Here is a 110,374-nt window from a genome sequence, read left to right as displayed (position 1 = left end):
AGAAGCTGCACACGCTCGCCAAGAAGGGCATGGCCCTGAAGGCGATCGCCAAGGCGCTCACCCGCAGCGAGGAATCGGTGAAGCAGCGCGCCAAGGAAGACGGGCTGCCGATCGCCAAGCTGCACTGATCGCGCGGGCGGGAGACCCGCGCCGTCGCCTGCGTTGTGCCTGCGTCCCGAACAGGAGATGCAGAAGATGAAGGCGATGACAGTAGCCGCCCCGGGCGGCCTGGACCGGTTGCGGCTGGAGGAGCGGCCGGAGCCGGGCGATCCCGGCCCCGGCGAGATCCGCGTTGCGCTGCACGGAAGCTCGCTCAACTATCACGATTATGGCGTTGTGACCGGCGGCATGCCCACCGACGACGGGCGCGTGCCGATGGCCGACGGCGGCGGCACCGTGGAGGCGGTCGGCGAGGGCGTCCGCGAGTTCGCCGCCGGTGACTCGGTGGTGTCCTGCTTCTTCCCGGATTGGCTCGCCGGACCCGCCAGGATCGGTGACTTCAGCCGGACGCCCGGCGACGGCATCGACGGCTTCGCGCAGGAGCGGGTGGTGTTGCCCGCCACCGCCTTCACCCGCGCGCCCAAGGGCTATGACGCGGTGGAAGCGGCGACGATCACCACGGCCGGCCTCACCGCCTGGCGCGCGCTGGTAGTCGACGGAAACCTCAAGGCCGGCGACACGGTGCTGCTGCTAGGCACCGGCGGCGTCTCGATCTGGGCATTGCAGATCGCCAAGGCGATGGGCGCGCGGGTGGCGATCACCTCTTCGTCCGACGAGAAACTGGAACGTGCCCGCACCCTCGGCGCGGACTTCACGCTCAACTACCGGTCCGAAGCCGAGTGGGGTCGCCGGGTGCGCGACTGGAGCGGGGCGGGGGTCGACCATGTCGTGGAAGTCGGCGGACCGGGTACGCTCGCCCAGTCGATCGAGGCGGTGCGGGTCGGCGGGCACATCTCGCTGATCGGCGTGCTGACCGGACGCGGCGGCGAGGTGCCGACCGCGGCGCTGATGGCCAAGCAGGCACGGCTGCAAGGGCTGATCGTCGGCAGCCGCGCGGACCAGCAGGCGTTCGTCACCGCCCTGGAGGCGACCGGCATCCGCCCGGTCGTGGACCGGCGCTTCGCACTCGAAGACCTTGCCGATGCCTTCCGCTACGAGGAAAGCGGAAGCCACTTCGGCAAGATCGGCGTCGAGTGGTAGGAGGCCCCTGAGCTTCGTCTCCATACAAAAAGGGCCCGGACCGAAGTCCGGGCCCTTGCCGTAGGTGCTGCCAGGCAGGGGGAAGCCTGGCAGCGCTCGGGGGCTCAGCGGAAGGTTGAGCCGCCCTGAGGGGTGGTGCCGCCGGTCGTGCTCGACCCCGCGGCAGTACCCGTTCCCGACGTACCGCCGGTATTGGCGGTGGCGCCCACCGTGCTCAGCGTGCCGGTGGAGTTGGTCGTGCCGGTGGTGGTGCTGGAGCCGGTCGTGCCCGTGCTGCCGACACTACGCCCCGCGGCCGACCCGCCCTGCGCATCGTCGCCGAACATCGCCTGGCTGTGCTCCTCGTCGCGCCAGTGGCGCTTCGCCTCGTCGGCGGTCTTGCGGATCTTCACCTTGTCGTCGACCGTCTCGATCCAGCGCGACGGGATCGAGTGGTGGCGGCCGTGGGCGTCGGCATCATTCTTGGTCAGGAGGATCCGGTCGCCACGCACCTTGTCGACGGTGCCGACGTGCTGACCGTCGGAGCCGACCACTTCCATATGCTCCTGGACGCGGTTCAGCGAGGTGCGCTGGCCCTGCCGCTCGGTGCGCCAGCTGCTGAACTCGTTGTGGAACTTGCTCGCATTCTCCTGGCGATACTCGTCATAGTCGCGATCGAACTCGGCAAGCTGGTTGCTGCGCCAGTTGCTGTAGTGGGGATCGTGGCCATAGCGGTCGTCGCGACGCTCGCGCTGCTCGTCATAGCGCTGGTCCAGCTCGCGGCGGCGTTCCGCCTCTTCGTCGCCGAACCACGAGCGGACCTCGTCGCCGGCGCGTTCCAGGAAGCCGCGCTCGTCATGGTCATAGCCCTGCGGCCGTCCGCCGAAGCGCCGCTCGTCGCGGTCGTCCCGGTCGCGGAAGCGGTTCTGCGCGCCATAGCCGCGATGATGATCGCGTTCGCCATGGCTGCGCTCGCCAAAGCTCCGCTCGCCATATCCGCGTTCGCCGTGGCTGCGATCGACGAAGCCGCGCTCGCCATAGCCGGAGGATGCGCCATAGCCGCGAGGACGCTGGTCGCGGTCGCCCAGGTACCGGCCGCCGGAGTTGCGGTCGCCGCCGTAGCGGTTGTCGCGATCCCAGCTGCTGCCTTCGTCCTGGTTGTCGACGTCGGTGAAGCGGTGGCCGTCGCTCGCATAGCTGCCGCGATAGGGCTGGCTCGACCCGCGGTCGCGATAGCGTCCGCCGCCGTATCCGCCCGAACCTTCGCCGCCATAGTTGCGCGCGCCGTAGTCCCGGTTACCATAATCCCGGTTGCCGTAGTCGCGGCCGCCATAGTCACGCTCGCCATAGCCACGACCCTCGTCGCGCCGATAGCCGCCGCGGCCGCGATCCTCGTCATAGCCGGCCGCCGCATAGTCGCGGGCGCTGGAATAGGTATAGTCGCGGCCCGAGCCGAAATCTTGGCCATAGTCACCCGCGGTACCGCGCCCGCGGGGGTAGCGTTCATACGCCATGGATCGTCTCCTGAAACGTCATCCTGCGGTGCCGCGTCTCGTGGCGCAGCTTCCAGAAATTATAACAGGTTAACGATGAGCCGGTTCCGCGCGCTGGACGCACAGCGGGTGCCGTTCGACGCACGATGCGGGGCGGTTTCGGAAGAAGGCGACGGTTGCATCGCCCGAAAAGCCCGGCTAAGGGAGCGGCCCCGGCTTTGCCGGGGACGGGGCGGGGCTGTAGCTCAGATGGGAGAGCGCTGCAATCGCACTGCAGAGGTCAGGGGTTCGATTCCCCTCAGCTCCACCACCCCGTACTCCAGCATTTTAGCCACTCGCGCCATGCTGGCCTCCTCGACCTTCTGACGACTTGACGCTTTTGGGACCGCACCGGGACCGCAGATGCGTGGTTGTGCGCCTGCCGCGCCAGGCAGCTGACATGTTGCTGCGATCGAGATTGGTTGATCGTAAACCTTTCGATACTCGCTTCGATGTTCGGCGATGCGTTGGTTCGACATTCGTTGGAGCACTCGCTGCGCATCCGGTGGGGAACTCGATACGAGTTTCGATGATTTCGCCTGTTGCGTTTATTGCGAATATCGCATAGCTAGTTCGGCAACGGAGACCCCCATGACAATGCCCGCTTTTGCCGAGGAACTCGGCAGTCGGCTGCCTTCCGCGAACGAGAAGGCGGCTGCTAATCAGTTGCGCCAGATCTTGGCGGCACAGGCCTCGGGTGACGCCACGCTACGCGTTCTTGATGATGAGAAGAAACCCACTGAGGTTACCATAACGCCTGGGTTGTCCAGGCTGCTGATGGAACTGCTGCGCCATGTGGGTCGCGGAGACGCGGTGACGCTGGTTCCGGTGAGCCAGATGCTTACCACGCAACAAGCGGCTGACATCCTAAACGTCTCCAGACCGTTCCTGATCTCGCTTCTCGAGAAGGGCGGGATCAAATTCGACACAGTCGGCCGACATCGTCGGATCAAGGCTGTAGACCTGTTCGAATACAAACGCGCGCGGGACGACAAGCGGGCTAAGGCGCTCTCTTCGCTCGCGGAAATGGACGCGGAGTACCTTTAGGCCTTGTTCGCCAACAGGTATACCGCGTTCATAGACGCTTGTACGCTTGCCAGCACGCTCAAGCGCAACCTCCTGTTGACCCTTGCTGAAGCGGAGTTTTTCCGCGTCCGATGGTCAGAGAAGGTGATGGATGAAACCCAGGTCGCAATCGAAAGGATACTGACGGCAAAGTCTGTGGAGGATGCCGCTGACCGCGCCGCCCGAGCGCGGCAGTGCATGGAGGCAGCGTTCGAAGAAGCGTGCGTGACGGATTACGACGAGTTCATGCCGTCATGCGCAGGCTTCCCGGATCCTAACGATGCCCACGTCATTGCTGCGGCCATGAGGACGCAAGCGGCGACGATCGTGACGGAGAATCTGTCCGACTTCCCTGCAGCCTCCCTAGCTAAGCTCGGCATAGAGGCGCGGTCGGCAGATGCATTCATAGCCGACACGATTGCCCTTGATCCCGGTCGCGCTGTGGCCGCCATTCGGAAGATGCGCGAGCGCTTTAGAAAGCCCGAGAAAACGGCGGAAGCGCTGCTGCTAGACATGGAAGCCGACGGTTTGACAGAAGCAGTCGATATGTTGAGGCCACACGTCCTATCACTCTGAGGGGTCGAACGCGCCTCGGCGTGATGATTGGAGCCGAAGGTGCACGGTCGTGTAGCGCTTCATCTCCGACCAATAGTCCTCGACCGCTTCGATCAGCTCCGCAAGGTAGTCGGGACGCAGGTGCCGGTAGTTGCGCTTGTTCGTGCCCTCGCCGATGTGCCCGGCCGCCGCCTCAATCTGCGCCTCGGGAACGCCGCGCGCGTGCATCTCGGTGATGATGGTGTGACGTAGGGTGTTCGGTGTTCCGCGACCGCGAAGCTTCGGCCGCGGCTCTGTCTCGCCCAGCTTCCGGCGCGGCGGAAGCATGGCGGGCTTGCCGCGCGCGTCCAGCACCGGTCGGCTGATCCCCGCTTCCACCAGGCAGGCATCGAAAGCATTGCCCAGGTCGTAGCAGTCGCGCTCGAAGAACTCGGGCACGTCCGGGTCTGCCCACTTCGCCGGCGCCAGCCCCGCGCGGTACATGATGACCTTGCCGATGATCCCCTCGAGCCACGGCGCCAGCGTCGGCGCGATCGGCACGATCGAGCGACGCTTGGACGTCTGGTCGCGATCCGGATCCAGGAAGAAGATCAGCCCGCGGTCGATCTGGTGATCGTGAAGGTCCAGGATCGCTTCGCTGCGGCCGCAGGTGCTGAGCGCGATCAGCGAGTAGAGGAACACGTGATGCCGCTCCGGGCGGCTCCAAGCCGCCTCCAGCAGGGCTGCAACCTGCTCCATCGAATAGGTCAGGTCGCGCGGCTTCGCCTTCTCCTTCGCTTCGACGTCCTTCACGAATGGAGCGGCTTCGATCAACTCCTCGCGCCACGCCCAGTTCAGCGCCCCGCGCAGCGCTGCCAGGTCGCGGCTGATCGTGTGGCCGCCGACGTCCTCGCCCTTGCGGAAGCCGATGAAGCGATCGACGAAGGTCTTGTTCACGTCCGCGACCGTCACGCCGCCCGCGATGCGGCCGAGGCGCTGCTCACGATCAAAGAAGCGCAACAGGTGCTGCACGGAGATGGCGTAGCGCGCGCTGTCCGCCTTCGTCGCGACGTGGTCCCGCATCCAGCCGGTCAGCAGCTCGGGTACCATCGCCTGCGCCTTCGGTTGGGGCTCGGCCGGCTTACTCGCCTCGAGGTAGTGGCGCGCTAGCGCTTCCCGCGCTGCCTCGGGCGGCTCAGCGCTGCCGCCTCCTCCAACGCCTGTCTTGCGGCGGCGCCGTGTACGAGCTGCGGGATCGTACCAGCAGATACTCCAGTCGTCTCGCTCGGCTCGGTATTCGAGCCAGTAGGATCCGAGTTGGACACGCTCAGCGCTTTGGGCATTCTGTCGCGCCATATGGAGACGAGCTCCTTCCTGCGTTCGTTGGTGAGAATGGAATAGGCGGGGGACTCGACCAGAGCTCGCACGACGTCCGGTGCTAGGTGCGCCTTGGTCCCGTTCCGCGCCGCGCGCTCCAGTTGGTCGGTGAGTTCGTGGAAGGGCAGGGTCACTGGCCCCTCCCGTGCGGATCCCGGATGGAGACGACCTTACCGACGCAGCGCCGTTCTGCTTCTGCCAAGCGATCAGCCTCGTAGGCCGCGTGACGCGCCTTGTTGGCTGCGACTTCCCCAGCTGAAATCTTGCGCGGCGTGCGACCGACCTGAAGCGCCAAGCTGATGCCCAGCCATTGCAGCTCGAAGAACTTGGCTGGGCCTTCGCTCTCGTCCGAGAAATCCATCTCCCGTGTGTCGAGACGGAAGACGTTGCTGGTGCCCCAATCATACCACGGCTCTAGCCAGGGCACGTGACGGCGGACGGTGCGGAGCAGCTTGTCCATTCCGATCTGCACGCCAGTTTGATTGCGCTTGCTGTCCATCACGCCGCCCCTCCCGAGGTGTCGACTGCAAGGAACAGGGCGCGCCACTCGTCCCAAAGCCGCGCAACTTCCTCAGCGGCCCTCATGCGCGCCGTGCGCTCCGGTGGTGAGATCGCGCTCGGGCGGCGGGCGTCCGCGGCGTAGCGCCGGTGAAGCGCCAGGGCCGCTTCGTCGAAGGCTCGCCACGCGAGGTCGGTGGGCGAGTTCTCCACTGCTTGCCGGATCATGCTGCCGGTTCCTCCGGTGCGGCTGCCGGGCGCTTGCCGCGGACATCCAGCGCAAAAGACAGCAGTTTCTCGGTGTTGTCGAACCAGCCATGGCTTGCCCAGGACGAACACGAAACCACCTTGCCGTTGGGCATCTCCACAAAGTTGCCGATGTCTTCCGGCTCGCTGACGCCGTCATTGACGCCGGAGGCAGTGACAGGGCGGACGTCTCCGTCGATGCAGAGAGCCCAGCCGATCAACGATACAGCTTCAACAGACCACTCGCCTGCCTCGTCTCCACCTGTGAATACGTGCAGAAAGTTGGTCCCGGGCTCCGCAGGAATCAGGTGGACGGGCGTTTCCCCAAACCTCTCCCATGTCGTCAGGCCCGTGCTCGTGGTGCCGTCTCGCAGCCGCAGCTTGAGCATTTCCACGCCATGCTTGTTCGCCTCCCCCGACGCGCTGGCGATCTGGTGCATCGGGATGAAGCAGCTGTGATTATAGACGCCGGTCATGAGCGGAGCTCCGGATTGATGGTCTCGAAGGGGCTAGGCGACCGCTGAGCCGCGGCGATGAGGCGCTGGAGCTTCCTGGCCAGCTGGTCACACAGCGCCCGCGTCTTTGCGGGTGTCTTCGTCTCGACGCTGGTCGAGCTGAGGAGAGCGATCATCGACAGCATGGCGTCGATGACCTCACCGCTGCGCACGAAGGCGGTGCGGGGCTGGCCGGGCTCGTCGACAATCGACACCGTCATGATCGCCTGCATCAGCGCCTCGGTGAAGCGTGCCTTATAGGCGTGGTCGATCTCGCTCATGCTGCTTCGCCCCGAGCAGATGCCTGGGCAAAACCGAGTGCGCGTGCCTCAGCAAGAACCTTTGCGGCGAGGTCTTCTTCAGCCTCGTGGCCCTCCTCTGCGATCTGGGCGATCAGCAATAGCTTCGCCATCATGTCGTCTGCTGTGACGGCGGGAGTGTCGATCAGGCGACGCTCCACCTCCATCAAGTCTTGGCCGACCACCTCGGACTCCGCGTCGCTGAGACCTGGGGCGCCAAGCTGGTGGAGCACAGTGTTCCGTTCATCGAGAATGCTGCGAAGGCCGGCTCCCTCCGCTTCAGGGCGCAGCTGGACAGGCGGCTTGGGTCCCACCGTTGCGGCAGGCCGCGCCTGGGCAGACGATGCGGGCTGACCGTGCGACGGATCTGCACCCATCGTAGCGAGGTCGACACCGCCAAGCTTCGCGAGGTCGTCGATCGCGCCCCAGACCAAGCGGGTGTACCAGTCGCTGGAGGACAGCCCGGCCCGGAAGTCTGCATGCGTCGGATCGACGATGGCGCGATCTGACCACGCACATCCTACTGTCCCCTTGAACGCCAGGCGCAGCTTCGCCAGCACGCCCTCAATCGTCGTCGCACGCGCGGTGAAGATGCGGTCTTCGGCTGCGCGGATCGCGGCGTCTGCCTCGTCGCTCGACGCTTCATCGAGATCCAGGTCCGCAGCCAACCACTGCATTGTGCCACGCCTGCACACTGCAAACGCGGACAGAAGATCGGCATCGCGCTGGATGAAGGCACCCAACCGGCCGAACCGCCGCGCGTCGCTGGTGATGCACTTCATCATCACTCCGACCTCGGTCAGGGCCCAGTCCTCCTCATCCTCCATGAGCTTCATTTTCACGGCCAATTCGGTCGGTCCTGGGGCTGGGGCGAGGTAGAGTCGCTTGCGGCTGTCCAGGTAAGCATCGACGAACGACCCATGCTCCTCCTCGACGGCTTCAAGGGCGGCATCAGCGGCGGCGCGGTCCTCATCTGTCGCAGTATCGAACCGCCTGCTAGCTGCGTCGTAGGGACCTTCCTCGTACGCCCGTAGCTGCTGCCGATCCTCCAAAACGTGGCCGTAAAGACGCTGCCAGTGGGCCAGAGCGCCGCCCATGTAAGGCGCCGGGGCAACTGCGTCGTCCAGGACTGCAGCAGCGTGCCGCTTGATCGCTTCCGCGCACAGAAAGCCGGGAAGCGAGTGGTCGATCGCTCGAGCTTCGCACACGAGCCGCATCATCAAGATAAGGCCATTGGCGTTCGGGGGTGTCAGTACCGCCAGTTCTCGCGCTGCCTCAACGGCGTCATTGTAAATCCCTGCCAGCTCGGCACCCGCGCCATCCACATAGGAGAGGCGGGCGATGCCGTCGTTGCGGGCAGCGATCGCAGCTTCTGCCGTCGCCAATGCGGTGTCCCAGGCGGCGAGATCCAGCTGCTGCGGCTCTGCGGCTACCTCGTCGAGGGTTCGCTCCGGCAGGCTGCCGAACGCCTGATTGATCGCGACCAGAGCCGCAGCCGGTCCGCGCGCTGGTGCCTGCGCGGCCGGGAAGTCGATCTGATTGAATTGGACCGTCATGGTGATCCCCATTCTCGCCGGCCCGGCATGGGCGGCTGATGGAGTGCACTGTGCAACATGTGCACATACCGGTCAAGCGGGAATGTGCACTATATGCACTTTCAGTCTGGCCAGTCCTCGTCTGGATACCACTCTGGTTCAGGGTCCCCGTCCGAATTGCGGTTTTCGGGTTCTCCGGCCTTTTTGGGCGGGAGTGCGGGCGCCTCGCCGTCGAAGGCCGCACGGATCACGCCGCCGTAGTCGGTGAGTTCCTGGAAGATGCACTGCACCTCGTGGCCGGCCTTCATGAGGCCTCCGATGAAGGGCGCGCGTTCGGCGGTCAGGTAACCCAACTGGATGCCGCGACAGCTGAACACTGCGATGGCATTCTCGTCTTTCGGGTTCTTGGGTTCCGGAACGAGTTTGACCGGCTCGCCAGGCGCGCACATCGCCAGCTCAAAGCGGCGCGTGGGGCCGCGCGTGTTCGGGTGCGCGGCGCCGACGACTGCCAGACTAAAGGCGGGACGGGGCATCTAGCACCATTGGCCGGAGACACCCGCCATGTCCATTTCTCACAAAAGCAGCAGTGGGCCAGTTTTGAAATGAGGCTGCAAAACACCCGCCGGCCGTGCGATAAGCGACAACATGGATACGGATGAATATGCCTATGGTGGCTGGCTTGTTGCGGTTCACGGCCCGCGGCCCCCAGTTATCTACGCCGCCACTTTTGACGCGCCAGAGGACGCTGTTGAGGCAGTCTCCAGCCAGCGAGTTGGTCGTGCCGAGAGATACGAGGTCGTAGGCCGTTTCTTACGGGGCGCAGAGGTGGTGCGTGATCTGCCGCCAGGCATTGCGGTGCCGTTCGAATGAACAAGCCCCCCAAGCGCCCGCGGGATCCTAACCAGCTGGCGAAGCTAATCGTGGACATCGCTACGGGCCAAGCAAGCGAGCCCGAAAAGAGCCGGAACGAACAGCGAGCTTCCAAGGCTGGCACCGTTGGCGGTCCAGCGCGGTCGAAGGCGCTCACGCCAGCCCACCGGTCAGAAATAGCCAGCGTCGCGGCGCAAGCCCGTTGGAAGAAGAGCTAGGCCGCCATACCTTCACCGTCCGAAGCCTTGCGAATCTCCACGTCTAGATTGAAGTCCTTCTCTAGATATATCGGCTCTTGGTTCGGGTTTACTGCTGCCCAGTGATCCAAATCGAACGTATGTTGCACGAGTTCGCCGACGACCTGTTCGCGGCGACGATTGGAAGAGCGGACCATCTGGGGGCGGGTTGCGTCATCAATATCCACCCAGAAGAAGAACGTCTCCTGCCCTTGTTGGATCGGGAGCGAGTGGTACGCGCGGTAAGGGCGACCTGTCTGCCGGTCGGTGCGGACTACCTCGCGAGCAGCCTCGCTGATCTGTTTCACCAGTCGCTTCATGGGATCAACAGGCGCGGGAAGCTCGACACCATTTTGGACCGCGAACTTAGCAATTTCTACCGGGTCCATCTCCTGAACGCCCGTCTTGACCTTATATAATTCAATCATCTTTTGCAGTGTTTTGGTGCCTGCCATCACTTAGTCCTTTTCTTACTAAATAGGATAGACGTCGCCAAATCCATCAGCGTCAGCGTTAGGGATCACAAACTGCCGAATAGGGGCAAGATGCTTACGAAACTTGTGATATTCTCCGGTATGTCGTTGGAGTTGTCCGGCTACTAAGCCCGGATGCACGTTCATTACCTTGGCGAAGCCAATGAGGTCTCGCTCCGAAAAGAATGGTGCCTTACGTTTAATGAAGGCATCCATCATGGCTCCGGAAACACAGAAGTCCGCCGCCGCTGCGTCTGCGATGGCTTCTTGCTGCTCAACTGAAGCTTTGAGGCCGATGCGTGCTCCACGACCGATGTCAATGTCCAGGATCGCTTGTCCGTCCATGCCATCGCGGTTTCGCACATGCTCTAGCTCATGGCGCAGCACGAACAGGAAGTTGTCGATGCGGTCAAAACGAAGTGTCATGCCGATTACCGGCGATTTGTCGTCTAGCCAAAAGCATGCCCCGTCGATCTTGCCGCCAGGCAGTCCCTCGACAATGACGAAGCGGATACCGGCTTCTGCCAGTATCCTAGGCACACGCGCCATATTTTCGGGGTGCCCCCGTAAAGGGACAATTTTGGCGATGGCCGCCTCAACTGCGTCTGGGCTGTAGCGTCCAACCAGCATCCCAGCGGCAATGGCCTTCACACGGTACAGCCAAGCCAATTGGGCCGGGTTTTCCTCAACTACGCTAGTCAGCGTCTTCTTCGCGGCGTGGGGGAGGATCTCAGCGTCTTCAAGCCGGTTCACGGCGAAAAATCGACATAGCTCGCGCTCCACGTTTTCGGTGTCCTGCATCCCGTCGGCGTTGATCCAGCCGCGGTCGATCATCTTCGAGACAGGTAAATCACCATAAATGCGCGCGCGGTTTGCGCGGTTGGAGCTGGGCCGCTCCTCAATGCGGGCTTTGGCCAGATCGTATTGCTGCTGCAGTTCGAGAAAGCGCGAGGCCTCGACGCCGAAGACGTCCTCTAGAGCGATTGCGGTTTTTGCTGTGATTTTGTTTTGACCAGAGATCAGTTTGCTGATGCTGGCTTCCCCCTGTTCAAGGATGACGGCCAGCGCGCGCTTCGACCAACCCCTAGTTTCGAGTAGGTGTTCGATCAGCTGGCCTGGAGTCCGGTATTCCATCGCAATCCCTCGTGGTGAATGGAAGGATTACGACAACTTTCCCAAAAAAGCAAACTGACCCTTTTGCTTGACTACGTATTGAGGCGGCGTACTGAGAATGCATGAACAAGCTGTCCTTCGGAGATCGCGCCAAGATCCTCCACCTCCTCTGCGAGGGCATGAGCATCCGGGCGATCGCACGGCTGACGAGCGCCAGTAAGAACACGGTAGCTAAACTGCTGATCGACGCTGGCAAAGCGTGTGCCGCCTATCACGATATCAACGTTCGTGGCGTGAAGGTGTCGCGGGTCCAAGTCGATGAAGTTTGGAGCTTCGCGTACGCAAAGCAGAAGGGCGGCCCGACCGCGAAGGATGCGCCGGAAGGTGCTGGCGATGCGTGGACGTGGGCTGCGCTGGACACTGATAGCAAGGTGATCGTCTCGTATCTCGTTGGTCGGCGCGATGCGGAATACGCCATGTGGTTGATGGACGATCTAGCGGCACGCCTTGCTCACCGCGTGCAGCTGGCCAGCGACGGCCACCGCACCTATCTTGAAGCCGGAGAGGGCGCCGGTGCCTGCGACGTGGATTATGCGCAGTTGGTGCAGCTGTACGGTGCCACCACCGGCGCACCCGGTCGCTACAGCCCCGCCGAGTGCCCCTGCTCAAAGAAGGACTGTGACGAAGGCAAGCCGGATTTGGACCACGTCTCAACCAGCTACGTCGAGCGTCAAAACCCGACCAGGGGGATGCACACGGGCCGCTTTAGCTGCCGGACCAGCGCCTTCTCCAAAAAGGCGGAGAACTACGCTTACGCCGTCGCACTGCACACGATGTATTACAACTTCGTCCGCATTCATGAGACGCTCGGTGTGACCCCCGCGATAGCGGCCGGGGTGGCCCATCGGCTTTGGGAAATCGCGGACATCGCAAAGCTAATAGAGGATGCGGAAGCTGCTCCGAAGCCCTTCGACTCGGCTCAAAGCCGCTTTCCTACGAAGACCACGCGAGCCACGATATTCACGAAGTCGATCGGCTCCTCATCTGGAGCAACGGCAGGGTTGTCGGAGAAGATTTGGTAGCGGTCGCCCTTCACCCGCAGCCGTTTGATCGCGGCGATGTCGCCGATCGTGTAGGCCCAAAGAGCGTCCTGCTCCTTCACCTCCCGCTGGGAACGGTCCAGTAGCACAAGGTCGCCATCGTCTATGGTCGGCAGCATCGAGTCACCTCGGCCGCGTGTCCAAGTCAGCAGTTCCGCAGGCGATAGCGTGATCGTCTGGACCCACTCTTGCGGAAACTGAAGCACCTGCACCTCAACCGGGCTGTCAGCGAACGTCGCGCCTAAGCCGAAGGCTAGGTCGATGTGCTGGATACCGACCGTTTTGGTGTCATCGTCCGCGGGCACCTGCCGTACCGCAGGTGTTTTGGGAGCTGGTTGTTCCGCAGAGATCCCGAAGCGGAAGAGTACCTCATCCCGGGAAACGCCAAGTGCCTTAGCGACGGCATCGGCGCGTCGGGCGTTGAGGGCCACCTTCCCGTTTGCGATCTTGTTTGCGACTGAGCGCTCGACCCCCATTGGAAGGGCAAGATCGCCGTCCCGAAGGCCTAGTTCTGCCTTCTTCGTTTTGAGCCACTCCACGTCCATGTGCCTATCATGCACACGGCCGGCGCCGCTGTCGTGCGCATAGGGTGCACACTTCCGACTTGACGCATGTGCACTTAATGCACAAGGTGTCCTCATGAGCACAGCCCTTGACGCCTACCTGAACCGCGAGAGGATCAAAGACGCGGACTTCGCTCCCCTGATCGGCCGCGATCGGTCGATGGTTAGCAAACTCCGCCGCGGGCTCGTACGCCCGACGCTCGAACTCGCTGATCGCATCGAGCAGAAAACGAACGGCGAAGTGCCCATACGTTCTTGGCTGAGCGCGCCCGCAGACCAGCAGGTAACAGCGTGAGCATGACGATGGCGGAGGCATGCGCGGCGTCAAGCTGCTTGCCCCAAGGCGCTCGCCGGCTGTTGGCAGGCCGCCTCTCAGTCATTCACCGGCACCGTGCAGCGAACGACGTCGACGATGTCGTCGAGGATGTAGAGCGCCGGCCCTTGCAGCGTCATGCTGTTCAAATCCTGCAGGCGATCCAGAAAGTGGTGGGCGACATCGTTGCCCAGGTCCTCCCGCAGCATCGTGTCCACCAGCGCGGCAACCATGTTGCCGATCGCGAGCGCCGTGACTTGGTTCTGCCGTCGAGCTTTTCGATCCTTCACCATGCAGAGGGAGCTACGGCATGAATGCGCCGCATTTCCACGCACCTCGCCGCACGTTTTCCGCGTCTCGCGCGGTTGAGGTGCAGGGCTCCGTGCTCACCGACATCAAGAACGACGATGGCGCCACCTGGAAGGACATCGGCGAGGTGCTCGGCAAGTCCGAGGACCGGGGCGCGGTGTACGGCGCCGGCACTTCGCCCATGGATCTGCCGACGTTCCTCCGCGGGTGCAAAGAGTGGAAAGGCCGGTTTGCCGATCCCATCCTGGCGCTCGTGGGCGGGCGCTGGGCGGACGCGGGTGCCGTGTGCAGCAGTGACGAGGCGCCGGCCTCCCTGACGCTGTCGCAGCTGCTGCCGGCGATCATCGCCGCCGAGCTTGACGGCGAGACTACCGTGACAGAGATCGAGCCGCAGGAGGTGCTGATCCGCCGTGTCCACCGGATCACCGGCCTCTGGCTCGACATGATCGCGGCCGAGCACGCGAGGCGTGCGGAATGAGCGCGGGGCAGGGCAGGGGCCGCCTCGAAGACGCCGAGTTCCGGCGGCTCGTCGACGAAGCCAAAGAGCGACACAACATCAGCGACGTCGTGCGGCGGCGGACGAAGGTCGTGCGCGCAGATCGCGAGCTGGTCGCGCTGTGCCTCTTCCACAAGGAGCGCACGCCCTCGATGCGCCTCAACGACGCCAAGGGCATCTATCACTGCTTCGGCTGCGGCGCGTCGGGCGACATCGTGAAGCTGGTGCGGGAGACCGAGGGCCTCGGCTTCATGGAGGCAATGCGCTGGCTCGGCGCGGCAGGGTTGCCGGCTGTCGATCCGGCGGCGCGCATCCAGGCGGCAGAGGAAGACGCACGAGATCGTCAGCGGGCGATCAACCGGGCGCGGGACGTGTGGGCATCTGCCGTGCCGGCGGCTGGGACGGCTGCGGAGGTCTATGCTCGCTCGCGGGGCATCACGATGCCGCTGCCGCCGTCGATTCGCTTCGCAATGACGCCCGCCTGGTACGATGATGAAGACGGGACCTGCGGACCTGACCTGCCGGCGCTCGTCGGTGCGGTGACGGACCGGACCGGGATCATCGGGCTGCAGCGCATCTTTCTGGCCAAGGGTGGGCAGGCGAAAGCCGCCATGCAGAAGCCGAAGCGCAGCCTGGGCCGGATCAAGGGTGGCGCGCTCAAGCTGGGCGGCGGGCAGGGGCCTGCTCCGGCCGAGATCTTCGTGACGGAAGGTCCGGAGGATGGGCTCAGCCTCGCGCAGGAGATGCCAAACCGTGAGGTGTGGGTGGCGCTCGGCACGGCGATGATGCCGTTCCTCGACTATCCGCTCGCGACGCGATCGGTGTGCATTGCGGGGCAGAACGACGCTGCCGGCCGCGCCGCTGTGGCCAAGGCGATCCCGGGCATCACGCAGCGCGGGTTCGCGGTCCGGACGATCTGGCCGGCCGAGGGCTTCAAGGACTGGAATGACCAGCTTCGAGGGATCCGCGCATGACCGGCGCCTTCGACCAGCAGATCGCGGCCGCCGACACGGTGAGCCCTCTGCACAACGCGGACGCCGAGATCGGGCTGCTCGGTGACCTGATCGACGATCCCCGGCGCATCGACCTCACCGCCGACGGCGGCCTGCGCCCGGCGGACTTCTCCGTGCCGCTCTACGGCCAGATCTACGCTCGCGTGCTGGAGATGTCGGCGGCCGGCGGTACGATCGACGCGACGACGCTCGGGCCGTTTTTTGCGACCGAGGAGGAGTGGCCGCGCGCGCGGGCGGTGCTGGCAGCGGCCGCGATGAACTCCGGCCCACTGGTGCGCACCAAGGGTTATTTCGACCAGATCCGGATGCTGTCGCAGCGGCGGCGCATGACGGCCGGGCTGCAGGATGTGGTCGCCTCCGCCCGCAACCTGGACGTCACCCGTGAGGAACTGCTCGCCCAGGCGGACGAAGCAGTTGCCGAAATGGCGGACCAGGTCGTCACCCAGCAGGATACCGTCGGCAGCTACGCCCAGGCTGTGATCGACAGCTTCGGCAAGCCGATCGTGGGCGTGCGCTGCGGGATCATCGGTTCGCTGGACGACAGGATGGGCGTGCTGCGCCCGACGAACATGGTCGTCGTCGGTGGGCGTCCGGGCATGGGAAAGACCTCCCTCGTCACCTCCTATTCGATCGGCGCGGCCATGCGGGGCCACGGCGTCCTCATCTTCTCGCTGGAGATGAGCGCGGACGAGCTAACGCGCCGGATGCTGGCGGACATGTGCTGCTCGGTGGATGCGAGCGTCCCGTACGAGGCGATCCGCGACGGGACGGTTAGCAACGCCCACATGCCGGCGGTACTCGCGGCCAAGCAGCGCCTCGACGGCATGCCGTTGGAGATCAACGAGACGGGCGGGCTCACCCTCGCCAAGCTCGTCCGCCAGGCGCGATCGCACAAGCGCCGGCTCGCTGCGAAAGGGCAACGGTTGGAGCTGGTCGTTGTCGATTACCTCCAGCTCATGGCGCACAGCCGCAAGGGCATGTCGCCCTATGAGCATGCATCCGAGGTGAGCACGGGACTAAAGGCGTTCGCCAAGGCCGAGGACCTGACCGTGATGGCGGTGGCTCAGCTGAGCCGCGAGCTGGAGCGCCGGCCGGACAAGCGGCCGATGCCTTCGGATCTGCGCGATAGCGGCCAGATTGAGCAGGACGCCGACGTGATCCTCTTCGTCTACCGGGAGGAAGAATATCTCCGTCGGGCCGAACCCGAGGACCAGTTCGGCCCGAAGTACGAGGCCTGGCGCACCGACATGGAAGCGGTGCGCAACAAGATCGAGTTCATCGTCGCAAAGCGCCGCAGCGGCCCCACAGGCAAGGCCATGGGCTGGTTCTTCGGCGCGAACGCCGCCGTCCGCGGCAGCGACTTCTATCAAAATGGAGCAGGCCGGTGAGCATTCCCGAACCGATGACGCCACCCGACTGCGATCTCCGCGGGCTCGAATACATGCCGCTGCTCGGACAGCGCCTGTTCGGCAGCGAGTTCGACGCGATGGCAAATGACAGCGAGTGGCGCGCAGGGCTGACGCTCTGGTGGGCCGCGTGGACGCAGTGCCCGGCGGCATCGCTGCCTGACGATGATGTCGCGCTGTGCCGCTTGGCGGATCTCGGTCGTGACCTGAAGACCTGGAAGAAGCTCCGGGAGCGCGCGCTGCACGGTTTCGTGAAGTGCAGCGACGGCCGGCTCTACCATCCTACCCTCGCGCAGCAGGCGCTCGTGGCGTGGGACAAGCGCGTCAAGGAACGCGAGCGGAAGGCGCAATGGCGCGAGAAAAAGAAGGGACAGAGCGGGGGACAAGACGGGGACGTCCCGCGGGACACGACGCGGACAGAACCGGGACGCGACGCGGATGTCCCCGCTGACGTGACGAGACGGGACAGTAGTTATTCCGTAGCTAACGCTACGGGCGCTTCCGCGCCGCCTCCGGCTGTTCCGGAAGATGCGTCCAAGAACGGACCGATCGACCCGGGCAAGGCGCTGTTCGACGCCGGAGTGGCGCTGCTGGTCGGGAGCGGCATGCGAGACCGCAGTGCCCGAGCCTGCATCGCGAAATGGAGGAAGGATCGAGGCGACCCGTGGACGCGGGAGGCGATCGCCAGCGCTGCCGGGAAGAGCGACCCGGTGTCGTGGATTGAGGGACGGCGCCACACACAGACCGCCGATGCGGATGAGGCTCTCGCGATCAGCCGGGCGACTGCCGAGCGGTACCGGAGGATGGACATGCCGGGGCCACCGCGAGCCGCTGCTGGGGAGGGGCGATGATGGTCGAGGGCAACTGCGGCGGCTGCCGATTTTGGAACCGCCTGCGCACCACCAGCGCATGGGAATTGGACCACGGCTACGAGCTGCAGGACGATCACACCGGCATGTGCCGCCGCTTCCCGCCGGTGGGTCGCCGTCCCGATCTGGAGTGCAAGAGCTCCAACAGTGCGGAGGCGGCAAGAGCTGCTCACTGGCCGGTGACATGGGAACACGATTGGTGCGGCGAGTTCGACGCCGCGGTTAGGGTGGTTGCATGATCGGGATGGACGAAACTCGGGCGGAGCGGATTGCGCGAGCTCGGCAGGAATTGGCGGATCGTTACGCTGCCGATCCTGGCGCGGTGAGCGCGTTCAACCTCCGCATGGCGAGGCTCGCGGCTGCACGAAAGCGCGAGCGTCAGCGGGTTGATCACTTGGTGCTGGGCAAACCGCGGCCCAAGCCTGTTCCCTTGAAGCCTGCCGGTATGTCGCGCGCCGAATGGAAGGTGGAGCGGAAGCGGCAGCTCGCGGCCGGCGCTCAGCTTGAGCCCGGGCTCGAGGAGGCGCTGAAGCTGAAGGAGGCTTGGTCGCACAAGCAGACGGGTACCCCGGAGACGCACGAACACGCCGAGCGCACGCATGCCGACGCGCTGATCCAGCTCGAGCGTAACGGCACGATCGACAAGGAGCAGCTGGAGTGGGCGGCTCAGATCGCCAACGTCTACCGGAGCCTGGAGGCTGACGTCGCGCTCAAGGTTGCGAGCTTCGAGGCGCGGGTGGACAGCTCGCGGCAGTGCGGCGGGCTCGTCGTGGAGAGCGTGCGGCGGGTGCGGCTGCATCTGGCATACGGATACTGGCGGGAGGGGCTGCCCCAGCCGCGGCAGATGGTGCTCGACATGATCGTTGGGGATCCGATTGGGTACACGGTCGCGGCGAAGCGCTACTGCGTTCACAACCGGAAGGCGAAGCGGTTCCTGCTGGACGCGATCAATGCCTGGCCGGACTGTGTCCGGCGTGCGTACCGGGTGTACAGTGACGTCGACATCGAAGCTGCGGCCCAGGCTGCGGGCTGATGCGCGAGGGAACTCGCATCACCTCGTCTCCCGAGCGCCGGGTGGGATTCGCTCGGCCGCTACCGGGGATCTCGGGGGCGCAGGGTGTGATGACGCCGCGACGGCTGCGGCTTTCATCGCTCTTCACGCAATGTCGCCGATTTGCCATAGCGGCCCGGCATGTTAACCTGTGGCCGGCAAACCTTATCTACCGGGGGAGCGCCATCGTCGCAGGAGTGAGATTCACATGAGCTCGCGTAAGGAGAGCCGACCCAACCTCGACGTCAGCGATTCTGCCTTTGAGGAGTCGCTGGAACGCCTTATTCGTTCGATTCCTAATAACCTAGCGACCGTGCATCAGCGCGTAGAAAAAGGGGCAGAGGAACTTGAACGAGAAGCCAGAGAACACTTCCGCGACATCAGATCCGGCGGACGGCGATTCAAGCGCCCCTTTCGTCCTTGATTTCCTTTACCACGACAGCCGTAGGATCGGATCTTTTCTGTCACAGTTTGAGGGTGACGGCCACCTTCAGCAGCTGACGACGACCAAGAATGGTTCGCGCGGAAAGAAGGAGACAGGGTCTCGGGACGTGAAAGGAACCCTCGGCGTCGCCTCAGGCGCGCTGACAGGCTCTACCGAGACGTCGCTGAGTATGGCCGAGGGGTACTCCAGGGTGCTCGATCCCTATTGGGCGAATGCCAGGGCTTTCCTTGATTACCTGAGTGAACGCGAAATGATTCAGCGCGATCTGAGCGCTGCTGATATCGGCCAATTTGTTCTTGCGAAGGGTTGGTTGAATATCCTGGACCTGGCCATGATGAAGGACGCCTGGAAACTTCCTGCGATTCAAAGGAAGGCAAAGGCTGGCGCAGTTCCTACGACACCTACATCTAAGATGACGGCGGCGCAAAAGGCTGAGATCCGAGAGCAAAAAGAAAATACTGAGATGTTCTTGGAAATGATTCAGTTGATGCCTCATTCGGTTCATGCCTCTATGATCACGAGCGACGACGAGCCGAAGCTCGTGTGGTGTTCGTTGCGCGAGGAGTATCTAACGACACCTGCTAGCGATCTAATGCTTGCGCACGGGGCGAGGATGCCAGGCGAGTGGTCGATCGTAGGAATTTTGACTGCGCCTCCGGAGTACATTGTACCCGAATTTGAGGCAGCAAATGATAGCTCAGTTCCAGGACTTATGCACAGCATGGTCGGTCAGATGTCTCAGACCCTTGCGCCATTGGTTCGAGTGGCGCTGGGAAGGCCTGCCGCCGCCAACGCCATCACGCCCTTGCTGATCTTCCGGGAAGTAACCTAGGGCTCCGGGGCAAGGGTCGGAAGAAGGATTGAGAGCTATTGCAATCGGCCACGAAACGTGCCAAATAATCCCTGCGGCAGCTATGTCTGGCGCAGACGGCCCGCCTCTCTGGCGGGCTTCTTCGTTTCTGGAGGTGGCGATGGTGGGCAGGGTGCTCAGTCCATCCGATCGCCTGCGGCACCTCGCTGCTGATATTGAAGTGCTGGCGGACGCTATGGAGCGGCCGTCCCGCACAACGGCGCGCGCTGATATGCTGATCGCCGAATGCGAGCGCATCGCTGCTGACGTGCGCGCTGTGGTGCGCGGGCCGACGCTGCCTCGCTCGTCGACCCCGCCGCTCCAAGCTATTGCTACCTAGACGGCTGGCAGTCGTCCTACGCTGCGCTGGATGGAGCCGTTGCTTGTTCAAGCCGGCGTTCCGCAAACCAGGCGTCGTCGCGCTTCCAAGGCGCCGTGGCCTCCACAAGCGCTTCTGCGATCATCGCCAGCCGTGCCTGCATCACCTCGATCGCGTCTTTATCAGCGAAGTAGCCCCCCGAGAGCGTTACCGGCAGATCGAACGAGGATGATAGGCGATCATCGATGGGTGGGCCGGGCTGGGCAACTCGGAAGGTGGCGACCATCCCGCCGCGCCTGCGCGCTTCCTTCGGGTGCACAGTGACGCCGGCTAGCGTGATCTCGAAATTGATCGGCATGTCTGCCTCCTTGTCGTGAGCAGAGGATGGTCGAGCTACCCTACGCCGAAGGCAACCCCACACCCGGCCCTTTGGGTCCTTCCGGCGCCCCAGGGTAATACGGGGGGCAAAGGCGCAGCTTCCGTCTAGCCACGAAAATCGTCTTAGTTCTTCCTCCTAGGGGCCAAAAACGGCGGATTTCTGCGGCTTTTCCGCTCTGGAGCAGGGAAGTAGATGGAAATCGACCTCGAAGAGCCCAGCCGGCCGCAGCTCGCGGCCGTGTTCCAGGTCTCCAGCCGCTGGATCGGCGAGCTTCGGTCCCAGGGTAAGATGCCGGCGGATGGTGCCTCCCTGCTGGAGAACATCGAAGCTTGGGCGACCATCAAATACGGTGGCGCCGCAGCGGATCCGGAAGCGCTCGACAAGGAACAGGAGCAGGCGCGGCTAGCGAAGGAACAGGCCGACGCCAAGGCGATGGACAATGCGGAGCGCCGCCGCGAGCTCGCCTCGCTGCCGGATATGGTCGCCGCCGGCGCGGGCGTGATCGTGATGATCGTCGCCCAGCTCCAGCAGGTCGGCGCCCGCGTCGCCAAGGGTGACACGAAGCTGCGCGCCCGAGTGGATGCCGAGATCAACAACGTCCTCACCGACTTGAGCATGGCCCGGATTGAGGAGGCGCGCGGCGGGGGCTTCGATGACAGCGAGCCCGAAGAAGAAGGGGGCGATTGAGCCCTATCAGGCGCCGGGTCCGCATGGTGCAGCGCTTGCCCGCGCTTGGTTGGCCGCATGCAAGCCGCGCGAGCGGCCGCCGCTGTCCAGGTTCATGGTCGAGCATGCGCGTTCCGACGACGGCGCGCGCATCCGGCCGTTCCCCTTCCAGGCGGACATCGCCGACGCGTTCACCGATCCGGAGACGTCGCAGCTGTCGGTGCGCAAGAGCAGCCGCATTGGCTACTCGACCATCCTGCAGTGCTTCGTCGCTTGGCGCATCAAGTTCGATCCGGCCCGCACGCTGATCTACCAGCCGACGATTGACGACGCGGAGAAGTTCAGTCGCGACGATCTGGACCCGGTGCTGCAGTGGCCTGTCGTCCGCTCGGTGGCGACCTTCAAGCCGCGGCACGCCGACAACCAGATCCGGGCCAAGCGCTACAAGGGCGGCTGGATCCAGATCAAAGGTGCGAACAGCCCGAAGGAATTCCGGCGCGTCACCTCCGACGACGTCTTCCTTGAGGAATGCGACGGCTATCCCTGGGCGTCGAAGGAAGAGGGCGACCCGGCCCGACTGGCGTACAAGCGCAACCTGACGTCGCCCCGTCGGTTCAGCGCGGCTGGCTCGACACCGAAGGTGAAGGGCTTCAGCCGGATCGACGACCTGTTCGAGCTGGGCAGCCAGGAGTTCCGGTACGTCCCTTGCCCACACTGCGGCGAGATGCAGCAGTTGGTGTTCGGTGACGGTACCGGCGCGGGCATCCGGTGGGAGCCGAAGGAGAACCCAACCCGCGCCTGGTACCGGTGCGTCAACGGCTGCGACATCGACGAAGCCGACAAGGCGGCGATGGACGAGGCTGGCGAATGGCGAGCGCACAACCCCGCCGCGTTCCCGCGCCACCGTTCGTTCCACATCTGGGCGGCTTACAGCCAGCATCCCGGCGCCGCGTGGCTGGAGATCGCGCGCGAGTTCATGGAGGTCCGCAAGGATCCGAACCTGCTGCGTACCTTCGTGAACCAGGTGCTGGGCGAGGCATGGGCCGAGCGGGGTGAGGCTCCGGAGTGGCAGCGCCTCTATGATCGCCGGGAGAAGGCGATGCGGCTGGGAACGCCTTCGGCTAAGGCGGGTCTTCTCGTCGGGGCCGCCGACGTCCAACGCGGTGGCGGCGGCCGCATCGATCTCGACATCTGGGCTTTCGGCCAGAACGGCCGGCGCGAGTTCGTCGAGCGCATCGAGGTCTTCGGCTCGATCGCCGACAAGAAGACCTGGAAGAAGCTCGACGTCGAGGTCGCGCGCACGTGGGAGACCGAGGACGGCCGTACGATGCGGCTGGCGCGCGTCGCGATCGATTCCGGCGATGGTGAGAACACCATGGAGGTGTACGCCTGGGCGCGGCGCCACCCCGGCTTCGCCATGGCGGTGAAGGGCCGGCACCAGATCAGTGCGAACCAGCCGATCGGCTCGCCGACCTGGCAGGACGTCACGGTCAACGGCCGCAAGCTGAAGCGCGGTGTCCGGCTCTGGAACATCGGCACTTCCATGCTGAAGCTCGAACTGTTCGGCGACCTGGAGAAGGACAAGCCGGTCGACGGCGAGGAATACCCGGACGGGTATGTCTTCCTGCCGGACGGCACCACCGACGAGTGGATCAAGCAGCTGGTGGCGGAGGAGCTTCGCATCATCCGGCTGCGCAGCGGCGGATTTCGGCGTGAATGGCACAAGAACCGGGACCGAAACGAGGCGCTTGATAACGCCGTTTACGCTCGCGCCGTCGCGTTTTCCCTTGGTGTGGATCGGTGGCGGGAAAGCGACTGGCAGAAGGCCAGGGGCGAGTTCACGAAGCCGGCGCCCCCGCCGGTTCCCGCCCCAAAGCAGGTCCCTGACGATCGCGCTCCCGCGCAGCCCGCTACCCCAGCTGCGGCGAAGATGCCGAAGGCCAGGCGTGCCAATCCGTTCACCAGCCGAGGGAGGTAGGGATGTCGTACCAGCAATCCGACCTGGACCGGCTCAATCAGGCGATCGCGTCCGGCGTTCGCAGCGTCACCTTCGCGGACGGACGCCGGACGGAGTATCAGTCCCTGGACCAGCTGCTCGCCGCGAAGAAGGTGATCGAGAGCGAGCTGCTGATGAAGTCGACCGCGAAGAGCGCGGTCGTTCGTCGTCGCGTGCCGTTCTACCGGAGCGGCCTGTAAATGGCCGAGCGTTCCATTCTGGACCGGCTGCTGCGCCGGCCGGCTGCCGAGCCCGCCCCAGCCGTGGCGAGCGATCGCAAGCGCATCCGTCCCGGTCGCGGCGCGCGTGCGGAGTATGACGGCGCCACGCTTGGTCGGCGCTCGGCGGGCTGGCGGCGCACCCGACTGGACGCCAACGGCGAGCTTACGCCCGCCGTTGCGGCCGCACTGCGCGGGATCGCACGCGACCTGGTGCGCAACAATCCGTTTGCGGCGCGCGGCGCGTCCACGATCGCGAACAACATGGTCGGCACCGGCATCACCTTCCAGGTGTACCGGGACGGCAAGATCGACGACCGGCTGAACAAGCTTGCTCGCCGGCACCTCGACACCACGGCATGTGACGCCAGCGGTCGGCATGACCTCTACGGGCTCCAGCTACAGGCGGCGCGAACGATCGTTGAGAGCGGCGCCGTCGTGATGCGCCGCCGCTGGCGCCGGGCTTCGGACCGGCTGCCGCTGCCGTTCCAGCTGCAGGTGATCGAGCCGGATTACATCGACCCGTCCAAGCACGGGAAGCTGTCGACTGCGCCGGGCGTGCAAGGTGGCTTCCTGATCAACGGCGTGCAGTTCAGCCCGCTGGGCGCGCGCGAGGGGTACTGGCTCTACAACGGCCATCCAGGTGGCGGCCGTGCTGACGCGCTGGGCTCGACCTTCGTGAAGGCTGCGGATGTGGCGCACGTTTTCCGCGCCGATCGCCCGGAAATGGAGCACGGCGCAACATGGTTCGCGCCGGTCATCCTGCGCATGAAGGATTTCGGCGACTTCGAGGACGCGCAGTTGACGCGCCAGAAGCTCGCCAGCGCGTTCGTCGGCGTCGTGACGGGCGAGGATCCGGACGGGGTGATCCCCGGCATCGCGCAGGAGGAGGGCGGTCCGGACGATCGCGAGCCGCTCGACTACATCGAGCCCGGCACGTTCCAGTATGCGCGGCCTGGTGAGGAGGTCACCTTCTCCAGCCCGCCCGGCGTGGACGGCTATTCCGACTATACGAAGGTCTCCCTGCGCGCAGTCAGCGCTGGGCTTGGGGTGCCCTACGAGGCCCTGACCGGTGACCTGTCCAACGTCAACTTCTCGTCCGGCCGCATGGGTTGGCTCGAATACCAGCGGTCGCTGGCCGCTTGGCAGTGGACGATGTTCATCCCTCAGTTCTGCGGAGCCGTGGCGGCCTGGCTGATCGACGCGTTCGCGATGATCGGTGAGGACGTCGAGGGTGTCACCGTCCGGTGGACGCCCCCCGGTCGCGAGATGATCAATCCCGCCGAGGAGGTGAAGGCCAACCGAGACGCGATCCGATCGGGCCAGAAGACGATCTCGCAGTGCGCGCGCGAACGCGGCGAGGATCCCGACACCTTCCTCGCCGAGTGGAAGGCCGACGCTGAGAAGATCGACAAGCTCGGGCTCATTTTCGACTGCGACCCGCGGCACGTGACCGCCGTCGGCAACCCCGCGGAGCAAGAATCCTCCGCCCAGCCCGCGCAACCCCAGGGGGCCTGAATGACTGAAATCCTGATCTACGGGATCGTCGGCGACAGCTGGGACGGTCTCGACGCCAACACGCTTGTCCCGCTGATCTCGGACGGCGACGACGACCTGAGCGTCCGCATCAACAGCCCTGGCGGCTACGTCATGGAGGGGCTGGCGATCTTCAACGCCGTCGTCCGTGAGAAGAAGAAGGGCCGCAAGGTCACCTGCCATATCGACGGCCTCGCGGCCTCGATGGCGTCGATCATCGCCATGGCCGGCGAGGAAATCATCATGGCCGACAATGCCCTGATGATGATCCACAACCCGTGGGATTGCGCCTGTGGTGATGCGGCAGAGCTGCGCCGCGCGGCCGACAAGCTCGACCGCCTCCGGGACCAGCTGGTCGGCATTTACGCCGGCCGCACCGGCATGTCGGCCGAGGACCTGATCCCGCTGCTCGACGCCGAGACCTGGTTCACGGCCGAGCAGGCGCTCGAACAGAACTTCATCACGTCGATCAGCGCCGCCCTCGAGGTGCAGGCCGCGGTCAACGTCAAAGCATTCGGGTTCAAGCATGCACCCGATAGCCCGCTGATCACTGCAAAGGCGATGGCGCGCGCCCCGCGGACGGCAGCCGCCGCTCCCTCACGTCCACAGGAGAATATGATGGACCTCTACAAGACCCGCGCGGCGCTGGTTGCCGCGATCGCCAAGTTCCAGAAGGACGGCGGCACGCAGGACGAGATCGACAAGATCGTGAAGTCCGCCGTGGTGCTCGACGCCCAGGACGCGCTACCCGCCACTGGCGCGCTCGCTCTCGCCCCGGCCGGCAATCCGGCGCCCCAGGTCGACACCTCGGCTGTGGCGCTCACTGCGGCCGATTTGCAGAATGCCGTGACGGCCGAGCGCACCCGGGTCGGGACGATCCGAGCACTCGGCGCCAAGCACAACCTGCCTGCCGACTTCATCGACGGTCTCGTGAACGACGGCACGGCACTCGCCACCGCGCGCGAGAAGATCCTCGACAAGCTGGCAGAGGAAGGGGACGCCGCGAACGTGGGGCACAACAGCCCGGCGCGCGTGACGGTCGACCAGCGCGAGAAGTTTCGCGAGGGCGCCACCAACTGGCTGCTCGTGAAGGCGGGCGTCGCCCACCTCGTCGAGAAGGCGTCGGCGCTGAACGGCAAGCCGATCAAGATCGATCCGGGCGAGTTCCGCGGCGTGCGCAACGTCGACCTCGCGCGTGAATCGCTGGGCAATCTGGGCGTGAACGTCACGACCCGCGACCCGGACCAGATCGTGCGCCAGGCGATGACCTCGCAGGGCGCGGTAATCACGCAGACGACCAGCGACTTTCCTGTCCTGTTCGAGAATGCCGTGCACCGGACGCTGCAGGCGGCATATGCCACCACGCCGGACACCTGGTCGCGTTTCTGCGGCACCGGCACGGTGACGGACTTCCGTCCGCACAGCCGCTATCTGCGCGGCTCGTTCGGCGCGCTCGACAACGTGAACGAGGCGGGCGAGTTCAAGAACAAGCCGATCCCCGACCTGGCGAAGGAGGCCATTCAGGCGTCCACCAAGGGCAACATCATCAACCTGTCGCGTCAGGCGATCGTCAACGACGACATGGAGGTGTTCTCCGGTCTCGCCGTCGACCTCGGCCGGGCCGCCAAGCTGACGATCGAGATCGACGTCTTCGCCCTGCTCAACAGCAACCCGATCATGAACGACGGGAAGCCGCTGTTCCACGCCGACCACGGCAACCTTGCGGCCGCCGGCGCCGCGCCCTCCGTCGCCGCGTTCGACGCGATCCGGGTGGCAATGGCGCAGCAGAAGGACGTCAGCGGGAACGAGTTCCTCGACATCCGTCCGTCCATCCTGCTGCTCGCCCTCGCGCTGGGTGGCGCTGCCCGCGTGATCAACGGCAGCCAGTACGATCCGGACGCCGTGAACAAGCTGCAGCGGCCGAACATCGTCAACGGCATGTTCGAGGACATCGTCGACAGCCCGCGCCTGTCGGGCACCGCCTATTACGCCTTCGCGGATCCGAACGTCGCGCCGGCGATCGAGGTGGTTTTCCTCAACGGCGTGACGGAGCCGTTCACCGACAGCCAGGACGGCTGGCGCGTCGACGGCGTCGAGTGGAAGGTCCGTCACGATTACGGCGTCGGCGCCGTGAACTGGCGCTCCGCCTACAAGCAGCCCGGCGCCTGAGGCCCGCGCACCCGTGAACCTGCGGCAGGGCCGGCTGCGGCCGCCCTGACCGCTTCAGGAGAACAGCCATGAAGTTCGTGAAGCTGCTGACCGCAGCGCACGTCGCGGGCGTGCTGCGGCACCCCCACGAGGGTGTGCTGCATGTCGAGGATGGAGAGGCCGAGCGCCTGCTCCACGACCAGGTCGCCGAGGACGTGACCGACGACTTCACTGCCAAGGAGAACCGGGAAGCTCCGGTCGAGACTGGCAGCGAGCCGGACGGCTCGGACGCCGAACCGCCCGCCAACCCTCACCAGGCCGAGGTCGAGACCGACGCGCCGGCCTCCACCGAAAAGCCCGCACGGCGCAAGCCGGCCGGGGACAAGGAGTAAGCCGAGATGGCACGCAACTTCATCCAGCCCGGTGAGACCATCACCATGACCGCCCCCTATGACGTCGTCAGCGGCGCGGGGATTCTGGTCGGCGTGACCTTCGCGGTCGCGCTCGCCACCGTCGCAGCCGGCAAGCCCGTGGAGGCGCGCCGTGTCGGCGTGTTCGACATGACCAAGGCTCCCGGCGAAGCCTGGGTGGCAGACACCACCAAGCTGTACTGGGACAACACCGCCAAGCGCGTGACCGCCACGGGCACCGGCAACACGCTGATCGGCGTGGCTCGCCAGTCGCAGGCCTCCGCCGACACCGTCGGCCGCGTGCTGCTCACCGGTCAGATCGCCGCCTGACCATGGATCCGTTCGCCTCGGCGCTCGACGCCCTGTTCCACGGGCCGGGCTCCGAGGCGGCGGATTTCGTGTCGGAGATCGGCGTGCAGGAGGGTGTGCGGATCATCCGCTCCCGACCGACCGGAGACGCCACCTTTGGCGACAGCCGCATCCGCCAGGACACGACCACGATCGACGTGCGCCGCTCCGAAGTGCCGGAGCCGGCCCCCGGTGACCGCTTCCTGATCCGCGAGATCGACCCGGCAACTCAGGCCGAGGTCGAGACCGTCTGCATCATCGCCGGAGATCCGGCGCTCGATGTCGAGGGCATGACCTGGACCTGCTCGGCGCCGCCGGCATGAAGGTCGAGATCGGCATCCCCGACTTCGCCAAGGTGATGCGGGAGGCCGAGGGCGGCGTCGCGCGCGCCGCGACCGTCGCGATGCGCGCCACCACCGGCGATGCGCTGCGCGAGCTGCGCGGGCAGGTCACGTCGGCCGGGCTCGGCCAGCGCCTGGCGAACACCTGGCGCGGCAACGTCTACCCGAAGTCGCGCAACGGCATGAACCCGGCCGGCTCCATCTACAGCCGCGCGCCGGACATCATCGAGAGTTTCGTGCGAGGCGCGACGATAGTGCCGGTGAACGGCACCCGCTTTCTCGCCATCCCGACCGACAATGTGCCCCGGGCGCTCGGCCGGCGCGGATCCTCGCGGCGCATGACGCCGGCGCAGGTCGAGCACACGTTCAACCAGGACCTGTTCTACCAGCGCGGCAAGAACGGCCGGGTCCTCGCCTTCATCAACGCGGTTGGCGCGCGGCGCGGCCGTGGCATCCGCCAGGGTACGAAGCGCCGGCTGGCCCAGGGTCGGGCGCTCAAGCGCGTGCTGATGTTCACGCTCGTGCCGGCGGCGCGCATGCCCAAGCTACTCGACCTTGAAGGTCCGGCCGCCCGCTGGAGCGCCGCCTACATCGACGCCTTCACGCGCGGGCTGGAGAAAGACTGGTGAGCAAGCGCCTTGACGTCCTCGCCGCGGTGAAGGCGCTGGTGCAGTCCGCCCTGCCGCACGTGAAGGTCATCGGCCTTGATGGCGAGGATGCGGCGCCGATGCGCGTACCCCCGACGGGAATGGTGGTTGTCCGAAGCGGCGACCCTGGCGAGCCAGAGGTCGACCTCTGTCCGCCCGTCTACCACTACACGCACCGCATTCCGATCGAAGTCAGCGCCTACGAGACGACGGCCGAAAGCGGCGAAGAGATCGTCGACCGGATGATGGGTCTGATCGGTGGCGCGGTCGAAGCGGACCGCACCCTCGGCGGCCTTTGCGACTGGCTGGAGCCCACCGGCCCGAACACCGACGACATCTACACCGAGGCCGCGACCCCGGCTCGCGGCGGCGATTTCGACCTGGTCGCCTCCTACTCGACCACTTCCCCTCTCAACTGAGCCCGAAGGAACCCACCATGGCCGTTCAGCCTATCCGTCGGCGCGCGCTCGGCATCAATGCCGTGCAGGCGGCCGTGTTCGAGACGTCCTATGGGCAGACGCCTACGACGGGCTTCAAGCGCCTGCCGTTCGTCAGCAATGCGCTCGGCGAAGAGCGCCCGCTGATCGAGGACGATCAGCTCGGTTTCGGACGTGAAGGCCTGGACCCGGAATACGACGTCGCGACCAACGACGGCGACGTCGTGGTGCCGATGGACACCCGCGCGTTCGGCTGGTGGCTCAAGCTGCTGCTCGGCGATCCGATTTCGGCCACCGCTGATGGTGTCACCACGCACACCTTCACCTCCGGCAAGGACCTGCTGCCGTCCGCCTCGATCGAGCTCGGCAACCCGGAGATCCCCAGCTTCTCGGTCAACTTCGGCGCGCTCGCCAATCAGCTGCGCGTATCCATGGCGCGTTCCGGCATGCTGAACGCCACCATGGGCATCATCGCCCAGGGCGAGACCCGCAAGCAGGCGCTGAGCGTCGCCGGCACGCCGGTCATGTTCCACGGTGACCGCTTCCAGCAGGCGACCGGCTCTATAAAGCGCGGCGGCGTCGAACTGGGCTCGGTCACCGGCGCCAGCTTCACCTTCTCGAACAACTACGAGAAGGTGGAGGCCATTCGCGAGGACGGCCGCATCGACGGTGCGGATCCGCTCAAGGCCATGATGACGGGCGAGCTGACGATGCGCTTCGACCGGCTCGACCTCTATGACGCGGCCGTCGACGGCACGCCGATCGACCTGTCGTTCGGCTGGAAGCGCGGCGACTTCAGTCTGATCTTCACCGTCCCGCGCGTGTTCCTGCCGCGCGTGAAGACGCCGATCAGCGGCCCGGGCGGTATCCAAGCGACGTCGAACTGGCAGGCGTCCGGCGCGGGCGGGCACACGCTCACGGCCGTGCTGACGAACGACGTCGCCAGCTACTGATCCCCCTCGAGCGGAGAATGCCCGTGAAGAAGGAAGACACGGCCGCGACCGCGGCAAATGAAACGCCCGCGCCTGCTCCGAAGCCGGTGCCGACCCAGGCGAAGGTCGGCGTGACGCCCGACTTCGCGAAGCTGCGGGTCGTCGATGCCGACACCGGTCGCGCGATCGCACATGTGCTGGAGGCGGACGTCGAGAAGGGCACCGTCCGGCGCTATGCCGTCGAGCACGGCAACTTCGTGCGCGAGGGCAGCGACCTCAAAGTGATCGACGAGGAGCGGAAGATCCGCCTCGAGTGGGTCGAGGGCGCCTGATGCTCGTCGTCAGCAAGAAGGCCGAAGGCCCCGCCTGGCTGCCCGTGATGGGTGCCCAGGTGCTGTTCGACCCGATCGACCGCAAGATGATGCGTGCAGCGCGCCGGGCCGCGGTGAAGGCTCTCCGCGGCGAAGATGCTGCGGAGGCGGACGAGGCTGGCGATGCGCCGGCCAGCGAGCAGCTGGAGGAGTTGGGGGATGCCCTGAGCGTCGCCCTGATCCTCGCCGGAGCGCTCGACTGGAAAGACGTTTGCCGGATGGCCGACGGCGAGGACACCAGCGCCGGTGAACCGCTCCCGTTCAGCCGGGAGAACCTGGAGCACGCGCTCTCCGACCCGCTGATCTTCGACGCGTTCGATCAGGCCTACGTCATGCCGTTCGTGATGCGGGAGCGGACAAAAAACGTCTCCGCCGCCTCTCAGAGTGGCACTGGGGAGGCGGCGACGCCGGAGAGCGGTACTGCCAGCTCACCTGCCAAGCCGGAGAAGGCGGCCGGTGCAAAGCCTGTCCGTACCGGGTCGAAGAGCCCGACACCGCGGAAGCGGAAGGCGTCTGGGAAGTCCTGACGTCCTGTGACCGGCAGCTGCGGGTAGCGGGCATGACGGGCAAGCCGTTCGCCCTGGATTACGCGGCGGTGATGGCCGTCGGCGCCGCGCTGGATGCCGACATGGAGATGCTGGCGGACGTGCTGCCGGCAGCGGAAGCGGCGATCGTCGCGCAGTTCGCCGGCGACGGCGAGGATTGAGGAGGGCCTATGCAGAAGTCCGTCTCGATCCGCATGGGCACGACCGGCAAGGCCGATGTCACCCGCGACTTCACCGAAATGGGCGCCTCTGGCGAGGCGTCCGCGAACCGCTGGAGCAAGGCGTACCAGCGTGCCGGCGAGGACGTAGAAGCCGCCTTGCAGCGCCAGGCGAACGCGGCGGCGAAGATCGCGGCTATCACGCCGCAGTCGCCCGTGCAGATGCGCATCGCGGACGCCAACGGCACCGGCTTCGGTCAGTGGGAGGGTTCCGCCCGCCAGTCCGCCGCAGCGTTCAAGGATCTGATTGCTGCCGAAGAGCAGCTTGATGCCCGCACCCGTGCCCTCGTGAGCGCCATCGATCCGGCATTTGCCGCGCAGCAGCGGTACAATGCCGAGATGCGTGAAGCGGTCGGCCTCTATGATGCCGGCCGTATCAGCCTGGACCAGTTCCTAGCTGCCGAGCAGCAGGCCGCGGCGGTGCTCGACAAGGTGGCCGGCATCACCCGCACCACCGCGCAGGAGACTGCCGATCTGACCGCCATGCAGGCGCGCGTGGAAGCGGCGGCAGGCACTGGCTTTGGTCAGTGGGAAGGCTCCGCCAAGCGGTCTGCGCTGGCGATGGGGGAGCTGCTCGACGCCGAAGAGCGGCTGGAAGCCCGTACCCGCGCGTTGATCGCCGCCATCGACCCCGCTGCGGCAGCCCAGATGCGCTTCGACGCGGAGATGGCGAATGCGCGGGAGATGATCAGCCGCGGGGCGATCTCACTCGACCAGTATGTCGCCAAGCTCCGGCTGGAGCAGGATGCGCTCGACGACGCGACGGCTGCGCACATGCGCGCGAACGTGTCGACCGGACAACTTCGGTCCGGAAGCCAGCAGCTTGCCTACCAGATCGGAGACGTCACGCAGCAGTGGGCACTCGGCACGCCTGCCATGATCATTTTCGCCCAGCAGGGTGGGCAGGTGGTGCAGGCGCTCGACCTCATGACGGGCGGCGCGAACCGCTTCATCTCGTTCATGGCCGGCACCTGGGGCGCTGTCTTGCTCGGTGGGGTGATGATCATCGGGCAGCTGATCAGCCGATCGAACGACGCCAGCACCGCGGCAGATGAGCTGGCGAAGCACCAGCAGAGCCTGTCGGGGATCATCGACAAGACGACTGGCCGCATCAAGGAACAGAACCAAGCGCTGCTGCAGAACGCGATCCTGGCGGCGCGTAAGGATGTGAACGACACGCGCACCGCGTACGTCGACGCGCGCAACAGCTTCGTGAACACTGCCGTGCCTATTCCCGGCCTCGCACAGCTGCAGCAGCAGTTTGCGCGCGGCGAAAAGACTGCGTCGCAGGTATCGGCTGAGCTGGCCAACCTGACCCGGGAATTCAAGTACGGGACGACCGGTTATAAGCAGGTCGAATACCTCCAGGGTCTCCTGAAGGGGGTCGTGGACGCCGCGCGTACGGGCGTGAGCGCGCAGGCACAGTCCCGCCTTCTGAATGGCGGCGGTCGACCCGGCGATGCAGCGATCGCGTTCGGCGACTTCAGCGGCGGCCGCAACGATCCCGCGAACACGACGATCCTGGACGCGCAGGCCCGTCTCCAGGCCGGCAACCTGACGCGCCTCCAGGAGGCGCAGGAAAAGCTGACGATCGCGCGGGAGCAGGCGAAGGAGCAGCTCGACAAGGGGCAGATCACCGAGGCGCAGTACACGTCCCGGCTGGCGCCGCTCGAGGCGGCGGTGAATGCCGCTCGCGAAAAGACGGACCGGCACGGCCAGTCGCTCGCTCGCCAGGCAGCAGCGATGGACGTGAACGCGCAGGCGTCGCTGAACCTCGCGAAAGCCTATCTGGTCGGCGGCGACGCCGCGCTGAGGGCTGAAGCGGCGCGCAAGGGCCTAACGGACGCGACGCGCCGCGGGATCGACACCGATGCCCAGGTGGAGCGCCAGCTGCAGGTGATGGTCGGCGAGCAGGTGGCGAACGGCGCAAAGTCGGTTGCCCAGTTGCGTGATGAGACGGCGGCACGTGCGGCTGTGCGTGCGCAGGTGCTTGCCGGCACGCTCTCTGCCGATGACATGGCGCGCGCGCTGTCGGACGAGGCGGCGCTTCGCCCGCTGCTGAAGCTGCAGACGGTTGCGCAGGGCGAGGCGCTGACGCAGCTGACGGCCGTGATCGAGGCCTATCGCAAGGCACTGGCGGACGCTCACGAGGAAGAGGCGAACAGCGGCGCGGTCCGCGCGACGGACGCCGCCAAGGCGCGGTTCGCAGAAACGATCGCCAGCATCTACGATCCGTCGAAGGATCCGCTCAGCCGCGCTATGGATGCCGCGCGCCGTGCCGCCGAGAGCGAAGCGGACAGCCAGAACTACACCGGCGACAGCCGCAAGCAGTTCGTGGACGCGCGGGTCGACGAGGCGTGGGCGGGCGAGGCGAAGCGTCGGGCCGAATATTACGCCAGCACCGTGGAGGATCAGCGCGATTCGATGCAGCTGGCCCAGCTCGAGCTGGCGCTGTCCGCCGCCAATGACAACGAGCGCGGCCGTCAGTTGGAGAAGCTGCGGACGATCCTTGACCTGAAGCGGCAGGGCGTCGACGCGGACAGCGCCGAGGGGCGCGAGATCCTCGCCAACCAGGAGCGGCTGGACGGGCTCCACACCCAGGCGAAGATCGCGGCCGCCGGCTTCCAGGAGCTGCGCGACTTCGGCAACGACTTCGTGGACACGGTGCTGTCCGAGGACACCTGGTCCAGCTGGGGCAACGCCGGGCGGACCATGCTGAACATGCTCAAGGGCGAGTTCATCAAGCTGGCGCTGCTCAACCCCCTCAAGAACCTGCTGAACGGCGATAAGGCGCTGCCGACCCTGAGCGGCCTTGTCGGCAAGGTCGGCAGTCTGCTCGGCGGTAAGCCGGGGAATAACGCCGCAGGCACCGAATGGTGGTCGGGCGGGGCGACGTACCTTGCGGAGAACGGCCCGGAGCTGGTGTCCCTTCCGCAGGGCTCGCGGGTCACCTCCGCTGGCGAGACGCGCCGCCTGTTTGCCGCCAACGATGCGGGCCAGCGTGCGGGCGGCCTCACCGTCATCGTCAATGCGCAGGACGCCGTGCTGGCGGAGACTGTGCGCGGATGGGTCGCGGAGGGGGTGGGTCTTGCGGCGACGCAGGGTGCCTCGGGCGGCGCAGCGATGGCAGAGGCGAATGATATGGAAGCGTCGTTGCGGCGGCTCGGGCGGTACCGGTGAGCGCGATCGAGATCCCGCACCTTCGCATCAAGTCGTTTGCGCTCCGCCCACGGCTGTTCAGCGGTGAGCAGGAGGGGGCCCTGGGCGGTCCCGACCTGCCGATCCCGCGGCCGGGAGATCGCTTCGCGGTCGACGTGGCGACGACGCAGTTCCGGAACGAAGGCGAGGGCCGGCGGATGGTCGCCGCGCTGTTCGAGGCCAGCAACAGCAGCGCGATCATGCGCATCGTGCAGCCGAACAAGAAGCGGCTGATCGTCGGCAAGACCGTCGTGGTCGACGGCACCGATCAAGGCGGCATGACGCTGTCGCTGCGCGGCCTGGTGCCCGGCGCGGCGCTGACGCGGGGCAACTTCTTCAGCATCGTCCACGGCGGTCAGCGCTACGTCCACATGATCGCCGGCACGGGCTCCGCGATCGCGGACGATGCTGGGCGGATCGCGCTGCCGATCTGGCCGATGCTGCGGTTCCTGACGATCGACGGGGAGCCGGCGGAGTTCGACGCGCCGATGATCGAGGGCAAGCTGCTCGGCTTCGATAAGGGCGCCAGCTTTGTGCGGGCGAAGACCGAGCCGCTGTCCTTCAGCATTCAGGAGCGGGCATGACCTTTCGCCTGACCCCTGCAATGTCGGCGGCGCTGCGCACCGGCCGCTACCCGTTTGCGCCGCTCGTGCGGGTTGCGCTGCCCAGCTACACCCTGTGCCATCTGGTCGGATCGGCAGAAGTCCGGTTCAAAGGCGAGAAGTTCGTTGGGCGCGACCCAAGCTTTGGCATCCTCGCCGCCGCCAGCAACCTGAAGGACGGCGTCAGCGACGAGGCGCCGGACTGGTCGCTGACTTTCGTCCCACCAATCTATGCGGTCGCCTCCGAACTCGCCGATGCGACGGCGCAGGGTGGCGAGGTGGGCGGCTGGCTCGGGCTGATCGACCCCGCGACCGGGCAATTGCTGCCCGAGCCGATCAAGCTGTTCGCGGGCGAGCTCGACGTGCCGCGGATCCGCGTCGGCAGAGGCGCTATCTCGCTGGAGTGGCGCTGCGTGTCCGCACTGGAGCCGTTCCACGATGAGGAGAAGGGCGCTCGCCTTTCCGACAGCTGGCACCAGCTGGTGTGGCCCGGGGAGACCGGCTGCGCGAACATGACCGGCATCGACAAGACGTCGAACTGGGGCGTGGAGAAGCCGCCGTCAGCAGTGCGGTCGACCGGCGGAAGCCTCAACCCTTCCTTCCTGGGGAACATCGGCCTGTGAGCGAGCTTCTCCGCCGCCAGCATGCCGCCCAGGCGGCCGTCGACCGGTTCAAGGGCCAGCCGCTCGCCTATGGCAAGAACGACTGCGCACGGCTGGCGGCATTCGTCCTGCGCAAGATGGGGCACCGGCCGCAGCTGGCGAAGGCGGGCAGCTATAGCACCGCCCTTGGCGCTACCCGCGCGCTGCAGCGGTCCGGCTTCGAGGACCTCGCCGCAGCGATCGACGCGATGGGGCTGCCCCGCATCGCGCCTGCGGCCGCCTGGGTGGCGGACCTGGTGCTCCTGCCGGCGGAAGGGCCGTTCGGCGGCGCGCTGAGCGTCGCGGTCGGGAACGGCCGTGTGCTCGGCTATCACGAAGACGTGGACGGCGCGGACATCCTACAGCCGGTCCAGTATCTCGCCGCCTGGCGGCTCTGAGAGGCAACGATGGCGAAGGCTCTGCGCACCGCGGCGTTCGTGGTGGGTGCGGTGGCGCTGGCGGCGACCGGCGTCGGCGCGGCCGTGTCCCTGGGCGCAATCGCGGCCAGCGCCACCACCGCGACCGTTGCCACTGTCGCCACGGTTGCGCAGGTCAGTGCTGCGGCCCTGTCGATCGCATCCGCCGCCGCCACGCCGAAGGGTTCCCTCGGCGGCAACCCGACCCAGTTCACGATCGACAAGGAATCTGGCCTGCCCTACGCGATGGGGCGGACCTTCTCAGCCGGGAAAGTCGTCCACCGGCAGTATTACGGGCGGAAGAACAGCCTGGAGAGCTGGGTCGCCGTCCACAGCATCGGGCCGATCAAGAGCCTGGGCCCGCTGCAGGTCGAGAAGAAGGCCGTCACCTTCTCCAACGGTGAAGCACAGGGCACGTATTCCGGGTACATGTGGCTGGACGAGCAGCTCGGCGCCTGCCCGGAGGCGCGGGCGCTGCGTGGGCCGGAGGGCGACTTTCCCGGCTGGAACGCGGCGTCGAAGCTTTCCGGGCTCGCAGCCGACCTGTGGACGCTGAAGTTCGACAGCAAGGGCAAGAAGTACCCGAACGGCGTACCCGAACGCGGACGGATACTGGAAGGCGTGTTCGTCTACGATCCGCGCCTCGACAGCACTTATCCGGGCGGCTCTGGCCCATGCAGGCTGGGGCAGGAGGAGACCTACGTCTATAGTGAGAGCCCCCCGCTGCAGGCGATCACCTGGGCATATGGCCGGATCCAGAATGGCGTCCTGATCGCCGGCGGTGGCATGAAGATCTACGGCATCGATCTCGCGCCCTTCGTAGAATGGGCGAACGTCTGCGACGCCAACAACTGGAAGGTGGGCGGCATCGTCTACACCAGCGCCGACAACGGCTGGGACATCCTGAAGATGATCTGTCAGGCAGGAGGCGGCGAGCCGATGCCCGTAGCCGGGCAGCTGTCCGCCACCTTCAACGCGCCGCGTGTGTCGATCGGCCGGATCACCAGCGCCGACATTATCGGCGATGTCGACGTGCCGGGCACCGCGTCCCGCCGCGCTCGCCGCAATACCGTCATCTCCTGGGTACGGCTGGAGAGCCACGGGTGGGAAATGGTGCCGCTGAACGCAATCGCGATCCCCGACTATGTCGCGGTCGACGGCGGCAGCCGGTCGAAAGAGTTCAAGTTCCCGCTGGTTCAGCAAGTCGATCAGGGTGCGCAGCTGGGCCTCTACGAGATCCTGAACCTCCGCGAGCTGGATGGCATTCTTCTTCCCTGCAAGGCGACGATGATCGGGTATCGGCCGGGCGACTGCTTGACGGTCGACATTCCGGAAGCGGCGGTGATCGAGCGCGACGTCGTGCTGCGGCTGCGCGAGATCGACATGGGCACCGTCGGCGTGACCTTCACCTGCCGGTCGGAGACGGCGTCCAAGCACAGCTTCGCGCTGGGGCAGAGTGGCACTGCGCCGCCGACGCCGGATCTGTCGGTGCCGGAGGTCGACCTCTCGGCACCAGCCGCGGGGGACTGGACTGCAACCGGCACGGTGTTGAGCGCCAACGGCGTGTCGGTGCCGGCGCTGATCGTCACCGGCTCGGCCGACGAGCGCCCGATGGCTGGCGTGCTGTTCGAATACCGGCCCTATGTGGCCGGGGCGGATCCGGAGGCGAACTGGAGCGGCGGCGGTCTCGATGGGCCGGCAATCGTCCGCAAGGAGATCACCAGCGTCACCTCCGGCACCCAGTACGAGGTGGCGGTGCGGTACATGGTCGGTGGCGCGTACAGCGACCGGCTGGTGCTGGGGCCGGTGACCGCGGGCGTGTTCGCGATCGAGGATCCGCTCACGGCGCCGGCCAATCCAACCGCCAAGCAGAGCGCGCCTCTCAAGGTGGCCCTATCGTGGCAGAATCCGAAAGCGGAGGTGTTCGACTATGCCACGATCATCGCCGACGGCGTCGAGAGAGCAGATCAGATCGTCGGCGGCCTCGGGGCGATCATGACCGCGACCTTGGACGCAGCCATAGGCACGCACAGCTATGCGGTCCGCGCTTACGGCGAGGACGGCTCGACGGCCACCAGCGCCACGGTTCAGGTGACCGTCTCGTGAGGGTACTGGGCGGAGCCGCCGGCACACGCAAGGACGGGCGATTGGATCCGGCGGTACCCGCCGATGGCAACAACGGTGTCAACGGCTGGACGCCGGTGCTCGCGCCGGAGGCTGATGGCACCCGCACGCTCCTTAAGGTCATGGACTGGCTGAGCGGCGGCGGGACCAAGCCGCAGACGGGCATGTACCTGTCCTCGGGCGGGTACGTCACGGACAAGGCGCTGGCGTTCAACTTCAACGCCGCCAAGCGCGTCGTGGCCCGGTCCGCTGCGACCAACAGCAGCGGCGTGGCGACGATCACTTTCGGGGTGACGCCGCCGTACGCCGCGCCGCCGGCCGTGGTGCCGCTTCCTGCCACCACCAACGTGCTGTCGGGCCCGACCATGACCCGGATCACCAACATCACTGCCACCGGCTGCACCGCGACGGTGAGCCAGCAGGCAATCCTGACCGGTGTGGTGTCCGCCCTCTCGGGCGCCACCGCCAACGTGCTGGTGATCGAAGCCTAAGCCCAAGAGGGGAACGCAATGCCCGTCCAACAGACGTTCGCCGCGTCGCGCAATGCGACGTGGGCGCCCACGCTTATCTATGAATATCGGGGGCCGGCGCTGCCGCTCGATGGCGCGCGGATCGACATGCAACTGCGGCTCTATCCGGGGCAACCGGAGGACGCGAAGCTGACGCTAACGGCGATCGCCTTCACCGACGCGCTGAAGAGCGGAACGGCCGGTGCCGACGACGAGGTGCGCGAGCTGACTTTGTCGCCATCGATCGAGCCGGGGTCGGCGGAAGCTCCCGAGCCTAACACGCTGCGCGCGCTGCCGGGGTTGCATGAGCCCGAAGCCGGCGACCCGCAAACCTTCGCCTTCGACATCCTCATCATCTACGCCGACGAGGTCTCCGAGATCCTGTCGAGCGGCCAGTTCATCGTCTCGCCGGGAGTGACCATCGCATGACGGAGATTATCAGGGCGGCTGTTGCGGGGCTGCGCGGGCCGGGGCTGACGGCCGATCAGCTGGCACAGGTGGATGATGCAATCGATCGCACCGGAGCTGCCGCGGCCCGCGCGGAGGAAGCTGTCGTAGCAGCCGAAGAACTAATCGCCACGATCACTCTCGACCCGATCGAATACGGTCTGTCGGGCTACAGCTACTTTCGGGTGGACGAGGACTTCGTTGTCCTGCGCGGTACGCTCACCACCGGCGAGGAGCTGATCGAGGGCGTCCGGGTCGCAACCGCTGCGGCCGACTTGGAGGCTACGATCGGCATTCTCGATCCTGTCGAATTCGAACTTGGCGAGTGGAAGTGGTTCGAGATGGACGAGGACGGGCGCGTGCTTACCGGCGCGGATGACCAGGGACGTGTCTGGATCGACGGTGTGCGGGCTTCGACCCTGGGTTCTGGCGGCGGCGGTTATGCCAAGGGCGGTGGCCCATCGATCTACTTCGCCTCCGCCGACGCGCCGCAGTACCAGAAGGACCGGGCTGACTACATCCTTGGCGGAAGCAATGACGACGTCGTCATCCAGTCGGTCATCAACAGCCTGCCGATTCTGCCCGACCACGAGCGGTCGAAGGTGCTGGTCACCGGCGCTCGCGCCGGGCTGATCCACCTGAGCAATCGGATCAATATTTCCCAGCGCCTCATCGCCCCGGCCGGCTCGGTGCTCACGATCTCCGGCGATGGCTGCTCCAGCTGGCGTCCGATCGACACCGTCGATGCTCAGTATGAGGGCGGCACGCTGATCTACTCCACCGACCCAACTGGGCGGATCATCGAATACCCGCAGTACACCGGCCAGCGCACTGACAGCGGCGAAAACAACACCATCCCGGCTTCCCGTGTCACCCTGGAGGACATCGAGCTTCGGGTGCTGAACCCGCTCACCACGCAAGGATCCTCGGCCTTGGATTTGCGCGGCATGACGACGGGCATCGTCAACAACGTGAACGTCTTTTGCGACTTGCACAGCGCCAGCCCGACGCCTCGCATCTCGACTGGCTTCGATCTGCGGGCCGGAGCCCGCTCGGATCGCAAGCAGGTGCACAACATCCACAGCTTTTTCTTCCGCGACTGGGGCTACCAAATCGCCACCACCCACGTCAGCGGCAACCTGCTGGTAGCGGGCAGTGTCTCAGGGGGCACGTCCCCATGCTCTTTTGGCATCCAGTCCGACCAGAACGTCGTCTTGAGCAACCTGCACGCCTTTTCGTCGAGGATCGGTGTGAAGGCTCTTGGGGATGAAATCGTCGTGATCGAGAACATCATGTTCGAGAGCGTTTCTGACCCCGTCCAGTTCTACAAGGCTGACCGGCCCCCGACCATCAAAGAGGTCCGGCTCAATCATGATGTGGAATGGACCGGCCAGCTCACCTTGTGCGACGTGCCGCTGGCAATCAAGAATGAGAGCCCGCTGCTGCGGTCCCGCCAGCAGGGCACGCTGACGATCCCGGCCGGACAGACGAGCGCTTCCGTTGCACACAACCTGATCGGTCCCGCCCGGCGCAAGGGCGCTACCCCCGGCGGCAATCCTGGGGGCGACTGGTGGGTCACGATCGACGCCACGAACATCACCGTCACCACTGCAAACCCGGTCCCGGCTGACACGCCGTTCGACTGGTACGCCCACGCCGCCTGAAGGAGCTGCACCATGAAGTTCGAAAAGATCCCCGGCTTCCGCTCGGGCCGCACTGACCTGCCGATCGCACAGCGTCACAAGCTGATCGACGCAGGCACGATCGGGCTATACCGCGCGACGCACGCCTGGGGCTTCCCGTCAATGGCCTCGCCCGTTCCGGCCGGCGGCAACCTGGTCAACTACGTCCGTGGTGGTGCGCCGATCGTGAACAGTCCGAACGACCGCCTTTGGTCGGCATCGTCGGGCGTCAATATCCCCTCTGGCAGCAAGAGTGCCTCGCTGGCACTTCCGGCATCGTGGCAGTTGCCGGCGAACATGTCGCACTATGCGATCGGCTTCTTCGCCAAGATCTCCACGGCAGGCATCGGGGGCGCGGACAACGCCCAGGTAATGGGGCTGCGCAACGCGAACGGCCGCCAGTGGGGCCTGCACCTGAAGTACGCGAACAATGCTTATACCGGCGTGACGGTGCTCACGTTCAACGGCACCGAGTTCAACATGACGAACGTGCTGCCGACCGATGGGGCGATGCACCATTACGTCATCGAGTTCATCGCGAACGGCGCGACCTATAGCGCGAAGTTCTGGATCGACGGCACGCTAGCGTACACGGCGAACGAGCAATCCTATTCGGGTAGCATCGTGCAGCCCGGTGGCGTCCCTGCGATCGGCTATTTCTACAACGTCGCGAGCTCCACGATGACTGCCGGATTCTCAATCCCTTGGATCTGGATGCAAAACCTGTCCGCGCCCGGCTCCAAGACGCTCGCGCAAATGATCACCCAGGATCGAGCCATCAACGGCGGCAACTTCAGCTGACGCGGAGCCCGGCGCGTACCGAGCAGGGAGACCTCCCATGAACCCACTGTGGGGAATGTTCGCGGTGCTGGTAGGCACCTTCCTGCCCGTGTCGCTGACGCTTCGCGCCTTCGCGCAGGTATGTCACGACCACCAGCTCGGTCTGTGGCATCCGGTCAACGTCTACCGCTGGATCAAGATCTCGCTGATCGTGCCGCTGCTCGTTCTGATCGCGCCGGCCGGCGTGTTCGTCATGTTCGGCTGGGGTGATGAGGCAATGGCGGTGCGCATCGTCACCTTCCTGGCGTCGCCACGGGGGGTGATGGTGGTCGCTGGCCTTCTGACTGCGGCTTTCATCGTCGACAAGGAGCGGCCGCGGATGAACGACCAGCTCACCCGAGAACCGACGTCAAGCGAGCACCGCACCAAGATCCAGTTCCGGCACGACACCATGATCGTCATCATCCTGTTCGGGCTGGCGCTCGCCTGGGCGGCGGCAGCCTGATGGCCGGGCAGAACATGGTCGCGGCCGCAGTGGGGCCAGCCGCGATCGCGTTCCTCGGTCTCAACGTGGCGATCATGCCGTCGCTGTTCGGCGTCTCCGGTGTTGTGCTCGGCCGCTACATCGCGCAGTCGGTCCGGCGGGAGGGAGAGGAGCGCGTCACCAGCCGCACGAGCATCGCGCTCACCGCGTTGTTCGGGCTCGGGATGGTTGCGATCTCTGCGGACATGGAGCTGACGCCATTCCGCGCGCTGGGCGTGGGCGCCGCATCCGGCTTCATCGGCCTTGGCCTGCTGGAGTTCATCGCGGCCCAATTCTCCGACCGCCTTCGCGGCGCGATCGACGGCTTCTTCAACCCGCGGAAGTAAGTCGCCCCGGCCCTTCGTGTGCTGCCGGGAGCCGGGGCGAAAGCGCGACAAGGGAGGGCGCGCTCAGCCAAACGTTGCTACTCAAGTGTGGCCGAACGATGGGCCCGGCAGACAAAAAACGCTCCGCCCGCCAAGGCAGACGGAGCGTTCCCCCAAGGGAGCGGGGATGTCGGCTCAGCAATGCGACCGAGCGCGATCACCGTTCTTTGCTGAGCGAGTGTGACGGCGCAATGACTAGTGCATGATGGGTGGCGCGTTTTGGGACAACGCTTCCCGCCCGATCCAGTGAACGCTGACCCTGCACCAGCCTCAGTAGCTTACCCTCGTTGATGAGGAGACGTCGGCTGGCTGGCCGGTCACGCGCTCCCATTCCCGCAACTGCCCCTCGTGGCGAAGGCGCCTAGCCTCGCGTCGTTGAGCCGCTCGGTTCCGCTGCAGCTTGTACCAGAGAAGCGCGACCAGGGCGGCGGCTGCAACCGCGATGAAGACCTTCAACAACATGCGACACCTGTAACCTCAGGCGACGAATTTTGCGCACCGCAACATGAACCGGACCTGTCTCACGATGGGACCTGCGCCTGCTGTGATCTTGAAAGGACATACCATGACAAAGACGGCGACCCAGCGGGTCGACGAGGTGATCGCGCGCGAGGGTGGGTATAGCAACCACCCCGCTGATCGCGGCGGCCCAACGAACTTCGGCATCACCGAGCAGGTGGCGCGCGCCTATGGGTTCCGAGGCGACATGCGCGTCCTGCCGCGCGCGACGGCGGTGGAAATCTACCTCAAGCGCTATTGGAGCGGCCCGGGTTTCGACAGGGTGGCGCAGCGGGACGCAGCAATCGCTGCCGAGCTGTTCGACGCTGGCGTGAACATGGGCCCGGCCTGGGCGGGCAAGTTCCTGCAGCGCGCGCTGAATCTGCTCAACAACGAGGCGAAGGCCTATCCGGACATTGCGGTGGATGGTGGCGTCGGCGCCATGACATTGGCGTCGCTCGACGGCTACCTACGCCAGCGGAACAGCGGCGAGGGCAGGGCGGTCCTGCTGTGGCTGATACGCTCCTTTCGAACCGGCCGCTATGCGGAGATCGCCGAGGCGAACCGAACGCAGGAGGTGTTCCTGTACGGCTGGATCGCGCGCCAGGTACGGGAGGCGGCATGAGCTGGGCTGCGCTGCTGCGCGTCTGGTGGCTCGCACCGATGTTGCTGCTCGGCGGCGGCTGGTGGCTGGAGAGCCGCGGCCACGCCGACACACGCCTCACCCTGCGCAACGAGCGGGTCGCCTGGAAGGGTGCGCTGGATGATGCCGAGAAGGCGCGTCTGGCGGCAGAGCGCCGCTACGCCAGCCACATCGCCCAGGCCGCTGCCGCCTACGCCGCCGACCTCGCGGCGCGCGAGCCGATCATCGTTCGATCCACCAACTCCGTGAGGGAATATGCGCAGACTGATGCTGGGCGTGTGCTGTGCCGCGATGCTGACCGGGTGCGTGCAGTCGACGTCCTCGATGCCGAGCTTGCCAAAGCTGCCGGAACCACCGGCAGCGGCGCTGGAGCCGTGCGTCCCGACGCCGCAGCACCGGCAGGCGGACGGTAGCGCCACTGCCGCCGACGACGACGAGACGATTCGAGACGGGCGGTTCGACCTGGCGGCGTGCGAGGCGAAGCGGCGGCTGCTGGTGGAGGCTTGGCCTACGCCGCAGAAGCGGTGAAGCAGCTAAAAAAAGGCCCCGCCTGCACGAGCGGGGCTGGTTCAGGCGGGGAACTACTCAAACCGGTTGCGCGCGATCATCAACGGGTGGGCCTGGTGCGAAGTTCCGCGCCTGCGCCCACATCAAACGCTCGCTGGCCATGGAAGGAAGGCCGCTCGGGCCCGATCAACGGTCGGGCTTGCGGCGCTCGATCTCGCCTCTCAACGCTTCGATAACGGGATCACCAACGTCGCCGATGGTCTGTTGGTAGGCCTTCAATAGGTCGTCATCATCCCGTGGCAGGAATGCTTTCCTACCGTCGCCGATGTCGTACAGGTGGTAGACGTAATTCGGGCCCTTCCCGATCTCGCCCGGTACGTCACGGGAGACTACTGGTGCCGTTACTCGCCGGTAGGCATAGACCACAGCGGCTTCTTCGGTGTTCTGTCCATTTAGGGGGCCGCCATAAATCGGGTAACTAGCCAACTTATGATTATCCTGCCTCATGCGCCACCTCGGCGGGATGCGAGAAATGCCTGCACGTCAGCGGCGCTAAACATCGGTACCGTCGATATGTTTCTGGTCTGGTGCAGCCGCCGCAGCAGGATATCGATATCAGCGACGGTCAGCCCGCTCGACGCGTCGATCACCGTGTTGTTATCGGCGTATCGCTTTCGGAAAGACTCTAGCCGCTGGAAGGCTGCGTCAAGTGCTGCGAAGTCGGTCATGTGCTCACTCCTCGAAGTCGCGCGCTCATCCCAACGTCCTCTCGATCCTTGTCTAAACTGCGCTCCGGGCACATGAGGCGCAAGGTCGCACTGGGCTTATATCCGCTCGTCAGCTTCCCTGCTCGGGCTCACCAGGGCTCCGGGCTTCTGCGGCGTCTATAGCTTTCAGAAGGTGATCGAAGCTGGATACATTCTCCACCGGATACGCACGTTTGAACCCAGCGCCGAGAACTTCGAGGTCTCGCTGGCAGAGCAACCCGACGGCCACGACACGTTTCGACCGTTCCATTACCACTATCCTGTTAGTCGAAGCTTACTTGCGCTGGCATTTGCCGGAGGCGCAGGCGCCACATCATGGAGGAGATCTCCTCGGGATTGCGGTGTAGCCGGTTGGCGATTTCCGGGACAGGGTGGCCTTGCTGAAGCTGGTTCCGAAGCCCGGTGATGTCGGTCTGAGTCCATCGACGATGCGGGTTCATCGCTCAACCCCGCCTTGAAGCACGGGCGAGCTGCGCCCGGGTTCCCGCACGGTCAGATTACGCATTGCATCTTCGCGATCCGAGGCGTTCTCAGGCGAAGCCCCGGTCGGGGTTCTCACTCATCAACCGGTCTTGTTCGGTTCGCAGGTTCATTGCCCGTTGCTTCAGGGCCGCATTCCTCAGTTTCCGAGCATCGGAGCGCTCCGCGGTGTCAGCTTCCTTCGCCCATGCCACAGCCGCAACCGCGGCAACTCGCCGGCTGTTCTCCAAAGGAGCGGACGTTGCGAGTGCTAGCTGGCGGGCTTCTTGAGCCCGACAGAACGTGAGCGATAGCGTCATGAAAGTTCCTTGATCACATCGTGCCAAGGGCAGCGCGACGCTTCATGAACTGAACGGCTGGGAATCCAGTTCGGGCCCGCTTCCCCGAATATTTGCAAATAGCGAGACTCATTTCCCTTCCCGCTGGAGCTTCGGTGAGGGGAAGAATCACATGCGATACCTGCTGCTGGCCGTAATCCTCGCCGTTGGCCCTGCCAACGTGAACCCATGCAATGCTGCGTCCGGGGCACTGGTCGCTTGTTGCAAGACGTGCTCCAAGGGAAAAGCGTGCGGGAATAGCTGCATCGCACGTGATAAGACCTGCCATCGGCCGCGGGGGTGCGCCTGCGATGGCTAATAGGGACGACTCAATGTCTCAAGACCGGCCCGACATCTTTGGACTTTTGACGCGGATTGCCGTGGCTTGGCTTAACAATCCAAGGCACCAGCTCCCGGCCGATGAAGTTCCAACACTCATTGAGCAGATCCACAAGGGCCTAGCAGCTGTTCAGGCTGATGTTCCGGAAGTGAGCGAGAATCCGAGACCGACGGCGTCAGGACACATCCCGGCCGTGACCGTCAGTGAGTCTCTAGCGTCAAAGGACCACATCCTCTCGATGATCGACGGAAAGCCGTACAAGTCGCTGCGCCTGCATCTGGCGGCGTACGGCCTTACGCCGGAAGAATACCGGACACGCTATCGTCTGAAGCCCACCTACCCGATGGTTGCGGAAAACTACTCTGCCGCTCGGCGGCAGATCGCCATAAGGATGGGCCTGTCCGAGTTTCGCAAGAAGGTCTGATCTGCTGCCTGGGCTACATCAGCGTCTGCACTGATGCCGCTTCCAGTACCGGGACCAGCGGAGAACCGTCCCGGTGGCAACCATCGCGCAGGAAATATCGCCTGCGGACGGTGAAACGCACCAGGCGCCCGTTCTGCTGCCAACCGCTGGCCCGGTCGAGGCGCAGCGCAGCGTCGGCCCGCGCACCAGAACATGCCCCTGCTTGCTCTTGCCGGTGGCGGTTCCGAGTAGCCGAACGAGCGCCTGCCGCGCTTGCTCGGCGGTCGCGCGCGGGCAAGGCTGGTTGCTCCGGCAGCTACGATCGGACTCGCGCGCGGCGATCCCGGCTATCCGTAGGCGCGGCCCCTCCTTGCACCAGACCGGGCCGTCGCCATCCCAGACGCGGGTCGGCGTGCATGTGAAGATCTGGCCGGCGGGGATGACGGTTGCGGCGATCGCGGCGAGGAGGAGCATGGCGGCCCGCTAGCTGGCTGGATTCGCGTCGTCCACCATTAGCACAGTTTGGTAAGCTCTATTGCTCGGCCGATACTGCTGTCGATGTTACCACCGTCATGGGCCTGAACGTGAGCTGGAGCGTTGAGAACCGGGGGGATGCCGCCGCATCAACAAGTCGAGCGCCCCACCTGGATCGACGCTCACAAAATGGAGCTAAGATCATGGCACGTAGAATCCTCACTTTGCTACTCATTTCCGGCAGCGTCATGGTGGCAGCCTGCAACACCGTCGATGGTGCTGGGAGAGACGTCGAATCCGTTGGGGACACGGTGGCAAACACCGTCAACTGACGCGGCAGGCCAACGAAGACCGGGACCGGTGGGCGCGTCCTACCGGTTCCATTAGCGCCACTGTGACAGCCTAGGACACGCGGGCCGCTCATCCATGTCTAGGATGCCCCGATTGCCAGCTTCGCCGCCGAGAACAATCAGAAGGGGGAGGGGATAAACGTTCCGTCTCCAGCGCCAGCGCATTGAGGTTGTGAACCTGGGACCGCACCGGGACCGCAAATTGCCGGATGTTCCTCAGTCGTTCCGCCCGGTCGGCCGTTTCAGGTGGGCGTTTCCTCTCTGCTGACGCAACGTTAGCTGCAATCGCACTGCAGAGGTCAGGGGTTCGATTCCCCTCAGCTCCACCACCCCTTTCGCCGCCGGATCGCCGGGCGGCACGCCACCCGGGACATTGCAGGAAACCGGCACGCCTGCTTGAAGGCTCCGGTGCCTTCGGCTCTCAGTGCCGGTGTTCGCGGCGCAGCCGGTAGCGACCTTCCGAATAGACGTCGAACAGGCCCTCGATGGCGGGGTGCTCGACCGGCTCGTCGCTCTCGTCGACCACCAGGTTCTGCTGGCTCACATAGGCGATGTAGCTCGCCTCCGCATTTTCGGCGAGCAGGTGGTAGAAGGGCTGGTCCTTGCGCGGGCGGATCTCTTCCGGGATCGCCTCATACCATTCGTCGCTGTTGGCGAAGACAGGGTCGACGTCGAAGACGACGCCGCGGAAGTCGAACAGGCGGTGGCGGACCACGTCGCCGATGGAAAAACGGGCATGCGCAACGGGCGGCATCGCCACCGGCGCATCGAGCAGGTTCCGGGGCTCGGACATTTCGATCATGCACAATATCTAGTCCCGGGAGAAAAAGGCACAAGGAGGCGCTTGCACTCCTGAACGCTTTGGCCTAACGGCGACCGCTCGCTGACCGGCGCGCTGTTTCTTCTCAGGAACGGATCGCGCCAAACCTCTGCGGAGAGGTGCCGGAGTGGTCGATCGGGGCGGTCTCGAAAACCGTTGAGCCCGCAAGGGTTCCGAGGGTTCGAATCCCTCCCTCTCCGCCAGAGCTTGTTATTTTTCAGCGACTTATTGGACTCGGCAGCGGTGCTGCCCAAGCCATGTCCACTTTCGTAGCGGCTCTCGGCGGACGGCGGTGAACGCTTGGCATCTGAAGCCAAAGCTCATCATCAGTGTGGGTCTGTCGATCGCCGACTACAGAGTTTTCGTTCCTTCGGCTGTGCTAGAGCCTCCCTCTTGGCGTAGACTCATAAGTTCCGGAGTCACAGCCGCATTGAGGCGAGCCGGACCATGGCGAGGAAGTCGGCTGCGAGCTCGTCGCAGCGGTGGCGACGCGGCGGAAGTGCTTCAGCTTGGAGAAGAACCTCTCGATCAGGTTGCGCTGGCGATAAAGTCGCTTGCTGAAGCAGGGCTTTCGAGCACCGATTGCTCTTGCCGGTATGTTTGGGCGTGGCGCCGCGGTCTTGGCTCAGCTCGCGGATGCGGTCGGCATTGTAAGCCTCGTCAGCGGGCGCGATGGTGCGCGGGGCCGTAGCGCCCTGGCAGGTCGCCAAGGCGCACCGGACCTCAGCACCCAAGGGCACCTCAGGCGACCTGAATGGGGGTGAGCACCGCGGCCGTGCGTTCGGCGAGGTCGTTGATGACCGACAGGTAGCGTTGGAAGTGCGGCGTCGCCCGGTGCGCGGCGACGGCGTCGGCATCGGCGTAGAGCTCGTCGAGGACGAAGCGCGCGGGGGCGACCTGATCCTGCCACAGGTCATATCGCAGGTTTCCGGGCTCGGCGCGGCTCAGGCCGATCATTTCGTCGAGGAGGGTGCGCAGTTCCTCCGCCTTGCCCGGCTTGGGGACGAGGGTGGCCATGATCTTGACGTGAGTGGACATTGAATTGCTCCTTGTCAGTGGGGTTGCGCCGGCGGAGCGCGGTCGAAGCGCTCCGCCGGTCGGGCGCGTGTTCACGCGCCCGTGCGCTGGCGATCGAGCGCTTCCACCAGGGCGGCGGCGATCCGGTGATCCGAAGCCGGGTTCTGGCCGGTGATCAGCTCGCGGTCGACAACGACGTTAGGCTCGAAATCGACCGGGTTGGTGGTCACCACGCCACCCGCGGCTTCAAGCGCGGCGGGCATGTCGAAGGGCAGTTTGCCATGAAGCAGATGCTCCTCGGCGACGTGCTCCTCGCTCGCGGAGAAAACGGTCATTCGATAGCCGGCATAGATCCAGTCGCGGGCGTATTCCGCCGCCTCGGCCTTGTTTCCGGTGACCAGCGCGGTGCGGAAGGCGCGGGCCTGCGGCAGAGCGGCGGTGACCGCGATCGGACCGTGGCAGAGGAGCGCGGTCGGCTTTGCGCGCTCATGGAAGTGGCGCAGGATCATGCCCATGTCCTCGTCCTGCATTAGATCGACGGCGGGGGCGTGGCCGCCCGGCACGAACAGGCCGAGGTAGCGGTCCAGCCCTTCCTCCACGGCCGAGCGCAGCGTGCGTACCTGGTTCATCGTCGGATCATCGGCAAAGAAGGTCTTCGCGCGGTTATAAGCAGCTTCGTCGCCGCCAAAATGATCGACCGAGTCCGACGCTACGTCGATGTGCGGCTTGGTCCCGTGGGGCGTGGCGAGCACCACGTCATAGCCGGCATCAATCAGCGCCAGCACCGGCACCACGGTTTCGTTGAGATATTGCCCGATCACGGCTGAACCGCCGCCCTGAAGCTCGATGCGGGTCGCGTTGGAACCGGTCACGAGCACTGTACCCTTGGTCATGTGAGCCTCCGTTTCACGCCCGCTTCGCTGCGGGACGAGGGCAAGATGACGCTCCACGAGACATTGCAGAAGTTTATCTTGTGCATTCAAGATATGCCGCGCACGCTATAACACATGCGGTATGACCTGAACCTGCTGCCGATCTTCATCGCCCTGATGGAAGAGCGCAGCGTGACCCGCGCCGCCGAGCGGCTCGGCATGACGCAGCCGGCGCTGTCCAACGCGCTCGCGCGGCTGCGCCTGATGATGAAGGATCAGCTTTTCGTGCGCGAGCGTTACGGCATCCAGCCGACCGCTATCGCGCTGGATCTTGCGCCGGCGATCGCGGAGGCGCTGGCGAGGCTCGATGACGCTGTGCTTGGGCAACAGGAGTTCGATCCTGCGCAGGCGGAGCGGCTGCTGACGATCGCGCCCAACGGGTATGCCGAGTTCGTGCTGGTGCCGGCGATCGTCGCAAGGCTTCAGCAGGTGGCGCCCGGCATCAGGCTGCGCCTGACCCCGTATGGCAACGATCTGACGGACACGGGGGTTGTCTCCGGCACGACGGCTCTGGTGCTCGGCCGGATTGTCGATCCGCCCGACAATCTGGTCGTCCAGCATGTGATGGACGAAGGGCTCGCCTGCATCGTCCGTGCGGATCATCCTGACATAGGCGGCGGCATCACGCGCGATCAGTTTGAGTCGTTGAGGCACGTCAATGTCGTGCCGCCGGGTCGGATGCGCGCAGGGCTGTTCCAGGCACTGGCTCAGCAGCAGCTGAAACGCGACGTCGCCATCTCCGTAACCAACTTCTTCGCCGTCGCGGAGATGGTGGCGGTGACCGATTACTGCGCCACTCTCCCCAAGCTGATCTGCCGACGGCTGGAAAACGATTCGCGCCTCAAGGTCCTGGCTCCGCCTGTCGATCTTGGAACCTTCCCCGTGGAAATGGCTTGGCATGTTCGATACCGCCACGATCCCGCCCACCGTTGGTTGCGAGCGCTCATTTCTGATGTGGCGGCCAACGAGCTTTCGGTGGCCTGATTCCGACGGAACGATAGGACGAGGCGGTCAGGGGAGCCGCAACAGTCGTGCTGCCTGCCTGCGGCTAAATAGCCTTCACCAGCGAAAGCGGGTGAACCGGAAGTTCCGCTCAGGCGGTCCAGCGCGACGTGCGCCTGCGGAGCGCGTCAATTCGACACAGGATCAAGTGTCTGAAGTTGGACGACCCGTGCAGGGCGCTGAATGACCGAAACTAGGTCTTTTCAGCCGCTTGGCCACCGGGAGGGAGGGGCAACCGCCTCGTCATGATTTGCGCGGATTTGTTATGGGTGCGCGGAACCGTGCGTCCGAAAATATTTTTGTCCCATCCCGTCAAGCGAGTCCGTCTTTAACCTAGACGAGTTTGCTCCAGGGGTGCGGATTGCTGCCCCTGCGACGTGTTCCCAAATGAACTTCGCGCTGTTTTTACGTTGATGGTCGAAGATGCGAAATGGCGTCGAATCATCCACAATAAGACTCGCCAAGGTATGATTGGGTATTAAGAACTCTCAAAGTCTATTGTCACGACGGCTTAACAAGTGCGTTGCACTCTCTCTATTGAGGTGATCGTACGACGCCTCGCAAAGGAGGAGTCTCTGCATGAAGAACTTGGATGATGTCCACTGGGCGTCGCTTTTTTCTCTGTCCCTCGTCGCTTCTGGTGCCCTGCTGCAGCCATCGGCCGCACAGGCACAGGGCTGGCCGGCGCCGGTAGCACCCCTTCCAGAGATGGCGACGGCGTTGGACAAGCGGTTCCAGCCGGCCGTCGATTTCGACACCGACGTCTGCTTCAACGTTCCGGCGGTGAACGCTTCGGGCGCCGTCAGCGGCGGGGCGTCGACCTATGCAACGCGCCCGCCGGCTTCCTGCCGCAACCCCAATTACTTGGCGACCAGCAACGTCTACGTGCGCGCGCGCTGCAACAACGGCTATTGCGCGCGAGTCTACAGCTACTTCTGGCAATCGGATTTCTCCCACGCCTTTGACTGGGAATCCATCATCGTGTGGACGACCGACCAGGGCACGAACAGCAAAGTGGTGGGCGTCACGCGCGGCGATCACGGCGATTGGGACACTCGTGCTACGAGCGGTGGCCAACTCCGCTTCCAGAGCGACGCGAGCGGCGAGCATGTAAAGCTGGTGTTTCACTACGAAACCTGGGGCTTTTCGCACCTTTGGCGCTTTTCCAAGACCGACAACGGCGACGAGCCGCCCGAGAACGGCACCGGCCGGTGGGTGATCCAGCCGCTGGTCAGCTGGAACGGCTATCCGTCGCGCAGCGTGCGCGGCGCCGTATCGGGCGACGTGTTCGGCGGCGCAAACTTCGACAACAAGGACTCGCGCTTTGCGGGCGTGCTCGCCGCCGCGCTCAACACCGGCATCACGCCGGGCTTCAATCCGAACCTCGATTCCGGTCCGAACTCGCCGGGATGCCCGGCCGGCTCGACCATCTGCTGAGCCGACTGTCGCCGCGAGCATTGCGGCGGCGAATGCGTTGCGGATCGGCTGGCCGGGCGGTTCAACCGCCCGGCCAGCCCTTGCTTCTGGGAGTTTCGATGCAAGCACATCGCGAACAGCGCGGTAGCATGCCGATGCTGGGGTGGGCGGCGGCGGCGGTTCTGGTCGTCGCAGGGATTTGGTTTGTGCAGTCGGAGGAGGAACCGGCGGAGGTCGAGGGGATCGTGATCCAGCGCCCGACGGCCGCTTCACCCCGCCTTTCGCCGCCCCGAGCCGCTATGGCCGCGCCGGCAGCGACGCTGCCGACCCCGCCAGACACGGTCGTGGGCCATGTCCGCGAAGCCTATCCGCTGCTGACGGACGTCGAGTTCGGCTGCGATGCGCAGGGCTGCGGCGTCACGGCAACGATCCCGCCGCCGACCGACACGGCGTTCCTGGAGAAGCGGCAGGAAATGCTGCTCGGCGGCCTCGCCCGGCGGATACAAGCGGACGGATACCGGACCTTGGGTCCCGTTCAGATGGAGGAGGTGGGCGACAATCTCTTCCACATTCGCTTGGCAGTGGCGCTTGCGCAAACCCGATAGAAGGGGCGGGGCAGGCGAAGGCACCGGAGGACGCCAGGCGTCCTCCGGTGCTTCCTTGCGGGTGCCTCAGAACTCCGCGCTTACCCCGAGCGCGAAGGTACGACCGCTGGTGGTGTAGACCTCCCGGCGCTCGGCATCGAGCAAGCTGGAGAATTGCTCGATCGGCTGGTTGGTCAGGTTGATGCCCTCGGCGATCAGGCGGACGTTGGGCAGCAGGTTGACATGCGCCTGGAAGTCGACGTTGTTGGTCGCCTTGATGCCGCCGCCCGAATTCGCGAGCGCGTTGCCAGCGCCGGTCAGATAGGCGTCGCGATAGGCGCTGGAGATGCGGGCGCCCCAAACCGGGTTCTCGTAATAGAGCGTCGCGTTGAACGCCCACTTCGACAGGTTGTCGAGCGGAAGCACGCGTGAGCTCGTCACGCCGCCGGTGGTGTAAAAGGCGGTCCGTTCCCCATCGAACCAGGTGCCGTTCACGACCACGCCCAGGTCCTTGAGCGCGCCGGGCAGGAAAGTGAAGTCGTGCTGGAACGCGACCTCGACCCCCTTGATGTCGGCGCCCGGACCGTTGATCGGCTGGCTGACATCATAGGGCGTGCTGGCGTCCTGGCCCTGGATCAGCAGCGACAGCGGCAGCCCGGTCTCGCCATAAGGTATCTGCTGCGATGACGAGGTGATGAAGCTGTCCATGCTTTTGTAGAAGAAGGCCACCGACGCGAAGCCGTCGCTGTCCATGTACCATTCGGCTGAACCCTCGACCGAAGTCGCTTTGAAGGGCTTCAGGAACGGGTTGCCGAGGCTGAGCGAGCCGCCGTTCGGGCGGGTCGTGATCGATCCTGCAGCGGCGAGATCACCGAGGCCGGGCCGGTTGACGTTGCGGCTGGCGCTGACACGCAGCACGACGTCGCGCGCCACGTCCAGTGCGACATTGGCGGCGGGCAGCCAGCCGTCGCTGTTGTTCTCGATCGACACCGGCACGAAGCCGGCGCCGGTCGCGAGATTGCCCGACGAGGTCAGGTCGGTCGAGTAGTAGCGCACGCCCGCATTGGCGCGCAGCCGCATGCCGCCGAGCTCCGTGTCGAGGTTGAGCTGCGCGAACCCGGCCCAGGTCTCTTCGTCCACCCGATAATCGCTGCCGGCCTGCAGGTTGGCCGCGGTCAGGTTCCGGTTGTCGCCGATATAGGCATAGGTGCCGTCCACATTGCCGACGATATACTGGATCGTGGTGTCGACCCCGACCAGCTGCTTCAGGTCGTTCGGGATCGGGGTGAGGCCGGGCACATTGTGGAACACCTTGTTCGCCCAGGTGTAGCCGCTGTTCACGAAATGCTTGTACGCGCCGCCCGCCTTCAGCGTCAGCGCGTCGTTCAGCTGCCAGGCCGCCTCCAGCTGGCCGTTGGTGTAGCGGTTGACGATCTCGTTCTCCTGGACGTCCAGCCGCTGCAACTGCCAGTTGTTCGGATCGGTCAGGTCCTTGCCATAGGTGTTGAACGGCCGGTCGGGGCGCGTGTCATAGCTGAAGGCCATGTTCTTGGCCTCCATGAACACCTTGTCGAACACGGGCTGGGCGAAGTCGGACTGCTCGAAGCCGGCGAGCGCGTGGATCGTCAGCCGGTCGGTCGGCTTCCACTCGGAATTGGCGACCGCCTGGTAGAAGTCGGTGTGGTTCTCGACGATGTGGTGCTCGGAACGCTGGTCGATGCCCGTGAAGCTCGCCGCGCGCAGGGTGTTGGTGTCGTCGATCACCGCGCTCTGGATGATCTGCGTGCCGTTGATCGACGTGCCGGTCAGCGGATTGGCACCGGCGCTGGCGATTGCATAGCCGTCGCGATGATCCCACAGCCGGCCGTAGAGCAGGTCGACATCGATCTTGAAGCGGTCGCCCGGATGATATTGAAACGCGGACGTCACGCCCAGTCGGCGACGATCCGTGTACCAGCTCGAAGGCGACTGGGCGGTCGGCTGCCAAACGCCCGCCAAGAGGTTCGCCCGCGTGGCGGCATCAATGCCCGGGGCGATGTTCTTTGGCGCATATTTGGTGAGGCCCCAGCCCCAGTTGCGGTAGCCATATTCGTTGTTTCGGATGTGGCTGTACGCGACCGAGAACAGTGCGCCGAAATCGCCCCAGCGTTCGGACACTAGGCCCACCAGGCGCGGCGTCACGCCGCTGGTGTTGGTGTTGGTCTGCCCCTTGGCCGACACCACGAACTTGGCACCGTCATAGTCGAACGGCTTGGCGGTGGTGAGTTGCACCGTGCCGGCGATGCCGCCTTCGTCCTGCTCGGCCGAATAGGATTTCTGTACGGAGACGCGGCTGAACAACTCCGACGCGAAGAGGCTGTAGTCGAATGAGCGCGACCGGCTGACGCCGCCGCGATTGTCCATCCCCGACGCGGTGTTGCCCAGCACTTCCATGCCATTGAGCTGGGTGCGGGTGAAGTCGGCGCCCAAGCCGCGCAGCGCGATCTGCCGGCCCTCGCCGCTGTCGCGGGTGATGGTGATGCCGGGAATACGCTGCAGCGATTCCGCCAGGTTCAGGTCGGGGAAGGCGGCGATGTCGGTGGCGACGATATCGTCCTCGGCACCCACCGCATTGCGCTTGAGCTGCTGCGCTTCGGCGATGCTCTGCCGAAAGCCTGTGACGACGACCTCCTCGGTCGACAGTTCATCCGACGCTCCGGATACATAGGAGGCGCTGTCTTGCACGACGGGCGCCGGACGCACGGCTGCGGCCGGGATGGGCCGCGGGACCGACGGGTTCGCCTGCGGCTTCAGAATGGCCACGCCGCCGCGCACCGAGGCGACCAGGCTGGTGCCGCGCAGCAGCTGGTCGAGCGCCGCGCGCGTGGTAAAGGCGCCGCGAACGCCGCTCGTCCGACGGCCCGACACCATCGCCGGTGCCACCACCACTTGCATTCCGGTCACGCGCGAGAAGTGCGACAGCGCCGACCGCAAATCCGACGCCCCGATGTCGAAGTGCACGGCGGCTGCCGGCGTCGCTACCGGTTGCGCCTGAGCCGTCACCGGCGCCGCACATGCGATCGCCAGCGCGCCCTTGGAAATCCCCCAGATCTTCATTCCATTCCCTCCACTCGGCGCAACGGCGCCTCCGAGGCAAAGACGAGGGCGGCATGGGATCAGGACAAAAGAATTTTGTTGCAGTGCAGCGTCAGTTTCGTGACGCCAATGTCATGGTTGCGCCGTCACCAGCCGCAGCCCATCCTCCTCTCGAGCGACGCGGAATCCATAGATCTCCCCGATCGCGCCCAGCAGTTCTTCCGCATCGTTCAGCTTGAACCGGCCGGAAAGCGGCAGTTCAGCAAGATGCGGGGGCGGGGCCGCAACCGCTGGCCCGGCGCGTCGGTTGAGCTCCTCGACCAAGTCGCCAAGCACCATGTTGTCGGTGTCGATCCAGGATCGTCGCCAGTCCTGCGGAACGCCATCGAACCGGGTCGGATGAGTGGCGGCACCATGCGCAAAGCTGGAGCGCCAGCCGGCGGGCACCACCACGTCGCGGGCGCTGCCGGCCGCACCGCCGAAGCGGACGCGGCCGCGATAGACCGCCAGCTTTACCGCCTGGCTGGCCATATCGACCGAGAACGCCGTTCCCAGCACCCGGGTAGTGGAGTCGCCTGCGCGGACAACGAAGGCGCGGTTCGGCTCGTGCGCGACGTCGAAACGGGCCTCGCCCCGTTTCATCGCCACGATCCGCAAGCCACGGTCGAACGTGACGTCCAGGCTAGTCGCGCCGTTGAGTTCGACCTTCGTCCCATCGGCGAGCGCGACGACCCGGTATTCGCCGCGCCCGGTTTCAAAATGCTGGTTCACCGCGGCAGGCGTCTGGGGCAGGCTCGTCTGCCAGGTGCCTAAGCCGACTGCCAGCCCCAGCATCGTCACTATCCCGGCGCCGGCGGCTCGCTTGCCACGCGCGCGCATCCGGCGGACCTCCTCATCGGACAGACGGCTGCTGGCAGCGATCTCTGACAAGGCCGCAGTCAGCGCCGGATCGTCGAGGACGCGCTGGATGTCGGCCGCGGCGCTTGGCGGGGGCTCGGCAAGCACCGCCTCGTCTTCGCGCATCGCCCAGTGCGCCGCCTCGCGGAGTGCCTCCCGCCGACTCATGCCCCGCCTCCAATCGACAGGCCGCGCCGCTCCAGGGCGTGCCGGAGGTCGGCAAGCGCGCGCGTGCAGTGCTTCTCGACCGAAGCCTGGCGCATGCCAAGATCGGTCGCCACCACGGCACTCGGCACTCCGTCCAGGCGGCGCCTCAGAAAGATCTCTCGCCGCAGCGGGGGCATGACCTTGAGCGCGCGGACCAGAATGTCCACGCGCTGTCGGTAGTCCAGCACCTCCTCGGCCCGCGGCAACGGACAGGCGATCTCTTCCGCCAGCTCTGCGACCGGCGGGTGTGCCCGCTGGCGGCGGAAATGGTCGTGCACCAGGTTGCGCGCCACGGCGAAGCAGAACGCGGCCGCGTCCGCGATCGGGCGCGTGCGGCGATAGTCGTAGAGGCGGAGATACGTTTCTTGGACGATGTCCTCGCCCTCGACCTGGTCACGAAGCCGCTGCGAGACGAAGCGGTGCAAGGCACGCCGCATTTCCGCATCGTGCACGGCAGCGGCCGGCCGTTCGCCGATAGCCGTCACTTCGATCATGACGTCGACCCTCCACCACAAAGGCCGCGTCCGCCGATCAGGCGCGCAGCATCATTGCCCCCCGGCCAAAGATGGCTGCACAGCGATTATGCCGGCCGCATGAAGTTCCCGTGACAGCTGCTCCTCCGCTGGCGGCCCAGTTCCACTTGCGTGCCAGGAGTTTTGCCAACCACTCGGCGTCAGGACCGCCCAAGGCCGGCTTCCGAGGCAAGCTTTCCGTGGCGATGGCCGCCTTCTCAAGCGGCCCATGAGACCAAGCTTTGGGAGTGTCATGCAACCGTCGTTTGCTGCTCCTATCGGGCGCTGACGTCGGCCGTGGAGACATCTGTCATTGCTTTCCTCGATGGGAACGTTTGAGCGGCTGCGCCAGCAGATCGCGCGGATCACCGGTCGCGCCGATGCGGAGGACCTGCTGCAGGAGGCGCTGGTGCGTACGCTGGACCGCGGAACGGACACCGTGTGCAACCTGGAGGCGTTTCTGGTCCGGTCGGCCAGAAACCAGGCGTGCGACGATGCGCGCCGAGCGCGGCATCCTGCGAGTCCGGCCGCACTGGACGCCAACGCCTTCCAGGTCGGCGATCCCCGTCCGCTGCCGGACGAACATGCCGAGATGCGGCAACGGCTTGCGCGCGTTCGAAGCGGTATAGAGCGCTTGCCCGCGCGGACACGCGAGATATTCCTGATGCACCGCCTGGATGGTATGAAGTACCGCGAGATTGCGGCTGCGCTCGGCATCAGCCAAAGCGCGGTCGAGAAGCACATCGCGCGGGCAGCCGCGGACATCGCCGACTGGACGGCCGATTATTGAGGAGCAGCGAGGGCGCATGAGCGGCGGGCATGCCGATGCGGCAGCATGGCTGGCACGCCTTCATGCGGAGGATCGCACGGCGGAGGACGTGGCGGCGTTCCGCGCCTGGCTCGATCGGGATCCGGAAAATGCGTCCCGGTTCGAGCACCTGACTGGCGTCTGGGAGCAGGTGGGCGGATTGGGCGAGATCGAGCGCGCGCCGATCCATGCGCGTGCCGTGTCCCGGCGCGCCGTCTTGGCGGGTGGACTCGGGCTGGCGGCAGCCGGTGGGGCGGGGCTCTGGGCGCTGGCGCTGCCCGATGCGGCCTATGCGACGGCGCTTGGGGAGCGACGCGGGCTCAAGCTTGCCGACGGCAGCCGGTTGCTGATGAACACCAGCACCGTGGTGGAAGTGCGCTTCGATCGCGGGCGTCGCCGCATCGAATTGAAACAGGGACAGGTGCTGCTCGACGTAGCATCCGACCCGCGCCCCTTTCTGGTCGAAGTTTCAGGCGGCGTACTGCGCACCGACCGCGGTCGCTTCGACATCCGTTCGGATGCCGAGCTCACGGCCTATTTCGCGGTGGCCGGTAGTGCGCGTGTGGAGCATGGTGCAGGGGCCTCGGTGTCGCTTCGTTCCGGGGACCGGTTGCGGGCAGGCCTTAGGAGCGCCCCGGCGATCGACCATCCTGAGCCGCTCGACCTGCTCGCCTGGCAGGATGGCCGCGCAGTGTTCCGCGACACCCGCCTCGCCGATGCGGTGCGGGAAATGAACCGATACAGTAACCTGCCTCTGGTCTTGGTGGACGAAACCGTCGGGGAGGAACGCCTGAGCGGCGTCTACCGGGTCGGCGACAACGCCGCCTTCGCCAAGGCGCTCGCCATGCTGCTGCCGGTTCGTGCGATCAGCTCCGGTCGCGAGATCACCCTCCAACACGCGGACGGCTAGAAATACTCTAAGAATTTTGGGGTGGGGTAAATCGCGGCTCGCTCGTCGAGGAGAGGAGATCGGCTGAGTCCGATCCTGCCGTCAGAACGGGGGGAGTATCATCGTGTTGCATTCCATCAACCGGCGCGTTCGCCGGGCCCTTTGCCTTGCCCTCCTTGCGGGGACGAGCGCGCCCGCCTTGGCGGCCCCGGCGGCCGTTGCCGGTCAGGACCAGCAGGTCGTGCTGAACATCCCAGCCCAGCCGCTCGGCGCGAGCCTGGAGGCGATCGCCCGGCAGACCGGCACCGACATCCTGTTCCGCCCTGAACTGGTCGGCGGGCGAACCGCTCCCGCCATTCGCGGCCGCCTGTCTGCTCGTGCCGCGGCGGAGCGCGCGGTTGTCGGCACGCCACTGACGGTGAGTTCCGCAGCCGACGGCACTCTGGTGGTCCGCGGGCCCGACCGCACGGCGCAGTCGTCGGAAGGTGCCGGCGGGGAGGGACTGTACGGTGGCGACATCGTCGTGACCGGCGTTGCCGAAGGGACGTCGAAGTTCGACGCGTCCTATGCCGTCTCGACCGTCGACGAGCAGCAGATCCAGTTACTGGCGCCGCAGAGCACGGCCGACCTCATTGGCAAGCTGCCGGGCTTCTACGTAGAGGCCTCGGGCGGCGAGTCGAACAACAACATCAGCCCGCGCGGCCTGCCCGGCTCCTTCGGCACGCGGTTCGTCGCGCTGCAGGAAGACGGGATGCTGTTCTTTCAGGATCCCAACGAGATCTACCTGAACGGCGACAGCTTCCAGCGCATGGACATCATGGTTGATCGGGTGGAGGCGGTGCGCTTCGGCTCGGCACCCATTTTCACCAGCAATGCGCCCGCGGGCGTCATCAACACCATCACCCGCAAGGGTGGCGATGAGGCGAAGGGTGCCATCCGGCTGACCTGGCAGGACAGCGGCATGAAACGGCTCGACGCCTATGCGTCGGGCCCGCTGGGCGGCGACTGGTATTATGCGGCCGGTGGCTTCGTGCGCCAGCATGACGGATACCGCGACACCGGCTTCACCGCCGACAAGGGTGGCCAATTCCGCGTCAACATCACCAAGCGCTTCGAGGGTGGCCAGGTCACCGCCTATGCCAAGTACATCGACGAAACCAACGTCTTCTACCTGCCAATCCCGCTCAAGGACCCGCGCGACGGCAGCTCGCTCGAGGACCTGATCGATCCGTTGCGCGGCAGCATGCTGACCAACGCCAACCGGCATTATGTGGTGAAGACGTTCACCGGGGATCAGACAGAATCCATCCAGCGTGACCTTGCGGACGGCCGCCATGCGCAGGTGTTCCTGACCGGCTTCGACTTCGACAAGCAGTTCGGCGACGGCTGGTCGATCAGCAACAAGCTGCGCTACCTGACCGCGACCGTCGATCTCGACGGCCTCTACTCCACCACCGAGGCTTTCGACCATCAAGCCTATGTTGGCCGCCGCCTTGCCGCGGCCCGCACCGCCTTTGGCCCACAGGTCGCTGGCTTGCAGTACCTGCTCGCCAACGACCGCGGCACCGGAGGCGCGCGCATTCCCTGGGATCCGGCCGTCTCGCGCGGGCTCGTGATCGAGCAATCCTACCGCTATGTGCCGATCAAGGGATCGACGATCATCAACGAGTTCCGGCTCGACAAGGACCTGTCGGGCGTGGGGCCAGGCTTGCACCGGCTTTCAGCCGGGCTCAGCTACTCGCGCGCGACGTTCCAGCACCAGCGGCTGCTGCAGGATTCGCTGAACGAGGTCGGCGGACAGGCACGCCGGCTCGACCTGGTCGCCGTGGATGCGGCGGGCAATGTGCTGGGCTCCGTCACCGACGACGGGTTCCTGCGCTACGGGTCCTACTACATCGGCGGCCGGGCGGAAGCGGAACGCTATGCGCTTTATCTCGCGGACAGCTGGGAGGTGAACGACGCGCTGACGATCGACGCCGGCATTCGCAACGAATGGTACGACCAAACCGGCGTTCGCTGGCTGACCGAAACCCGCGATATGGGCGATCCGACGACGCTGGCGGACAACAGCTTCCAGGGCAACAGCGGCCGGACGCAGGTCATCCGGCAAAAGGACGACAACCTCGCCTGGACGTTGGGTGCCAACTACGCCTTCAGCCGCCGCGTCGCCGCCTTTGCGCGCTACACCAGCGCCTTCCGCAGCCGGAACGTTTGGGCGACCGTGACCAACAACACCGCGCCCGATGATGGTATCACCGGCGCAGAGGTTGGGCTGAAGTACAACAGCCGCCCGTTCTCGCTGTTCGCCACCGCCTTCTACAGCGACTTCGACCAGCTCTCCGTGCCCGGGCCGACCGTCAACCCGATCACGGGAACCAACGAGAGCGCAACCTTCTGGGGCAAGCTCAAGGTCTATGGTCTCGAGACGGAGGCGGTGATCCGGCCCATCCCGCAGTTCGAGATTGCTGGCAATCTAACCTGGCAGAGGCCGCGGCAGCGCGACCTGCAGGAGCGGACCTATGGCAACCTGGGCGATCAGTTCAACGACAAGCTGCCGGTACGCGTCCCCGAGATCGTCGCGCGCGTGACGCCGACGCTCTTCTTCGACCTGGGTGGGGCCGACGCCACACTTTACGGCTCGGTCTCGCATACCGGCGGCCGCTACGTCGACGCCCTGAACTCGACGCGGCTGCCCGCGTATACCACGCTGGATCTCGGCGCGACGGCCCGGCTGGGGCAGCTTCAGTTCCAGGTCGTGGTCACCAACGTCACCAACACGGTCGGCATCACCGAGGGTAACCCCCGCGTCGATGCGTTAACGGGGCAGGGTGTGGACGAGGTGAATTTCGGTCGCCCGATCTTCGGGCGCACCGCGCGCGCCGTCGCAACCTGGAACTTCTGATGCCGGGTGACTTGCAATGGAACCGCCGCATGCTGCTCGGCGGGCTGGGAGGTGCAGCGCTGCTCGCACCGCTCGGCCTGCGGGCGCAGGGGTTCGACGTCACGCCGTTCCAGCTTGGCGTCGCTGCGGGCGATCCTGCGCCCGACGGCTTCGTCATCTGGACCCGGCTGGCGCCGGCGCCGCTGGAGCCGGATGGCGGCATGCCCGGGCGTCCGCTCGAAGTCGCGTGGGAGGTTGCGCGCGATGCCGCCTTCCGCACCGTCGTGCAGCACGGAGTGGCGATCGCCCGGCCCGAACTGGCGCATGCGGTGCACGTCGAGGTAACCGGTCTGGAGGCGGGCCGGCCCTATTGGTACCGCTTTGGCGCGTTCGGGGACCGCAGCTTCGTCGGGCGTGCCGCCACCGCGCCCGCGCCGACCGCGGACGTGCAGCAGCTGCGCTTCGGCGTTGCGGGGTGCCAGCATTATGAGGAAGGCTGGTTCCACGCCTTTGCCGCGCTTGCCGATCAGGAGCTCGACTTCCTGTTCCACTATGGCGACTATATCTACGAATATGCGCCTGCGCCGCCGCTGCGCATGCTGCGCGGGCGGCCGTTCAGCCCCGTCCGCCGCCATCTCGGCGGGGAGACCTACAGCCTCGCCGACTATCGTCTCCGCTATGCGCAGGTGAAGAGCGATCCCGACCTCCAGCGCGCGCACGCAGCCTGCGCCTGGTTCGTGACGTTCGACGATCACGAGATCGAGAACAATTGGGCTGCCGATCGTGACGAAAGCGGCACGCCGCCGGAGATCTTCCTACTGCGTCGCGCGGCTGCGCTGCAGGCCTGGTACGAGCACATGCCGGTCCGCCGCTCGGCCTTTCCGAGGGCTGGAGGGTTGCGCATGCACCGTCATGCCAGCTGGGGCAGGCTGCTGGATGCGCACTTCCTCGACACGCGCCAGTATCGCTCCGACCAGGCTTGTGGCGACGGGGACAAGGCGCTCTGCGACATGGCGCGCGATCCTGCGCGCACCCTGCTCGGATCGGAGCAAGAGCGCTGGCTGGCGCAAGGCCTCGCGAGATCGGAGAGTCGCTGGAACCTGCTCGCCCAGCAGGTGCTGATGATGGATCTCGACCTGGGGAACGCGCCGGGAGCGTGCGAGCCGATCTTTAGCATGGATACTTGGGGCGGCTATCCGGCGGCACGGGAGCGTCTGCTCGGTCACATCGCGGATCAGCGGGTGCGCAACCTAGTCGTGCTGACCGGGGACGCGCACCAGCATTTCGCCGGCAATCTCCGCCGGAAGGACGGGCCGGTGCTGGGCGCCGAGTTCCTGACGACGTCCGCTACCTCCGGCGGAGACGGGGCGGGCGCACTGCCGGGCAACGACATCATCCTGTCGCGCAATCCCGACCTGAAGCTGCTGGAGGATCGCCGTGGCTACTCCATCTGCACGCTCACGCCCCAAAGTTGGACGACCGACATGATCGCATTCGATCAAGTCACGGATCGGCGCTCCCCGCGTACCACAAACCACCGGTTTGTGGTTGAGCATGGTGTTCCGGGGATCGTTACGCGTTGAGGGCGAAAGGCGAGACAGACGGCGATGGCACTCGTTCTGTCGTCCCCTACCTGTGTCGAATGTCATCGGATCCTGCTCTTCTGCGGACCCCGTCTTCCCCAGAACTCTTCAATATAACGGCGGCGGTTACCGAGCTCAGTTCCGGAAGGGAGGTCGCGAATGCGACCAGCAGGAAGCCGATCATGCCGTGGACAACCGCGTCCGCGTCGCGATCCCGTCGGCGGAGAGCGACAGCAGCGTCCCAGTCGCTAGGATGGCGATCCCAAGCAGCGCCAGGTTCGCCAGCATGCGACTGGTGGAGCGCGGGATCGGACCACTCGCGAGCGGGCGCACTTTCCGGATCGCCCTCGGTGCGCCGCCAGACGTCGCTCCGCTCGTAGCGGGAGGAAATCCGCACCGCGAGCACGCACGCACCGCGACGCCGACCGCGCGTTCCTTTCGGCACGGGCATTGCGCTGATCCACCCTAGGAACCGTCGCTCTCGGTTGAGGCACCATGGTTGCCCCGGTGCGTTGACCTCTCTCGAGAGGAGAGTGAAGATGCCCGCAAAGCCCGCCGCCCAGCAGAAGGCCGCCGGTGCCGCGCTCAGCGCCAAGCGCGGCGACACCCCGAAGTCGAAGCTGAAAGGTACCTCCAAGAGCATGGAGGACTCCATGAGCGAGAAGCAGCTGGAGGAGTTGGCGCACACCAAGCGCAAGGGAAAGCCCGAGCACGACAGCAGGGGCTGAACCATGATCGACTTCGCTGCCGCCCGCGCCAGGATGGTGGACGTGCAGATCGCGCGGGGTGGCATTCGCGACGCGGCGGTGCTCGACGCGATGCGCACGGTGCCGCGCGAACGTTTCGTACCGAAGGCGCTTGCCGAATTCGCGTATGAGGACACGCCCCTGCCGATCGGGGCGGAACAGACGATCTCCCAGCCGTTCATCGTGGCGGCCATGATCGAGGCGGCCGAGATCGGGCGGCAGGATCGGGTGCTGGAGGTGGGGGCCGGATCCGGCTACGCCGCCGCCGTTCTCGGCCAGGTCGCCAATCAGGTGTTCGCCGTCGAACGGCATGCGCAGCTCGGCACCGCAGCGGCGGCGCGGATCGAGGCGCTCGGCTACGACAACGTCCGGATCGAGAGTGGCGACGGCAGCGGCGGACTGCCGGCCGAAGCTCCGTTCGACGCGATCCTGGTGTCCGCGGGCGGGCCGGATGTACCCCATGCGCTGAAGCAGCAACTGGCGGTGGGCGGGCACCTGATCGTGCCGGTGGGAGAACCGGGCGATCAGAAGCTCTGCAAGGTGACCCGCATCACCGAGGATAGCTTCGAGGAGCAGAACCTCGGCGCCGTCACGTTCGTGCCGCTGATCGGCGCCCATGGCTGGCCGGAGGATGGCAGCCGCTCCGCGAGCAATCACACCCCCGGCGCCTCGCGCAAGCAGACGCTGCCGGAGATGATCGCCGAAGCGGCAGAGCCGCTGCCCGCGTTCGACGATCCGGCATTCGGCCGCCTGTTCGATCGGTTCGCGGATCGCCGGGTGCTGCTGCTGGGGGAGGCGAGCCACGGCACCAGCGAATTCTACCAGGCGCGTGCCGCCATCACCCGGCACCTCGTCGAGCACCACGGCTTCACCATCGTCGCGGTCGAGGCGGATTGGCCGGATGCCGCCACCGTCGACCGCTTCGTCCGCCATCGCGAGCCGCGGCCCGGCGCGGAAACGCCGTTCCAGCGCTTCCCCACCTGGATGTGGCGCAACACCGACGTCCAGGCGCTGATCCGCTGGATGCACGCGCACAATGCCGACAGGCCGATGCACGACCGTGCCGGCTTCTACGGGCTCGACATCTACAACATGTCCGGGTCGATTGGCGCGGTGCTCGACTATCTGGACCGGATCGATCCCGAAGCCGGTGCCGCGGCGCGCGAGCGGTACGGATGCCTCACGCCCTGGCAGAAGAACCCGGCGACCTATGGCCGCGCGGCGCTCAGCCGGGGCTATGCCGAGTGCGAGCGGGCCGTGATCGAGCAGTGCCAGGCCTTGCTCCAGAAGCAGCTCGACTATGCGGCGGAGGACGGCGACGATTTCCTGGATGCGGCGCAGAACGCGCGGCTGGTCGCGTCGGCCGAGCGCTACTACCGGATCATGTACTATGGCGGCGCGGAGAGCTGGAACCTGCGCGACACGCACATGTTCGAGACCCTGCGCCATCTGCTGGATGCCAAGGGGCCGGACGCCAAGGCGATCGTCTGGGCGCACAACAGCCACATCGGCGACGCGCGTGCGACCGACATGGGGCAGGTGCGGGACGAGCTGAACATCGGGCAGTTCTGCCGCGAGGAGTGGGGCGATGCGGTCGCGTCTATCGGCTTCGGCACCCATAGCGGCACCGTGGCCGCAGCGACTGACTGGGACGGCGACATGGAGGTGAAGCGCGTCAATCCCTCCCGTCGCGACAGCTATGAGCGGCTATGCCACGACAGCGGCACCGAGCGGTTTCTGCTCGATCTTGCGCCCGGACGGCACGAGGCGCTGCGGCGCGCGTTGGCGGAACCGCGGCTGGAGCGCTTCATCGGCGTCATCTATCGCCCCGACACGGAGCGCTGGAGCCACTATAGCGACGCGGTCCTGCCCGAGCAGTTCGACGCCTATGTGTGGTTCGACACGACCCGCGCCGTGACGCCGCTGGGTCCGGAGCACCATCGCGGCATGCCCGAGACCTATCCGTTCGGCGAGTGACGATCGGCCCACGAGAAGGGCCTGCCCAAGTTTCAGGAGGCACAGATGCACGAGAGCAAATCGGTACGGGTGCACGCATTTGGTGGGCCGGAGGTGCTGCGGGTCGAACCGGTCCCGATCCCCCAGGCCAAGGATGACGAGGTGCTGGTCCGGGTCGCCGCCGCCAGCCTGAATCCTGTCGACTACAAGACGCGCGAGGGCGAGTTCCCGCCGGTCGGCGAGGACGCGCTGCCCGCCATTCTGGGCCGCGACCTTGCCGGGACGATCGAGGCGGTCGGCGCCCGTGCGCACTATATGCTTCGCAAGGGCGACCCCGTGTTCGCCTTCATCGGCTTCGATCGCGGTGGGCAGAGCGGATATGTGGTGGTGAAGGCGCTGGAGCTTGCCGCCGCGCCAGCTTCGATCGATCTCGTGCATGCGGCCGCGGTGCCGCTGGCGGGCATGACGGCGTGGCAGGGGCTGTTCGACCACGGCGGCTTGCAGGCGGGGCAACGCGTGCTGATCCACGGCGGTGCCGGTGGCGTGGGACACCTCGCCGTCCAATTCGCCAAGGCAAAGGGCGCGACGGTGTTCGCGACCGCGGGGACGAACGATCTCGACTATGTCCGCTCGATCGGCGCGGATACGGCGATCGACTACAAGAACCAGCGGTTCGAGGACGTCGCAACCGACATCGACCTCGTGCTCGACCTGGTCGGCGGCGAGACGCAGACCCGGTCCTTTGCCGTGCTGCGCGACGGCGGCACGCTCGTCTCCACGCTCGATGTCGCCGAACCCGACAAGGGCAGGGACCGCAACATCCGCGTGCCGGAACGCTGGCTGGCACAGGTCAACACGAAGCAGCTCGGCGAAATCGCGGCGCTGATCGACGCGGGCAAGGTGAAGGTCGAGGTTGCCGCGGTGTTTCCCGTCGAAGACGCGTCCTCTGCATACGAGCGGCTGGAGAAGGGCCATGTCCGCGGAAAGATCGTGCTGACCTTCTAAATCGGCGGCGCGGGCGGTCGGTCAGCACCGGCATAGGACTCAGCCGTTCCCCTTCGATGCGGATGCCGCGGGCTCCTGCTCAAAAGGCTCCGGTGCCACGAAGCTGATCTGGCCCAGGCGCCAGGATCGTTCCGGATCCCCCGTCCAATAGGTCGCGGGATCCACCCTTTGTTCAGGAGGCGTCGCGCCGATCACTTGCGCGCGGATGATGCGCCCGGTTTCGCGCAACCGGACCTCCGCGCCCGGGAAGCGGGCTCTGAGTAGCTGGTCTATTGCGGCGGCATCTTCGGCGATCTTCGGGCTGTCGAGAGCCCGCGGCGTTCCGTCCACGAGCTCGGCCGTTGCCGCACGAAGGGCGCGCAATCCGTCGTTGAGGATGTCGAGAGCAATGATGCCCGCCGCCACGGCATCGGCCCACCAATAGCCGAGCCCGATTCCGATCACGCCACCGATCCCGGCGATGCCGGTCATCCAGTTCGCCTTCTGGGTCTGCGCGTCGGTAAACAGCGTCTTGTCGTTGAGTGCCCTGGCCAGCGGCAGCTTCAGCCGGCCGAGCACCAGCGGCACCACGATCGAATAGACCTGGGCTGCGACCATGACCCAGCCGAGCCATAATTCGTGGCCAAGGACGTCGACGGCGGCGATGGTGGCATGTTCCTGCGCGAACAGGCTCATTGCGGAGTTCACCAGCAAGCTCCCGCCGAGCGCCGTCAGCGCTGCCGCCGCGATGGCGAAGGCGAGGCTGGGCGCGCGCTGGAACCCGTTCGGAAAGCGTGTCGTCGGCGCCCAGCGCTCGATCCGGACGGCAACGAGGAACACGATCGGCGGGATCAGGCTCAGGCAATCCTCGATCCAGGCCGTCTTCATCGTCTGGCTGGATCCCATTGCCGCGCCCATCACGGCGATCACGCTGATCGTCCAGGCGATCGACCACCATTCCAGCCGCTCGGCGCGGCGCATCAGCGGCACGGACGCTTCGGGCAGGGCGTTGCTCATCGTGCCACCTTCCTTGCCTCTCGTTGCACCAGCACAATCCATGCGTTCTCGCCGTTGCGGGTCACCGCATGGTCGTTCAGCGTGTTTGCCGCTGCCGTCTCGGACGCGAGCGGGGGGCCAAGCGTGACGCGGGTCTTCCAAGGTGTGTCTTCGGCGAAACGCCCGCCGACCACGATGTCGAGGTCGCCAGCTTCCAGTCGCAGCAGCAGCGCCTCTTGCCCGTCGCGGGTCACGGCCGGGTTCGCCCCGGTGTCCTTCGCCAAGGCTGCGATCAGGGCGTCGGCACGGCGGATGCTCTGGAGATCGGCGCCATCGACCATTCCGACGTGCAGGATCCGTTCTCGCCGGATGCGTTCGAGGCTGCCGTCCGGATCGCGCGGGATGTCCCCGCAGCTGGCTAACAGGGAGAAGAAGAGGGGGAACAGGGCTCGCATGCGCCACCCCATATCGGATTTCGCCCGATTACCGAATCAGGGGGAAGCCGAGCTGGCTGCGGTCCGCGAAGAAGGGCGGAACGATACGCCGCCAGGCTTGCATTCTGTCGATCGTGGGCCCGCCGGGGCACCAGCTGCCCGTCGTCGGGAGCAGGGCGCGCCTTCGCGTCCTGCTCCCGGGCACTCGCCTCAATCGGGCAGCGCATAGGCGATCAGCGCGTCGCTGACCGGCGTTTCCATGAAGTGGTGTCCGCCCGCCATGATCACCAGATACTGCTTGCCGTTCGCTTCATAGGTCATCGGCGTCGCCTGACCGCCGCCCGGCAGCACATCCTGCCAGATCGTCTTGCCGGTGCGCAGGTCGATCGCCCGGATCAGATTGTCAGTGGCCGCGGCGATGAACACCAGTCCGCCGGCGGTCACCACCGCGCCACCGTTGTTGGGCGTGCCGATGGTGAAGGGCAGCATCGAGGGGATGCCGAACGGCCCGTTGGTGCGTGCGGTCCCGAACGCACGGTCCCAGATGATCTTGCCGTCGGCCATGTTGATCGCCCGGATACCGCCATAGGGAGGCTCCTTGCACAGCATGCCGGTGCCGTTCTTCGAGAAAGGCCAGAACTTGTTGCGCCAGCCGGCATTCACGTCGACCGCATAGGGCGTGTTCGCCTGCGGATCGCCGGCACCCTCCGCGCCGCCGATGTCGCCGCGCGCCTGATCGCGCGGCGCCCAGCCCCGCTTGTTCGCCTCGGCACGGGGCACCAGCGTGACGTAGTTGGGCATGTCGTTGTAGTTGGCGACGATCACCCCGCGCTGCGGGTCGATCGCGATGCCGCCCCAATCGGTGCCGCCGTTATAGCCGGGATATTCGATTGAGCGACGCCCGGCCTCGGGCGGCGTGAAGAAGCCCTTGTAGCTCGCCCTGCGGTATTGGATGCGGCAGATCATCTGGTCGATCGGCGACATGCCCCACATGTCGCGCTCGGTCAGGTCGGGCTTGCGCAGCGTATGCCACAGCGACACCGGCTGGGTGGCGGCGCGCTGCTCCGGTTCGACGCCGCCGGAGGGGGCACGGATCTCCCCCACCGGCGTCAGCGCGCGGCCGTTACGCCGGTCCAGCACATAGATGTCGCCCTGCTTCGACGGCAGCACCAGCGCCGGGGTGCCCTTGAAGTCGACCAGCGTCGCCTGCGCGCCGAAGTCATAATCCCACACATCGTTGCGCACCGCCTGGAAGCGCCAGCGTGGCTTGCCGGTGGTCACGTCGATCGCGACCAGCGAGGTTGCGAACCGCTTCTCCTCGGGCCGGCGAAGGCTGGAGTAATAATCCACCGCCGCATTGCCCATCGGAAGATAGACCAGACCCAGCTGCTCGTCGCCCGAGGCGATCGTCCACATGTTGGGGGTGCCGCGTGCCCAGGTCTGGCCCTCGGGCGGATAACCGCTCCACTGCGGGTTCATCATGTCCCACGCCCAGCGTAGCTGTCCGGTACGGGCGTCGAAACCCTGGATCACGCCAGAGGGCGCCCAGCGGTCCTGTCCATCCAGCACCTGATGCCCGGTCACCAGCACGCCGCGTACCAGCGTCGGCGGCGAATTGATCGACACGAAGCCCGGCGGCACCTCTCCCATGCCGATCTTGGCATCCGTCTGGCCGTTGGTGCCGAAATCCGGGCACAGCCGGCCGCTGCGTGCATCCACGGCGATCAGGCGCGCGTCGAGCGTGCCTTCGATGATCCGGGTCGCACAAGCCTGGTCGGCTGCCATGCCCGGAACCGCATAATAGACGACGCCGCGGCACGCTGCGGTATAGGGGATCGCCTCGTCCGGCACCTTGGGATCGTAGCGCCAGCGCTCCCGGCCCGTCGCTGCCTCCAGCGCGATCATGATGTTCTTGGGGGTGCACAGATAGAGGGTGTCGCCGATCTTCAGCGGCGTCGTCTCCGCGCCATAGGTGTTCCGGATTTTCTCCGACTTCGGCAGGTCGCCGGTGTGGATCACCCACGCCCGCTTCAGCTTGCCGACGTTTGCCGGATTGATCTGCGCCAGCGGCGAGTAGCGCCGGGCGCTGTACGTGCCGCCATAGGCCGGCCAGTCGGCGCCGACCTGCTGGCCGGACGGATCCGCCATGCCGGCGGTGCCGGGTGCGGGCAACTGGCTCCAGATCGGATTGGGCGCATTGGCGTCCGCCACCCACAGGTTCACCCCGGTGACCAGCACCGCCGCCGCCACGCCGCCCAGCGCCAGCTGCCAGCGGTTGCGCCGCCAGCTCAGCGTCGGCATCACGAGCAGCACGGCGACCAGCAGCACGACGGGCGCGACGATCCGCGGCACCAGCGCCCAGGCATCCGGACCCGATTCCCACCAGGCCCATATGAAAGTGACAGCGACGATGCCGAGATACAGCCAGCCGCCGGCAAGCCGCCCCTTGATGAGCAGAGCGCCTGCCACCGCCATCGCGACGCCGACGACCAGATAATAGAGGGACCCGCCCAGCATGGCGAGCCATGCGCCTCCTGCCGCCAGGATCAGTCCGATCAGCGCGATCACGGCGCCGACGACGATCGAACTCCAGCTACCCCAGCGGCGTGTTTCTGGACCCGCCTGCACTTGCGAAGGGGGACTGCCGAAGGAAGAGGTTCTGGGATCGGTCACGACGGGGCTCCTTCACGACGACCGTTGCCGCGCAAGCTATGCTGCTTCACCAGCGCGCAGCGCCTTTCCGGTCGGATCGAAGTCTGAGTTGCTGCAAGGGACCTGGGATCATAGTCGCAAGATCAGCTATGGGTTGGATCGGCCAAGATCGCCTTCGCGTGCGCCGTCGTGGTCATGCTCGCCCTCCTCAACGGATGGAGAATGGACGGAGTTTGCATCCGTTCCATGAATGGCTTTGACCGGCAGAGTATTTGGGTGCTGCTGACAGGCGCTCAGGCGCGTTCGGAAGGCAGCCGGTGGGCACGCGATTGCAGACGCGCTGCTCTGAAGGGCCGTCTGCTTGCTCCGGCCCGACGCGCGGGTTCAGGCAATCCGCTTGCCGCTTTGGCAGACTGCGACGGTTTCAAGCCATCTAAGCCGCAGTAGGAGCGCGCGGGTAGTGCTGCTCAACGCAGTGGCACCATGTCGCCATACACGCACCAAAAGGCTGTGGCCAAGGCCAGCGCGGTGCCTGCACCGTGTCGAGCGGCTTAATTCCCCGCGGGTCCGGAACGGCATGCCAGGCGGGCGGTTCCAGAGAGGGCGGGGGAGCGCAGCGGCCAGGAGCTACGGGATGGGACGCAACGGCGCAGAAATTCTTGTCGAGGCGCTGATCGCCTTCGGCGTCGACACGGTGTTCGGCCTTCCGGGCGACGGGATCAATGGCATCATGGAGGCGATCCGCACGCGCCAGGACCAGGTGCGCTTCATCCAGGTGCGCCACGAGGAATCCGCCGCCTTCGCCGCTGCCGCCCATGCCAAGTTCACGGGGAAGATCGGCTGCTGCCTCGCAACGACCGGGCCTGGCGGCATCCACCTGCTCAACGGCCTCTATGATGCCAAACTCGATCGTGCGCCCGTCATCGCGATCACCGGCTCACCCTATCACGACCTCACCGACAGCTACACTCAGCAGGACATCGATCATGCCAAGGTGTTCATGGATGTCGCAGCCTATTCGGCACGGGTGATGGGGGCGCGGCACGTGGAGAATGCCGTCAGCCTCGCGTGCCGGCACGCGCTCGCGCATCGCGGCGTGGCGCATCTAAGCGTACCGGTGGACGTGCAGGAGGAGCCGGAGGACTCCGAAACGCCGTCCGACCGCAATGTGCCCGGCCATGCATCGCTGGTTCCGGCTCAAGGCATTCCGATCGCGCCGGAGGCGGAGATCGCGCGCGCGGCGGAACTGCTGAACGCCGGCACCCGCATCGCCATTCTCGCCGGGCAGGGAGCATTGGGTGCGGTGGAGGAACTGACCCGAACCGCGGAACTGCTCGGCGCACCGATCGTCAAGGCGCTGCTCGGCAAGGGGCTGCTCCCGGACGATCATCCGCTCACCACCGGCGGCATCGGCTTGCTCGGTACGCGGGCGAGCCAGGAAGCGATTGAGGCGTGCGATACATTGCTGATCGTTGGCTCGACCTTCCCCTATATCGAATATTATCCGAAGCCCGGCCAGGCACGCGGCGTTCAGATCGACCGGGACGCCACGCGCATCGGCCTGCGCTTCCCGGCCGAGGTGGGTTTGGCGGGCGACGCCCGTGCGACGCTGGCCGCGCTCAACGCGCAGCTGGAACAGAAGAGCGACCGCAGCTTCCTTGATCGGGCCCAGCAGCAGTCACGCGAATGGCGCGAGCTGATCCGCTCGACGGTCGAGGGGGACGCGAGTCCCATGCCGCCGGGCAGGATCGTGCGCGATGTCGGCGACCGGCTCGCAGAGGACGCGATCGTCGTCTGGGATTCGGGTCATAACACGGGCCTGATGGCGCGGTATGTGACGGTCAAGGCCGGACAAATGTACGGCGGCTCGGGCCTTTCCGCCTCGATGGCATGCGGGCTGCCCTATGCCATCGCTGCCGCGCTGGCATTTCCGGGTCGCCAGGTGGTCGCCTTCATTGGCGACGGCGGGCTCTCGATGCTCATGGGAGAACTCGCGACGATCACGCGCTATCGGCTGCCGATCAAGATAGTGGTGATCAAGAACGGCACTCTCGGCCAGATCAAATGGGAACAGATGATGTTCCTGGGCAATGTCGAATATGAGTGCGACCTCACCGACATCGACTTCGTCAAGGTCGCCGAAGCGTGCGGCATCCGCGGCTGGCACGTCGAAGCGGCGGCGGACTCGGTGCGCGTTGCGGAGGAGGCCCTGGCGCATCCGGGTGCAGCGCTGATCGAGGCGGTGGTCGATCCCGACGAGCCGCTGCTGCCGCCCAAGCGCATCGAGAAATACGCGAAGAACCTCGAGAAGGCGCTCGACGAGGGCACGCCCGGCGCCGCGCAGATCCGCGCGGCGCTAGCGCGCGAGCCCGCACGCACCATGCTGCAGGACTGAGCTCATGCGCGGTCCGGCTGCAAGAACGCGGGGCGACGGCAACGCTATCAAAGGAGAAGCACGATGACGGACGACAAGAAGAAGGGCGACGTCGACAAGAACCGCAAGCATGACGAAGGCGGCAACAAGAAGCAGGACAACAGCGACAATACGAAGAGCCGCACGGGCAACCAGAATGCGGGTCACGGCGGACACCGGGGCTGATCGAGATGGCGGAACTCGAGCAGGTCGCCACGGTCGATCATCAGGTGACGGGCGTCACCGTCAGTCCCGAGGGCCGCATCTTCGTCAACTTTCCGGGCTGGACCGACGACGCGCCCGTCTCAGTCGCGGAGGTGCTGCCGGACGGCTCGCTTCGGCCGTATCCGGACGGAGGGTGAGTAGCGGCCATCTTCGCCAGGACCGGTGAGTTCGAGCGTAGCATCGTGCTGTCCGGGGGTGCGCAGAACATCGGCGACGTGGAGCAGCGTGGTGCATAGGCAACCGCCGGCGTCTATTATGGCCTTGTCTATCCCGCCGCGACCAGCGGCGAACGCCTCGGGGCGAAGTTGACGGTCCCGGTGAGGGAACTGACTGAAATCCCGGATTATCGTTGGCGCGATTGAGCGACAGGTGCTGCAACGTTCCCGCCGACTCTTCCGGCATGCTGCTCCATCGACAGACAGATACCTGCCAGCGTGGCTCGACGGCTTTGGCGAGGTATTCTGCTCGCTGAAAGGCAGGTCCTTAGGGCGCGCTCGCGGTCTGCTCCGCCACTACGCTGCCGGGCCACGGGTTGGGGTTCCGCCCACCCGCCGCAATATAGGCGCGCACGGCGCGCTCCAATGTCGGCAGCGGCACCGGGCCGATCTGCAGGATCACGTTGTGGAAGATCCGCTGGTCGAACTTCACGCCGAGCTTGGCCTCTGCCTCGGTACGCTGCCGCCGGAGCTGGATCTCGCCCAGTTTGTACGCAAGCGCTTGGCCCGGCCACGCGATGTAGCAATCGATTCATGCCTACTTTCAACTTGGCTTTAGGTGAACAAGCGCGAACCAACACGAAATGTCGAGCGTCAGACGAACTTGGCCAAACCTTTGAAAGCGCGGGCTAATCCAGTGTTCGGCGCTCGTCGGAGAACGTCAGCGGAAGTCGCTCTTCTACGGACTCCCCCTCCGCCAGGAGGTGGCGCGTTCCAGGCATTGGTGATGTTCCATGGGACGCCCGCTCGGCTGCCACTCTGAGGTGGCTGCGCACGAACGGCCAAGCATCGGCTTCCGCATGGGCAAATACCGGTAGCTGCTGTCCCGCCGGCGCTGCGCGCAGCCGCGACCGGGCTGCGGACATATCCGGATCATGATCGGTGATTCTGCCGATGGCGAACCGGGCCCTCGAGAGCCTTTATTCCTGATCCAAGGACAGGAGACCCCCGATGAAAAGCTTTGCGATCGTAGCAGCGCTCCTGCTGGCAACAGCGACCGTGCCGGCCGCGATCGCGCAGGACAAACACAGCTGGGACAACCTGCTGCGCGTCAAGGCCAAGAAGATGGATGCGGTGTACCTGCTGCCGCAGGCGGACTTCCGCGGCTATACCAAGGTGATGCTGGATCCGACGCAGGTCGCGATGCGCAAGGACTGGAAGCGCGATCGCAACAACGAAACGGTGGGCATCTTCGAGGACGTGACCGACAGGGACGTCACCCGTATTCTCACCGAGGCGCGGACGGGGTTCGAGAAGCTGCTTCGCGAGGCCTATACCAAGGCGGGCTACCAGATCGTCACCGAACCCGCCGCCGATGTTCTTCGGATCGAGACCGCCGTGGTGGACATCGACGTCGAGGCGCCGGACACCATGTCCGCCGGGATGACGCGCGTATACACGCACGAAGCCGGAGGTGCGGTCCTGGTGGTGGAAGCGCGCGACTCGGTCACCGGTGCCGTGCTCGGACGCGCGGTAGACGGGGACACGACGGGCGACCTCGGCCCCTATCTGCGCAACCGGGCGACGAATACCGGCGAGTTCGAGCAGCTTTTCTCGCACTGGGCGAAGGTGAGCGTCGACGGCCTGGCGGAGCTGAAGCAACTGTCGCCGGTGGATGCGCAGGGGCGCCTCGCTAAACGTTGAACAGGCGAACTCGCGGTTGAAATGCATTCGTGTGCAAACCGTCGTTCGAGTGGGCAGGGGCCTTGCGGCAACGGCTCGTGCTGCGCGGGCGGTACGTCGCTGTTCAGAACAGGGCCGTCTTCAGGACGCTGCGAGTCGGCTTGCGAGCGCATCGAGGAGGATGCGCGTCTTTACCGGCAATAGTCTTGCGGAAGGGTAGAGCGCGATCACCGGCGCTTCGCCGCCGTGCCATTCCGGCAGCACGCGTTCGAGGACGCCACTGGCGAGGTCGTCCGAAACGTCGATCTGCGACTTCATCATGATCCCGTGCTCGGCCACGGCCCAATCCCGCACGACATCGCCATTGTCGCAGGTCATGCAAAAGCCGTTTGCGACCGTGAACGATCCTCCGGCTTGCGCGGTCAGCGACCAGGGCGTGCCCGTTCCGAAGCCGAGCAGGCGATGCGCAGCAAGCTCTTGCGGGGATCCGGGGCGGCCATGGCGATCGAGATAGGCGGGCGCAGCCACCAGCAGCCGCCGATTGTCGGCGATCTTTCGCATCACCGCCGAACTGTCAGGCAGATTGCCGATCCGGATGGCGAGATCATAGCCGCCGGCGACAAGGTCGACCACCGTATCCGTCAGCCGCAATGCCACTTGGAGCTTTCGGTGCTCACGCGACAAGGCGCCAAGCAACGGCGTCACATGGGCGCGGCCGAAGGAGACGGGCGCGGTCACGCGGAGGCAGCCGACTGCCTCCTGCCGGCCATGCGCCAGCCGCTCCTCTCCTTCTTCGATCGCTTCGATCGCACGAACGACGCTATCGAACAGGTCCAGGCCCTCGTCGGTCGGGGCGAGCCGTCGCGTAGTTCGATGGATCAGCCGGACACCCGCACGCCGTTCTAAAGAGGCAAGGCGCTTGCTCACGACCGCGAGGCTGGTGCCCAGTTGCGCGGCGGCCGCGGTGAGGCTGCGCTGTTCCACGATCTCGCGAAACGTCTTGAGCTCCATCAGATCGCTAAGCAGCCGATCCTCCATTCGCGCGAAAGTTCCGCTGCCACTATCAACCGGCGTTCGATAGTCAATCGATCCACCGCGCCATTGTGCCGTGCAGCATCAATGCCGATCGTTAGCGCCCCGCCTGGAAGATGCGGCAGAGCTGACACGGAGATTGCAGATGGACATCCACCGCCGCGGGTTCCTGGGTGGCGCTTCCGCCGCCGCCGCAGCAGCCATGATGCACGGAGCGGCTCCTGCCTCCGCCGCGGTGCAGCGCCTCGCGGCGGGCGGGCGCTGGACCCAGAGCTTCCGGCCGCCGCTTGGCCTTGGACTGGGCGGCGAGGCGGTGTTCCAGGTGATCGACGCCCACCCGGGCGGCGCGCGCGGCTATCTGCGCGACCGGCTGGGCCTGGGCGATGCCGAGCTCCGTGCTTTGCGGCAGCGGTACACGGCCTGATGGGCAAGTTCCGGCGGGCCTCATGGGCTCGCCGGAACGCATCGAGATGGCAGAACCGGGAAGTTCCGCTTCCACCGCCATCTCCGCCAGTTTCTTGTGTCGGGCGAGGACCAGCCAATCTTCCGTTCGGGCGATGCCTCCTCTCGCCTCAGGCGCGGATCGGGGATGTCGATTCCTGTCGCGCGTCCGTTCTAGAGAAAGCGGTCGGCTGCACGCGTTTAGCGCCGGCCTTTAGACAAAGTAGACGGTTCGCGCGCATGATGGTGCGATGGCGCGTTTGATCGTTCGATTGAAACAGCTCCGGCAGTCCGATGACCGGATCACGGCGCAGGTTCGGGCGGTGCTGGTGGAGTCGCTCTATGCCTCTCGCCAGTCGCTGATCCTGGGGGCGCTGACCAGCACCGCGATTGCCGCCGTCGTGTCCCTCTCCAGCAAGGACGCCTGGCTGATCGTCTGCGCGATCCTGATCGGGATAGTCGGGCTCGTCCGCATCGTGGATGCGGTGCGCCTCCACCGGCAGGAACTGGCGGAGGGCGCGCGCGGGCCGGGAACGGCGGGGCGGCACGAGCTGCTCTACCGGTTGGGAGCGCTGAGCTATTCCGGGCTGCTCGGCCTGTTCGGCCTCCTGACACTGGTGCGCACCGACGACGGCGTGCTGCAGCTGCTCTCGGTGACGACGGCGATCGGCTATGCTGCCGGGATCGCCGGGCGCAATGCCGGGCGGCCGTGGATCGCGCTGTCGCAGCTCTGTTGCGCGTCCCTGCCGCTTGCCGCCGGGCTGTTGGTCGCGCTCGATCCGCTAAAGGCGGTGCTCGCCGCCGTGATCCTGCTGTTCGTGGCGGCGATGATGGACATCACCCTCCAGACCTATGACGCGATCTTGAAGGCCACCATCGCCTCCCATGAGAATGCCGCCCTGGCCGAGCACAACGCAGCGATGGCGCGGCGCGACGACCTGACCGGCGTCGCCAACCGGACGGCCTTTCGCGAGGAGTTCGAGCATCGTCTTCAGGCCGTGGCAGCGGGGCAGGGCAAGCTCGCGCTGCAATGGCTGGATCTGGACCGGTTCAAGGAAGTGAACGACTCGTTCGGGCACCTGGCGGGCAATGCCTTGCTGGTCGCGGTGGCAGGGCGATTGCGGGAGCGGTACGGCGAGTCCTGCGTGGTCGCCCGGCTGGGCGGGGACGAATTCGCGATCGTGTGCGCGGTCGGGCACGAGCAGGAAGCGGTTGCAAGCGGCCGTACCGTGCTGGAGCTCGTGAAGCAGCCGGTTTCCTTCGACGGCCACAGCCTTCGCACCAGCGCGTCGATCGGCGTGGCGATCGCGCCGGAAGATGGCCGGGACGCCGACACGCTGCTGAGAAACGCGGACCTTGCCCTCTATCGGGCCAAGGAGGGCGGCGGCGACCAGCTTTCGTTCTACGAACCAGAGATGGACGAGAAGATCGAGCGGCGCCGCCAGCTCGGCGCGGAACTGCAGGGAGCGATGGAACGCGGCGAATTCCACCTGATGTTCCAGCCGATCTTCCGGATCGCGGACGAGCGGATCACCTCGTGTGAGGTGCTGCTGCGATGGACCAACCGCCGGTTCGGCGTGGTCTCCCCGGCCGAGTTCATCCCGATCGCGGAGGACAGCGGCCAGATCGACGATATCGGAAGCTGGGTGCTGTTCCAGGCGTGCCAGGCCGCTCGCGACTGGCCGGACGCAGTCACCATCGCGGTCAACCTGTCTCCAATCCAGCTGCGGTCCGCCGACCTTCCAGCCGTGGTGGCGCGCGCGCTGGAGCAGAGCGGGATGCCGCCGGGGCGGCTCCAGCTGGAGGTGACGGAGTCCGTCCTGCTCGAGGACGTGGATGCGTCGTTCGCGGCGCTGGAGGCGCTCAATCGCGTCGGTGTCTGCACCACGCTGGACGATTTCGGAACGGGGTACTCGTCGTTGAGCTACCTCACCCGCTTTCCGTTCCAGACGTTGAAGATCGATCGCTCGTTCATCTCCGACCTGGATCGCAGCCCGGCCTCGATCGCGATCGTGCAGACGATCGTGGACCTCGCGACCAAGCTGGGGATGCGCACGGTTGCGGAGGGCGTCGAGACGGAAGCGCAGCTGATCCAGCTGCGCCGCACCCGCTGTGACGCCGTGCAGGGGTATCTGCTGGCTAGGCCGATGCCGGCGAACATGGTCGGCGCCATGCTCGCCGGCGATGCGTTCGAGACTAGCCCGGGCGCCTGAACGTCCAAGCGATCAGGCGGCGGCCTTCTCGAGCAGGCGGGTCTGCGCCGCGATCAGGCGGCGCATCCGCTTGAGGTCGCCCTCGGTCAGCCGCACCGCGGCATCGGCCCAGAGCTCGACCACCGCTTCCAACTCGGCGAGCGGGAGCGGGTTGATCGCGCGCGACGCCTCGTAGATCGCACAGTGCGCGGTGTGGCGGCGGCGATTCTGGCGGATATACTCCTCCACCGTCCGGCGGCCTTCGCCGGGCTCGGCCAGGCCGTGGACGAGCCCGAGGTCGTAGAGGTCCTCCGCGCTGTAGGTCTGTCCGCTCAGGATCATCTGCTCCGCCCGTGCGGCGCCCAGCCGACGGGACAGGAAGCAGTGGGCGCCCATCCCGGGGAACAGGCCGAACAGCGTCTCGGGCAGGCCGAAGCTCGTGCCCCGCTCGGCGATCACGACATTGAACGAAAGCAGCGCCTCGAAGCCGCCGCCCAGCGCGTCCCCTTCGACCAACCCGATGGTCACGATCGGCAGGTCGAGGCCCAGCATGTTGCGATGGAGGATGCGCACACACGCACGGCCGTAGCGTGCCAGGGCATCGCGATCGTGCGCGCGGATATGCTGGGAGAAGAGGTCCAGGTCTCCGCCGAGCGAGAACACGCCGGGGAAGCGCGAGCCCAGCACCAGATAGCGGATCGGCGCGGTTCCGCTGGTGCAGGCGCGGACGATGTCGTCCTGCCATTGGCCGAACTCACGAAGCAGGTCCGGATTGAAGCTCGGCCGCACCCGCGGACACATATAGGTCCAGAGCGTGTCCAGTTCGGTATCGAACTGCACATCCAGCTGTTCGAATGCGAATAGCGGCGGGGCGTTGTTGTCGGCTGCGTCCAGTCGAGGTGTTTGGGTTGCCGAATCGTGATTGATGCCGGCTTTAAAGCGGGGCTGATGGATCGACATGATGCGTGCCTTCTTCTGCACAGCATTATTGCTGCCTGCGCAGAATAGGTGGGCAATGGTGACGATCCGTCCGGCGCCCGAAGATCCAAACCTTCTGTTAAGGATATTCTGCCATTAAGGGCGAACAACGATGCACCGGGGGGTGCACAGGTTGCGAGCCTTTGTATGAGTGCACGATCCGGCTTCGGGTGCGAACTGCCCCGATGGTCTCTGACGCGATGGCTGGTGGAGCCAGGGGAGGACATCCCCGACAGCATGCGCAGGACGCTGCTGCACAGCCTCTATGCCAGCTTGCCGATCTTTGCAGGCGGGGTGCTGAACACCGTCGCGGTGTCGGCGCTCGTCGCGGCACGGATGCACACGACGGCGGCCTATCTGTGGGTGGCTCTGGAGGTGCTGCTGGCGGCAGCGCGATTGCCGGCCCTGGTGCTGGGACGCAAGGCGATCGCCCAGGGACGGCGGGGTCCGACCGACATCTACATCTCGCTTGCCGTGCTCTGGGCAGCGAGCGTCGGCTATGGCACCTTCATGTGCGTCGCGAGCGGGGACTGGGTCGCCGCGGCGCTCGCCTGTCTCTCGGCGGCGGCGATGGTGGGCGGCATCTGCTTCCGCAACTTCGGCGCTCCACGCCTGGTGGCGGTGATGATCGGGCTGAGCCTGGGGCCCTGCGCGGTCGCCGCAGCATTTTCCGGCCAGCCGGTGCTGCTGCTCGTGATGTTCCAGATCCCGTTCTACCTCATCAGCATGAGCGCGGCCGCCTTCCAGCTCAACCGGTTGCTGGTCCGGACGATGCGAGCGGAGATGATCAACGACCATCACGCCCGGCACGACCCGCTCACCGGCCTCCTCAACCGCAGCGGCCTGGCGCGCTGGGCGGAGGATCGGATGGGGCACGGCCAAGGCGCGCTTGCCGTCTTTTACCTCGACCTCGACTGGTTCAAGAGCATCAACGACACGCTGGGGCACAAGGCGGGGGATACCGTCCTGGTCGGCGTCGCCGAGCGCCTGCAGCAGCTCGCAGCCGGGCGGGGGCAGGTGGCGCGGCTGGGCGGGGACGAGTTCGTCCTGGTGGCGGAGGCCGTGGACCGCGGCGGTGCCGAGCTGTTGAAGGCGCGGATCAGCGCCGCGATCGCCGATCGTGGCTATTTCGTCGATGGGCAGCAGGTGCATGTCGGCGCCAGCGTGGGCGTGGCGCTTTCGGAAGAGCATGGGGAGGACCTGCCCATCCTGCTGGAGATCGCCGACCTGGCGCTGCACCATGCCAAGTCGAGCGGACGCGTCGTGGCCGCTCCGCTCCGCACGCGCGAGACGGCCCCGGATCTTGCTGCGCCACGAGTGAACTAGTCCGCCCGGCGCATCTTCCGACGCCAAGGCACCCAATCGACCGATGCCGCGTTACAGATCGAGCGGCATGGAGGAGCGATCATGGCAGGCACGGACAAGAGGGACCCGTCGAGGAAGCCTGCAGGGCTGCTCGGCCTCTATATCGTGATCGCCTTTCTGGTTGCGATCATCGCGGTTTCCTACGCGTTGGGCTGGGGCGAGCACGACGACACCACGGAAGTCCAGCAGATCGGCGGCTAGCTAGCCGGCTGCGTCTCGCGCCAGAGGCAGGCGGCGAGCACCGCAGGGGTTGGCGTCGGTGAAAGGCTCCGGCTATCTGGCCTTGCGCCACCGCACGCGGCCGTTTGCGGCCACGGGTGGGGAGGGGTGGGTCTTCGAAGCCGGGACAGGTGCATGATCGAACGCCATTTGCTGAAGCTGCGTGCGCGGGACTCGCTGAGCGCGGAGGAGGAGCAGGCGATCCGATCTGCCATCGACGACGTGCGCGAGCATCCGGCAGGCCGGACCATCATCCACGCCAACGTGGAACTGAGCGAATCCACGCTCGTGCTCGACGGCCTGGTCTCGCGCTACAAGGACCTGCGCAACGGCCAGCGCCAGGTGACGGAACTGCACGTACCGGGTGACTTCGCCGATTTGCACAGCTTCACGCTCAAGCGCCTCGACCACGACGTGATGACGCTGACGCCGTGCCGCGTCGCGACCATGTCGCACGAGAACCTCAAGCGCATCACCGAAGAACATCCGCATCTGACGCGCGTCTATTGGTTCGGGACCAACCTGGATGCCGCAATCCACCGCGAATGGACAGTGTCCCTCGGCCGCCGGACGGCGATCGCGCGCTTGGCCAATCTGTTCTGCGAACTGCACGTGCGGTTGGGCATCGTCGGACTGACGGAGGGAAGCAGCTATCGGCTGGACCTTACCCAGGTGGAGCTCTCCGAATGCCTGGGCCTGACGTCGGTCCATGTGAACCGGGTTCTGCGCGAGCTGCGGGAACAGAGAGCGGTCGAGTTCCGGAGCGGGCGGGTGATGATCCATGACCTGCCCTTGCTACGCCGCATCGCCGAGTTTGATCCGAGCTACCTCTACCTTGAGCATCGTTCCCGCTGAGCCGCCCGCGGGCTGCCCCGAGGCGGGGTCGCTCGCCTCTTCAAGCATTGGAAAACGGGGCGAATTGCGTCTTCGCTCAGGTTCGGAATTGGCGTTCGGAGACCCGGACCGGAAATCGTGTTGATCTACGTTTAAGATGGCAACCCAGGGCCTACGCCAGGCTTTTCAGGGGTATGCCCGCATATTCCTTCCATCTCTGCACGCTCGACAAGAGCCGTCCGATCAAGAACGATCATCACGAGTTCCCCGATGTCGGGGCCGCCTTGGCGGAAGCCGCGCGCATCGGCCGGGGCATGATCCGACAGCGCGTTCGCCGGAAGCCCTGCGAACTGCGCGCCCGCCTCGACGTGCGTGACGAGGGGGATGCTCCCGTCGCCCGCATCCTTCTGGCAGAACTCGCCCGCCAGATGTCCTGAGGACAACCTCCCGTGACCGAGCTTGATACCGCGGACGGGGACTATCCCGTCCCTGCGCCCGAGGACGTGCCCTTTCCCGGGCGCATCGCCCTGCATGTGGACGCGACGGACATCACCCGCCGCATCTTCCGGGTACGCGAAGTCGTCCCGGTGCCGGCACCGGGTATCCTGACGCTGCTCTTTCCGGAGTGGTTGCCGGGCTACCACGCGCCGCAGGCCCCGATCGAGCTCTTCGCAGGCCTGACCGTCACAGGCGGTGGAGCGCCGCTTTCGTGGAAGCGCCACGCCGTCCAGGTGCACGCCTTCCATGTCGACGTTCCGGACGATGTCGCGGAAGTGGAGGTCCGCTTCCAGTTCCTGTCGCCGACGGACAGCGCCCAAGGCCGCGTGCTCGTAGGTTCGGAGATGCTGAGCCTCCAGTGGAACACGGTGCTGCTCTACCCGGCCGGCTATTATGCGCGGCAGATCCCCTTCGACGCGAGCTTGACCCTTCCGGAGGGATGGAAGCAGGCGTGCGCGCTCGCGGCGGTGGACAGCGACGGCAGTACTATCCGCTACGAGACCGCGCCCCTCGACGTTCTGGTGGACTCGCCCGTGTTCGCGGGGCGGCACTTCGAACGCGTTCCGCTGGACGACGCGGGGCAGGTGCACCTCAACATCTTTGCCGACAGTGCCGACCAGATTGCGCTCACACCCGATAAGGTCGCGCCGCATCGCGCGGTCGTCGAGCAGGCTGAGAAGCTGTTCGGGGCACGGCCGTTCGACCGCTACGAAGTGCTGTTTGCGCTCAGCGAAGAGATCGGCAGCATCGGCGTCGAGCATCACCGATCCTGCGAGGCGGTGACGCTGCCGACCTATTTCACGGATTGGGAGGGGAGTTTTTCCAGGCGGGACACCATCCCGCACGAGTTCATTCACGCGTGGAACGGCAAGCACCGGCGCGGCGAGGATAGCTGGACGCCGAGCTTCGACCGCCCGATCCGCAACAGCCTGATGTGGGTCTATGAAGGCCAAACCCAGTATTGGGACCGCGTGCTGTGCGCGCGCTCCGGCCTCTGGACGCCGAATTGGGCGATGCAGGCGATCGCGCTCACCGCCGCCACCCATGAGGCCCGCGCGGGAAGCCGCTGGCGCCCGATGAGCGACACGACGCGCGATCCGATCATCGCCGCGCGCGCGACGCTGCCCTGGGCCAGCTGGCAGCGGAGCGAGGACTATTATTCCGAAGGGTCGCTCGTCTGGCTCGATGTCGACACGCGCATCCGAGAGTTGACGGACGATAGGCGGTCGCTCGACGATTTCGCGAGGGCGTTCTTCGCGGCCGAGGAAGCGGGCACCTGCACCACGCGCACCTACACCTTCGACGAGGTGGTCGCCGCGCTCCAGGATCTCGCCCCGTTCGACTGGGTGCGATTCTTCCGCGACAAGATCGAGGGCAAGCACGACGATGCGCCGCTCCAGGGGCTGGAGCGGGGCGGCTACCGGCTAGTCTATCGGGACGCGCCGAGCGATTACTGGCGCAATGCCGAAACGCTCGCGGGCAACGTCAACCTGACGTTCTCGCTGGGTCTGACCGTCGACACGCAGGGCAAGCTGGAGGAAGTGCTGTGGGAGGGGCCGGCCTATGACGCGGCCCTCACGACCGGCACGACGATCCTGGAGGTGGAAGGCGAGCCTTTCTCGCCCGATGCGATGCAAAGCGCGGTCGCAACGGCGAACGGCCCGGACGGCCGAGTCCGGCTGAAGGTCCGCGCGGGTCGGCAGGAGCGGGCGGTCGAGATCGCCTGCACGACCGGCCATCGCTACCCCCATCTCGAACCGATCGCGGGCGCCCGCCCGCGGCTGCTGGAGATCCTGGCGCCGCGCCGTTGACCATCCCGGGCGTGGAAAAGTGCGACCGGGCGATTGCGCGGCGCGGGACGGCACGCGACAAGCAGGAAATCAAAAGGGGAGATTTCCATGCGTCCTGCCTTGGTGATGCTGCTGTTGCCGCTCGTTCCGCTGATCCAGGCGAGCGCCCCGCCCACGGTGCAGGCGACAAAGGTCGCGGAAGGGGAGCAGGACGCGGCGCTGCTCGCCTTCCTCGATCGCGCCTTCGACGAGCAGGTGGCCCTCAGCCCGGAGACGCAGACGCACCTGGGCTTCAAGACCAACTATGACCGGCTGGACGACTATACGGACGCGGCAGCGCAGCGCCGGCGCGACCTGTCGGAGCGGCAGTTGAAGCAACTGCGTGCGCAGTTCCGGCCGGATCGGCTGAGCGAAAGCGCGCGCATCAGCTATCGCCTGTTCGAATATGAGGGGGAGCGCGCGCGCGAATCCTTCCGCTTCCGCAAGCTGCGCTTCCCCGTGTCGACCAACGGCAGCCCCGCGGGTTCGATCCCGGTGCTGCTGATCAACAACCACAAGGTCGACACGGTCGACGACGCGCGCGCCTATGTCGCCCGGTTGCGCGACACGGAACGGGTGATGCGCGAAGTCGCGGCGACGATGCGCGAGCAGGCGGCCGCCGGCATCATCCCCAACAAGGTGAATTTCGCGCCTGCGCGGGCGGATGCGCGCAAGGTGATCACCGGTGCGCCGTTCGACACCGGCACCGATTCCACGCTGATGGCGGACTTCCGCAAGAAGGTGGGGGCACTCGACGCACCGGCCGCCACCAAGGAGGCGCTGCTGCGCGACGCGCAGGCGGCGCTGACGGGGCCGTTCCGCCGCGGGTTCGACACGCTGTTCGCCGCGCTCGACGCAATCGAGCCCAAGTCGAAGGGCAACTTCGGCGCCTGGAGCCTGCCGGATGGCGCCGCCTATTATGCCGACCGGCTGAAGAACTCGACCACCACCAGCCTGACCGCCGACCAGATCCATGCGCTTGGCCTGCGTCAGGTCGCGGCGATCCGGCAGGAGATGGAGGCGATCAAGCGGGAGGTCGGCTTCAAGGGAACGCTGGAGCAGTTCTTCGATCACATCCGCACCGACCCAAAGTTCAAATATCCGAACACCGAGGAAGGCCGCGAAACCTACCTCCGCGATGCACGCGCGGTGATCGCATCGGTGATGGAGGTCGCGCCACGCTATTTCCGGGTGCTGCCAAAGGCGCCGCTGGAGGTCCGCGCGGTCGAGAAGTGGCGCGAGGGGACGGCCTCCACCGCCTTCTACAACCGCCCGTCTGCCGATGGATCGCGGCCGGGCATCTACTACGTCAACCTGGTCGACATGAACCAGACGCAGAAGGTGCAGGTCGCCGCCATTGCCGCGCACGAGGGCGCGCCAGGGCACCATTTCCAGATCGCGCGCCAGCAGGAGCTGACCGGCATCCCCAAGTTCCGCAAGTTCGGCGGCTACGGGGCCTTTACCGAGGGCTGGGGGCTGTATTCGGAGCGACTGGCGGACGAGATGGGGGTCTACAAGGGCCCCTATGACCGGTTCGGCATGCTGTCGCTCCAGGTGTGGCGCGCCATCCGGCTGGTGCTGGACACCGGCATCCATGCCAAGCGCTGGGATCGCGCGCAGGCGATCGCATACTTCAAGGCCAACAGCTCGGTATCCGACACCGACATCGCGCGGGAGGTCGACCGCTACTTCAACTGGCCGGGCCAGGCGACCAGCTACATGGTGGGCCAGCTCAAGATCGCGGAGCTTCGCCAGCGCGCCGAGCGCGAGCTGGGGCCCAAATTCGATATTCGCGACTTCCACGAGGTGGTGCTGGGCCAGGGCGCCCTTCCGCTCGACGTGCTGGAGGAGCAGGTCACGCGCTACATCGCGCAGCGGAAGGGCTGATCCGGGGCGGCGTGCTCCTGGGGAGGCTGTTGAGGCTGACCTCTAAGGGAGCGCGGGGAGCGTAAGCCGGAAGGCGGTTCCGGACGGGGTGTCGAGCAGTTCCAGCTCGCCCCCGGCCGAGGCCAGCAGCGATCGTGCGATCGGCAGGCCGAGGCCCGTTCCCCCGCGTGCCCGCCGCGAGGTGAAGAAGGGCTCGAAGATCCGGCCGCGGTCGGCGCGCGGGATACCGCTGCCATTGTCGGTAACGGTGACGAGCAGGTCCTGCTCCTGCCGCACGTCGATCGTGATCGCGCTCGCCCCGGCCTGGCGGCTGTTGTCGAGCAGGGTGGCGAGCACCGCCTCCAGCGTCGCCTGCGGCATGGCGGCGGCTGGCACCGGCGTCTCGACCTCGACGGCGATGGCGCACTCCGCGCTGCCGAGCGCATCGGCCAGCCGGCGCGCCGTGGCGACGACATCGGCGATGCCGTCCGACGCTGCCGTCATCATGTCGGCACGGGCGAGCTCCAGCAGCCGGGAGACCAGCAGCGTCAGCCGCATCGCGTCTGCGTCCACATTCGCCAGGAACCGGCGCCGATCCTCCGGCCCCATGTCATCGGCGTGGTCCTGCAGCAGCTCGATCGCACCGCGAATGGCGGCGAGCGGCGTCTTGAACTCGTGGCTAACGGCATGGGCGAAGTCGCGCAGGTAGCGGGAACGCTTGTCGATCGCCTCGGCCATGACGGCGAAGTCGCGATACAGGTCCTGAATTTCGATGGCGGCGGTGGGGGGCACCGCGGGCACGCTGCCCTGTCCGGCGGCGACGCCGCGCGCGGCCTGGCGCAACTGGTCGATCGGCCGGGCGATGCCGCGCGAGAGCAAGCCCGACAGGACGATCAGCGCCCCCAGGATGGCAAGCACCCCGAAGGCGATCTTGCCGCGATCCTCGTACAGGCCGACGAACAGCGCGCGTGCCGATCGCGACAGCAGCAGCACGCCCACCACCTGTCCATCGACGAAGATCGGCCGGGCATGGTGCACGCGGATTGCGGCGGCCCGCGACAGCCATTCGAAGCGATAGACCGCCCGATAGGCCCCGTTGCGGCGGAGGGTGGTGGCGGGCCTGCCGTCGAGCGCGGATGTGACCTCGGGCAGGGCCGCGTAGCTGCCGCCTGCCTTGCTGCCCGTGACGAGGCGGCCTTGCCGGTCGAGCAGCAGGATCGACGCGAGGGTCGCTTCGCGCGTCTGCCCGAGAACGGGCGCGAAGCGCGCGGCTGCGGCTTGCGCATCGGCTGTGGGCGGCCAGGCGGGGACGGGGGCCGGGCGCTCCGGAAGGATCGGGGTGCTGCTGAGATCGACCTCCGTGCTGCCGGCCGCTTCGTACGGCCGCCGCCCCATCACGGGTGCGCGTGCGGGAAGGGTGGAAGACGTCCCAGGCCACATTGCGGCGGCGCTGGCCGCGAGCGCTGCACCTTGGGCGGCCAGTTCGGCCTCCGTCTGGCGCACCAGCGTGTTCTCATAAACGCGCAGGAACACCGCGCCGACGCCGGGCAGCGCCGCGACCAAGAAGAAGCTGGCGAACAAATAGGTGCGCAGCGACAGCCGCGGCCAGTGCCGCCGGACCCAGGCCTTGGCCGCGCCGATCACGCCTCGGCGCCGGTGCAGGTCCCGAGCCGATAGCCGATGCCGGGCCGCGTCTCGATCACGTCGGTGCCGCCGGCGTGCGCGAACTTGGCGCGCAGGTTGCGGATGTGGCTGTCCACCGTCCGGTCGGTGATGGCGAAGCCCGGGCCATGGAGCCGGTCGATGATCGCGTCGCGGCTGAACACCTTGCCGGGCATCACCGCGAGCGTGCGCAGGATCGAGAATTCGGTCACGGTCAGCGGCACCTCCGCCTCGTCCCAGCGCGCCTGCCATCCCTCGACGTCCAGGGTGAGCCGGGCGTGGCGGATGGCGGCGCCGATATGGTCGGCCGCGGGTGGTCGCGCATGGGTGCGGCGCAGGATCGCCATCACCCGCGCCACCACTTCGCGCGGGGAAAAGGGCTTCACGACATAGTCGTCGGCGCCCAGCTCGATGCCGAGCACGCGGTCGATCTCGTCGTCGCGCGAGGAGAGGAACAGGATCGGCAGCTCGCCGCTTGCCCGCAGCCGCCGGCAGACTTCCAGCCCGTCCATGCGCGGCATGTTGATGTCGAGCACGATCAGGTCGGGACGGCGCGCCTCGGCGACCTCGAGCGCGGCCTCGCCATCCTCCGCCTCGATCGCGTCGAGCCCTGCCTTGCCGAGGGCGAAGACGAGCAGCTGGCGGATGTGCGGATCGTCGTCGGCGACGAGGATGGTGCGGGGCATGGGGCACAGGATCATGGTTGCCGCCCTTGCGTCAACGGCGCCGGTGGCGGGAACGGAGCGCCGTCACAGCCCCGGCCGTTCGGCACGGCGCGGGGGAGCGGCGCGTGGTCGCCGAGCAGTGCATGGGCGGCAGCGAGGCGGCGGGCGTTGCGCCAGGTCCAGCTGTGCCAGTCGGCCTGGTCGTGTTCGAGGCGCCGCAGCGCTTCTGCACGGAGATAGGTGACGCGATCGCGCAAGACCGGGCCGCCGGCGCGACGCTCGAGTTCGGTCAGCGGCAGCAGCGCGGAAGGACCGAGGCGTGCGAGATAGCAGAGGTCGAGGTCGATACCGGCACGCGCATGGCGGACGTTCCAGGTGGCGGCGGTCGCGCCCAGGTCGATGAGGCTCGCGGCCGCAAGGACGGTGCAGCCTGCAAGTGCGTTGGTGTTGATGAGCCAGCGGGTCGAGCGTCCGGCCAGCATCCGCCAGACGATCAGCACGAGCCCGACCGCCACCAGCGCCATCCACGCAAGCGCCGCGATGCGCAGGCGGGTGAGCGAAAAGGCGTCGATGTAGTCGAGGGTGCGCAGGATGCTGGAGGCGACGAGCAGCAGGTTCTGCGCGACCCAGAGCAGGATCAGCCGCCGGACGAGCGGGCTGCGCGCGCCGTTGCTGCCGGGGCGCGAGGCGACCAGCACGAACGCAGCGGCGAGGAGCGCGGTCGCGATCAGCGGATAGGCCCCGCGATGGGCATAGTCGGCAAGCGTGACGCCGTCCGGCAGCGGCGCGCCGCTCCACAGGAAGGCGAGGTCGAGCGCGTTCTGGATCGCGAAGATCGCGTTGAAAGTCACGAGCGACAGGGTGAGGGTCGCGATCGGCACGTCCGGTGCGCGCGGCCCCGCGAAGGCAGAGGCGTCGCCGATCCGCAGCATGGCGTGGCGCGGCCGCAGGCTGGGCCAGACCAGCAGCAGCACGAACGACCAAAAGATCAGATGGAACACGGCCGAGCTGAGGTCCGGGAAACGGATCGCGGCAAAGGCATTGCCGATCAGCGGATTGGCGGTGGCGAACAGGGCGAGGAAGGTCGCGCCACCCAGGAGCGGCAGCGCGAGGATCGCGAGCAGCGCTGCCAGATTCGCCCCCGGCCGCGCGGGTGAGACCTTCCGCAGGCCTATCATGTCCTGCAGCAACGCCACCGGGCTGAGCAGGCCGTGGAGGAACAGCCGCCCGGTCCAGCCGATCGCGGTCCCGAACCGGTGCTGCGGGAGCAGGGCCGCGGAGGCGAGCGCCGCCCAGAACAGGCACCAGTCGAGCGGGTCGGGATCGTCCACCAGCGCGAAACCGAAGGCGGTCGCTACCAGCAGCGCGCCGAGCGCAGCCCGGTTGCGGCGCAGGTCGGGACGCGTGAGCGCGACCACCGCGGTCCAGGCCAGCGTGAAGACGCCGAGGGTGGCGCCTGGCTCCTCGCCGTAGAAGAGCAACTGCGCCACCGCGACCAGCGCGACGGCGCCGAGCGTTTTGCGGAGGAAGGTGAAACGTGGTCGGTGCGTGCTGCCGGTCATGCCGATCTCCCTTGATCGGCCAGGGACTAGGCAGCGCCCGTCGAGGTCGCGCGGGAGCGGTCGACCGGAAACCATGGCGCTTCGGTGCAGAAGCCGTGCAGAGGGGCGACCGAAGTGCGCGACGGGTGGACATGGCAGCGCTTTGGCGGCACGGCGGCGACGCTTCTCCCCCATCACCGCGGGTTCCGAATTCATGACGCATCAGCCTGAAAGCCGCCGCGGCCTGATCCACGGCGCCACCGCCTATGGCCTGTGGGGTCTGCTGCCGCTCTATTTCCACCTGCTGGATCAGGTCGACGCAGGCGAAATCGTGGCGCAGCGGGTGCTGTGGTCGGTCGTGCTGCTGGTGCCGATCGTGCTGGTGCTGGGGCGTCGCGCCTCCTTGTGGGCGGTGCTGCGCAATCCGCGGACCATGGCGATGCTGGCGGCGAGCGCGGTGCTGATCGCGGCGAACTGGCTGCTCTATGTCTGGGCGGTGCTGCACCATCAGGTGCTGGCCGCGAGCATGGCCTATTTCCTGAACCCGCTGCTCAACATCGCTATGGGCGTGGCGCTCCTGGGCGAGCGGCTGACGCGGGCGCAGGCGGTGGCGGTGCTTCTTGCCGGGGCGGGGGTCGCGGTGCTGGCGCTGGGGGCGGGCGGTGCGCTGTGGATCAGCCTGACGATCGCGCTGAGCTTTGCCTTCTATGGCCTGATCCGCAAGCTGGCCCCGGTCGAGGCGTTCGAGGGGCTGACGATCGAGACTCTGCTGCTGGCGCCGTTTGCGCTGGGGTATCTCGTCTGGCTGTCGGGCCACGGCGGCATGAGCTTCGGCCGGGAGGGCGGGACCACCGCGCTGCTGGTGCTGGCGGGTGCGGTCACCACGGTGCCGCTGCTGCTGTTCGCGGCCGCCGCACGCGAGCTTCGGATGGCGACGCTGGGCCTGCTCCAGTTCCTGGCGCCGACCATGCAGTTCCTTTTGGCGATCACGCTGTTCGGCGAGCGGCTGGACCCGGCCAAGCTGCTGAGCTTCGGACTGATCTGGGCCGGGCTTGGGGTCTATGTCGGCGGCAGCGTTCTAGGTCGCACCCGGCGTGACGCCGTCGCCTGACGGAAACGGGGCCGGCAGGCGCCGGCCCCTCCTGCCTTAGCGGCAGACCACCTCGCGACGATCCAGCGAGCGGCCGAGCAGTGCGCCGCCCGCACCGCCGATCAGCGTCCCCAGCAGCTGCGAGTCGCCGTTGGTGAGGATGTTGCCCAGCACGCCACCGGCCAGGCCGCCGACGATCAGTCCGGTCGTGCCGTCCGTGCGGCGGCAGTAGTAGCGGCCGTTGCTGCCGCGGTAGACGCGGTCGTTCCGGCTGAGGTAGCGCGGCTGGTAGTAGTTGCCGCCGCGATAGTAGCGATCGGCATAGTAGCGGCCCTGGCCGCGCTCGTACCGGTTGTAGTCGTAGTTGCGGTACTGGCGCCAATCGCGCTGGTTCTGGACGGCGCGGCGCCGGTCGTCGCGGCGATCCTCGCGGCGTTCGTTCCAGCGGCGCTCGTTCCGCTCGCGCTGCTGCCGGGCGCGGGCATCGCGATAATCCTGATCGCGCCATCCCTGCGCGGCCGGCGCTGCCGACGCTGCAGCCGGGATGGTGGGAAGAACCATGGCCGCCATCAGGCTGGCGATCAGGGGAATACGCATGACAGTCTCCACTTGGCTTTGACACGTGAAGAACGGCGCGGTGGAGTCCCGGGTTGCGTGAACGGCAAACTACCTTCCGTTCATCCAGAGGCCAGCAAGCGAGGCGGAAGAGTTTGAATGCTGGTCAGGAATGGGTGGACAGCGGACATAGCGTGTAACGGTATTATATGACGATCAGAGGCATTGAGCATTTTCCGCAACCGGAAGACTGGACCGAATTCAGCCTCCAGCAGCTTGGCTACAGGCGGTACTCGGTCTCGATATTCGACCACTGGCTGACGGAGGACGAATGGTCACTGCACCCGTTCGTCTCGCTGGAGCGAGCCCGCGCGAACGGGTTTGAGCAGGCTTTCCACGAGCAAAACCGGAAATTTCGCGCCTTTTACCGCAGCATCTTCGACGGTGGTGTTTTCCGTCTGACTGGATCGCGTTCGAGGCCGCAGGTGACTTGGCACGCTCGCTGGGATCGCCGTTTGAAGAAGGCCGTGACCGCTATGGTAGAAGATCGAACTTGGGGCGCGGAGTTCTACGCACCGGTCTCTCACATCCGTATCTCGTCCGGCGATGCCCGCACCGATACCGTGTTCCTCGAACGGAATGCGGATGAGGCCGCCATTAGAAACCTCGTGATGAGTCACGGCCTAAATCTCATCGGCTGATCCGACATGGGTGCAAGTAAGTGGTTAGCTGCCGTTCAGTCGAACCAGCGAGTGTGCATAGAGCTCAAAAAAGATCGGTCTTCCACGGGATACCCGGACGCTGAACCGATCACCGAATCCACGCCGCACTGGGGGCAAAGGGCTGTTCCGCCTTCATCCTCCAGCCACTCATCGATACTAGCCGTCATGAAGGTTGCTTGGCAGTAGAAGCAGCCGCACACCCCACTTCGCTCCAGCTGCTCCCGGTGGTCGCGCGAATGACGGTGAGCAGCATCCAACGCCTGAGGATCATATTCCATCAGGCCAGCATCGACGCGCTAGGGAATGTCGGCAAGTAGGCGCTAGCTGCCGCTCTCGTTCAGGTCGCAACCTAGTTCGCGTCTGCCGAGCCGAGTGCCTCAGCAATGCCCGCAGCGGCTTCGCGCAGCATCGCTTCGGATTGCGCGGCGGCTTTCAGGAAGTCCGCCTGGGAGGCGGGCGTATAGTTGCAGCCGACGAACAGATGGTCCGCGGGGGGTGACGGGGGCGCCTCGCCGCCGAACGCCTTGGCCAACGCCGCCTCGATCGAACCGCCGGTCGGTTCATAGGCGCCGAGCATGGGGCCGGTCTCGGGATCCACGAAGCGGTAATATTGCTCGGCGACCTTGATGGGTGCACGCTCCATCTTCTGCGCGGCGATGAAGGCCGCTGCCTTGTCGCGCGGCCAGAACGTCACGACCCAGTCCTTCAGGAAGTAGACGGCCGAGACCTGCTCCCCCAGGAACGCGACGGGCTTGGAGAGCGTGTAGCCGTAGAGGCCGATCACGCCCTTTGTCTCCTCGCTCTCCTTGATCTCCCGCATCCAGGCGGGCGGCTTGCCCTGGAGGAACAGCGCGGTGGCGAAGGCGACCGCGGCCGGATGGGACCGGCAGCTGAGCGCATCGCCCAGGGTCTCGGGCGTAAGCGGGATGTCCTCGTCCTCCACCGCGTCCTGGGTCGCCTCAGGCTCGGCCTCGTCTGCCTGGGCGAGCGCGGGCACGGGCAAGGCAAGCGAGAGCGGAAGCAGCAGGCGCAGCAGAGTCGTGTTCATCAACCAACCTGTCGAACGGAGGCGAGCCGACCCGAGCGCGGGCGCGCGGGTCGGCCGTGTGGATCAGGCGGCGATGCGCTCGCTGCCCGGGTAGGCGAACAGCAGGTCGGCGCCTTCGCCGGCTTCGACCTGGGTGGTGCCGGTCAGCGTCAGGCACTCGCCGGCCTTGAACGGGGTGCCGTCGGCGGTGCCCTCGCCTGTGACGGGGACCAGCCAGCCGGTGGTGCCTTCCGGAAGCGTCACGGTGCGGGTGCCGGCGGGCCAGCGTTCCAGCACGAACTTGGGACCTTCGACCAGGATGGTGCGGTCCTCGGAGACCTTGCCGGGTGCGGCCGGGGCGACGAAGGGCACCGCGTCCGACACGGCGACGCCGTCGTCCAGGTGCAGCTCGCGCGGGCGGCCATAGTCGTAGAGGCGGTAGGTCGTCTCGGAGTTCTGCTGGATCTCGATCAGCGTGATGCCGGCGCCGATCGCGTGGACGGTGCCCGAGGCCGAGTAGAAGAAGTCGCCCGCCTTCACCGGCTTCCAGTCGAGCTTGTGCTCGATCGAGCCGTCCTCGGCGGCGGCGCGCAGTTCCTCGTGGGTCATGGGTGCGAGCGTGCCGAGCGCGATGGTCGAATCCGCCTCGGCGGCCAGGATCACCCAGCATTCGTCCTTGCCGCGCGTTAGGCCGCGGGCCTGGGCCTGGGCGTCGTCGGGGTGGACCTGCACCGACAGCTTCTCGCTGGTGAAGAGGTACTTCACGAGCAGGTCGGGGGTCGAATCGCCGGGCGACTTGAACCAGACCTCGCCGATCGGATCGCTGCCCGGGGCCGGATCGGGGAAGCCGGGCCACAGGTTGGTGCGGCCCCAGGGCTTTTCGACGCGGTGGGTTTCGAGCATCGTCGCGGGCAAGTCGGTTCTCCGTTCTCGTGGGGCACAAGGCGTCAGGATGCACGGCGGGGCCGCCGCGCATCCGATCGGTTTCACGTTGCGCGAAAGCTATTGTTCGCGCCACCCCTAAGCGGCTAGGACGCAGCTCATGCGTAAGTCCCTGTTCCGTGCAAGCACGCTGGTCCTGTTCGCCGCTGGAGCGGCAACCCTCTCCGGCTGCGCGCGCAGCGGGGGCGGCTCCGCCGACACGCCCTATGTGGCGCGCGACGTGGGGACGCTCTACACCGCGGCGAAGAACCGCCTGGATCGCGGGCAGTACAAGCTCGCCGCCGGCCTGTTCGACGAGGTCGAGCGCCAGCACCCCTATTCGGTGTGGGCGCGCCGCGCGCAGGTGATGGGCGCGTTCAGCTACTATCTCGACAAGGACTATGCGAAGGCGATCGCCGGCGCGCAGCGGTTCCTGACGGTGCACCCGGGCAACCAGGAAGCGCCCTACGCCTATTATCTGATCGCGCTGTGCTATTACGAGCAGATCGCCGACGTGACGCGCGACCAGAAGATCACCGACCAGGCGATGACCGCCCTGGGTGAGCTGATCCGCCGCTATCCTCAGACCAACTATGCCGCCGACGCGCGCCTGAAGCTCGACCTGGTGCGCGACCATCTCGCCGGCAAGGAAATGGAGATCGGTCGCTTCTACGAGCAGCGCGGCCAGTGGCTGGCGGCATCCATGCGCTTCCGCCGCGTCGTCGACGAGTATCAGACCACCACCCATGCGCCCGAGGCGCTGATGCGGCTGACCGAGACCTATCTGGCGCTGGGCGTGCCGGACGAGGCACGCAAGGCCGCGGCCGTGCTCGGCGCCAACTATCCCGGCACCGAATGGTACGAGCGCGCCTACAAGCTGATGCAGGAGCATGCGCCCCAGACCGCGGCCGCCAAGGACGCCTGACGCGCGCGATCCCCGACCCCGGACGATGAGGACGGATCGATGCTGACGGCACTGTCGATCCGCGACGTCGTGCTGATCGAGGCGCTGGACCTAGAGTTCGGCGCCGGGCTGGGCGTGCTGACCGGCGAAACCGGGGCGGGCAAGTCGATCCTGCTCGACGCGCTGGGGCTGGCGCTGGGCGCGCGCGGCGACACCGGGCTGGTGCGCGATGGCGCCACCCAAGCGGTGGTGACCGCGAGCTTCGATGCGCCCGCCGCGGGGACGCCGCTCGCCGCCATCGTCGAGGAAAACGGGCTGGAACTGGAGCCGGGCGAGCCGCTGATCGTGCGGCGGCTGGTGAAGCGCGACGGCGGCAGCCGCGGCTTCGTCAACGACCAGCCGGCGTCGGCGGCGCTGCTGCGCGAGATGGGGCAGCATTTGGTCGAGGTCCACGGCCAGCACGACGATCGTGGCCTTCTCAACCCGCGTGGCCACCGCGCCCTGCTCGATGCCTTCGCCCGGATCGATGTGCGGGAGGCGAGCGCCGCCTATCGCAAATGGCGCGATGCCGAGGCGGCGCTCGGCGAGGCGCAAGCCGAGATCGAGACCGCGCAGCGCGACCGCGAGTGGCTGGAACACGCCGTCGCAGAGCTCGACGCGCTCGCGCCCGAGCCGGGGGAGGAGGAGGCGCTCGCCGACCGCCGCCGCCTGATGCAGCGTGCCGAAAAGGCGTCCGACGATCTGCGTGCGGTGGAAACCCTGCTGGAAGGATCGGGCGGCGGACTTGCGCAGCTGCGCCAGGCGGCGCGGGTGCTGGAGCGGCTGGGCGACGACCATCCCGCGCTCGCCGAAGCGCTGGCGGCGGTCGATCGCGCGGTGATCGAGGGGGCAGTGGCCGAGGACCGGCTACGGGAGGCGCGGGCGGCACTGGCGTTCGATCCGCGCGCGCAGGAGGACGACGAGGCGCGGCTGTTCGAGCTGCGCGGCGTCGCGCGCAAGCATCGCGTGCGGCCGGACGAACTCGCGGATCTCGCCGACGAGCTGCGAGGGCGGCTGCGGCGGCTGGAGTCGGGCGAGGAAGGAATCGCCGCGCTGGTGGCGGAGGTCGCGACGGCGCGCGGCGCCTATGATGCGGCGGCCGAGGCGCTGAGCGCGCGGCGGACGGCGGCGGCGGGCGCGCTGGACCGTGCGGTCGCGGGCGAGCTGGCGCCGCTCAAGCTGGAGGCGGCGCGCTTCCGCACGGTGGTGGCGCCGCTGGGCTCTGAGCAATGGTCGGCTGCGGGCAAGGACCGCGTCGAGTTCGAGATCGCGACGAACCCAGGCACGCCGTTCGCGCCGCTGATCAAGATCGCGAGCGGCGGCGAATTGTCGCGCTTCATCCTGGCGCTGAAGGTCGCGCTTGCCGAGGAAGGCGGGGCGGGGACGATGGTGTTCGACGAGATCGACCGCGGCGTCGGCGGCGCGGTGGCGTCGGCGATCGGCGATCGCCTCGCGCGGCTGGCCGAGCGCACCCAGGTGCTGGTGGTGACCCACAGCCCGCAGGTTGCCGCGCGCGGACGGCGGCACCTGCTGATCGCCAAGCGCAGCGACGGAGTCGTGACGCGCACCGGCGTGACCCCGCTCAGCCCGGACGAGCGGCGCGAGGAGATTGCACGGATGCTGTCGGGCGCGGAGATCACCGACGAGGCACGTGCGCAGGCGGCACGGCTGATTGACGCCGCCTGAAGGGGGCATTGCGGGGTGGTGGGTGGTGAACGGGTAAAGTGGAGCGTCCGCTAACGCCCCACTTGCGGACAACGCTCCGTTGCCGCAGGGTTGCGGATGACTGACCGGCCCTCCGTCCGATCCCCACCTTCTTCCTGCTGCGCGCCGCTTACGATTTGGACCAGTTGGTGCTTCTGCTGGGGGACGGGACAAACCGTCCGCTTCTGGAGGTTGTGTTCACACTTCCCCGAGCCTTTCGATCCTTTGCGGAGAGCGATTACCACCGTTATTTAGGTGCTTTTGAAGGCAGGCCGCTCATCTATTCCGCTGACCCCGGCTGCGGCATCGAGCTAAGCGGCGACGCCCCCTACCTCCTTGACTACCGCGCCAACGCTCGCGTCCAGGAATCGGAGGAGACATTTTCCTGCCTGATTAGAACGCCGGATCATTGCGTGGAGGTCATCTGCTTCGAGGAGCCCGCGCTTCGTTATTTCTAATGTCCGCTTCCAACCCACTTCGGATATCAGCGGCGGAGACACCGTCCGCCGTGCTCCAGCAGACACGGCAGAAAAGCTAGGCTTAAGCGGCGCTACCGTCAGACGATACCCCGACGGCACCCCCGAACGGCAGGGCACGAGGCGCCCACGTCGGCTATTGCTGCGGGTTAGGTGACCGGTTCGTCAAATCGGTCGTACATGTCCAGGTGCAATGAAAGGCCGCGCTGTGCCAAACCCAGCAGCGTCCCGGGCGACAGCACGGCCTCTTCATTCGAGCTGTTCAGTATGAGGCCGCAAAAGATTTCACCCGATAGCGTGCGATTGATCTCCGCCCACAGGGGAGGGTCGTCCGGCAGCTGATCAAGGAGCTCCCGAAGCAAGAGCTCGAGAGGCTGGTCGGTCCGCCAGCCGGTTGTGAGCTGGAAGCGTCCGGTGCTCGACACCATCTTCTCACCGGTTTCGGACAGGTAGATGTCGCCCTTGCGGATGCAGTAAGCTGGGGTGCACCCGAGTGATCGAGCAAGCTGGTCCGGGTCCAGCTCGTCACCCTTGAGCCATAGAGAAGCTTTGCATTCGGCCAGCTCGATCATTGGTGGAGCATAGCTCGTACACGCCCGCATTCCACCCACAATGCGACATTCAGGCCAGCGATCGGCCGAACGACCGTGACGTCCAGTTGCGGACGCGAGATCGCTTAAGCGGTGAGTGACGATGGACGCGGTTAACCGTGGCGTGAACCGCACTCCGTAGCAGTCGGCGACGTAGAGAGATCCGTGCCGCGCCTGCGGCATGCCGCTTCTGCTTAGCGCTATCCTGCTCTAGGGTGGTGCTTTCTCTTCTCCCCGAAAGTTGCCGATGCGTTCCCTGCTGCTTTGCCTGCCGTTGCTTTCCCTGATCGCGGCACAGCCCGCGCTTGCCCAAGCGGCGCCTGTGGGGTCCACGGCCGAGGCGGCCCTGGCTCCCAAGCAGGCGGCGATCAAGGCGCATGTCGCGTTCCTCGCATCGGACGCGCTGCGCGGGCGGGAAGCGGGGACGCCGGACTATGATGTGGCGGCGGAGTATGTCGCGGCGCAGATGCTGGCGGCGGGGCTGACGCCGGGCGGCAAGGACGGCAGCTGGTTCCAGCCGGTGCCGCTGGTCGCCGCCAAGCCGGCGGGCGAACCGACGATGGCGCTGCGCGTCGCGGGGCAGGCCGTGCCGATGGCGTTCGGGACCGACTGGACGATCCGGGTGACGCCCACTGCCGAGCGCATCGCGCTTTCCGCGCCGGTGGTGTTCGCGGGCTATGGCATCGTCGACAAGGGCAGCGGGCGCGACGATTATCGCGGGCTGGACGTGCGCGGCAAGATCGTCGCGATCCTCTACAGCGGGCCCAAGGGGCTCAACAGCGAGATCGCGGCGCACCTGAGCAATCGGCTCGATCGCGCGCGGGTGGCGAAGGCGCATGGCGCGGTGGGCGTGGTGGTGATCGAGACCAGCCAGATCCACCAGGTGTTCCCGTTCGAGGCGATGGCCGAGGGCTGGGACACGCGCGGGGTGACCTGGGCGGACGCGGCGGGCAAGCCGCGCGACGCCGGCGTGCCGACGCTGGGCGTGCTGAGCTTTGCCGGCGCGGAGAAGCTGTTCGGGGGATCGAAGATCCGCTGGAGCGACGTGCGTGCGGCGGACGATGCGGGCAAGAAGCTGCCGACGGGTGCGCTGGCGGCGACGCTGTCGACGGAGCAGCGCTTCACGATCGAGCATGTGCCGAGCGCCAATGTGGTGGGCATGCTGCGCGGATCCGACCCGACGCTGTCGAGCGAAGTGGTGGTGCTTTCCGCCCATCTCGACCACATCGGCGTGACCAAGCCGGTCGATGGCGATGCGATCAACAACGGCGCGCTCGACAATGCGATCGGCATCGCGTCGATGCTGGAGGTCGCCAAGGCGTTCGGCGCCGAAGGCACGCGGCCCAAGCGCAGCCTTTTGTTCGTGGCCGTCACGGCTGAGGAGAAGGGGCTGATCGGCTCCGACTATTTCGCCCAGCACCCGACGGTGGCGAAGGAGAATGTGGTCGCCAACGTCAACCTGGACATGCCGATCCTGACCTATCGCTTCGTCGACCTGGTCGCGTTCGGGGCGGACCGGTCGAGCATCGGACCGGCGGTGGCGGCGGCGGCCAAGGCGCGGGGCCTCGCGCTGGTGCCGGACCCGGCGCCGGAGGAAGCGGATTTCGTGCGTACCGACCATTACAGCTTCGTACGGCAGGGCGTGCCCTCGGTGTCGCTCAACCCGGGGCCGGGCGGGCGGGGAGCGGCGGCGACCAAGGCGTTCCTGGAGAACAACTATCACCAGCCCTCGGACGAGATCGGGCTGCCGATCGACTGGCAGGCGGCGGAGGACTTCGTCGACGTGAACCAGGCGATTGCGCGCACGCTGGCGGATGCGCCGGATCGGCCGCGCTGGAACAAGGGCGATTATTTCGGGACGCTCTATCGCGGGCCGATGGCGAAGTAGCATGCGGCTGCTGGTCTTCGGCCTGGGCTATGCGGCCGGAGTCGCGGCCGAGAGGCTGGCGGCGCGCGGATGGCGCGTGGTGGGCACCAGCCGGGACGGGCGGGAAGGCACGATCGCGTTCGCCGACGCCGAACGGGTGCGGTTCGAGATTGCTGCGGCTGATGCGGTGTTGTCGAGCGTGCCGCCCGAAGGCGATGCGGATCCGGTGCTGGCGGCGTACGGTGATGCGCTGGCCGAGCGCGGATGCTGGCTCGGCTATCTGTCGTCGACCGGCGTCTATGGCGACGCCGGCGGCGGCTGGGTGGACGAGAGCGCGCCGCTCGGCGGGCGGCGGCCGGCACGGGTGGCGGCGGACCGGGCGTGGCTGCGGCTAGGCGGGCGGGTGCTGCGGCTGCCGGGGATCTATGGACCCGGGCGCTCGCCGTTGGAGCGGGTGCTAGCCGGGACCGCGCACCGGGTGAACCTGGCGGGCCAGGTGTTCAGCCGGGTGCATGTCGACGACATCGCCCGCGGGATCGTCGCGGCGCTGGACGGGCCGGCGGGGGCCTACAACCTCGCGGACGACCTGCCGGCGGACCAGAATGCGGTGGTCGCCTATGCAGCGCGGCTGCTGGGGATGCCGCCGCCGCCGTTCGTGCCGCTCCAAAGCCTGTCGCCGATGGCGCAGAGCTTTTATGCCGAGAACCGCCGGGTGGCGAACGGACGGGCGAAGCGCGTGCTCGGCTGGCGGCCGCGCTATCCCGACTACCGGTTCGGCCTGCGCGCGCTCAAGGCGATGACCAGCCCGGCGAGCACCAGCAGTGCGCCGCCCCCGGCGAGCAGCGACCAGCGATAGCCCTCGAACAGGGTCGAGAGCAGCATCGCGATCACCGGCACGACGACGCCGTTGTACGCCGCCTTGGCGGGGCCGATCGCGCGGATGATGCCGAAGTAGAGCGCAAACGCGATCGCCGAGCCGAAGATCGCGAGATAGAGGATGCCCGCGACATAGGCCCAGCGCCAGTCGAACACCGGTGGGCCGACGGTCGCGGTGGCAAAAGCCGCGTCCATCGCCGCGCCCATCAGCATGGCGATGCCGAGCACCGGCGCCATCGGATAGCGCTTGGCGGCCTTGGTCGCCTGCATGACGTTGGCGACGGAGGCGCAGAGCACGCCGGCAAGGGTGATGCCCATGCCCAGCAGCACCGTGTCGCTGTCGGCCGCTGCCTGGCGCAGCTCATGCACGAACAGCAACGCGACGCCGGCCATGGCGATGCCGGAGCCGACCAGCAGCTGGCGGCCCATGCGCTGGCCAAGGAAAATGCGCGCGAGCGTCGCATTGGGGACGATCAGCAGCGCGTAGACGACGGCGACCAGCCCAGAGGTCACGAACTGTTCGGCGCGATAGACGAAGTTGAAGTTGAGGCAGAACTGGGTGAGCGCCAGCACGGCGGCAAAGCCCCAGCCGCGGAGGTCGAGCCGCAGCGACTCGCGCCGGAGCAGCGCCCACACCAGCATGGCGATCCCGCCCACGCCGAAACGATAGGCGACCGACCAGGTCGGCGGCACCACGCCGAGCTGGTCGCGGATCACAATCCAGGTCGATCCCCAGATCAGCGTGACGATCCCGAACGGGATCAGCACGCCCAGCGTAGCGGAGCGCGGCGTCTCGCCGGCGGGGACGGGCGTGGTCACAGCGCCGCGATGGCGTCGGCGAGCGGACGGATCTGCTCCTCGGTCTGGTCCCAGGAGGTGACCAGCCGGATCTCGCCCGGCGCCCAGTCGTAGAAGTCGAAGCCGAGCGCGCGCAGCGAGGCGGCTTCCTCGGGGCTGGCGCGCAGGAACACCTCGTTCGCCTGGACCGGATAGACGAGGCGATCGCCTGCGGCCCGCGCGAGCAGCGCGGCACCGGCGTTGGCGGCACGCGCGTTGGCGAGCCACAGGTCGTCCTCCACCATTGCCAGGATCTGCGCGGCGAGGAAGCGGCCCTTGGAGGCGAGCAGGCCGGCGCGCTTGCGGCGGTATTTGGTCGCGGCGGCGAGTTCGGGCTTGAAGAACACCAGAGCCTCGGCGCTCATGCCGCCGTTCTTGATGAAGCCGAAGCTCAAGGCGTCGACGCCGGCCTTCCAGGTGACGTCGGCGGGTGAGCAGCCGAGGTGGGCAACGGCATTGGCGAAGCGGGCGCCATCCATGTGCAGGCCCAGGCCGCGGGCGCGGGTGATGGCGCCGATCGCTGCGACCTCTTCGGGCGTGTAGACCAGACCATATTCGGTGGCGTTGGTGATGGAGACGGCGTGCGGCTGGACCCAATGGACGCCCTCGACGACGCGGTCGAGGCGGGCGGCCAGGGTTTCGGGCGTGAGCTTGGCGCCGGGGCCTTCGACCAGCAGCAGCTTGGCGCCGTGGGTGTAGAATTCGGGCGCGCCGCCCTCGTCGTTCTGGATGTGCGCGTCGGCGTGGCAGACGATCGCGCCGTGCGGCGGGCAAAGTGCTGCGAGCGCCAGGCAGTTGGCGGCGGTGCCGGAGGGGACCCACAGCGCCGCGACCTCGGTCTCGAACAGTTCCGACAGTCGGCCGTCGAGCGACTGGCTGAGCGCGTCGCCGTCATAGGCGGTGTCGAGCCGGTTGGCGGCGAGGATCGCCTCGATCACCTGGGGGCAGGCGGCAGCGGCATTGTCGGAGAAGAAGCGCATGGCCGCGCCTTGGGCGGCGGCGCGGCCGAGGTCAACGGCTAGCTAAGGGCGCGCTCACTCTTCGTCTTCCGGTAGGCGGCGTGCGTCGGGTTCCCGCGGGGGCGGGGGGCCGCGGCGGTCGGGGCCGTTGCGGTCCACCACGATGCCGCCGTCCCGATCGAGGCGGAGGTTGAGGCCCAGGCCCTGAACCTGTCCCTCCAGCGCGTCCGTCGCCTCGTCGATCCTGGCACCGGCCTCGTCGATCGCGTCGCCTGCGATGTCGACGCTATTGTCGATCGCCTCGTCGAGATCCTCGTTCACCTCGGGCGGTGGGGGCGGCAGCTGCACGCCGAGCGCCTCGGTCATGAAGTCGCGCCAGATCCGCGCCGGTAAGCCGCCGCCGGCGAGGCCGGGGTTGGGCGTGTTGTCGTCGTTGCCCAGCCACACGCCCGCGACGATGTCGCCGGCATAGCCCACGAACAGCGCGTCGCGGGAGTCCTGGGTGGTGCCGGTCTTGCCGAACGCCTCGATGGGCAGGTTCGCCTGGTGGCCGGTGCCGCGGATCGAGGCGGCGAGCAGCTCGCGCATGCCGTCGAGTTCGCGGCGGCCGAGCGGGCGGCTGCTGTTGCGCAGCCGTTCGAACCAGCTGGTCTGTTCCTCGTCCTTGAGCCCATGCGGGCGGACCGGCGCCTCGCCGGCCGCGATCGCGGCATAGGCGGCGGTGAGTTCGAGCAGCGAGACGTTCGCGGTGCCGAGCGCGATCGTCGCCTCGTTGGGGATCGGCGTCGAGATGCCGAGGTCGCGGGCGGCGCGGATCACGTTGCGCACGCCCACTTCCTGCGTCAGCCGCGCCGAGGCGACGTTGCTGGAGCGGGCAAAGGCGCGGGTGAGCGGAATGGTGCCGAGATAGCGGCCGTCGCTGTTCTTGGGGCTCCAGTCGCCGATCGTGAGCGGCTCGTCCTGCACGGGGGAGTCGGGGCTGAGGCCCGAGCGCAGCGCCGCGAGGTAGACGAACAGCTTGAAGGTGGAGCCGGGCTGGCGGCGCGCCTGCACGGCGCGGTTGAACGGGCTGTCCTTGTAGTTCTTGCCGCCGATCATCGCGATCACGCGGCCATCGGGATGCATTGCGACCAGCGCGACCTGGGTCTGGCGCAGCCCGGCACGGCGGACCGCACGCTCGGCGGCGCGCTGGATGCGGCTTTCCAGCGTGGTGGTGACGCGCAGGTCGGTGCCGACGCCGCCGGCGCGATCGCGTGCCGCCGGTATCACCCAGTCGGCGAAATAGGTGCCGCTGGGGAGATCGTCGCCCTTGGACACGCGGAGCTTGGCGGGCTTCACCGCCCGTGCCTCCGACGCGGTGAGGAAGCCGGCGGCCTTCATGGTCGAGACGACCACGGCCTGCCGCTCGCGCGCGCCCTTCAGATTACCGGTGGGGGCGAGGCGCGACGGCGCCTTGACGAGGCCTGCGAGCATCGCCGCCTGGGCGGTATTCAGGTCCTGCGGTTTGCGGCTGAAATAATGCTGGGACGCGGCCGCCAGGCCATAGGCGTTGTCGCCGAAATAGACGTTGGAGAGGTAGCGCGACAGGATCTCGTCCTTGGTCAGCCAAGCTTCCAGCCAGAAGGCGATCATCACCTCGCGCAGCTTGCGCGCCGCCGTCCGGTCCGAATCGAGGAACGCGTTCTTGGCGAGCTGCTGCGTGATGGTGCTGCCGCCTTCGCGAACGCCGCCCGACATGGTGTTGTGCACCATGGCGCGCAGGATGCCGCGCGGGTCGATGCCCCAGTGGCTGTAGAAGCGACGGTCTTCGACGGCGAGGAACGCCTGGGTGACGTGCTTGGGCAGCTTGGTCGCGTCCACCGGCTTGCCGATATTGGCGCCGCGCTGGGCGATCGGAGTACCCTCGGCAGAGAGCAGCGTGATCGAAGGGGGCAGCGGCGGCTGCAGCGACTTCGACAGGGGGGCGGTGAGCGCCAGCCAGGCGATCGCCAGCACCAGGAGGATGATGCCCGCCGCCACCAGCCGGATCGTCCAGCGCAGCCAGCGGGGGCGGCCGCTCCGGACCGGAGGAGCAGGCGGCGGCGGCGGAGGCGGCGGCGCCCCGAAGCCGCCGTTGTTGCCGAGCGGCGTGGCCGTACCGGCACCGGCGCCAGCCGCCAGATCGAACTCCGCCAGCGCGGCATCGAACTGCGCCATCCGCGCACGGCGCTGCTGCTCCAGCTCGCGCAGGGCGGTGGAGGAGCGGCCGACGCGGGCCGGATCGAGCGGGCGGCCTTGCGGGAAGGGATCGTCTTGCATCTGAAGGGCTGTGTTACGTCTCTAGCACAGCATCCGCAAGCGCGGGTGCGTCGCGGTGGGTGCGCAAGGAGCCGCTAGCGCAGGAGCTAGGCGAGGAAAAGGCAGGGATCGGTTGCGAAAACGTGACCGGCTTGACTGGCCCTCAGGCCTCCAGCTCGGCGTCCCAGTAGAGCCAGTCGTGCCAGGTGTCGTGCAGATGGTTGGGCGGGAAGCGGCGGCCGTGTTCCTGCAACTGCCAGTTGGTCGGGCGGATCGGCGCGATGTGGAGCGGCATGTCGGCCTGGCGGGGGGTGCGGCCGCCCTTGCGCAGGTTGCACGGCGCGCAGGCGGTGACGACATTCTCCCAGGTGGTGCGGCCGCCCTGGGCGCGCGGTACGACGTGGTCGAAGGTCAGGTCCTTGGGCGCGCCGCAGTACTGGCAGGCGAAGCGGTCGCGCAGGAACAGGTTGAAGCGCGTGAAGGCGGGAAAGGCGGAGGGGCGGACATATTGCTTGAGCGCGATCACCGAAGGGAGCTTCAGCGAGGCGGTGGGGCTGTGTACTTCGCGTTCGTAATGGGCGACGATGTCGACCCGGTCGAGGAATACCGCCTTGATCGCGGTTTGCCAGGGCCACAGGCTCAAGGGGTAGTAGCTGAGCGGCGTATAGTCGGCGTTCAGCACAAGGGCCGGGCAACTGTCCGGATGGCGCATCAGATCGGGATGAAACATGCGTTCCCCTCGCCCTCGTTCCCGGCTGCCTATGACAGCGCGTGGTGACAAGGGCATGACAGCATGGGCCGCAAGGGCCGGTCAAGGGGGAGTTGCATGATCCGCACCAGTCGCTTCGCGCCGAGCCCCACGGGGCGGCTGCACCTGGGACACGCCTGGTCGGCGGTGCAGGCCCACGCGCTGGCGCGGGCGAGCGACGGCCGCTTCCTGCTCCGCATCGAGGACATCGACCAGGGGCGCAGCCGGCCCGAGCATGTCGAGGGGATCCTCGCGGACCTCGCCTGGCTTGGGCTCGAGCACGACGGGCCGGTGGCGTTCCAGTCGCAGCGGATGCCGATCTACGCCGAGGCGCTCGACCGGCTGAAGGCGCAGGGGCTGGTCTACCCGTGTTTTTGCACCCGCGCTGACATCGCGCGCGAAGTGGCGGCAAGCGCGTCCGCTCCCCATGGGAGCGACGGCCCCGTCTACCCGGGGACGTGCCGCGAGCTGGCGCCCGATGTCCGCGCGCGCCGGCTCGCCGTCGAGCCGCACGCGTGGCGGATCGACATGGCGCGCGCGGTCGCGGTCGCCGGCCCGCTCGAATGGGACGATGCCTATGCGGGCGTGGTGCGCGCCGATCCGCAGGGTCAAGGCGACGTCGTGCTCGCCCGCAAGGACGCGGGCGTCAGCTATCACCTGGCGGTGACGGTGGACGACGCGGCACAAGGCGTCACCGACGTGGTGCGCGGCCGCGACCTGTTTGCGGCAACCCACGTCCACCGGCTGCTCCAGGCGCTGCTCGACCTGCCGACCCCCTTCTACCATCACCACCCGCTGCTGGTGGGCAGTGATGGCGAGCGGCTCGCCAAGCGGCATGGTGCGCCGACGCTGGAGTCGATGCGGGTGGCGGGCGTGGACGGGCGGGCCCTCGCAGGGGAGCTGAGGGCGGGGCGCCTGCCGCTTGGCTTCGCGCTGGCAAGCGCCTAGGCTCCCCGCATGAACACGTTTCTCGTCCTGCTCCTGATCGCGGCGATGATCGCGACGGTGGTTGCGCTGGTCCGTGGCGTCGTCACGTTCCTGAAGACCTCCGGTGAGGAGGCGCGCGGGCAGGGGCCGAGTGCGGCGAGCGTGAAATCGAACAAGATGATGCAGGCGCGCATCCTGTTTCAGGCGATCGCCATCCTGATCGTGGTGCTGATCCTGTTCGCGGCGGGGCGCACCTGATGGTCAAGCTCAACAAGATCTACACGCGCACCGGCGACGACGGCACGAGCGGCCTGGCGGACGGATCGCGGGTTGCGAAATCCTCCTTGCGCATGACGGCGATCGGCGACGTGGACGAGGCGAACAGCGCCATCGGCGTCGCGCGCACGGCACTGGGGCACGGCATCGTCGAGGAAGCGCTGGCGCGTATCCAGAACGACCTGTTCGACCTGGGCGCGGACATCGCCACTCCGCTGGCGGAAGGGGAGGCACCGGGTGCGGCGCTCCGCATCGTCGCCTCCCAGGTCACCCGGCTGGAGCAGGAGATCGACCGTCTGAACGACGAGCTGAGCCCGCTCACCAGCTTCGTGCTGCCGGCAGGGGACGCGTCCGCGTCCGCCCTTCACCTGGCGCGCACGATCGCCCGGCGCGCCGAGCGTAGCGGGGTTGCCGCCACCCAGGACGCGATGCTGAACCCGCTGGCGCTCGCCTATCTCAATCGTCTGTCCGATTATCTGTTCGTCGCCGCCCGCTGGGTGAACCAAGCCGGGGCCGGAGACGTTCTCTGGGTTCCAGGGGCGCAACGATAGGCGAAGCGGCGGGCGATGCAGGACATTCAGTACGAGCCTGCGTCTCCCCCGCTCCAGAGTCGGTTCGCCGGGGTGCGCGCCTTGAGCGAGGCGCTGGTCGCGCCGCTCTCGGATGCCGACGCCAGCGTCCAGTCGATGCCCGACGCGTCGCCCGCCAAATGGCATCTGGCGCACACCAGCTGGTTCTTCGAGACGTTCGTGCTGCGGGACCATGTGCCGGGCTATACGCTGCACGATCCGCACTTCCCCTTCCTGTTCAACAGCTATTACGAGGCAGAGGGAAAGCGGCATGCCCGCGCCCGCCGCGGCATGGTGACTCGCCCGACGCTCGCGGAGGTGCTCGCCTATCGCCGCGCGGTGACCGAGGCCGTGCTGGCAAACTGGGCACGCCTGCCGCCACATGCCCTGGAACTGGTCGAGCTCGGCTGCCACCACGAACAGCAGCACCAGGAGCTGCTGCTCACCGATATCCTGCACCTCTTCTCCGAGAACCCGATCGAACCGGCGCTGTGGCCGGCACCGCGCAAGCAGCCGGTCGCAGTCCCGCCGCCGATCGGCTGGATCGAGTATGCGGGCGGTGTTGCCGAGGTGGGGCATGATGACGGGGGCTTCGCCTTCGATTGCGAGGGGCCGCGCCACCGGGTGCTGCTGCACCCCCATGCGATCGCTGACCGAACCGTCACCAATGGCGAGTGGGCGGCCTTCATTGCCGACGGCGGCTATCGCGAGCCGCGCCATTGGCTGTCGGACGGCTGGGCTTGGGTGCAGCGCGAGGGGATCACCGCGCCGCTCTATTGGGCGGAGGGCGAGGGCGGCGGCTGGACCCGCTTCGGCCTGGATGGACGGCGTCCGATCGATCCTGCCGCCCCGGTCACGCATGTCAGCTTCTTTGAAGCGGATGCCTATGCCAGCTGGGCGGCTGCACGCCTGCCGACCGAGCAGGAGTGGGAGGCGGCAGCCGCCGGTGAGGATGCCTGCGGCGGCAACCAGCTGGACGGGGCCGGGCCGGTCGAGCCGCGCCCGGCTGCGGCCGCTCCCGCCTTCTTCGGCGATGTGTGGGAATGGACCGGCAGCGCCTACCGTCCCTATCCGGGGTTCCAAGCGGCCGAGGGCGCGGTCGGCGAGTACAACGGCAAGTTCATGAGCGGCCAGTTCGTGCTGCGCGGTGGCTCCTGCGCCACTCCGCGCGGGCATCTGCGGGCGAGCTACCGCAACTTTTTCTACCCGCACCAGCGCTGGCAGTTCACCGGCGTACGGCTCGCGAAGGACCTTTGATCCCCCGGATGCCAGAACGTCAAGCTGCCGCGCCCGCCGCCGTCGACCCGCGCTTCCGCGCCGACGTGCTCGCCGGCCTTTCCATGCGCCCGCGCGCGATTCCGGCGCGCTGGTTCTACGACCGCCGCGGATCGGAGCTGTTCGAGGAAATCACCCGGCTGCCGGAATATTACCCGACCCGGACCGAGACCGCGCTGCTCCACCGGGCGGTGCCGGCGGTCGCAGGCCTGTGCGGGGCGGGCCGTGCGGTGGTGGAGTTCGGATCGGGCTCCTCTGCCAAAACGCCGATCCTGCTGGGCG

The 110,374-nt window shown here is 66.6% G+C and carries 115 protein-coding genes, 3 tRNA genes and 2 pseudogenes (2 of these 120 cut by a window edge); 78 read left to right on the top strand and 42 right to left on the bottom strand.

Features of this window, described 5'->3' with window-relative positions:
• Together VPH46_RS07045 and VPH46_RS07040 are read left to right on the top strand one after the other, a co-directional pair.
• Positions 1-128, top strand: the 3' portion of a protein-coding gene (locus VPH46_RS07045) for a hypothetical protein (protein ID WP_125962215.1). Its footprint begins 52 nt before the window's first position; 128 of the gene's 180 nt are visible here — the last part of the coding sequence; its start codon lies off the left edge, out of view; it ends in the stop codon at positions 126-128.
• Between the two features lie 67 nt (positions 129-195).
• A complete protein-coding gene (locus VPH46_RS07040) occupies positions 196-1,200 on the top strand; it encodes a zinc-dependent alcohol dehydrogenase family protein (RefSeq protein ID WP_416610027.1) in 1,005 nt (334 codons plus the stop codon).
• Between the two features lie 104 nt (positions 1,201-1,304).
• Here the strand turns inward: VPH46_RS07040 and VPH46_RS07035 are convergent, their stop codons facing one another.
• Positions 1,305-2,693 carry a DUF2171 domain-containing protein gene (locus tag VPH46_RS07035; RefSeq protein ID WP_416609997.1) on the bottom strand — a complete coding sequence of 463 codons (1,389 nt, stop codon included), beginning with the start codon at positions 2,691-2,693 and terminating at the stop codon, positions 1,305-1,307.
• Between the two features lie 213 nt (positions 2,694-2,906).
• Between VPH46_RS07035 and VPH46_RS07030 the strand changes: the two genes are divergently transcribed.
• The 3 genes from VPH46_RS07030 to VPH46_RS07020 all read left to right on the top strand — a co-directional run bounded on the left by VPH46_RS07030 (position 2,907) and on the right by VPH46_RS07020 (position 4,352).
• Positions 2,907-2,982 (top strand) — tRNA-Ala (locus tag VPH46_RS07030).
• 320 nt (positions 2,983-3,302) lie between these two features.
• Entirely contained in the window at positions 3,303-3,758 is a 456-nt protein-coding gene (locus tag VPH46_RS07025; RefSeq protein ID WP_416609995.1) for a helix-turn-helix domain-containing protein, read from the top strand.
• A 3-nt stretch (positions 3,759-3,761) separates the two neighbouring features.
• Positions 3,762-4,352, top strand: coding sequence for a PIN domain-containing protein (locus tag VPH46_RS07020; RefSeq protein ID WP_416609993.1), 591 nt, complete (start codon positions 3,762-3,764; stop codon positions 4,350-4,352).
• Here the strand turns inward: VPH46_RS07020 and VPH46_RS07015 are convergent.
• The 9 genes from VPH46_RS07015 to VPH46_RS06975 all read right to left on the bottom strand — a co-directional run bounded on the left by VPH46_RS07015 (position 4,344) and on the right by VPH46_RS06975 (position 11,472).
• Positions 4,344-5,420: a tyrosine-type recombinase/integrase gene (locus tag VPH46_RS07015; RefSeq protein WP_416609991.1), complete on the bottom strand. Its 1,077-nt coding sequence runs from the start codon at positions 5,418-5,420 to the stop codon at positions 4,344-4,346. The two genes, VPH46_RS07020 and VPH46_RS07015, sit on opposite strands and share 9 nt — an antisense overlap.
• Before the next feature lie 397 nt (positions 5,421-5,817).
• The gene (locus tag VPH46_RS07010) at positions 5,818-6,189 is read right to left on the bottom strand and encodes a hypothetical protein (protein ID WP_416609989.1); all 372 of its coding nucleotides are present in this window, start codon (positions 6,187-6,189) and stop codon (positions 5,818-5,820) included.
• Entirely contained in the window at positions 6,186-6,413 is a 228-nt protein-coding gene (locus VPH46_RS07005) for a hypothetical protein (protein WP_416609987.1), read from the bottom strand. The genes VPH46_RS07010 and VPH46_RS07005 overlap by 4 nt, the downstream gene beginning before the upstream one ends.
• Positions 6,410-6,907 carry a hypothetical protein gene (locus VPH46_RS07000; RefSeq protein WP_416609985.1) on the bottom strand — a complete coding sequence of 166 codons (498 nt, stop codon included), beginning with the start codon at positions 6,905-6,907 and terminating at the stop codon, positions 6,410-6,412. Before VPH46_RS07000 ends, VPH46_RS07005 begins: the two co-directional genes overlap by 4 nt.
• The gene (locus VPH46_RS06995; RefSeq protein ID WP_416609983.1) at positions 6,904-7,206 is read right to left on the bottom strand and encodes a hypothetical protein; all 303 of its coding nucleotides are present in this window, start codon (positions 7,204-7,206) and stop codon (positions 6,904-6,906) included. The genes VPH46_RS07000 and VPH46_RS06995 overlap by 4 nt, the downstream gene beginning before the upstream one ends.
• Positions 7,203-8,792, bottom strand: coding sequence for a hypothetical protein (locus VPH46_RS06990; RefSeq protein ID WP_416609981.1), 1,590 nt, complete (start codon positions 8,790-8,792; stop codon positions 7,203-7,205). The genes VPH46_RS06995 and VPH46_RS06990 overlap by 4 nt, the downstream gene beginning before the upstream one ends.
• An 89-nt stretch (positions 8,793-8,881) precedes the next feature.
• Entirely contained in the window at positions 8,882-9,292 is a 411-nt protein-coding gene (locus tag VPH46_RS06985) for an HIRAN domain-containing protein (RefSeq protein ID WP_416609979.1), read from the bottom strand.
• Positions 9,293-9,843: 551 nt separating this feature from the next.
• Complete coding sequence (locus tag VPH46_RS06980; RefSeq protein WP_416609977.1) at positions 9,844-10,320, bottom strand: hypothetical protein; 477 nt, start codon at positions 10,318-10,320, stop codon at positions 9,844-9,846.
• A gap of 18 nt (positions 10,321-10,338) precedes the next feature.
• Positions 10,339-11,472, bottom strand: coding sequence for a HigA family addiction module antitoxin (locus VPH46_RS06975; RefSeq protein ID WP_416609975.1), 1,134 nt, complete (start codon positions 11,470-11,472; stop codon positions 10,339-10,341).
• A gap of 101 nt (positions 11,473-11,573) precedes the next feature.
• Between VPH46_RS06975 and VPH46_RS06970 the strand changes: the two are divergent.
• A pseudogene (locus VPH46_RS06970) lies at positions 11,574-12,416 on the top strand (helix-turn-helix domain-containing protein); the annotation flags it as partial.
• 14 nt (positions 12,417-12,430) lie between these two features.
• On the opposite strand, the gene VPH46_RS06965 reads toward VPH46_RS06970, so the two are convergent.
• Complete coding sequence (locus tag VPH46_RS06965) at positions 12,431-13,096, bottom strand: LexA family transcriptional regulator (protein ID WP_416609973.1); 666 nt, start codon at positions 13,094-13,096, stop codon at positions 12,431-12,433.
• Positions 13,097-13,190: 94 nt separating this feature from the next.
• Here VPH46_RS06965 and VPH46_RS06960 point away from each other — a divergent pair, with 94 nt between their 5' ends.
• Positions 13,191-13,409 carry a hypothetical protein gene (locus VPH46_RS06960; protein ID WP_416609971.1) on the top strand — a complete coding sequence of 73 codons (219 nt, stop codon included), beginning with the start codon at positions 13,191-13,193 and terminating at the stop codon, positions 13,407-13,409.
• 77 nt (positions 13,410-13,486) lie between these two features.
• Here the strand turns inward: VPH46_RS06960 and VPH46_RS06955 are convergent, their stop codons facing one another.
• A complete protein-coding gene (locus VPH46_RS06955; RefSeq protein WP_416609969.1) occupies positions 13,487-13,720 on the bottom strand; it encodes a hypothetical protein in 234 nt (77 codons plus the stop codon).
• A 17-nt stretch (positions 13,721-13,737) separates the two neighbouring features.
• Between VPH46_RS06955 and VPH46_RS06950 the strand changes: the two genes are divergently transcribed.
• The 7 genes from VPH46_RS06950 (at position 13,738) to VPH46_RS06920 (ending at position 19,848) form a co-directional block, all read left to right on the top strand.
• Positions 13,738-14,214 (top strand): hypothetical protein, encoded by a 477-nt coding sequence (locus VPH46_RS06950; protein ID WP_416609967.1) that lies wholly within the window; start codon positions 13,738-13,740, stop codon positions 14,212-14,214.
• Positions 14,211-15,206, top strand: a complete 996-nt coding sequence (locus tag VPH46_RS06945; protein WP_416609965.1) for a CHC2 zinc finger domain-containing protein — start codon at positions 14,211-14,213, stop codon at positions 15,204-15,206. The genes VPH46_RS06950 and VPH46_RS06945 overlap by 4 nt, the downstream gene beginning before the upstream one ends.
• Entirely contained in the window at positions 15,203-16,633 is a 1,431-nt protein-coding gene (locus VPH46_RS06940) for a replicative DNA helicase (protein ID WP_416609963.1), read from the top strand. Before VPH46_RS06945 ends, VPH46_RS06940 begins: the two co-directional genes overlap by 4 nt.
• On the top strand, positions 16,630-17,502 hold the full coding sequence (locus VPH46_RS06935; protein WP_416609961.1) for a hypothetical protein: 873 nt from the start codon (positions 16,630-16,632) through the stop codon (positions 17,500-17,502). Before VPH46_RS06940 ends, VPH46_RS06935 begins: the two co-directional genes overlap by 4 nt.
• On the top strand, positions 17,499-17,759 hold the full coding sequence (locus tag VPH46_RS06930) for a hypothetical protein (protein ID WP_416609959.1): 261 nt from the start codon (positions 17,499-17,501) through the stop codon (positions 17,757-17,759). The genes VPH46_RS06935 and VPH46_RS06930 overlap by 4 nt, the downstream gene beginning before the upstream one ends.
• A complete protein-coding gene (locus tag VPH46_RS06925; RefSeq protein WP_416609957.1) occupies positions 17,756-18,553 on the top strand; it encodes a hypothetical protein in 798 nt (265 codons plus the stop codon). The genes VPH46_RS06930 and VPH46_RS06925 overlap by 4 nt, the downstream gene beginning before the upstream one ends.
• Before the next feature lie 365 nt (positions 18,554-18,918).
• Positions 18,919-19,848 (top strand): hypothetical protein, encoded by a 930-nt coding sequence (locus VPH46_RS06920; protein WP_416609955.1) that lies wholly within the window; start codon positions 18,919-18,921, stop codon positions 19,846-19,848.
• Positions 19,849-20,222: 374 nt separating this feature from the next.
• Here the strand turns inward: VPH46_RS06920 and VPH46_RS06915 are convergent, their stop codons facing one another.
• Positions 20,223-20,543 (bottom strand): hypothetical protein, encoded by a 321-nt coding sequence (locus VPH46_RS06915; RefSeq protein ID WP_416609953.1) that lies wholly within the window; start codon positions 20,541-20,543, stop codon positions 20,223-20,225.
• 213 nt (positions 20,544-20,756) lie between these two features.
• Between VPH46_RS06915 and VPH46_RS06910 the strand changes: the two genes are divergently transcribed.
• The 27 genes from VPH46_RS06910 to VPH46_RS06780 all read left to right on the top strand — a co-directional run bounded on the left by VPH46_RS06910 (position 20,757) and on the right by VPH46_RS06780 (position 44,239).
• Positions 20,757-21,251 (top strand): terminase, encoded by a 495-nt coding sequence (locus tag VPH46_RS06910; RefSeq protein WP_416609951.1) that lies wholly within the window; start codon positions 20,757-20,759, stop codon positions 21,249-21,251.
• The gene (locus tag VPH46_RS06905; protein WP_416609949.1) at positions 21,217-23,208 is read left to right on the top strand and encodes a phage terminase large subunit family protein; all 1,992 of its coding nucleotides are present in this window, start codon (positions 21,217-21,219) and stop codon (positions 23,206-23,208) included. Before VPH46_RS06910 ends, VPH46_RS06905 begins: the two co-directional genes overlap by 35 nt.
• A gap of 2 nt (positions 23,209-23,210) precedes the next feature.
• Positions 23,211-23,426, top strand: coding sequence for a phage head-tail joining protein (locus tag VPH46_RS06900; protein WP_416609947.1), 216 nt, complete (start codon positions 23,211-23,213; stop codon positions 23,424-23,426).
• Positions 23,427-24,962: a phage portal protein gene (locus tag VPH46_RS06895; RefSeq protein ID WP_416609945.1), complete on the top strand. Its 1,536-nt coding sequence runs from the start codon at positions 23,427-23,429 to the stop codon at positions 24,960-24,962.
• Positions 24,963-27,149, top strand: coding sequence for a ClpP-like prohead protease/major capsid protein fusion protein (locus VPH46_RS06890; protein WP_416609943.1), 2,187 nt, complete (start codon positions 24,963-24,965; stop codon positions 27,147-27,149).
• Between the two features lie 68 nt (positions 27,150-27,217).
• The gene (locus VPH46_RS06885) at positions 27,218-27,520 is read left to right on the top strand and encodes a hypothetical protein (RefSeq protein ID WP_416609941.1); all 303 of its coding nucleotides are present in this window, start codon (positions 27,218-27,220) and stop codon (positions 27,518-27,520) included.
• 6 nt (positions 27,521-27,526) lie between these two features.
• Positions 27,527-27,868, top strand: a complete 342-nt coding sequence (locus VPH46_RS06880) for a DUF2190 family protein (protein ID WP_416609939.1) — start codon at positions 27,527-27,529, stop codon at positions 27,866-27,868.
• Positions 27,869-27,870: 2 nt separating this feature from the next.
• Positions 27,871-28,209 carry a head-tail joining protein gene (locus tag VPH46_RS06875; protein ID WP_416609937.1) on the top strand — a complete coding sequence of 113 codons (339 nt, stop codon included), beginning with the start codon at positions 27,871-27,873 and terminating at the stop codon, positions 28,207-28,209.
• On the top strand, positions 28,206-28,856 hold the full coding sequence (locus tag VPH46_RS06870; RefSeq protein WP_416609935.1) for a DUF6441 family protein: 651 nt from the start codon (positions 28,206-28,208) through the stop codon (positions 28,854-28,856). The genes VPH46_RS06875 and VPH46_RS06870 overlap by 4 nt, the downstream gene beginning before the upstream one ends.
• The gene (locus VPH46_RS06865) at positions 28,853-29,293 is read left to right on the top strand and encodes a hypothetical protein (protein ID WP_416609933.1); all 441 of its coding nucleotides are present in this window, start codon (positions 28,853-28,855) and stop codon (positions 29,291-29,293) included. Before VPH46_RS06870 ends, VPH46_RS06865 begins: the two co-directional genes overlap by 4 nt.
• Positions 29,294-29,310: 17 nt before the next feature.
• The gene (locus tag VPH46_RS06860) at positions 29,311-30,264 is read left to right on the top strand and encodes a phage tail tube protein (RefSeq protein WP_416609931.1); all 954 of its coding nucleotides are present in this window, start codon (positions 29,311-29,313) and stop codon (positions 30,262-30,264) included.
• A gap of 23 nt (positions 30,265-30,287) precedes the next feature.
• On the top strand, positions 30,288-30,575 hold the full coding sequence (locus VPH46_RS06855) for a hypothetical protein (RefSeq protein WP_416609929.1): 288 nt from the start codon (positions 30,288-30,290) through the stop codon (positions 30,573-30,575).
• Positions 30,575-31,141 (top strand): hypothetical protein, encoded by a 567-nt coding sequence (locus VPH46_RS06850; RefSeq protein WP_416609927.1) that lies wholly within the window; start codon positions 30,575-30,577, stop codon positions 31,139-31,141. The genes VPH46_RS06855 and VPH46_RS06850 overlap by 1 nt, the downstream gene beginning before the upstream one ends.
• A 32-nt stretch (positions 31,142-31,173) precedes the next feature.
• Positions 31,174-31,320, top strand: coding sequence for a DUF7697 family protein (locus VPH46_RS06845; RefSeq protein ID WP_239436812.1), 147 nt, complete (start codon positions 31,174-31,176; stop codon positions 31,318-31,320).
• Between the two features lie 9 nt (positions 31,321-31,329).
• The gene (locus tag VPH46_RS06840) at positions 31,330-34,557 is read left to right on the top strand and encodes a hypothetical protein (RefSeq protein ID WP_416609925.1); all 3,228 of its coding nucleotides are present in this window, start codon (positions 31,330-31,332) and stop codon (positions 34,555-34,557) included.
• Positions 34,554-35,159 (top strand): hypothetical protein, encoded by a 606-nt coding sequence (locus VPH46_RS06835; RefSeq protein WP_416609923.1) that lies wholly within the window; start codon positions 34,554-34,556, stop codon positions 35,157-35,159. The genes VPH46_RS06840 and VPH46_RS06835 overlap by 4 nt, the downstream gene beginning before the upstream one ends.
• Positions 35,156-35,800 (top strand): hypothetical protein, encoded by a 645-nt coding sequence (locus VPH46_RS06830; RefSeq protein ID WP_416609921.1) that lies wholly within the window; start codon positions 35,156-35,158, stop codon positions 35,798-35,800. The genes VPH46_RS06835 and VPH46_RS06830 overlap by 4 nt, the downstream gene beginning before the upstream one ends.
• Positions 35,797-36,216 (top strand): DUF6950 family protein, encoded by a 420-nt coding sequence (locus tag VPH46_RS06825; protein ID WP_416609919.1) that lies wholly within the window; start codon positions 35,797-35,799, stop codon positions 36,214-36,216. The genes VPH46_RS06830 and VPH46_RS06825 overlap by 4 nt, the downstream gene beginning before the upstream one ends.
• Before the next feature lie 9 nt (positions 36,217-36,225).
• The gene (locus VPH46_RS06820; protein WP_416609917.1) at positions 36,226-38,340 is read left to right on the top strand and encodes a hypothetical protein; all 2,115 of its coding nucleotides are present in this window, start codon (positions 36,226-36,228) and stop codon (positions 38,338-38,340) included.
• A gap of 41 nt (positions 38,341-38,381) precedes the next feature.
• Positions 38,382-38,849 (top strand): hypothetical protein, encoded by a 468-nt coding sequence (locus tag VPH46_RS06815; protein ID WP_416609915.1) that lies wholly within the window; start codon positions 38,382-38,384, stop codon positions 38,847-38,849.
• Positions 38,850-38,867: 18 nt separating this feature from the next.
• On the top strand, positions 38,868-39,296 hold the full coding sequence (locus VPH46_RS06810) for a hypothetical protein (protein ID WP_416609913.1): 429 nt from the start codon (positions 38,868-38,870) through the stop codon (positions 39,294-39,296).
• Positions 39,293-40,978 (top strand): hypothetical protein, encoded by a 1,686-nt coding sequence (locus VPH46_RS06805; RefSeq protein ID WP_416609911.1) that lies wholly within the window; start codon positions 39,293-39,295, stop codon positions 40,976-40,978. Before VPH46_RS06810 ends, VPH46_RS06805 begins: the two co-directional genes overlap by 4 nt.
• A 12-nt stretch (positions 40,979-40,990) precedes the next feature.
• Complete coding sequence (locus VPH46_RS06800; RefSeq protein WP_416609909.1) at positions 40,991-41,797, top strand: hypothetical protein; 807 nt, start codon at positions 40,991-40,993, stop codon at positions 41,795-41,797.
• Positions 41,798-41,834: 37 nt separating this feature from the next.
• Positions 41,835-42,281 carry a hypothetical protein gene (locus tag VPH46_RS06795; protein WP_416609907.1) on the top strand — a complete coding sequence of 149 codons (447 nt, stop codon included), beginning with the start codon at positions 41,835-41,837 and terminating at the stop codon, positions 42,279-42,281.
• On the top strand, positions 42,281-42,646 hold the full coding sequence (locus VPH46_RS06790; protein ID WP_416609905.1) for a hypothetical protein: 366 nt from the start codon (positions 42,281-42,283) through the stop codon (positions 42,644-42,646). The genes VPH46_RS06795 and VPH46_RS06790 overlap by 1 nt, the downstream gene beginning before the upstream one ends.
• A gap of 604 nt (positions 42,647-43,250) precedes the next feature.
• The gene (locus VPH46_RS06785; protein WP_416609903.1) at positions 43,251-43,808 is read left to right on the top strand and encodes a glycoside hydrolase family 108 protein; all 558 of its coding nucleotides are present in this window, start codon (positions 43,251-43,253) and stop codon (positions 43,806-43,808) included.
• Positions 43,805-44,239, top strand: coding sequence for a hypothetical protein (locus tag VPH46_RS06780; protein ID WP_416609901.1), 435 nt, complete (start codon positions 43,805-43,807; stop codon positions 44,237-44,239). The genes VPH46_RS06785 and VPH46_RS06780 overlap by 4 nt, the downstream gene beginning before the upstream one ends.
• 280 nt (positions 44,240-44,519) lie before the next feature.
• On the opposite strand, the gene VPH46_RS06775 is transcribed toward VPH46_RS06780, so the two are convergent.
• The 3 genes from VPH46_RS06775 to VPH46_RS06765 form a co-directional block, all read right to left on the bottom strand.
• Positions 44,520-44,840, bottom strand: a complete 321-nt coding sequence (locus tag VPH46_RS06775) for a hypothetical protein (protein ID WP_416609899.1) — start codon at positions 44,838-44,840, stop codon at positions 44,520-44,522.
• Positions 44,837-45,061 (bottom strand): hypothetical protein, encoded by a 225-nt coding sequence (locus VPH46_RS06770; protein WP_239436634.1) that lies wholly within the window; start codon positions 45,059-45,061, stop codon positions 44,837-44,839. The genes VPH46_RS06775 and VPH46_RS06770 overlap by 4 nt, the downstream gene beginning before the upstream one ends.
• Positions 45,062-45,630: 569 nt before the next feature.
• Entirely contained in the window at positions 45,631-45,879 is a 249-nt protein-coding gene (locus VPH46_RS06765) for a hypothetical protein (RefSeq protein ID WP_416609897.1), read from the bottom strand.
• A gap of 350 nt (positions 45,880-46,229) precedes the next feature.
• Here VPH46_RS06765 and VPH46_RS06760 point away from each other — a divergent pair, with 350 nt between their 5' ends.
• Positions 46,230-46,661: a MucR family transcriptional regulator gene (locus VPH46_RS06760; protein WP_416609895.1), complete on the top strand. Its 432-nt coding sequence runs from the start codon at positions 46,230-46,232 to the stop codon at positions 46,659-46,661.
• Positions 46,662-46,679: 18 nt separating this feature from the next.
• Here VPH46_RS06760 and VPH46_RS06755 read toward each other — a convergent pair whose 3' ends face one another.
• Positions 46,680-47,114, bottom strand: coding sequence for a thermonuclease family protein (locus VPH46_RS06755; RefSeq protein WP_416609893.1), 435 nt, complete (start codon positions 47,112-47,114; stop codon positions 46,680-46,682).
• A 557-nt stretch (positions 47,115-47,671) separates the two neighbouring features.
• Between VPH46_RS06755 and VPH46_RS06750 the strand changes: the two genes are divergently transcribed.
• Positions 47,672-47,793, top strand: a tRNA-Ser gene (locus VPH46_RS06750).
• Positions 47,794-47,885: 92 nt separating this feature from the next.
• Here VPH46_RS06750 and hspQ read toward each other — a convergent pair.
• A complete protein-coding gene (gene hspQ, locus VPH46_RS06745) occupies positions 47,886-48,257 on the bottom strand; it encodes a heat shock protein HspQ (protein ID WP_239436577.1) in 372 nt (123 codons plus the stop codon).
• 140 nt (positions 48,258-48,397) lie between these two features.
• Between hspQ and VPH46_RS06740 the strand changes: the two genes are divergently transcribed.
• Positions 48,398-48,487, top strand: a tRNA-Ser gene (locus VPH46_RS06740).
• A gap of 216 nt (positions 48,488-48,703) precedes the next feature.
• On the opposite strand, the pseudogene VPH46_RS06735 reads toward VPH46_RS06740, so the two are convergent.
• The 3 genes and pseudogenes from VPH46_RS06735 to VPH46_RS06725 all read right to left on the bottom strand — a co-directional run.
• Positions 48,704-48,961 (bottom strand): annotated as a pseudogene (locus VPH46_RS06735) (IS5/IS1182 family transposase); the annotation flags it as partial.
• 64 nt (positions 48,962-49,025) lie between these two features.
• Positions 49,026-49,322, bottom strand: a complete 297-nt coding sequence (locus VPH46_RS06730) for a putative quinol monooxygenase (RefSeq protein WP_416609890.1) — start codon at positions 49,320-49,322, stop codon at positions 49,026-49,028.
• A 71-nt stretch (positions 49,323-49,393) separates the two neighbouring features.
• Positions 49,394-50,194 (bottom strand): type 1 glutamine amidotransferase domain-containing protein, encoded by an 801-nt coding sequence (locus VPH46_RS06725; RefSeq protein ID WP_416609888.1) that lies wholly within the window; start codon positions 50,192-50,194, stop codon positions 49,394-49,396.
• Positions 50,195-50,308: 114 nt separating this feature from the next.
• Between VPH46_RS06725 and VPH46_RS06720 the strand changes: the two genes are divergently transcribed.
• From VPH46_RS06720 to VPH46_RS06710, 3 genes are all read left to right on the top strand, one after another.
• Complete coding sequence (locus tag VPH46_RS06720; protein ID WP_416609886.1) at positions 50,309-51,217, top strand: LysR substrate-binding domain-containing protein; 909 nt, start codon at positions 50,309-50,311, stop codon at positions 51,215-51,217.
• Positions 51,218-51,943: 726 nt separating this feature from the next.
• Positions 51,944-52,672, top strand: a complete 729-nt coding sequence (locus VPH46_RS06715; protein ID WP_416609884.1) for an NPP1 family protein — start codon at positions 51,944-51,946, stop codon at positions 52,670-52,672.
• Positions 52,673-52,800: 128 nt separating this feature from the next.
• Positions 52,801-53,256: a hypothetical protein gene (locus tag VPH46_RS06710; RefSeq protein ID WP_416609882.1), complete on the top strand. Its 456-nt coding sequence runs from the start codon at positions 52,801-52,803 to the stop codon at positions 53,254-53,256.
• Between the two features lie 66 nt (positions 53,257-53,322).
• On the opposite strand, the gene VPH46_RS06705 is transcribed toward VPH46_RS06710, so the two are convergent.
• The 3 genes from VPH46_RS06705 to VPH46_RS06695 all read right to left on the bottom strand — a co-directional run bounded on the left by VPH46_RS06705 (position 53,323) and on the right by VPH46_RS06695 (position 57,908).
• Positions 53,323-56,331 carry a TonB-dependent receptor gene (locus tag VPH46_RS06705; protein WP_416609880.1) on the bottom strand — a complete coding sequence of 1,003 codons (3,009 nt, stop codon included), beginning with the start codon at positions 56,329-56,331 and terminating at the stop codon, positions 53,323-53,325.
• A 111-nt stretch (positions 56,332-56,442) separates the two neighbouring features.
• Positions 56,443-57,375: a FecR family protein gene (locus tag VPH46_RS06700; protein WP_416609878.1), complete on the bottom strand. Its 933-nt coding sequence runs from the start codon at positions 57,373-57,375 to the stop codon at positions 56,443-56,445.
• Complete coding sequence (locus VPH46_RS06695; RefSeq protein ID WP_125961711.1) at positions 57,372-57,908, bottom strand: RNA polymerase sigma factor; 537 nt, start codon at positions 57,906-57,908, stop codon at positions 57,372-57,374. The genes VPH46_RS06700 and VPH46_RS06695 overlap by 4 nt, the downstream gene beginning before the upstream one ends.
• Positions 57,909-58,251: 343 nt before the next feature.
• Here VPH46_RS06695 and VPH46_RS06690 point away from each other — a divergent pair, with 343 nt between their 5' ends.
• The 7 genes from VPH46_RS06690 to VPH46_RS06660 all read left to right on the top strand — a co-directional run bounded on the left by VPH46_RS06690 (position 58,252) and on the right by VPH46_RS06660 (position 67,794).
• A complete protein-coding gene (locus tag VPH46_RS06690) occupies positions 58,252-58,716 on the top strand; it encodes an RNA polymerase sigma factor (RefSeq protein WP_416609876.1) in 465 nt (154 codons plus the stop codon).
• A gap of 16 nt (positions 58,717-58,732) precedes the next feature.
• Positions 58,733-59,644 (top strand): FecR family protein, encoded by a 912-nt coding sequence (locus tag VPH46_RS06685; protein ID WP_416609874.1) that lies wholly within the window; start codon positions 58,733-58,735, stop codon positions 59,642-59,644.
• A 178-nt stretch (positions 59,645-59,822) separates the two neighbouring features.
• Positions 59,823-62,525: a TonB-dependent receptor gene (locus VPH46_RS06680; RefSeq protein ID WP_416609872.1), complete on the top strand. Its 2,703-nt coding sequence runs from the start codon at positions 59,823-59,825 to the stop codon at positions 62,523-62,525.
• Positions 62,525-64,087: an alkaline phosphatase D family protein gene (locus VPH46_RS06675; protein WP_416609870.1), complete on the top strand. Its 1,563-nt coding sequence runs from the start codon at positions 62,525-62,527 to the stop codon at positions 64,085-64,087. Before VPH46_RS06680 ends, VPH46_RS06675 begins: the two co-directional genes overlap by 1 nt.
• Positions 64,088-64,626: 539 nt before the next feature.
• On the top strand, positions 64,627-64,815 hold the full coding sequence (locus VPH46_RS06670; protein WP_416609868.1) for a DUF3008 family protein: 189 nt from the start codon (positions 64,627-64,629) through the stop codon (positions 64,813-64,815).
• Positions 64,816-64,818: 3 nt separating this feature from the next.
• Entirely contained in the window at positions 64,819-66,810 is a 1,992-nt protein-coding gene (locus VPH46_RS06665; RefSeq protein ID WP_416609866.1) for a protein-L-isoaspartate(D-aspartate) O-methyltransferase, read from the top strand.
• Between the two features lie 45 nt (positions 66,811-66,855).
• Positions 66,856-67,794 carry an NADP-dependent oxidoreductase gene (locus tag VPH46_RS06660; RefSeq protein WP_416609864.1) on the top strand — a complete coding sequence of 313 codons (939 nt, stop codon included), beginning with the start codon at positions 66,856-66,858 and terminating at the stop codon, positions 67,792-67,794.
• 39 nt (positions 67,795-67,833) lie between these two features.
• Here VPH46_RS06660 and VPH46_RS06655 read toward each other — a convergent pair whose 3' ends face one another.
• The 3 genes from VPH46_RS06655 to VPH46_RS06645 all read right to left on the bottom strand — a co-directional run bounded on the left by VPH46_RS06655 (position 67,834) and on the right by VPH46_RS06645 (position 71,876).
• Positions 67,834-68,790 carry a cation transporter gene (locus VPH46_RS06655; RefSeq protein ID WP_239436775.1) on the bottom strand — a complete coding sequence of 319 codons (957 nt, stop codon included), beginning with the start codon at positions 68,788-68,790 and terminating at the stop codon, positions 67,834-67,836.
• A complete protein-coding gene (locus VPH46_RS06650; protein ID WP_416609862.1) occupies positions 68,787-69,236 on the bottom strand; it encodes a hypothetical protein in 450 nt (149 codons plus the stop codon). The genes VPH46_RS06655 and VPH46_RS06650 overlap by 4 nt, the downstream gene beginning before the upstream one ends.
• A gap of 177 nt (positions 69,237-69,413) precedes the next feature.
• Entirely contained in the window at positions 69,414-71,876 is a 2,463-nt protein-coding gene (locus VPH46_RS06645) for a membrane-bound PQQ-dependent dehydrogenase, glucose/quinate/shikimate family (RefSeq protein ID WP_416609860.1), read from the bottom strand.
• A 613-nt stretch (positions 71,877-72,489) separates the two neighbouring features.
• Between VPH46_RS06645 and VPH46_RS06640 the strand changes: the two genes are divergently transcribed.
• From VPH46_RS06640 to VPH46_RS06630, 3 genes are all read left to right on the top strand, one after another.
• A complete protein-coding gene (locus VPH46_RS06640; protein ID WP_416609858.1) occupies positions 72,490-74,250 on the top strand; it encodes a thiamine pyrophosphate-dependent enzyme in 1,761 nt (586 codons plus the stop codon).
• Between the two features lie 63 nt (positions 74,251-74,313).
• Positions 74,314-74,454: a hypothetical protein gene (locus tag VPH46_RS06635; protein ID WP_416609856.1), complete on the top strand. Its 141-nt coding sequence runs from the start codon at positions 74,314-74,316 to the stop codon at positions 74,452-74,454.
• A 5-nt stretch (positions 74,455-74,459) separates the two neighbouring features.
• On the top strand, positions 74,460-74,630 hold the full coding sequence (locus tag VPH46_RS06630; RefSeq protein WP_416609854.1) for a hypothetical protein: 171 nt from the start codon (positions 74,460-74,462) through the stop codon (positions 74,628-74,630).
• A gap of 346 nt (positions 74,631-74,976) precedes the next feature.
• On the opposite strand, the gene VPH46_RS06625 is transcribed toward VPH46_RS06630, so the two are convergent.
• Complete coding sequence (locus VPH46_RS06625; RefSeq protein WP_416610025.1) at positions 74,977-75,228, bottom strand: DUF885 family protein; 252 nt, start codon at positions 75,226-75,228, stop codon at positions 74,977-74,979.
• Positions 75,229-75,659: 431 nt separating this feature from the next.
• Between VPH46_RS06625 and VPH46_RS06620 the strand changes: the two genes are divergently transcribed.
• Positions 75,660-76,352, top strand: a complete 693-nt coding sequence (locus VPH46_RS06620) for a DUF3313 family protein (RefSeq protein ID WP_416609852.1) — start codon at positions 75,660-75,662, stop codon at positions 76,350-76,352.
• A 120-nt stretch (positions 76,353-76,472) separates the two neighbouring features.
• On the opposite strand, the gene VPH46_RS06615 is transcribed toward VPH46_RS06620, so the two are convergent.
• Positions 76,473-77,342: a LysR family transcriptional regulator gene (locus tag VPH46_RS06615; RefSeq protein ID WP_416609850.1), complete on the bottom strand. Its 870-nt coding sequence runs from the start codon at positions 77,340-77,342 to the stop codon at positions 76,473-76,475.
• A gap of 166 nt (positions 77,343-77,508) precedes the next feature.
• Here VPH46_RS06615 and VPH46_RS06610 point away from each other — a divergent pair, with 166 nt between their 5' ends.
• Both VPH46_RS06610 and VPH46_RS06605 read left to right on the top strand, forming a co-directional pair.
• A complete protein-coding gene (locus tag VPH46_RS06610) occupies positions 77,509-77,787 on the top strand; it encodes a tyrosine-protein phosphatase (RefSeq protein WP_416609848.1) in 279 nt (92 codons plus the stop codon).
• A gap of 268 nt (positions 77,788-78,055) precedes the next feature.
• Positions 78,056-80,017 (top strand): putative bifunctional diguanylate cyclase/phosphodiesterase, encoded by a 1,962-nt coding sequence (locus VPH46_RS06605; protein ID WP_416609846.1) that lies wholly within the window; start codon positions 78,056-78,058, stop codon positions 80,015-80,017.
• A gap of 12 nt (positions 80,018-80,029) precedes the next feature.
• Here VPH46_RS06605 and VPH46_RS06600 read toward each other — a convergent pair whose 3' ends face one another.
• Positions 80,030-80,956 carry a crotonase/enoyl-CoA hydratase family protein gene (locus VPH46_RS06600; protein ID WP_416609844.1) on the bottom strand — a complete coding sequence of 309 codons (927 nt, stop codon included), beginning with the start codon at positions 80,954-80,956 and terminating at the stop codon, positions 80,030-80,032.
• Between the two features lie 255 nt (positions 80,957-81,211).
• Here VPH46_RS06600 and VPH46_RS06595 point away from each other — a divergent pair, with 255 nt between their 5' ends.
• From VPH46_RS06595 to VPH46_RS06570, 6 genes are all read left to right on the top strand, one after another.
• Positions 81,212-82,300: a diguanylate cyclase domain-containing protein gene (locus tag VPH46_RS06595; RefSeq protein ID WP_416609842.1), complete on the top strand. Its 1,089-nt coding sequence runs from the start codon at positions 81,212-81,214 to the stop codon at positions 82,298-82,300.
• Positions 82,301-82,381: 81 nt separating this feature from the next.
• Complete coding sequence (locus VPH46_RS06590) at positions 82,382-82,540, top strand: hypothetical protein (RefSeq protein WP_164521324.1); 159 nt, start codon at positions 82,382-82,384, stop codon at positions 82,538-82,540.
• A gap of 153 nt (positions 82,541-82,693) precedes the next feature.
• On the top strand, positions 82,694-83,413 hold the full coding sequence (locus VPH46_RS06585) for a Crp/Fnr family transcriptional regulator (protein WP_416609840.1): 720 nt from the start codon (positions 82,694-82,696) through the stop codon (positions 83,411-83,413).
• A gap of 173 nt (positions 83,414-83,586) precedes the next feature.
• Positions 83,587-83,829 carry a DUF6894 family protein gene (locus VPH46_RS06580; protein WP_125961688.1) on the top strand — a complete coding sequence of 81 codons (243 nt, stop codon included), beginning with the start codon at positions 83,587-83,589 and terminating at the stop codon, positions 83,827-83,829.
• A gap of 12 nt (positions 83,830-83,841) precedes the next feature.
• Positions 83,842-85,701, top strand: coding sequence for a M61 family metallopeptidase (locus tag VPH46_RS06575; protein WP_416609838.1), 1,860 nt, complete (start codon positions 83,842-83,844; stop codon positions 85,699-85,701).
• An 87-nt stretch (positions 85,702-85,788) separates the two neighbouring features.
• Positions 85,789-87,606: a DUF885 domain-containing protein gene (locus VPH46_RS06570; RefSeq protein WP_416609836.1), complete on the top strand. Its 1,818-nt coding sequence runs from the start codon at positions 85,789-85,791 to the stop codon at positions 87,604-87,606.
• 42 nt (positions 87,607-87,648) lie between these two features.
• On the opposite strand, the gene VPH46_RS06565 is transcribed toward VPH46_RS06570, so the two are convergent.
• The 3 genes from VPH46_RS06565 to VPH46_RS06555 are packed head-to-tail and all read right to left on the bottom strand — an operon-like array spanning position 87,649 to position 91,474.
• Positions 87,649-89,229, bottom strand: a complete 1,581-nt coding sequence (locus tag VPH46_RS06565; protein ID WP_416609834.1) for an ATP-binding protein — start codon at positions 89,227-89,229, stop codon at positions 87,649-87,651.
• A complete protein-coding gene (locus VPH46_RS06560; RefSeq protein WP_416609832.1) occupies positions 89,226-89,933 on the bottom strand; it encodes a response regulator transcription factor in 708 nt (235 codons plus the stop codon). The genes VPH46_RS06565 and VPH46_RS06560 overlap by 4 nt, the downstream gene beginning before the upstream one ends.
• 11 nt (positions 89,934-89,944) lie before the next feature.
• Entirely contained in the window at positions 89,945-91,474 is a 1,530-nt protein-coding gene (locus tag VPH46_RS06555; RefSeq protein WP_416609830.1) for a DUF4153 domain-containing protein, read from the bottom strand.
• 193 nt (positions 91,475-91,667) lie between these two features.
• On the opposite strand from VPH46_RS06555, the gene rarD reads away from it, so the two are divergent.
• On the top strand, positions 91,668-92,564 hold the full coding sequence (gene rarD, locus VPH46_RS06550; RefSeq protein ID WP_416609828.1) for an EamA family transporter RarD: 897 nt from the start codon (positions 91,668-91,670) through the stop codon (positions 92,562-92,564).
• Positions 92,565-92,600: 36 nt separating this feature from the next.
• Here rarD and VPH46_RS06545 read toward each other — a convergent pair whose 3' ends face one another.
• Positions 92,601-93,140 (bottom strand): glycine zipper 2TM domain-containing protein, encoded by a 540-nt coding sequence (locus VPH46_RS06545; protein ID WP_239434889.1) that lies wholly within the window; start codon positions 93,138-93,140, stop codon positions 92,601-92,603.
• 167 nt (positions 93,141-93,307) lie between these two features.
• On the opposite strand from VPH46_RS06545, the gene VPH46_RS06540 reads away from it, so the two are divergent.
• A complete protein-coding gene (locus VPH46_RS06540) occupies positions 93,308-93,799 on the top strand; it encodes a hypothetical protein (protein ID WP_125961680.1) in 492 nt (163 codons plus the stop codon).
• Between the two features lie 35 nt (positions 93,800-93,834).
• Here the strand turns inward: VPH46_RS06540 and VPH46_RS06535 are convergent, their stop codons facing one another.
• The 3 genes from VPH46_RS06535 to VPH46_RS06525 all read right to left on the bottom strand — a co-directional run bounded on the left by VPH46_RS06535 (position 93,835) and on the right by VPH46_RS06525 (position 95,762).
• Positions 93,835-94,098: a cytoplasmic protein gene (locus VPH46_RS06535; RefSeq protein WP_125961679.1), complete on the bottom strand. Its 264-nt coding sequence runs from the start codon at positions 94,096-94,098 to the stop codon at positions 93,835-93,837.
• A gap of 71 nt (positions 94,099-94,169) precedes the next feature.
• Positions 94,170-94,868, bottom strand: a complete 699-nt coding sequence (locus tag VPH46_RS06530; protein WP_416609825.1) for a hypothetical protein — start codon at positions 94,866-94,868, stop codon at positions 94,170-94,172.
• A 63-nt stretch (positions 94,869-94,931) separates the two neighbouring features.
• On the bottom strand, positions 94,932-95,762 hold the full coding sequence (locus VPH46_RS06525; protein WP_416609823.1) for a class I mannose-6-phosphate isomerase: 831 nt from the start codon (positions 95,760-95,762) through the stop codon (positions 94,932-94,934).
• Positions 95,763-95,889: 127 nt separating this feature from the next.
• On the opposite strand from VPH46_RS06525, the gene VPH46_RS06520 reads away from it, so the two are divergent.
• The 3 genes from VPH46_RS06520 (at position 95,890) to VPH46_RS06510 (ending at position 98,873) form a co-directional block, all read left to right on the top strand.
• On the top strand, positions 95,890-96,693 hold the full coding sequence (locus VPH46_RS06520; RefSeq protein WP_125961676.1) for an outer membrane protein assembly factor BamD: 804 nt from the start codon (positions 95,890-95,892) through the stop codon (positions 96,691-96,693).
• A gap of 39 nt (positions 96,694-96,732) precedes the next feature.
• The gene (gene recN, locus VPH46_RS06515; protein WP_416609820.1) at positions 96,733-98,397 is read left to right on the top strand and encodes a DNA repair protein RecN; all 1,665 of its coding nucleotides are present in this window, start codon (positions 96,733-96,735) and stop codon (positions 98,395-98,397) included.
• Between the two features lie 155 nt (positions 98,398-98,552).
• On the top strand, positions 98,553-98,873 hold the full coding sequence (locus VPH46_RS06510; protein WP_416609818.1) for a hypothetical protein: 321 nt from the start codon (positions 98,553-98,555) through the stop codon (positions 98,871-98,873).
• 167 nt (positions 98,874-99,040) lie between these two features.
• Here the strand turns inward: VPH46_RS06510 and VPH46_RS06505 are convergent, their stop codons facing one another.
• Entirely contained in the window at positions 99,041-99,463 is a 423-nt protein-coding gene (locus tag VPH46_RS06505) for a DUF4279 domain-containing protein (protein WP_416609816.1), read from the bottom strand.
• A 340-nt stretch (positions 99,464-99,803) separates the two neighbouring features.
• Between VPH46_RS06505 and VPH46_RS06500 the strand changes: the two genes are divergently transcribed.
• Together VPH46_RS06500 and VPH46_RS06495 are read left to right on the top strand one after the other, a co-directional pair.
• Positions 99,804-101,369: a M20/M25/M40 family metallo-hydrolase gene (locus VPH46_RS06500; protein ID WP_416609814.1), complete on the top strand. Its 1,566-nt coding sequence runs from the start codon at positions 99,804-99,806 to the stop codon at positions 101,367-101,369.
• A 1-nt stretch (position 101,370) separates the two neighbouring features.
• Positions 101,371-102,204 (top strand): NAD(P)-dependent oxidoreductase, encoded by an 834-nt coding sequence (locus VPH46_RS06495; protein ID WP_416609812.1) that lies wholly within the window; start codon positions 101,371-101,373, stop codon positions 102,202-102,204.
• Here the strand turns inward: VPH46_RS06495 and VPH46_RS06490 are convergent.
• The 4 genes from VPH46_RS06490 to VPH46_RS06475 form a co-directional block, all read right to left on the bottom strand.
• Entirely contained in the window at positions 102,114-103,043 is a 930-nt protein-coding gene (locus VPH46_RS06490; protein WP_416609810.1) for a DMT family transporter, read from the bottom strand. The genes VPH46_RS06495 and VPH46_RS06490 overlap by 91 nt on opposite strands.
• Positions 103,040-104,041: a threonine aldolase family protein gene (locus VPH46_RS06485; RefSeq protein ID WP_416609808.1), complete on the bottom strand. Its 1,002-nt coding sequence runs from the start codon at positions 104,039-104,041 to the stop codon at positions 103,040-103,042. Before VPH46_RS06485 ends, VPH46_RS06490 begins: the two co-directional genes overlap by 4 nt.
• Before the next feature lie 54 nt (positions 104,042-104,095).
• Positions 104,096-106,318, bottom strand: a complete 2,223-nt coding sequence (locus tag VPH46_RS06480; RefSeq protein WP_416609806.1) for a transglycosylase domain-containing protein — start codon at positions 106,316-106,318, stop codon at positions 104,096-104,098.
• A 142-nt stretch (positions 106,319-106,460) separates the two neighbouring features.
• A complete protein-coding gene (locus VPH46_RS06475; RefSeq protein ID WP_125961668.1) occupies positions 106,461-107,027 on the bottom strand; it encodes an HNH endonuclease in 567 nt (188 codons plus the stop codon).
• A gap of 96 nt (positions 107,028-107,123) precedes the next feature.
• Here VPH46_RS06475 and gluQRS point away from each other — a divergent pair, with 96 nt between their 5' ends.
• The 5 genes in view from gluQRS to egtD are tightly spaced (at most 15 nt apart) and all read left to right on the top strand, a layout consistent with a single transcriptional unit that may run on beyond the window.
• On the top strand, positions 107,124-107,993 hold the full coding sequence (gluQRS, locus tag VPH46_RS06470) for a tRNA glutamyl-Q(34) synthetase GluQRS (protein ID WP_416609803.1): 870 nt from the start codon (positions 107,124-107,126) through the stop codon (positions 107,991-107,993).
• 9 nt (positions 107,994-108,002) lie between these two features.
• Positions 108,003-108,230, top strand: coding sequence for a twin transmembrane helix small protein (locus tag VPH46_RS06465; RefSeq protein ID WP_239434903.1), 228 nt, complete (start codon positions 108,003-108,005; stop codon positions 108,228-108,230).
• Positions 108,230-108,799, top strand: a complete 570-nt coding sequence (locus tag VPH46_RS06460; protein ID WP_416609801.1) for a cob(I)yrinic acid a,c-diamide adenosyltransferase — start codon at positions 108,230-108,232, stop codon at positions 108,797-108,799. The genes VPH46_RS06465 and VPH46_RS06460 overlap by 1 nt, the downstream gene beginning before the upstream one ends.
• A 15-nt stretch (positions 108,800-108,814) precedes the next feature.
• The gene (egtB, locus tag VPH46_RS06455; RefSeq protein ID WP_416609799.1) at positions 108,815-110,074 is read left to right on the top strand and encodes an ergothioneine biosynthesis protein EgtB; all 1,260 of its coding nucleotides are present in this window, start codon (positions 108,815-108,817) and stop codon (positions 110,072-110,074) included.
• An 8-nt stretch (positions 110,075-110,082) separates the two neighbouring features.
• Positions 110,083-110,374: the 5' end (the start) of an L-histidine N(alpha)-methyltransferase gene (egtD, locus tag VPH46_RS06450; RefSeq protein ID WP_416609797.1), read on the top strand. 680 nt of this gene lie beyond the right edge of the window; the window shows 292 of its 972 coding nt (coding positions 1-292); it begins with the start codon at positions 110,083-110,085; its stop codon lies beyond the right edge, outside the window.

This window comes from Sphingomonas sp. MJ1 (PH-R8) (genome assembly GCF_048058635.1).
Classification (GTDB): domain Bacteria; phylum Pseudomonadota; class Alphaproteobacteria; order Sphingomonadales; family Sphingomonadaceae; genus Sphingomonas.
This window is presented reverse-complemented; position numbering and strand designations above follow the sequence as displayed.

Coding starts and splice junctions, on each gene's coding strand:
- VPH46_RS06965 (WP_416609973.1), bottom strand. CDS start 13,096: ATGGACGTGGAGTGGCTCAAAACGAAGAAGGCAGAACTAGGCCTTCGG.
- VPH46_RS06990 (WP_416609981.1), bottom strand. CDS start 8,792: ATGGGGATCACCATGACGGTCCAATTCAATCAGATCGACTTCCCGGCC.
- VPH46_RS06915 (WP_416609953.1), bottom strand. CDS start 20,543: ATGCCGATCAATTTCGAGATCACGCTAGCCGGCGTCACTGTGCACCCG.
- VPH46_RS06860 (WP_416609931.1), top strand. CDS start 29,311: ATGGCCGTTCAGCCTATCCGTCGGCGCGCGCTCGGCATCAATGCCGTG.
- VPH46_RS06650 (WP_416609862.1), bottom strand. CDS start 69,236: ATGGGGTGGCGCATGCGAGCCCTGTTCCCCCTCTTCTTCTCCCTGTTA.
- VPH46_RS06885 (WP_416609941.1), top strand. CDS start 27,218: ATGAAGTTCGTGAAGCTGCTGACCGCAGCGCACGTCGCGGGCGTGCTG.
- VPH46_RS06765 (WP_416609897.1), bottom strand. CDS start 45,879: ATGACGCTATCGCTCACGTTCTGTCGGGCTCAAGAAGCCCGCCAGCTA.
- VPH46_RS06545 (WP_239434889.1), bottom strand. CDS start 93,140: ATGCGTATTCCCCTGATCGCCAGCCTGATGGCGGCCATGGTTCTTCCC.
- VPH46_RS06725 (WP_416609888.1), bottom strand. CDS start 50,194: ATGACCAAGGGTACAGTGCTCGTGACCGGTTCCAACGCGACCCGCATC.
- VPH46_RS07025 (WP_416609995.1), top strand. CDS start 3,303: ATGACAATGCCCGCTTTTGCCGAGGAACTCGGCAGTCGGCTGCCTTCC.
- VPH46_RS06715 (WP_416609884.1), top strand. CDS start 51,944: ATGGCGACGGCGTTGGACAAGCGGTTCCAGCCGGCCGTCGATTTCGAC.
- VPH46_RS06465 (WP_239434903.1), top strand. CDS start 108,003: ATGAACACGTTTCTCGTCCTGCTCCTGATCGCGGCGATGATCGCGACG.
- VPH46_RS06530 (WP_416609825.1), bottom strand. CDS start 94,868: ATGAACACGACTCTGCTGCGCCTGCTGCTTCCGCTCTCGCTTGCCTTG.
- VPH46_RS06795 (WP_416609907.1), top strand. CDS start 41,835: ATGAACCCACTGTGGGGAATGTTCGCGGTGCTGGTAGGCACCTTCCTG.
- VPH46_RS07035 (WP_416609997.1), bottom strand. CDS start 2,693: ATGGCGTATGAACGCTACCCCCGCGGGCGCGGTACCGCGGGTGACTAT.
- VPH46_RS06985 (WP_416609979.1), bottom strand. CDS start 9,292: ATGCCCCGTCCCGCCTTTAGTCTGGCAGTCGTCGGCGCCGCGCACCCG.
- VPH46_RS06570 (WP_416609836.1), top strand. CDS start 85,789: ATGCGTCCTGCCTTGGTGATGCTGCTGTTGCCGCTCGTTCCGCTGATC.
- VPH46_RS06690 (WP_416609876.1), top strand. CDS start 58,252: ATGGGAACGTTTGAGCGGCTGCGCCAGCAGATCGCGCGGATCACCGGT.
- VPH46_RS06805 (WP_416609911.1), top strand. CDS start 39,293: ATGACGGAGATTATCAGGGCGGCTGTTGCGGGGCTGCGCGGGCCGGGG.
- VPH46_RS06790 (WP_416609905.1), top strand. CDS start 42,281: ATGGCCGGGCAGAACATGGTCGCGGCCGCAGTGGGGCCAGCCGCGATC.
- VPH46_RS06665 (WP_416609866.1), top strand. CDS start 64,819: ATGATCGACTTCGCTGCCGCCCGCGCCAGGATGGTGGACGTGCAGATC.
- VPH46_RS06535 (WP_125961679.1), bottom strand. CDS start 94,098: ATGGAATATGATCCTCAGGCGTTGGATGCTGCTCACCGTCATTCGCGC.
- VPH46_RS06705 (WP_416609880.1), bottom strand. CDS start 56,331: ATGAAGATCTGGGGGATTTCCAAGGGCGCGCTGGCGATCGCATGTGCG.
- VPH46_RS06780 (WP_416609901.1), top strand. CDS start 43,805: ATGAGCTGGGCTGCGCTGCTGCGCGTCTGGTGGCTCGCACCGATGTTG.
- gluQRS (WP_416609803.1), top strand. CDS start 107,124: ATGATCCGCACCAGTCGCTTCGCGCCGAGCCCCACGGGGCGGCTGCAC.
- VPH46_RS06820 (WP_416609917.1), top strand. CDS start 36,226: ATGGCGAAGGCTCTGCGCACCGCGGCGTTCGTGGTGGGTGCGGTGGCG.
- VPH46_RS06555 (WP_416609830.1), bottom strand. CDS start 91,474: ATGACCGGCAGCACGCACCGACCACGTTTCACCTTCCTCCGCAAAACG.
- VPH46_RS07000 (WP_416609985.1), bottom strand. CDS start 6,907: ATGACCGGCGTCTATAATCACAGCTGCTTCATCCCGATGCACCAGATC.
- VPH46_RS06670 (WP_416609868.1), top strand. CDS start 64,627: ATGCCCGCAAAGCCCGCCGCCCAGCAGAAGGCCGCCGGTGCCGCGCTC.
- VPH46_RS06695 (WP_125961711.1), bottom strand. CDS start 57,908: ATGATCGAAGTGACGGCTATCGGCGAACGGCCGGCCGCTGCCGTGCAC.
- VPH46_RS07005 (WP_416609987.1), bottom strand. CDS start 6,413: ATGATCCGGCAAGCAGTGGAGAACTCGCCCACCGACCTCGCGTGGCGA.
- VPH46_RS06615 (WP_416609850.1), bottom strand. CDS start 77,342: ATGGAGCTCAAGACGTTTCGCGAGATCGTGGAACAGCGCAGCCTCACC.
- VPH46_RS06895 (WP_416609945.1), top strand. CDS start 23,427: ATGGCCGAGCGTTCCATTCTGGACCGGCTGCTGCGCCGGCCGGCTGCC.
- VPH46_RS06960 (WP_416609971.1), top strand. CDS start 13,191: ATGAGCACAGCCCTTGACGCCTACCTGAACCGCGAGAGGATCAAAGAC.
- VPH46_RS06905 (WP_416609949.1), top strand. CDS start 21,217: ATGACAGCGAGCCCGAAGAAGAAGGGGGCGATTGAGCCCTATCAGGCG.
- VPH46_RS06505 (WP_416609816.1), bottom strand. CDS start 99,463: ATGATCGAGCTGGCCGAATGCAAAGCTTCTCTATGGCTCAAGGGTGAC.
- VPH46_RS06495 (WP_416609812.1), top strand. CDS start 101,371: ATGCGGCTGCTGGTCTTCGGCCTGGGCTATGCGGCCGGAGTCGCGGCC.
- VPH46_RS06480 (WP_416609806.1), bottom strand. CDS start 106,318: ATGCAAGACGATCCCTTCCCGCAAGGCCGCCCGCTCGATCCGGCCCGC.
- VPH46_RS06460 (WP_416609801.1), top strand. CDS start 108,230: ATGGTCAAGCTCAACAAGATCTACACGCGCACCGGCGACGACGGCACG.
- VPH46_RS06940 (WP_416609963.1), top strand. CDS start 15,203: ATGACCGGCGCCTTCGACCAGCAGATCGCGGCCGCCGACACGGTGAGC.
- VPH46_RS06830 (WP_416609921.1), top strand. CDS start 35,156: ATGACCTTTCGCCTGACCCCTGCAATGTCGGCGGCGCTGCGCACCGGC.
- VPH46_RS06520 (WP_125961676.1), top strand. CDS start 95,890: ATGCGTAAGTCCCTGTTCCGTGCAAGCACGCTGGTCCTGTTCGCCGCT.
- VPH46_RS06955 (WP_416609969.1), bottom strand. CDS start 13,720: ATGGTGAAGGATCGAAAAGCTCGACGGCAGAACCAAGTCACGGCGCTC.
- VPH46_RS06850 (WP_416609927.1), top strand. CDS start 30,575: ATGCTCGTCGTCAGCAAGAAGGCCGAAGGCCCCGCCTGGCTGCCCGTG.
- VPH46_RS06590 (WP_164521324.1), top strand. CDS start 82,382: ATGGCAGGCACGGACAAGAGGGACCCGTCGAGGAAGCCTGCAGGGCTG.
- VPH46_RS06775 (WP_416609899.1), bottom strand. CDS start 44,840: ATGAGGCAGGATAATCATAAGTTGGCTAGTTACCCGATTTATGGCGGC.
- VPH46_RS06950 (WP_416609967.1), top strand. CDS start 13,738: ATGAATGCGCCGCATTTCCACGCACCTCGCCGCACGTTTTCCGCGTCT.
- VPH46_RS06540 (WP_125961680.1), top strand. CDS start 93,308: ATGACGATCAGAGGCATTGAGCATTTTCCGCAACCGGAAGACTGGACC.
- VPH46_RS06620 (WP_416609852.1), top strand. CDS start 75,660: ATGAAAAGCTTTGCGATCGTAGCAGCGCTCCTGCTGGCAACAGCGACC.
- egtB (WP_416609799.1), top strand. CDS start 108,815: ATGCAGGACATTCAGTACGAGCCTGCGTCTCCCCCGCTCCAGAGTCGG.
- VPH46_RS06760 (WP_416609895.1), top strand. CDS start 46,230: ATGTCTCAAGACCGGCCCGACATCTTTGGACTTTTGACGCGGATTGCC.
- VPH46_RS06600 (WP_416609844.1), bottom strand. CDS start 80,956: ATGTCGATCCATCAGCCCCGCTTTAAAGCCGGCATCAATCACGATTCG.
- VPH46_RS06580 (WP_125961688.1), top strand. CDS start 83,587: ATGCCCGCATATTCCTTCCATCTCTGCACGCTCGACAAGAGCCGTCCG.
- VPH46_RS06605 (WP_416609846.1), top strand. CDS start 78,056: ATGGCGCGTTTGATCGTTCGATTGAAACAGCTCCGGCAGTCCGATGAC.
- VPH46_RS06840 (WP_416609925.1), top strand. CDS start 31,330: ATGCAGAAGTCCGTCTCGATCCGCATGGGCACGACCGGCAAGGCCGAT.
- VPH46_RS06475 (WP_125961668.1), bottom strand. CDS start 107,027: ATGTTTCATCCCGATCTGATGCGCCATCCGGACAGTTGCCCGGCCCTT.
- VPH46_RS06595 (WP_416609842.1), top strand. CDS start 81,212: ATGCGCAGGACGCTGCTGCACAGCCTCTATGCCAGCTTGCCGATCTTT.
- VPH46_RS06880 (WP_416609939.1), top strand. CDS start 27,527: ATGGCACGCAACTTCATCCAGCCCGGTGAGACCATCACCATGACCGCC.
- recN (WP_416609820.1), top strand. CDS start 96,733: ATGCTGACGGCACTGTCGATCCGCGACGTCGTGCTGATCGAGGCGCTG.
- VPH46_RS06610 (WP_416609848.1), top strand. CDS start 77,509: ATGGACATCCACCGCCGCGGGTTCCTGGGTGGCGCTTCCGCCGCCGCC.
- VPH46_RS06800 (WP_416609909.1), top strand. CDS start 40,991: ATGAAGTTCGAAAAGATCCCCGGCTTCCGCTCGGGCCGCACTGACCTG.
- VPH46_RS06770 (WP_239436634.1), bottom strand. CDS start 45,061: ATGACCGACTTCGCAGCACTTGACGCAGCCTTCCAGCGGCTAGAGTCT.
- VPH46_RS06660 (WP_416609864.1), top strand. CDS start 66,856: ATGCACGAGAGCAAATCGGTACGGGTGCACGCATTTGGTGGGCCGGAG.
- VPH46_RS06810 (WP_416609913.1), top strand. CDS start 38,868: ATGCCCGTCCAACAGACGTTCGCCGCGTCGCGCAATGCGACGTGGGCG.
- VPH46_RS06945 (WP_416609965.1), top strand. CDS start 14,211: ATGAGCGCGGGGCAGGGCAGGGGCCGCCTCGAAGACGCCGAGTTCCGG.
- VPH46_RS06930 (WP_416609959.1), top strand. CDS start 17,499: ATGATGGTCGAGGGCAACTGCGGCGGCTGCCGATTTTGGAACCGCCTG.
- VPH46_RS06910 (WP_416609951.1), top strand. CDS start 20,757: ATGGAAATCGACCTCGAAGAGCCCAGCCGGCCGCAGCTCGCGGCCGTG.
- VPH46_RS06870 (WP_416609935.1), top strand. CDS start 28,206: ATGAAGGTCGAGATCGGCATCCCCGACTTCGCCAAGGTGATGCGGGAG.
- VPH46_RS06975 (WP_416609975.1), bottom strand. CDS start 11,472: ATGGAATACCGGACTCCAGGCCAGCTGATCGAACACCTACTCGAAACT.
- VPH46_RS06630 (WP_416609854.1), top strand. CDS start 74,460: ATGGCGGAACTCGAGCAGGTCGCCACGGTCGATCATCAGGTGACGGGC.
- VPH46_RS06585 (WP_416609840.1), top strand. CDS start 82,694: ATGATCGAACGCCATTTGCTGAAGCTGCGTGCGCGGGACTCGCTGAGC.
- VPH46_RS06560 (WP_416609832.1), bottom strand. CDS start 89,933: ATGCCCCGCACCATCCTCGTCGCCGACGACGATCCGCACATCCGCCAG.
- VPH46_RS06685 (WP_416609874.1), top strand. CDS start 58,733: ATGAGCGGCGGGCATGCCGATGCGGCAGCATGGCTGGCACGCCTTCAT.
- VPH46_RS06730 (WP_416609890.1), bottom strand. CDS start 49,322: ATGTCCACTCACGTCAAGATCATGGCCACCCTCGTCCCCAAGCCGGGC.
- VPH46_RS06980 (WP_416609977.1), bottom strand. CDS start 10,320: ATGGCAGGCACCAAAACACTGCAAAAGATGATTGAATTATATAAGGTC.
- VPH46_RS06485 (WP_416609808.1), bottom strand. CDS start 104,041: ATGCGCTTCTTCTCCGACAATGCCGCTGCCGCCTGCCCCCAGGTGATC.
- rarD (WP_416609828.1), top strand. CDS start 91,668: ATGACGCATCAGCCTGAAAGCCGCCGCGGCCTGATCCACGGCGCCACC.
- VPH46_RS06640 (WP_416609858.1), top strand. CDS start 72,490: ATGGGACGCAACGGCGCAGAAATTCTTGTCGAGGCGCTGATCGCCTTC.
- VPH46_RS06925 (WP_416609957.1), top strand. CDS start 17,756: ATGATCGGGATGGACGAAACTCGGGCGGAGCGGATTGCGCGAGCTCGG.
- VPH46_RS06875 (WP_416609937.1), top strand. CDS start 27,871: ATGGATCCGTTCGCCTCGGCGCTCGACGCCCTGTTCCACGGGCCGGGC.
- VPH46_RS06710 (WP_416609882.1), top strand. CDS start 52,801: ATGCCGATGCTGGGGTGGGCGGCGGCGGCGGTTCTGGTCGTCGCAGGG.
- VPH46_RS06655 (WP_239436775.1), bottom strand. CDS start 68,790: ATGAGCAACGCCCTGCCCGAAGCGTCCGTGCCGCTGATGCGCCGCGCC.
- VPH46_RS06845 (WP_239436812.1), top strand. CDS start 31,174: ATGACGGGCAAGCCGTTCGCCCTGGATTACGCGGCGGTGATGGCCGTC.
- VPH46_RS06900 (WP_416609947.1), top strand. CDS start 23,211: ATGTCGTACCAGCAATCCGACCTGGACCGGCTCAATCAGGCGATCGCG.
- VPH46_RS06995 (WP_416609983.1), bottom strand. CDS start 7,206: ATGAGCGAGATCGACCACGCCTATAAGGCACGCTTCACCGAGGCGCTG.
- VPH46_RS06700 (WP_416609878.1), bottom strand. CDS start 57,375: ATGAGTCGGCGGGAGGCACTCCGCGAGGCGGCGCACTGGGCGATGCGC.
- VPH46_RS07040 (WP_416610027.1), top strand. CDS start 196: ATGAAGGCGATGACAGTAGCCGCCCCGGGCGGCCTGGACCGGTTGCGG.
- VPH46_RS06720 (WP_416609886.1), top strand. CDS start 50,309: ATGCGGTATGACCTGAACCTGCTGCCGATCTTCATCGCCCTGATGGAA.
- VPH46_RS06755 (WP_416609893.1), bottom strand. CDS start 47,114: ATGCTCCTCCTCGCCGCGATCGCCGCAACCGTCATCCCCGCCGGCCAG.
- hspQ (WP_239436577.1), bottom strand. CDS start 48,257: ATGTCCGAGCCCCGGAACCTGCTCGATGCGCCGGTGGCGATGCCGCCC.
- VPH46_RS06890 (WP_416609943.1), top strand. CDS start 24,963: ATGACTGAAATCCTGATCTACGGGATCGTCGGCGACAGCTGGGACGGT.
- VPH46_RS06635 (WP_416609856.1), top strand. CDS start 74,314: ATGACGGACGACAAGAAGAAGGGCGACGTCGACAAGAACCGCAAGCAT.
- VPH46_RS06675 (WP_416609870.1), top strand. CDS start 62,525: ATGCCGGGTGACTTGCAATGGAACCGCCGCATGCTGCTCGGCGGGCTG.
- VPH46_RS06785 (WP_416609903.1), top strand. CDS start 43,251: ATGACAAAGACGGCGACCCAGCGGGTCGACGAGGTGATCGCGCGCGAG.
- VPH46_RS07015 (WP_416609991.1), bottom strand. CDS start 5,420: ATGGTACCCGAGCTGCTGACCGGCTGGATGCGGGACCACGTCGCGACG.